The organism is Naumannella cuiyingiana, assembly GCF_013408305.1.
GTDB classification, from domain to species: Bacteria; Actinomycetota; Actinomycetes; order Propionibacteriales; family Propionibacteriaceae; genus Naumannella; species Naumannella cuiyingiana.
The window spans coordinates 2,606,832-2,719,992 of record NZ_JACBZS010000001.1 but is presented as its reverse complement, the minus strand read 5'-3'; the positions used below and the strand labels follow the sequence as shown (position 1 = coordinate 2,719,992).

The following is a 113,161-nucleotide window of genomic DNA, read 5'->3' as shown; positions in this document are numbered from 1 at the left end:
CTCCATCGGCATGCTGAAGCCGCGCCGCGACCAGGTCGTCGCCTGGCGCGGCCCGATCCTGGACCGCGCGCTGCAGCAGATGCTCGCCGACGTCTACTGGGGCGACCTGGACTATCTGCTGCTCGACCTGCCGCCCGGCACCGGCGATGTGCAGATCTCCGTCGGCCAGAAGCTGCCCAATGCCGAGGTGTTGGTCGTCACCACCCCGCAGCAGGCCGCCGCCGAGGTCGCCGAGCGCGCGGGCACCATGGCGTCGATGATGAACCAGCGGGTGATCGGGGTGGTCGAGAACATGGCGTACCTGGAGACCACCTGTCCGCACTGCGGTGAGGCGCACCGGCACGAGCTGTTCGGCTCCGGCGGCGGCGACGAGGTCGCGGGTACGCTCAGCCGCCGCCTCGGCTACCCGATCGAGGTGATCGCCCGGGTGCCGCTCGATCAGGCGCTGCGCGAGGGCGGCGATGCCGGCTCGCCCGTCGTCGGCGAGCCCGGGCATCCGTCCTCGGCCGCGCTGGCGGACCTGGCGACGCGGATCGATTCGCGCGGCCGCAATCTTGCCGGTCGTCAGCTCGGCCTCAGCCCGGTGGGTCGCTGAGGATCAGGTCGCCTCGGTGTCCCACGGCGAGGCGGCCAGGGTTCCGGCCTCGTCCGCGGCGACCGATTCACCGGCACCAGCCTCGACCACGGTGACCGTGCCGGTGTCGGCGAGCACGCTGGTGCCGGCGGCGGTCACCGATGCGGCCGCCGTCGCCGAGCCCGGTGCCGGGGAGAACAGCGCCTCGCCGATGGTCTGTTTCTTCGCCTGCTCGTCTCGCTGTTCCGGTTCGCCCTGCTTCGGTTCGGCCAGTTCCGGTTCGGTCTGCTTCGGTTCGGTCTGCTTCGGTTCGGCCGAGCCGTTCCGCTTCGCGGCGCCGAGGGCGCTGCGTACCCCGTCGGACTCCGTGCGGGTCATCCGCCCGGCCTCGTTCACGTCACGCTTGACGTCGGCAATGATCGGTTCGACGTCTTCGAGCAGATGCTTGCGGACGAACGCCTTGGGATTCAGATCGCGCAGGTCCAGGTCGGCGTACTCCGGGCCGAGCTCGCGGCGCAGTTGACCGGTCGCATCGTTGGCGATGCCTCGCACATAGCGCAGGACCCGCGCGGCCTTGCGGGCGAATTCCGGCAGCTTCTCCGGCCCGAACAACACGACCGCGAGGATCGCCAGCACGGCGATCTCGAACGGCCCGACACTCATGCGCGCAAGCCTATGCCAATCCCCCGGCCGGGCGGCTCACTCCCGGACCGCGCCGAGGGTGACCGAGACGTCGCCGCGGCCCTTGACGCCGAGCACGATCTGCTCCCCGGGCCGTTTGCTGCGTACCCGCACGATCAGTTCGACCATCTCGGTGACGGGGCGGCCGTCGACCGTGGTCACCACATCGCCGCTGCTCAGCCCCGCGTCGGCGGCCGGTCCCCCGGCCGTGACGGTGCTCAGCACGACCCCGGAACCGTCGTCCGCGGTCTGCACCTGCGCGCCGATCACCGGATAGCTCGACCGGCCGGTCCGGATCAGTTCGTCGGCGATCGCGCTGGCCTGGTTGATCGGGATCGCGAAGCCGACGCCGATGCTGCCGCCCTGGCGTTCGCCGCCCCCGCCCAGGCTGAGGATCGCCGAGTTCACCCCGATCACCCGGCCCGCCGTGTCGACCAGCGGCCCGCCGGAGTTGCCCGGGTTGATCGCCGCATCGGTCTGGATCGCATCCAGGTACGCCTGGCCCTCGCCGCTGCCGTTGCCGCCCTCGCCGCCGCCCACGGCGACCGGTCGGTCGACGGCCGAGACGATGCCCGAGGTCACCGAGCCACCGAGACCGAGCGGGGCCCCGACCGCGATCACCCCGTCCCCGACCCGGACGCTGCGCGGGTCGCCCAGGTTGACCGCCTTGAGGCCGCCCTCGGGCCGCTCGTCGACACGGATCACCGCGATGTCGTAGCTCGGGCTGCCGCCGACCACGCTGGCCTGCGCCCTGCTCCCGTCGTCGAAGACGACCTCGATGTTGCCGCCGCGCGCGCCCGCGATCACGTGGTTGTTGGTCATGATCAGGCCCTGCTCGTCGATCACGAAGCCCGAGCCGGTGCCCCCGGATCCGAGCTCGATGACGACGGTGCTGGGCAGGATGCGGCCCGCGATGTCGGTCACGCTGCCCGGCTCCGCGGGCGGCGGGACCGGTTCTTGCGGTGCGGGCTGCAGCGCCGGCTGCACGGTCTGTTGGTCGGCCGCCGTCCGGGCACCCCACCAGGCGCCGCCGGCTCCGGCGGCACTGCCCACCACGAGTGCGGTGACGATCGCGGTGGCCAGCACCGCGCGGCCGGTGCGCGCCGACGCCGCCCGGGGCGCCGCGGTCGGTGGCGCCCAGCGCGTCGCGGCGCCCGGCGTGGTATCCGGGCGGTGGCCCGCCGACAGATCCGGGCGCGGGCCGGGACCGGTGGGCGCCGGCGGGCGCCACGCGGGTTGCTGGTACGGGCCGGGCGGCCCCGGGGGCGGCTGGCTCACCGAATTCCGGCCCGGCTGGCGATCCAGTCCAGCCCGGCCAGGATCCGATCGAACGGTCCTGGCTGGGTGGGAGCCGCGTGCGGAAGGGATCCGCTGACGCTCTCGACAAGCTGGGCGGAGCCGTCGGTGACCACCGTCCAGACGTCGCCGCCGGACTGCCAGGCGAGCACCGTCACGGCGCCGTCGACCGCGCGCCACGCGCCGGTGGCCGCATCGAAGGTCATCCCGTCCCCGGGCACCAGGGTGCCGGGCTGGCGCGAGACGGTCAGCGTGGTCAGCCCGTCGCCGTAGACGCTCTCGATACAGCCGCCGTCGTCGGTGCCCCGCACGCTCAACAGTTGCAGGCCGCCCATCTGCGGCGCCCGGCTCGGTCCGGCCGGCCGCTCCTCGGCACCGCCCGGCGGGTCGGCCGAGAGCAGCCCGTCGACCGCCGCGCCGAAGGTCAGGCTGGTGAAGCCGGCGCTGGAGACGAGCCGGCCCTCGGCGTACCGCTCGGTCCACAGCAGGTAACCGGTCTCGGCGTCGATCCACCAGCGCACCCGCGGGTCCGATTCACCCGGCATCCGCGCGTCGACGGTCGCGGCCGGCCGGCCGGCGACGCTGCCGCCGAGCTCGCGACAGCTCAGCTCGAACCGGCCGAGCGAGGACAGATCAAGGATCGACGGCCGGCCGACCGGGACGAAATCGGTGTCGGCGATGTCGGCGCCGTCGAGCACACTGAGACTGGTCCCGAAGCCCGGCAGGTTCTCGACGCTGACGGTGCTCTGCACCCAGCCGCTGGGGCCGAGATGCTGCACGGTCTGCACCCCGCTCACCGAGACCTCGGCGTCGGCGCGCTGGGCCCGGTGCAGGGAGCGCTGGCAGTCACTGCCGGTGGCCACCGGGCTCTCGAAGGCCTGCTGCGGCACGGGTCCGGCACCGGCCGGACCGGCGGCCAGCGGTACGCCGGGGCTGGCCGCGACCGCGCCGACCGCGGCATTGCTCAGCGGCATCTGGTTGAGCGCGGAGGCGAAGCCCGCCCGCGCCTGGGCGGTGGGCTCGACGACGACCTGCCGGCTGGGCGGGGCGGCGACCCAGCCGACGAGCGCGACCCCGACCAGCAGGGTGAGCAGCGAGCCGGTGGTGATCAGCCGCCGGCGGCGGGCGTCGCGGCGATTGCTCGGCAGCGCGGCGAAGCCGGCTCCCGGGCGATCGTGCGGATCGAACGGCCGGGCCCACAGCGGCTGGTCGGCCGATTCGCCGGCGATCGAGCGCAACCGGTCCGGCAGCGCCTGCGGGCCGCGGACGGGCTGGCCGGCCGGCTCGGCGTCGGCGCCGGAGCGCAGCAGCGAACGCACGTGTCGCAGCGAGGCGACCTCGGCCCGGCAGTCCGGGCAGCCCGCGACGTGGGTGGCAATCTCCTCGTGGACCGCGGTCGGGAGCGCAGCATCGACATATGCCGACAGCTTGTCGGCATAGGTCTGGCACCCGGCGCGAAACGAGATCATCTGCCCGACGGACCCCCGTCGGCACCGACCTCCACGGGCGCGCCGAGATAGCGGCTGCGATCGCCCGACGGTTCACGGTGGGCGAGAGCGGAACGCAACTGGGCCCGACCCCGGTGGATCCGCGACCGGACCGTGCCGAGCTTCACATCGAGCACCGAGGCGACCTCCTCATAGGACAGCCCCTCGATGTCGCACAGCACCACCGCGGCACGGAACTCGGGCGCCAGCGCCGCCAGCGCGGCCTCGACGTCGTGGGCCAGATCGGCGTCGTCGAGCCGGACGTCGGGGCTCGGGTCGCGGCTCTGCAAGCGCTCGGAGGAGCCCTCGCTCAGCCCGTCGAAGCGGATCTTCTGCCGGCGGCGGGCGCCGTCGAGGAACAGATTGGTGGTGATCCGGTGCAACCAGCCCTCGAAGGTGCCCGGCTGGAACTTGTGCAGCGAGCGGAACACCCGGATGAACACGTCCTGGGTCAGGTCCTCGGCATCGTGCGGGTTGCCGGTGAGCCGGTAGGCCAGTCGATAGACGCGGCCGGAGTGTTCGCGTACCACCTCGTCCCAGGTCGGCGGGGACCATTCGGCGGCAGCATCGGGCGTCGGGCGCGTCTCGGCGCGCGTACCGCCCCGCGTCCACGGCAGTGCCATCGACCCTCTCCCTTCGACCGACTGAGCCATTGTCCCTCCCGGAGGTTCTGCACCCAAGTCGGCGACCGCTGTGGGCGGGCCGATCCTGGTGCGGCGACGCAGCCAGTCTTGACGGCAGCGTGCGGCGGCACCAAGCCGCGCTGCGGGCCGCGGCGGGTTCCACACCGGACTCACAGGATGCGCTGGCGACGCTCACAGTCCCCCGGCCGCGGCGGTGGCGCGGGTCACATCCCGGCGTCGTCCAGCAGCGCGTGGAACGCGTCGACCTGCGCGGGCGTGGCGGGCACCAGCGGCAACCGGACGCCCGGCCCGATCAGGCCCTTTCGCTCCAGCCCAGCCTTGACCAGGAGACAGCCCTGGGTGGCGAACACGCCGGTGAACAGCGGCTCGAGGGCGCGGTGCAGGGTCAGCGCCTCGCCGTGCCGCCCCTCGACCTGGGCGTTGATCATCCGCGCCGCGCCGGCGCCGGTGAAGTGGGTCGAGGTGCCGATCAGTCCGACCGCGCCGAGCGCGAGCAGGGCGAGCGTCAGGTTGTCCTCGCCGGAGTAGTAGGCGAGGTCCGTGCGCGCCATCACCCGCCCGGACGAGGCGAGATCACCCTTGGCGTCCTTGACCCCGACGATCCGGGGGTGCTCGGCGAGTTCGAGCAGCGTCGCCTCCGCGATCGGTACGCCGCTTCGGTGCGGGATGTCGTAGAGCAGGATCGGCAGTTGCGTCGCATCGGCGACCGCCCGGAAATGCGCGGCGATCCCGTCCTGCGGGGGCTTGGAGTAATAGGGCGTGACGACCAGCAGGCCGTCCGCCCCCGCCTCCTCGGCCTGCCTTGCGAGCTCGATCGTGTGCGGGGTGTCGAAGGTGCCGACGCCGGCGACCAGCGGGATGTCGGGGCCGACCGCCTCGCGGACGGTTCGGATCAGCTCGACCTTCTCCTGACCACTGGTGGTCGGCGACTCGCCGGTGGTGCCGTTGATCACGAGCGCGTCGTTGCTCTGCTCGTCGATCAGCCAGCGGGCCACCCGACCGGCCGCCTCATGATCAACTTTGCCGGCGGCGTCGAAGGGGGTCACCATCGCCGTCAACAGCCGCCCGAAGATCGGGTCCGCCATGATCGTTCGTCCTCTCGCAGGGGCGTCGCGGCGCGGGCGGGCACCGGGCTCGATCCGGGCGGCGCCTCGCGCATCTTGGCCATCCTAGGCGGTTTCGCGGTCGCGATTCGCTACGCTGCCGCCCATGAGCGCTCCCGACGATCCCGCGGCCGCGGCGGCCCAGCAGGCACCCACGGATGCGGGCCGGGCGCCGAAACCCGCCTCCTGGGTGTACGCCGAGGACTTCGCTCCGGAGAGCGCAGCCGCGCTGGCGGCGCGCGCCGCCGCCGCCGATTTCGGCATCGCCCCGGTCAGCCGGGGCGCCGCCGCGCTGCTCACCGTGCTGGCCCGTGCCATCGGCGCGCGGGCGGTCGTGGAGATCGGCTCCGGAACGGGCGTGTCCGGGCTGGCCCTGTTCGCGGGGATGGCCCCCGACGGCATCCTGACCAGCGTCGACATCGAGGGCGAGCACCAGGCCCGGGCGCGCGAGGCGTTCGGCTCGGTGGGCGTACCGGATCGGCGCTTCCGGCTGATCCAGGGCGAGGCGCTGACCGTGTTGCCCAAGCTCAGCGACGGCGCCTACGACCTCGTGCTGGTCGATGCGGACAAGCTGGAGTACGCCGAGTACGTCGCCCAGGCGGTACGCCTGCTGCGGCCGGGTGGCCTGTTGGTCATCGACAACGCGCTGTGGCACGACCGGGTCGCCGACCCCCGCAACTCCGAGGACGAGACGATCCTGATCAGGGAGGCCCTGGAGGCGATCCGGGACGGCGACGAGCTGCTCGCCTCGCTGGTCCCGGTCGGCGACGGCCTGCTGCTGGGCGTGCGCCGACCCGGCGTACCGGCCGATCGGTGATCAGTCGCGGGTGATGTGCGCGCCCTTGGGCACGACGGTGATCCCGCCGGGCGAGACGGTCAGCCCCCGGGCCCGATCGGCGTCATGATCAACACCGATCTCGACGCCGCGGTCCACGACCGCGTTCTTGTCCAGGATCGCGTTGCGTAGCACCACATTGCGGCCGATCTCGACATTCTCCATCAGCACGGATCGCTCGACCTTCGCCCACTTGTCCACGCGGACATTCGGCGAGAGCACCGAGCGGTCGACATCGCCACCGGAGATGATGCAGCCGGCGCTGACGATCGAGTCCTCGGCCGTGCCGCGGAGCACGAACTTCGCGCCGGGGCGCTGCACCTGGTAGGTCCAGATCGGCCAGGCATCGTTGTAGAGGTTGAAGTTGGGCTCGACGGAGACCAGATCCATGTGGGCGTCGTGGAAGGCGTCGATCGTCCCGACATCGCGCCAGTAGTCCCGGTCCCGGGTGGTGGCGTCGGGGACCTGGTTGTCGCGGAAGTCATAGACCTGCGCCTGTCCGGCCTCGACGAAGCCCGGGATGATGTTGCCGCCCATGTCGTGCCGGGTGTCGGCGGCCGCATCGTCGGTGAGCGCCTTCACCAGCGCGGAGGCGGTGAAGATGTAGTTGCCCATCGAGGCATAGGACTCCTCCGGACTGTCCGGCAGCCCGGGCGGATCGGCCGGCTTCTCCAGGAAGGAGTTGATCTTGCCGTCGCGCGCGGCATCGATGATGCCGAAGGCGCTCGCCTCCGAGCGCGGCACCCGGATCCCGGCGACCGTGCAGTCCAGCCCGGACTCGATGTGGCGCTCGAGCATCTGCGAGACGTCCATCCGGTAGATGTTGTCGGCGCCGAAGACGACCACGTAGTCGGGATCCTCGTCGCGGATCAGGTTCATCGACTGGAAGATCGCATCGGCGCTGCCCTGGTACCAGCGCGGGCCGAGCCGCTGCTGGGCCGGCACCGGGGTGATGTAGTTGCCCAGGATCGTCGACAGCCGCCAGGTCAGCGAGATGTGCCGGTCCAGCGAATGCGACTTGTACTGGGTCAGCACGCACACCTTGCGCATGTCGGAGTTGACGAGATTGGACAGCACGAAGTCGATCAACCGGTACGTACCGCCGAAGGGGACCGCGGGCTTGGCCCGGTCCACGGTCAACGGCATCAACCTCTTGCCCTCGCCACCGGCGAGAACGATCGACAAGACCCTCGGTCGAGCTGTCATGGCAACGAAACTATTGGACGTCGGATCGTCACGACAACCACCCCCTGCTGGCGGGACCAGCCTGTCGCGAGCGGCGCGATGATGCAACGATCGACCCATGACCGATCGACCCACGCCCGATCGACCCACTGCCGGGCCTTCGACTGACCGGATGCGTGTCGCCCTGCTGACCCGGGAGTACCCGCCGCACATCTACGGCGGCGCCGGGGTGCACGTCGGGCAACTGGTGCCACCGCTGCGCGCGCTCGTCGACGTCGACGTGCAGGCGATGGGCGAGCCGCGCGAGGGCGCCACGGCGCACCCTGAGTCCTATCCGCCCGGCGCGAATGCAGCGCTGCGGGTCTTCGGCGCGGATCTGGCGATGGTGGCGGCGACCCCGCCGGTCGACCTGGTGCATTCCCACACCTGGTACGCCAACCTTGCCGGCCATCTGACCGGTCTCTACCAGGACATCCCGCACGTGGTGACGGCGCACTCGCTGGAGCCGCACCGGCCGTGGAAGGCCGAGCAGCTCGGTGGCGGGTACCGGCTGAGCAGCTGGGCCGAGCGTACCGCCTATGGCGCGGCGTCGGCGGTGATCGCCGTCAGCGACGGGATGCGCCGCGATGTGCTCGACTCCTACCCCGAGCTCGACCCGGCGCGGGTGCACGTGGTCCGCAACGGCATCGACACCGAGGAGTTCCGGCCGGACCCGGGGACCGCCGCGCCCGACTCGATCGGGATGGCGCTGGATCGGCCGACCGTGGTCTTCGTCGGCCGGATCACGCGGCAGAAGGGCGTGATCCACCTCGTCCGGGCGGCGGAGCGGTTCGATCCCGACACCCAGCTCGTGCTGTTGGCCGGCGCGCCCGACACCCCCGAGATCGCCGAACAGATCTCCTCGGCGGTCGCCGAGCTGGAGCGCCGCCGCGGCAATGTCGTCTGGGTGCAGGAGATGCTGCCGCGCGAGTCGGTACGCCAGGTGTTGTCCCATGCCACGGTGTTCGCCTGCCCGAGCGTCTATGAGCCGCTCGGCATCGTGAACCTGGAGGCGATGGCATGTGAGACGGCCGTGGTGGCCAGCGCGGTCGGCGGCATTCCGGAGGTGGTCGTCGACGGCGAGACGGGCCTGCTGGTCCCCTACGACCCGGCCCGCGCCGACGACCCCACCTTCGTCGCGGCGTTCGAGGCCGACCTGGCCGACAAGATCAATTCGCTGACCCGGGAACCGGGGCGGGCAGCGGCGATGGGCCGGGCCGGCCGGGAACGGGCGATCACCGAGTTCAGTTGGCCCAAGATCGCGGCGGAGACCGTCGAGGTCTATGCCGCGGCGATCGCCGACCCGCTGCGCCCGGCGGCCGGGCCCCGCTGACCCGATCGCATCCCGGCAGACAGACATCCCGGCAGACAGACATCCCGGCAGACAGACATCCCGGCAGACAGACATCCCGGCAGACAGACATCCCGGCAGACAGACATCCCGGCAGACAGACATCCCGGCAGACAGACATCCCGGCAGACAGACATCCCGGCAGACAGACATCCCGGCAGACAGACATCCCGGCAGACAGACAAGGGCCCGGCCGGATGGCCGGGCCCTTGCCCTGACGTGTTTCTGGGAGCGCGGGATGATCAGCCCACGACGCCTTTCAGCGCGGCCGCCAGCTCCTCTGCCTCCTGGGCGTTCATCTCGACGACCAGACGACCGCCACCCTCGAGCGGTACCCGCATCACGATGCCCCTGCCCTCTTTGGTGACCTCCATCGGGCCGTCCCCCGTGCGCGGCTTCATCGCTGCCATCTGTGCAACCTCATCTCGTCTGCGTCGGATCTGACGGGGATCATTATTCCGTATCGCGCGCCTCGGCGGGCGCCGAGCGTTCGGAAGCGCCGCCGTCTTGGGCGAGCCGGCGAAGTTCGGTCAGCTCGTCGTCGCGCTGGTCGAGCTCGCGCCCGAGCCGCTCGAGCAGCTCGTCGACGCGCGTCATGTCATAGCCACGCAACTGCACCTGGAACCGGACATCGCGCAGATCATCACCCGTGATCCGGGTGGGCGGCAGGGCCGGGCGGAAGTCGTCGCGCTCCGGCTCGTCCGGCATCCCGCCGAAGGCTCCGCCGGCCACCATTGCCCCGGCGCCGAGCACGGCGACGGCGACGATCACGATCAGCCAGACCATCGGCTGCTCCTCCCCGAGACGGTCATTCGGGGCGCTCCGCGGGGCCCTCGTCCCAGTCGGTGTTCATCGTCGCGATGACCCGCTCGATGTCATCGGTGACCACCAGCCGGTCGAGATCGATCGGGGCGATGTAGCCACCGCCGAGCACCTGTTCGCGGAGCCAGGCGAGCAGCCCCGACCAGTACTGCGTACCGAACAACACCACCGGAAAATTGGTCACCTTGCGGGTCTGCGCCAGGGTCAGCGCCTCGAACAGCTCGTCGAAGGTGCCGAATCCGCCTGGCATCACCACGAAGCCCTGGGAGTACTTGACGAACATGGTCTTGCGGGCGAAGAAGTAGCGGAAGTTGATCCCGAGGCTGACCCAGTCGTTCAGCTTGCTCTCGAAGGGCAGCTCGATGCCCAGCCCGACCGACACGCCGTCGGCATCGGCCGCACCGCGGTTGGCCGCCTCCATGATGCCCGGGCCCCCGCCCGTGATCACGGCGAAGCCGGCCTCGACCAGCCGGCGGCCGATCTGGCGCGCTGCGGCATACATCGGGTGATCGGGCGGCGTACGCGCGGATCCGAAGACGCTGACGGCCAGCCCGAGCTCGGCGAGCGCACCGAAGCCCTCGACGAACTCGGCCTGGATGCGCAACACCCGCCACGGATCGGTGTGTACCCAGTCGGCGGGTCCGCGGGATTCGAGCAGCCGCTGGTCGGTGGTCGTCTCCAGCCGGGACCGTCCGCTGCGGGTCACCGGTCCGGCCTGCTGGCCCGGCTCGGGGCTGCGGTCGTCGTCCGTCACGGGGTTCATCCTGCCAGCCAGCGCAGCAGCGCCTCACGGCATGCGCGCACCTGGGCGGCCGGGGTGTGCTCGTCGTCGGTGTGGGCCAGCAGCGGATCGCCCGGACCGTAGTTCACGGCCGGTACGCCGAGCGCGGAGAACCGCGAGACGTCGGTCCAGCCGAACTTCGGCCCGGGCTCGCCGCCCACGGCGGCCAGGAACTCCGCCGCCACCGGGCGGTCCAGGCCGGGCCGCGCGCCCGGCGAGCCGTCGGTGCGGGTGACGTCGAAGCCGTCGAAGACCTCGCGGACATGCGCCTCGGCGGCGGCCAGGTCACGGTCCGGGGCAAAGCGGTAGTTCACCGTGACGACGCACTCGTCGGGGATCACATTGCCCGCGATGCCGCCGCGGATGCCGACGGCGCTCAGGCCTTCCCGGTAGGTGAGCCCGTCCACCTCGGGCTCCCGGGCGCGATAGCGGGCGAGGCGGTCCAGGACCGGCGCGGCGGCGTGGATGGCGTTGCTTCCCACCCAGGGCCGGGCCGAGTGCGCGGCTCGTCCGGCGAGCCGGATGTCGACCCGCAGCGTCCCCTGGCAGCCGCCCTCGACGCGCGCGTTGGACGGTTCGCAGAGCACGGCGAACTCGCCGGCGAGCAGGTCGGGCCGGTTGCGGGCCAACCGGCCGAGGCCGTTGCGGGCGGCCTCGACCTCCTCGTTGTCGTAGAAGATCCAGGTCACCGGCCGGGCCTGCCGTCCCGCGTGGGCGAGCGCCGCGGCGACGGAGAGCTGGACGGCGACGCCGCCCTTCATGTCGGCCGAGCCGCGCCCGAAGATCTGTTCCTCGGCGCCCGTGCCGACCGACCGGCTCGGCAGATTGCCCGCCACCGGCACGGTGTCCAGATGTCCGGCGATGATCACCCGCCGGTCGGTCGGTCCCGGCGAGACCGCGACCACACAGTCGCCGTCGCGGATCACCTCCAGTCCGGGCAGGGCGCGCAGCGCGCCCTCCACGGCATCGGCGATCGGCCCCTCGTCGCCGCTGACCGATTCGATGTCGATCAGCTGGCGCAACAGGGCGACGACATCGCCGTCGAGGTCGAGTCGGGTCTCATCGGCCGCAGGCACCGGGTCAGGTTAGCGGCCGCGGGCGGGTCAGCCCGCCTGCCGCCCCGGCCGTTCGGCGCCGGGCGTCCCCCGCCGACGCTCCCGCTTGCCGCGCGCCACCTCGGTGGCGAGCGCGTCGAGCGGCTGGGACCATTCCCGGTGCAGGCCCGCGAGCCAGGCCCGCACCGCGGCGAGCGCGTCGGGCCGCAACCGGTAGAGACGCCGCGCGCCGTCTCGGCGTACCTCGCAGAACCCGCTGTCGCGCAGTACTCGCAGTTGCATCGAGCCGGCCGGCTGGCCGATCCCGAACTCGGCGCTGGCGATCCGGGTCAGCTCCCCGGCCGGCTGCTCTCCGCCCGCTGCCAGGACCTCGATCAGGCGCCGGCGTACCGGATCGGCCAGCACCGTGAACGCATCGGGCCGCGCGCCGTCACTCGCCCGAGCGTTCGCCATCCCCGCCCTCGCCCGTGTAGAAGGCGATGCAGCGGACTCCCGCCGCACGCGCTCCGGCGGGCTCGTCGCCGGCGGCGATCGCCGCGTCCACCCAGGCATTGGCCGCCTCGATGACGAACGCCCGGCCCTCGGGGGTGGTCGGCCACGCCTCGCCCTCGGCCCGGTCGACCGCCGCTCCGGTACGCAGATGCTCGGCCAGCCCGCGATGCAGCGCCAGGTCCCAGCCGATACCGGTCGCGCCCGGGCCGTAGGTCTCCCAGAACTCCGGTGCCACCGGGGCCTCGTGGACCAGCTCGAGCACGGTCCCGTCGGCATCGGGGCTGAGCGTGACGTCGACCCAGCTCGGGCCGCCGCCCATCTCCCAGGTGATGGCGAGGTGTCGCGGCGGGTCGCAGGAGAGCACCTCACCGCCGGCATTGCCGTCGAGTTGGTAGCGCCCGCCGACCGCGAGATCGCCGGTCACCGGCAGGAACCAGCGCGGCAACCGCTCGGCATCGGTCAGGGCCTGCCAGAGGTCGGCGACATCGGTCCGGTAGTGCCGGGTGACCACCACCCGGGTGGCCGGCGTGCCGTCCCGGTCGATGTGTTCGACCCTGCGCTGTTCGTTGGCATCGGTAGTCATCGGGGCTCCTCGGTCCTGCACCGCTCTGGTAGCAAGCTCTCGTATCAACCTGCGTTGATATCAATTTTGCCTGATACAGGCTGCGTAACGCAAGCCGCGGGACGGAACGATCAGGTGAAGGCCTTCGTCAGCTCGTTGAAGCCGAGGTAGAAGAACAGCACCGCCACGAGCACCAGTCCGACATTGGCCCACCAACGGTTCCGCCACTGCCCCATCGCCTTCGAGTTCAGCAAGAAGATCAGGGTCAGCCCCAGGAACGGCATGAAGAACGCGCCGAGCACGGTGTAGGCGAGGATCAGCCAGTCCGGGCGCCCCAACGCGACGAGAATCATCGGCGGGAAGGTCAGCCAGAGGATGTACGCGCGGTAGTACTTGCCGCCCGTGCGCGCATTGGGGCTGTCCACCGGCTCGGAGCGGGCGCGCCGGACGAAGTCGGCGAACATCAGCGAGACGCCGTTCCAGACACCGATCAGCGAGCTCATCGCGACGGCCCAGAAGCCGACCAGGAAGACCTTCGAGGCGATGAACCCGTAGCGCTCCTGCAACACGTTGGTCAGATCGAGCAGGCCCTTGTCCCCGCTGGAGACCGCCACCTGCGCGGAATACAGAACCTCGGCGCCCATGATCAACGTCGCGACCACGAAGATGCCGGTGATCACGTACGCCATCGTGTTGTCGATCCGCATCACCTTCATGAACCGCGGGGTGCTCCAGCCCTTTTCCCGCAGCCAGTAGCCGTACGCCGCGAGCGTGATCGTGCCACCGACGCCGCCGGCCAGACTCAACACGTTGACCGCGCCGCCGTCGGGGATGGTCGGGACCAGGCCTGCGAGAAGCTGCGGAAGATTGGGCACGGTGATGATCGCCGCGCCGACGACACAGACGAACATGATCCCGACCAGCACCGCGCAGACCTTCTCGAAGGTCGCGTAGCGGCCGAACCAGACCAGCAGCGCGCCGGCGATGCCGGAGATGATGCCCCATACCGGCGTGGGCAGGACGGGGAACAGCGCATTCAGGGGCAGGCCCGTGCCGGCCATCGCGGCCGCGCCGTAGACGAAACCCCAGACGATGATGTAGGGCACGAAATAGATGCTGGTCCACACGCCGAGCTTCGCCCAGCCGTCATAGATGCTGGTGCCGGTGGCGAGCGTCCAGCGCCCGGCCCCCTCGACCAGGATGATCTTGAGCAGGCAGCCGAGCACGACGGCCCAGAGCAGGGCATAGCCGAATTTGGAGCCGGCGATCAAGGTGGCGACCAGGTCAGCCGCCCCGACACCGGTGGCCGCCACCACGATGCCCGGGCCGATCAATTTCCAGCTCGGGCGAACCTCGCCGGCCTCGTCCGCTCGTGTCGCCATTGATCACTCCTCGCCTCGGTTCCCGATCACGGGTTACCGCGGCAGTCTAGGGATCATCCCGCCGGCATGGGAGCTTCAGTTGATCACAAGCAGGTCACCGATCTCGCAATCCAGCGCCTCGCAGATCGCGGTCAGCGTGGAGAAACGGACTGCCCGGGCCCGATCGTTCTTGAGCACCGACAGGTTGACCACGGAGACTCCGACGCGCTCGGCCAGCGCGGTGAGCGTGATCCCCCGCTCGGCCAGCAGCTCATCCAGTCGGCAGTGCACCCGATGCGATTCCTCGGCAGGCATCAGATCAGACCCTCGGCGTCCTCACGCAGGGCAAGCCCGCGCCGGTAGACCTCGACCAGGACCAGCAGGACGAGGCCGACCACCACCGGCACGGCGTACCCGGGCGGGATCGCGTAGTAGAAGGAGGTCTCGACCTGATGGCCCCAGGTCAGGAACAGCGCGACCGCGAGCTCCAGGAGCGGCACCAACAGCCCGTAGGCGAAGACGCACCGGGAGAGCAGCTCGACTCGACGCAGGGCGGGGCCGGTGAAGGGCTCGCCGGCCCCGACATCGCCGAGCAGCCGCCACAGGGCGCGGCCGCCGACGGCGATCAGCGCCGCGCCGGCGACCGGCGGCACCAGGCTGAGCAGCCACCACCCGGGAGACGCGCCCGGGGCCGACCAGATGACCCGGTCGGCGTAGTTGGCCACCGCCGCAGGCGTCGCCCCGGACCCGCCCCACACCGGCCCGAGCTGTTCTTGCGTACTACCGACCCAGCGCAGCGGCTGGCCGCTCGCCCACGCGACCAGCGGCGCGGCGATCATCAGCGCCGGGACCACGATCGCGAACGTCGCCACCAGGCCCCTGACTGCCCGTAGGCGACGGGCCCCGAGCGGTTTCACCTCGCGTGCGGACATCCCACTCCTCCTTCGTCATTATCGATTTTCGATACTATCGTTCTTCGTTGTTATCGTCAATCGTGATGATCGGCTTGGCTAGAGTTGCCGCCATGACGCAGTCCCCCGCAGCGACCGATCCGACCCGCACCGCCTCCGGCTGGGGGCTGGCCACCGAACACGCCGGCGGCCAGGTGCTGGACGCCTGGTACCCGGAGCCGACGCTCGGCGAGACCGTTGTCGGTCCGCCCGATGCGCTGTCCGCCCTCGCCGGCGAGGACCCCGCGCGGGCGACCCGGGCCGTCGTGGTGCGTACCGAGATCGACCTCGATGCCGCGCCCGCGGACGCCGCCGATGCGTACCTGCGGCTGCACCTGCTCTCCCACCGCCTCGTCGCGCCGAACACGATCAACCTGGACGGCCTCTTCGGCCGGCTGGCGAACGTGGTCTGGACCAGCGCCGGTCCGTGCGCCGTCGACGGCTTCGAGGCGACCCGGCTGCGCCTGCGCGCCGCCGGTCCGGTCGCCGTGTACGGCGTGGACAAGTTTCCGCGGATGACCGACTACGTGGTGCCGACCGGGGTGCGGATCGCCGACGCCGACCGGGTACGCCTGGGCGCCCACCTCGCGCCGGGGACGACCGTGATGCACGAGGGCTTCGTCAACTTCAACGCGGGTACGCTCGGCAGCTCCATGATCGAGGGCCGGATCTCCCAGGGCGTCGTGGTGGGCGACGGCTCCGACATCGGCGGCGGCGCGTCCACGATGGGCACGCTGTCCGGCGGCGGCACCGAGCGGGTCTCGATCGGCGAGCGCTGCCTGGTCGGCGCCGAGGCCGGGGTCGGGATCGCGCTCGGCGATGACTGCGTGGTCGAGGCCGGGCTCTATGTCACCGCCGGCACCAAGATCACGATCGGCGACCGGACGGTCAAGGCCCGCGAGCTGTCCGGCCGGAACAACCTGCTGTTCCTGCGCAATTCGCTGACCGGCGCTGTCGAGGCCCGCGACCGCTCCGGCGGGCGGGTCGAGCTGAACGCCGCGCTGCACGCGAACTGATCAACGCCGGATGGCCTCCTCCCAGCGCGGCGTCCGCGCCCTCGGCTGCCTCGTCGTGCTCGCGCTGGCGGTCGGCGCCGGGCTCGGCGCGGCGTACCTGATGGGCCGCGAGAACGGCAACATCGCGCCGAGCGCGCTGGAGGACCGCTGCATCCTGACCGCCGCGGGCGATTCGGTGACGCTCGACCCCGAGCAGGCCCACTACGCCTCGATCATCGTCGGCACCGCCGTCCGCCGCGGCCTGCCCGCCCGGGCCGGTTCGATAGCGATGGCGACCGTCTACCAGGAGTCGGGCATCCGCAACCTCGACTACGGCGACCGGGACTCGCTCGGGCTGTTCCAGCAGCGGCCCTCCCAGGGCTGGGGAAGCCCGAGCGAGGTACGCGACCCCTGGTATGCGACCGACGCCTTCTACGACGCCCTGGTCGAGATCGACGGCTGGCAGACCGGCGACATCAACGATGTCGCGCAGGCGGTGCAGCGCAGCGGCTATCCCGAGGCGTACCGGCAGCACGAGCCGAATGCCCGAATCATCGCCAGCGTGCTGGCGGGCCGCTCGCCGCAGGGCATCACCTGCGCCGTACGCGACGATGCCCCGGGCGACCCGGAGGGGCTGGCCGCGAGCATCGAGAAGACGCTCGGGATCGCGGTCGACCCCGGCTCCGCGATCGCCGCCGACCCGGGCGACGACAACACCCGCTGGGCCCTCGCCCACCATGCGGTGGCCAATGCGGGTCGCTACGGGGTCTCCGCCGTGCAGGTCGGCGACCGGCGCTGGACGCGCTCGGACGGCTCCGCGCCCGCCTGGCAGCCGAGCGAGGAGCCCACCGACGGCGTCGTGATCAGTTTTCGCTGAGGCGCCGCGCCGCGGCCGCGATCCGCTCGTCGGTGGCGGTCAGGGCGACCCGCACGAAGCGGTCCGCGCCCGTGGTCGGGTCGCCGTAGAAGTCGCCGGGTGCGACCAGGATGCCGTGCCCGGCGAGGAAGTCCACGGTCTCTCGGCAGTTCTCCTCGCGGGTGGCCCACAGGTAGAGCGAACCCTCGGAATGCTCGATCCGGAATCCGGCCGCGGCCAGTGCGGGCGCGAGCACCGCACGGCGGCCCAGATAGCGGGCGCGCTGCTCTGCCACGTGCGCGTCGTCACCGTAGGCGGCGACAGACGCGGCCTGGATCGGGCCGGGCGGGATCATCCCGGCGTGTTTGCGCATCTCCAGCAGGCGCCGGATCAGGGCCGGATCGCCGGCAACGAATCCCGCGCGATAACCCGCCATGTTGGAGCGCTTCGACAGCGAGTGCAGCGCGAGCAACCGCTGGTGGTCGCCGCCGCTGATCGGCTCGCCGAGCACGGTCGCCGGCTCGGCCTCCCAGCCGAACTCGGCGTAGCACTCGTCGCCGGCGAGCACACCGCCGGTCGCGCGCGACCACTCGACCCAGGCCCGCAGCTCGTCCTCCGACGCGATCCGACCGGTCGGGTTGCCGGGCGAATTGACCCAGGCGAGCCGCGCGTCCCCTGCCTGGCCCGGGTCGTCGGTCGGCACCACCGTCGCCCCACACAGGGCCGCACCCACCGCATAGGTCGGATAGGCGACCGACGGGACGACGACCCGATCGCCCGGGCCGAGGCCGAGCAGCGTGGGCAGCCAGGCGACGAATTCCTTGGTGCCGATCAGCGGCAGGGTCGCGTCCGCTTCGATCGGTACGCCGAAGCGCCGCGCCAGATAGCCGGCCTGGGCCGCGCGCAGGTCGGGCGTACCGGTGGTGGCGGGGTAGCCCGGCGCGTCGGCGGCGGCGGCCAGGGCCTCGCGCACGGGTGCCGGCGTGGGATCGACCGGCGTGCCGACCGACAGGTCGACGATGCCGTCCGGGTGGGCGGCCGCGCGGGCCTTGGCCCCCGCGATCGTGTCCCAGGGGAAGTCCGGCAGGGCCCGCGCGCGCGGGACTTCGCTCACTCGGCCCCGTTCTGCGGCGGCAGCGCGGCGACGAGCGGGTGATCGGAGTCGATCACGCCGAGCTTGGCGGCCCCGCCCGGCATGCCGAGATCGTCGAAGAACTTGACGTTGACGTCGTAGTACTCCGACTGGTCCTCGGGCAGATCGTCCTCGTAGTAGATCGCCTCGACCGGGCAGACGGGTTCGCAGGCCCCGCAGTCCACGCATTCATCGGGTTGGATGTAGAGCATCCGCTTGCCCTCGTAGATGCAGTCCACCGGACATTCGTCGACGCAGGCCCGGTCCTTGATGTCCACACAGGGCTGCCCGATGATGTAGGTCACGACTCCACTCCTCGCGTTCTGCACGGATCGTCCCACCTGCTGCGGGACGTCCCCACTAGTATCACGCCTCCCCCGCCCCGCCGATGCAAAGGTTCACCTCATGAATCGACCGGGCCGCGACGTCCCCCGGACCGGACAGCGCTTCACGGTACGCCGCCGGCTGCCCGACGGCGGCGTCGGCGACGTCATCGGGGTGTTGATCTTCCACGATGATCAACAGCTCGTGCTGACCGACCGGCGTGGCAGGAATCACACCATCGCCCGGGCGGACGTGATCGCCTCGCGCCGGGTGCCCGACCGGCCGGGCGGCACCCGCTGAGTTGCGGGGATCAGTTGCAGGTGACCTCGCGGGTCGCGTAGTAGCGCCAGGAGTAGTTCTCCCGCGGCTTGGCGAGCTTGCCGTCGCGATAGAGCTCGCGCCAGTAGGTGGCGGTGAAGCCCGGCACCTCGCCCTGCGGCTGGCAGGAGGACGAGCTGTCGGTGGTCGGCGGGTCGGTGTAGAAGTCGGACTTGCGTGGCTCGGCGGTCTTCACCTCGTAGTACTTGGTGGACCACATCTTGAAGGTGATCGAGCCGCGATTGCCGGGCGTCGACTTGTTGATGATGCCCTGGATCACCACGCCGTAGGGGGTGTTGTTCTTGATCTTGAGATCCTTCGAGCCCCAGGCCACCGTCGCCTCGCGACCAACCGGGTAGCGATCGATGTAGAGGGTGTGCGGCCAGTGCTCCACGTCCTCCAGACCGGCGAAGAAGCCGGCGTTGTAGAGCGTCGTCACCGACTGCGAGACGCCGCCGCCGGTCTCCTTGACGAATCGGCCGTTGGAGATGATCGTGCCTTCGACGAATCCGTTGGCGGTCGTCCGCTCGCCGACGGTCTCGTTGAACGAGAAGGTCTCGTCCGGCTTGATCAACACCCCGGTCAGGACCTCGGCCGCCCGGCCGATGTTGGCATTGCGGTAGTCGGCGTGCGGGAACCGGGTGGTGAACTCGCCCACGACCTCCTTCACGCCGAGCTTCTCCGCCGCGGCGGCGTCCAGTTCGGCCTTGGCCTGGTCGATGGGCACCTCGATCGAGCGCCCCTCGGACTTGGTGACGACCGGCTCGACGGCGGCGAGCAGCTTGTCCGGCATGATGTCGTCGCCGTCCTTGGATTTGGTCACCACCGGGCGCCCGCCCTCGAAGCGGAATCCGGCGTCCTGGGGCTTGCTCAGCTTGACGTTCTTGGTGATCTCGGGATTGGTCTGGCTGCGCAGTTCCTTGGCGTCGATCCTGGCCTTCGGTGCGCCGTCGACAGCCTCGAACCTGGTCGACTTGGCGATGGCACGCTCGGTGACCTTGAACTCGCCCTTGTCGGTCTTGGCCGTGATCGGGCCGGAGATCGCGGGCTCGGCCCACTCGGTCGCGAGCTGCTCGACCTCGGCGGTGCTGATGTCGGGATCCTGCACCGCCGCGGTCACCGGGACCGTGGTGGCGGTCAGGTACGCCGACCGCAGCTCCTCGGCGGCCGCCGCGCGATCGACCCGGACCGACTGCTGGCCGGGCTCCTTGACGATCTTCGGGGCACCCTCCCGCGGCACGTCGAACTTGATCGAGGCGTCCTTGGGCTCGGTGTCGAGCTGCTTGGCGGCCGCGTCGACCGCGGCCGTCAGCGCCGCCTCGTCGACGGCGACGACCGGCTCGGTCGCCCCACCGCCGGTCAGCACCCGCAGGATGTGGGCCGGCGATGCGCTTCGGCCCACGCCGGTCGCCGCCAGCGTCGCCTCGTAGTCGATGGCCAGACCGGCGTCGGCGGGTTTCACCGTGGCCGTCTTCTCCCCCGCCCGCAGCTCCAGCTCGGCGGACTCGGCCTCGGCCAGCTCGGCGCGCAGCTTGTCGTTCGCCTCGGCACGCGGCAGGCCGCCCAGCGAGATGCCCGCCACGGAAGCATTGCGCGGGACGACATCGCCGGCGGCGAGATAACCCGCCAGGTACAGCCCGCCGAGCGCCAGCACGAACAGGGCGACCACCAACCCGACGACCCAGCCGCGGCGCCGCGGCTTGTCACGGGACGGGTCGGGGCGCGAGCCGGCCTTCGTGGTGGTTGTCAATTCCCCGTCCTACCCTTGGCTGCGTGGTTCGCCCACGCGGTCGTCAGCGTGATTTCGCGCAGAGTCTACGGGACCGCGGCCCGCGATCACGCATTCTCTGCGCCCAGGTAGCGGCTCCCGTAGAACAGCAGGGGGGCGAGGTCCGCGGCCGCGTCTGCCGGCTCGGCCGTCAGCACCGAGGCGACGAACAAGGTGTGGTCGCCCGCCGCCACCCGTTCCACCGTCCGGCACTCGAGCCAGGCGAGCGCGCCGGTCAGCAGCGGCAGGCCGAGCTGCCCCACCCGGTGCGCGACCCCGTCGAACTGGCTGGCCAGATCGCGCCCGGAGCGGGCGAAGTGCGCGGCGACCGCCGCCTGGTCGGCGGACAGCACCGACACGGCGAAGTCCCCGGACTCGGTCAGTGGGCGGTGGAACCTGGTGCTCGTCGCGACGCTCAACAGCACCAGCGGCGGGTCCAGGGAGACGCTGGTGAACGAGTTGGCCGTCATCGCATGCCACCGACCGCCGTCGCCGCGCGTCGTGACCACCGTGACCCCGGTGGCGAATCTCGCCATCGTCGTCCGCAGCCGCGACGACCGCGCCGCGGCACCGGGGCCGGCGACCAGATCGTCGCGGTCGCCGGCGCTTGCGGGTTCGCTCACGACAGGCCGGCGAACAGGTCGTCCGCGGGCGGCCCCGGGGGCATCGCGATGCCCGCCGCCAGCCGGTAGCTCTCGGTGCCGGCCACCTGGGGTGCCCGCTGGGCCGCCGCGGCGAAGGCCGCGAAGAATCCGTCGTCGAGGTTGACCTGCGATTCGTGTGCGCGCAGGGCCGCCTCCTTCGCGGCGGCATGTTCTGGTGCGTGGACGCCGACCGAGATCAGTTCGTCGGGTACGCCCATCGGCAGCCGGTCGGAGTCCGGGTCGAGGCCGCCGAAGGACTCGGTGTCGCCGGCCTCGCGCAGCGCGCGGATGAGTTCGCGTACCGCGCCTCGGGCCCAGGTCGACCAGAACAGGCGCGACACCTGCCACGGCTCGCCGAGATCGGGCCGGTAGCCGTCGATCGCGGCCAGCAGATAGGCATACATCGTCACCCGATGCGCCTGGATGTGATCGGGATGGCCGTAGCCGCCGAAGTCGTCGTAGGTGATCATCACCTGCGGGCGCCGGTCCCGGATCAGGGCCACCAACAGATCGGCGGCCTCGCGCAGGTCCGCATGCCAGAACGCGCCCTCGGGCACCTCGGTCCCCGGAACCACGGAGCCGTCCTCGGCATAGGCCATGCCCGAATCGTGATAGCGGAAGTCGCCGCCGAGGCGTACCGCATCGGTGATCCCCAATTCGGCCATCGCCTTGTCCAGTTCGCCCAGCCGGTGCCGACCGAGCTGCTCGGGCGTGAGGTGCTTGAGTCGGTCGGAGACGATCTCCCCGAGCTCGCCGAGAGTGGCCGTCACCAGGGTGACCCGGGCACCCTGGGCGGCGTACTTCGCCATCGTCAGCGCGGTCTGGCTGGACTCGTCGTCGGGATGGGCATGCACCAGCATCAGCCGGCGTTCATCGTGCGGAATCACGTCGGCCACTCTAGGAGCTCAACCGCGGTTCAGCGCGAGCGGACGTGCTCAGACGACCCGGACGGGCTCGGCGAAGTGACAGGCCGAGGGATGCTCGCTGACGCCGTCGGGGTGATCGATCAACGGCGGGTCGTCGACCGAGCAGACATCCTTGGCCTTCCAGCAGCGGGTGTGGAAGCGGCAACCCGACGGCGGGTTCGCGGGGCTGGGCACATCGCCGGACAGCACGATCTGGCGGCGGGTGTCGCGCTTGGTCGGGTCCGGCACCGGCACCGCCGACAGCAGCGCCTGGGTGTAGGGGTGCGTCGGCCGCTCATAGATCTGCTGCTCATCGCCCACCTCGACGATCTTGCCCAGATACATCACCGCGACCCGGTCGGAGATGTGCCGGACGACCGACAGGTCGTGGGCGATGAAGACATAGGCCAACCCGAGCTCGTCCTGCAGCTTCTCCATCAGGTTGACCACCTGGGCCTGGACCGAGACGTCGAGCGCGGAGACCGGCTCGTCGCAGACCAGCACCTTCGGGTTCAGCGCGATCCCGCGGGCGATCCCGATGCGCTGGCGCTGGCCGCCGGAGAACTGGTGGGGATAGCGGCCGATGTGCTCGGGATTCATCCCGACCAGCTCCAGCAGCTCCTGGACGCGCTTGCGCTTCGACGTGCCCCGCGTCAGCGCATCGGGGTGGATGTCGAAGGGTTCGCCGACAATGTCGCCGACCGTCATCCGGGGGTTCAGCGAGGTGTAGGGGTCCTGGAAGACCATCTGGATGTCGCGGCGCAGGCGACGCATCTCGGGGCCGGACTGGGAGTAGACGTCGACGCCGTCGAAGGTCAGCGTGCCGGACGTCGGCTCCTCCAGCCGCATCAGCATCCGGCCGAGGGTGGACTTGCCGCAGCCCGACTCGCCGACGATGCCGAGGGTCTCGCCCTTGTAGAGCTTCAACGACACACCGTCCAGGGCCCGCACGTGGCCCTTGGTGGTACGCAGCACGCCGCCCTTGATCGGATAGTGCTTGACCAGATCGGTCGCCTCGATGATCACATCGCCCTCCGGCCGGGCGGCCGGACGCGCGGACTCAACGCTCGTCGACATGGAGCACCTCCTCGGTGAAATGGCAGGCTGAGGTGTGGCCGGGAGCCACCTCGATCAGCGGCGGCGCCCCGCCCTCGCGGCACAGGTCGCGCGCGAACCGGCATCGCGGATTGAACGCGCAGCCCGGCGGGATCCGCATCAGATTGGGTGGCAGGCCGCCGATCGCCGTCAGCTCCTGGCCCTTCTGGTCCAGCCGCGGAATGGATTCCAGCAGGCCCAGCGTGTACGGGTGCGCCGGGCGATCGTAGATCTCGAAGACACCGGCCGACTCCACGATCCGGCCGGCATACATCACCGCGATCCGATCGGCCACGTCGGCCACCACACCGAGATCGTGGGTGATCAGGATGAGGCCCATCTGCCGTTCGGCCTGCAACTCGGCCAGCAGCGCCATGATCTGCGCCTGGACGGTCACGTCGAGCGCCGTCGTCGGCTCGTCGGCGATCAGCACCGCCGGATTCAGCGCGATCGCCATGGCGATCATGATCCGCTGCCTCATGCCGCCGGAGAACTGGTGCGGGAACGCGTTCACCCGCTGCTTGGCTCCGGGGATGTTCACCCGCTCCATCAGCTTGATGGCCTGGGCCTTGGCGTCGGAGCGATTCATCCCGCGGTGCACCCGCAGCATCTCCGCGATCTGCCAGCCGACCGGAAAGACCGGGTTCAGCGACGACAGCGCGTCCTGGAAGATCATCGAGATCTCGGGGCCGCGGATCGCCCGGCGTTCCTTCTCGCGCATGGCCAGCAGATCCTGGCCGCAATAGCGGATCGAGCCGCCGGTGACGAAACCGGGCGGGCTGTCCAGGATGCCCATGATCGCCTGGGCCGTCACGGACTTGCCGGACCCGGACTCCCCCAGGATCGCCAACGTCTCGCCCGACCGCAGATCGAAGGACACACCGTTGATCGCCTTCGCCACCCCGTCGCGGGTGCGGAACTCGACCTGCAGGTCATCGACCTCGAGCAGGGTCTCGCCGTCGACCGGGACGAAGCGGTCGTCGGCGGTGCGCGCCTCGACGAGCTCCTCGTCAAGCTTCGGATTGGACATGATCAGTCTCCTTGGCTGCCGCGCTCAGCGCAGCTTCGGGTCGAGCGCGTCGCGGACGGCGTCGCCCAGCATGATGAAGGCGAGGACCGTCACCGACAGGAAGATCGACGGGAAGATCAGCATGTGCGGCGTCTGGCGTACCAGACCGATCGACGAGGCGTCGGCGATCGACAGCCCCCACGAGACGGCCGGCGGTTGCAGGCCGATGCCGAGGAAGGACAGCGTCGCCTCCAGCGCGATGTAGACGCCGAGGTTGATCGTCGCGATGACCAGGATCGGCGCCAGGGCATTCGGCAGGACGTGCGACATGACGATCCGCCACGGCGAACCGCCGAGGGCCCGCGCGGCCGTCACATAGTCGTTCGGCTTCACCTGGAACACCGCCGAGCGCATCAGGCGGGCCGTCGTCGGCCAGGCGAACAGGATGATCACCAGGCTCACCTTGCCGGTGACCACGAAGAAGTTGGCACCCGGCGGCGAGGGGAAGATGTAGAGGAAGAGGATGCCCGCCAGCAGCAGCGGGATGGCCAGGAAGATCTCGCCCACCCGGGAGAGCAGCGAGTCGACCCAGCCGCCGAGGTAGCCCGAGACCAGGCCGACCAGACCGCCCAGCACGAGGACGCCCAGCGTGGCCACCACGCCGACCAGGATCGAGGCGCGGGCCCCGTAGATGGTCCGGGTGTAGACGTCGTAGCCCTGCTTGTCGGTGCCGAAGATGTGCTCCGGCGACGGTGGCTGCCGGGCGATCGACAGGTTGGCGTACTCGGGATCGCCGCTGGCGAACCACTGCGGGAAGACGGCCATCGTCACGACCACCAGGATCAGCGCGCCCGAGATCCAGAACATCGGGTTGTGCCGCAGCTCGCGCCAGGCGTCGGACCACAGCGAACGGGCTCGCTGCTCGCGTTCCGGAGCGCCCGGCGGGCCGGGCGCGACCTCGGCGCGCTCCACCGCGGACACCATCGTGTCGGCCGCCGGGTCGATGCCCACACCGGGCGCTTGGGCAGTCGGTTCAGTCATGGCTGATCCTCGGATCCAGGTAGCCGTAGAGGACGTCGACGAACAGGTTGGCGAGCAGGTAGACCGCGACCAGCAAGGTGATCGTGCCGACCACCGCGGTGCCCTGCTTGGTGGCGATGGAGCGGAACAGGTAGCCGCCGATGCCGTTCACGTTGAAGATGCGCTCGGTGACCACGGCCCCGCCCATCAGGGAGCCGACGTCGGTGCCGATGTAGGTGACCACGGGAATCATCGAATTGCGCATCGTGTGCACACCGATGGTGCGCGCATTGCTCAGGCCCTTCGCCCGGGCCGTACGCACATAGTCGGCGCGCAGGTTCTCGGCGAGGCTCGCCCGCATCAGGCGGGCGATGTAGGCCACCGACACCGAGCCCAGCACCAGGCCGGGCAGCAACAGCGAGCGCAGCGAACTGTCCCCGGCCGTGGCGGTGAAGATCTCGATCGGTCTACCGAGTCGTTCGGACAGCCATTGGTTGAGCTGGATACCGAGCACGAGCTGCGCCAGGCCACCGAGCACGAAGATCGGGATCGAGATGACCACGAGGCTGGAGACGGTGACCAGGTAGTCGATGAAGCTCTTGCGGAAGACGCCGGCCAACACCCCCGCCAAGATGCCGATCACGGCCTCGAAGACGAGCGCGATGAGGGCCAGCTTGATCGTCGTCGGCCAGCGGACGAGCAACTGCTCGCCGACATCCTGGCCGTTGAACGTCGTCCCGAGATCACCGCGGAACAGGTCACCCAGGTAGTAGCCGTACTGCACGATCAGCGGCTGGTCGAGGTGGTACTCCTCCACCAGCCGGGCGATGTAGGAAGGGGGGCACGGGCGCTCGCCGCAGCGGCCCACCGTGGGGTCGCCGATGCCGTAGACCATGGCATAGATCAGGAACGTGGTGCCCAGGAAGACCGGGATCAGTTGCAACAGTCGCCGGGCAATGTAGGTCAGCAAGGGAAATCCGTTCCGCGCAAGATCGAGAACGCAGGATCAGGGTCAGGGAACAGGCTGTGGTGGTGTGGGCCGGGCCAGCTCGGCCCGGCCCACACCGTCGTCATGCTTGGCGGCTCAGCCGTTGACGGTGACCGCCGTGTAGTCCGGCGTACCGAGCGGCTTGAGGTTCACGTTCGACACGCGGTCCGACCAGCCGATGGTCTCGGCACGGTAGAACATCGGCAGCGACGGCAGGTCCTTGGCCAACTGCTCCTCCGCCTGGCGGTAGAACTGGTTGGCCTCGTCCGGCGTCGCGGCGGCATTGCCGTCGGCGAGCAGCCGCTCGAACTCGGGGTTGTCGTACCGGGTGTAGTTCGAGCTCGACCCCTTCGAGTACAGCGGGGTCAGGTAGTTCTCGATCGACGGGTAGTCCGCCTGCCAGCCCGAGCGCCAGATGCCGGTGTACTCGGCATTGGTGCGCCCGGTCAGGAAGCTCGCGAAGTCCACCGTCATGTTGATCTGGCAGTCCACACCCAGGTTGTTCTTCAACTGGTTGCAGACGGCCTGAGCGGTCTCGCGGTTGCCCGCACCCTCGGGGTTGGTGGTGTAGAGCAGCTTGCCCTTGTAGCCACCGGCCGCGTCGTAGAGGCGCTTGGCCTCGGTCGGGTTGAACTCACAGGTCGGCCCACAGGTGTTGGCCTGGTACTCCGGCAGCGAGGGCGAGCCCCAGCCGTCCAGCGCGGGACGCGAGCCGTTGAACAGCGTCGTGTTGATCTCCTCGCGGTCGATCGCCATCGAGATCGCCTTGCGCAGGTCGACATTCTTCAACTGCTCGTCCGACGGGGAGATCTCGACGGTACCGATGGACAGCGTCGACTTCTGCTGGTTGCGGTCCGGCAGATCGGACTTGTACAGGTCTCCGGCGAGCTGGTCCGGCGGGATCTGGTCGATCACGTCCAGGTTGCCGGCGACCACATCGGCGTACGCGGCACCGATGTCTTCGTAGATGCGGAAGGTGATCTTGTCGGCATTGCCCGGATCGACGCCGGTGTAGTCGGCGAACTTGGTCAGCACGGTCTGCTGGGTGTCCACCGACTCGACCTGGTACGGGCCGGCGCCGATCGGCTTCTTGGCGAACTCCTCCTTGCCCTCGGAGGTGTCGGCGAAGAACGCATCCGGCTGCGGCGCGAAGGCGGTGTAGCCGAGCCGGACCGGGAGGTTCGAGACCTTCTCGGTGGTCTTGATGGTGAACGTCGTGTCATCGACGACGGCCAGGCCCGACAGCTTGTCGGTCTTCGGCTCGGACTTGCACTCGTCGTCGGGGCACTGGGTGTCCTTGAAGCCCTCGATCGGCTGCATGAAGTAGGAGCCCTGCTGGCCGTTCGGGCCGTAGGCGGTGTAGTTCCACGCGTCGACGAAGTTCTTGGCCTTGATCTCGGTCCCGTCGTGGAACTTGTAGCCCGGCTTGATCTTGACGGTGAACGTCTGGTTGTCCTCGGTCTCGATCGACTCGGCGATGTCGTTCTCCGGGGCGGCGGTCTCGCCGTTGTAGTGCACCAGCTTGGCGGTGACCAGGTCGAGGATGTTGCCGCCGCAGACCTCGGCGGTGTTGCCGGCGATCAGCGGATTCTCGGGGGTGCAGCTGTTGACGCTGTATTCACCGCCGCCCGCCGCTGCTCCGTCGGTGGTCCCGCCGGGATTGGTGCCGCCACCGGAGCCGCAGGCAGCGACCAGCATCGCAGCGGCGATGCTGGCGGCTCCGGCGGCCAGCAAGCGAGTACGTCCTCGCATGTGTCCTCCTTGGTTGTCCCGCTGGTAGCGGTCGCTGTGCGGACGGCGGCTGGTCGGCGCGGACGCCTTGGAACCGACCACACGTCCAAGTTGTGAGCCTTTCTAAGGCATCGCCGAGCACAGTGTCCAGCACACGCCCGACGCCGCAATGTGATTGTGACCAACGGGCGACGGCCGCCTCAGGCGTACCGCTCGATCGAGCGGACCACCCGCTCCAACTGGTCGGTGCCGTCGGTCAGGGCACGCCGGACCAACGGATCCAGATCGGTACGCCGCAGCGTGCGTCGGGCCTGTTCGAGCAGGTCGGGCGTACCCACCGCCACAGGGAAGGACAGTCGCAGCACCTGGCCCAGCGCCCAGCTCCGGCGGAAGCGCGTGGTGTCCGGCATGGTCGCGAACCAGCGCTCGGCCAGCTCGATCAGCTCGGCCGCCTGCCCCGGCGGGAAGAGCCCGGAGGCGGTGGCATACAGCTCGTAGGCTGGTAGCCGGCTCTGTTCGCTGATGATCGCGAAGGCGAGCGCCTTGTCCGCCGCGCCGGGACGCCCGGCTCGCGCCCGGGCGGCGTGATTCAGCGCGGCGGCCGAACGGTCCCGGGTGAGCATCGGCTCGATGTAGGAGTCGTCGCCGAGCAACGCGAGACGGGTGACGATCGACCAGCGCAGTTCGTCGTCCAACTGCCGGCCGGGTGGCAGCCCCGTCCCGGCCAACCAGCCCGCCAGCCGGGCCGTGTCGGCGCTGGAGCGGATCAGCAGTTGCCAGCCGATCAACTGGCGATCGCTGCCGGGCTCGCCCGCGGCCAGCACCCGCTCCGCGGTGGCCGCCACCCGGGCCAGCCGCGCGGACCGATCGGCGAGCGGGGCGAACGGGCCCGCCAGTTGGTCGGCGGCGAACCCGAGGATCGCGCGCAGGATCAGATCGGAGGGCTCGTCGGCGACGTCGGCGAGCACGCGGTCCAGCGCGATCGCGGGGTCGAGCTCGGCATTGCGGACGCTGTCGCGGATGCTGTTCCACAACACCACGCGGGTCTGCGGATCCTCGATCGCCGAGATCGACGACAGGCCGGCCAGCCCGTCGGCCACCCGGACGCTCGCCCAGGTCTCGTCGCCCGCATCGGGCACGACCAGCGACCCGCGCACGCCGGTATCGGCGTCGGCCCCGCGCAGCCTGATGCGGCGCCGGTCGAGTTCGGTGCCGTCGGCGGCCAGGGCAGCGACGGCCAGATCGTGTTCCCGGCGGGTGTCGCCGCGGCGCTGCAACGTACCGTCCGGACGCGCGCTCAACGTGTCCAGCCCGGATGTGCGCAGCCAGGCGTCGGCCCAGCCGCCCAGGTCGCCGGCCCCGGCCCGGGCCCAACTGAGCAGCAGGTCGCCGAGCTCGGCATTGCCGTAGGCGTACCGGTCGATGTAGTCGCGCAGGCCGGCCAGGAAGACGTCGTCGCCGATCTTGGCGGCGAGTTGTCTGAGCACCGCGGCGCCCTTGGCATAGGAGATCCCGTCGAAGTCCGCGAGCGCGGCCGCGGCGTCGGCGGCGCCGTTGCCCGCCACGGGGTGGGTCGAGGGCGCCTGGTCGGCGACCGAGCCCCAGTCCTTGCGGTTGATCCCGAAATCGATCCACAGCGGATAGCGGGTCCGGTCGGCGCAGACCCGGTGGGCGAGGTACTCGGCGAAGGACTCGTTCAGCCACAGGTCGTCCCACCAGCGCATGGTGACCAGGTCCCCGAACCACTGGTGGGCCAACTCGTGGGTGATCGTGCCGGCACGGGTGCCGCGCTCGATGTCGGTGGTGGCGCCGCGGAACAAGAAGGCGTCGCGCAGGGTGACGCAGCCCGGGTTCTCCATCGCGCCGGCGTTGAAGTCGGGGACGAAGGCCTGGTGGTAGTCGCCGAACGGGTAGGGCACGGCGAACAGGTCGTGATAGGCGTCGAGGCCGATCCTGGTCACCTCCAGGATGTCGGGAGCCTCGGCGCGCAACTGATCGGCCAGGGATTGCTTGGCATGCAGGCCGAGCGCGATGGGACCGGCGGCGCGTGGCGAGCTGTACTCGTCGAGCACCGAGGCATAGGGCCCGGCCACCAGGGTGACGAAGTAGGTCGCCAGCGGCGGCGTCGGCGCGAGCTGCCACAACCCGGGCTCGACCTGGCTGAAGCGGCCGTTGCCGAGCACGGTCCAGCCCGTCGGCGCGCGCACGGTCATGCTGATCGGCGCCTTGAGATCGGGCTGGTCGAAGCAGGCGAACCAGCGCGGGGCGGCGTCGAGGAAGCTCATCGCATAGAGATAGGTACGCCCGTCGGCCGGGTCGACGTGGCGGTGCAGGCCCTCGCCGTCGCCGCTGTAGGCCATCTCGCCGCGCACGACCAGGACATTGTCGGCCGCCAGGTCCGGGAGCGGGATCCGGCCGTCTCGCCAGCTGTCGGTCGGCAGCGGCGAGCCGTTCAGCTCGGCGCCCAGCAGCCGCTTGCCCGCGAAGTCGACGAAGGTGGTCCCGCCCGGGCGCGCGGTGAAGGAGATCGTGGCCGTCGAGGCGAAGCGATCACCCTTCGCGGTCAGGTCGAGCGCGATGTGGATGGACGAAACGGTGATCAGTTGCCGGCGCGCGATGGCCTCCGTGCGCTGCAGGCTGGGCATGGGCCCCAACCTAGCGGCAGAACCCGCGAAATCGCGGGCCCCGGGTTAGGCGGCCGGCGCTTCCTCCTCCAGCCGGGCGTTGCGGCGCTCGGGCAGCGCGAAGGTGACCAGCGCGGCGAGCGCGAAGGCGGCGGCGAAGACCCCGAAGACGAGCAACGGCCCGCCGATGAGTACCAGCGGTGGGACGATCAGCGGCGCGGCGATGGAGGCGATTCGGCCGAAGGCGGCGGCCGCGCCCGTCGCGGTGCCGCGGACCTGGGTCGGGTAGATCTCGGGACCGATGGCATACAGCGCACCCCAGGCACCGAGATTGAAGAAGGACAGCGCGCACCCCGCGGCGATGATCGTTTCCGGGGAGTTGGCGAGCCCGAAGCCGGCGGCGGCGAGCGCCGAGCCGGCGAGGAAGATCGCCAGCGTGGCCCGGCGGCCGATCTTTTCGATCAGGAACGCGGCTGCGGCGTACCCGGGAAGCTGGGCCAGCGTGATGATCAAGGTGAACTCGAACGAGCGGACCAGGTCGAAGCCGCGCTGCACCAACAGGGTCGGCAGCCAGATGAACGCGCCGTAGTAGGACAGGTTGATGCAGAACCAGACGATCCACAGGGCGCCGGTACGCCCGCGCAACCCGCGGGACCAGATCGAGCGGCTGCCGCTGTCCGCCGGTGCCGGGTCGTCCGCGGGTTCGTCGGAGGCGGCCGGCGGGGCGATCCCGGCTGGTTCCTCGAAGGTACGCACGGCGCGCTCGGCCTCGGCGTACCGGCCGCGTGATTCGAGGAATCGCACCGACTCGGGCAGGCCGAGGCGCACGACGATCGCGTAGACGGTCGGCACGATGCCCACGGCGAGGGCCCAACGCCAGCCGTCGGGGCTGCTCGGCACCAGCAGGTAGCCGAGCAGCGCCGCGAGGATCCAGCCGACCGCCCAGAACGCCTCGAGCGCGACGACCATCCGCCCGCGGATGTGGCGCGGCGCGAACTCGCTGACCAGCGTGGAGGCGACCGGCAGCTCCGCGCCGAGCCCGAGCCCGACGATGAAGCGGAGCACCATCAGCACCGCGACCGAACCGGCGAGGGCGGATGCGCCCGTCGCCACCCCGTAGATCAACAGCGTGAGCGCGAACACCTGGCGGCGGCCGATCCGGTCCGCGAGCAGCCCGCCGAGGCTGGCCCCGACCGCCATCCCGATGAAGCCGACCGACCCGATCAGGGAGAGCTGGGTGTTGTCGAGCTTCCACTGCTGCGCGAGCGCCGCCATCACGAAGCTGATCAACCCGACATCCATCGCGTCCAGCGCCCAGCCGATGCCCGAGCGGCCGAGCAGTTGCCCGTGGGCGCGGTTGAACCGGAGCCGGTCCAGCCGCTCGGTTCTGGACAGGCGCGTCGAGGTCGTCACGGCAGGATTCTCACACGCGGGCCGTGCCGGCGCCCCGACGTTGATCGAGCCGGCGAAGCGAGCCGCGTCGAGATCGGAGGTCAGACCCGCCACCCGGGCGCCGGCCTGGCTTCGGGCACACGAACCGCGCCGAAACCGACCACTCGCTCGAGTTCTGGCCGCCACCCACCCCCAGACACCGCCCAAACCCCGACGAGTGGTCGGTAATGGCGCGACGGGGCCCCTTCCCTGGTCGCGCCTGCCCTGATCGCGCCGGCTGCCGATCAGCCTCACGGGACGAGCAGGACGCGTCCTCGAAGGCCGCCTTCGGCGAACCGCTGGTACGCCGCGGCCGCCTCTGCGAGCGGGAACGTCTCGGCCACGCGCACCGCGAGCTCACCGGAGGCGCTGCGACGCAACAGGTCGGCGAGGCGCGGACCGTCGGGCGAGACGCTGACCGTCCCGACAGTGATCCCCCGCTCGCCGGGCACCGGCGCGGGCGGGAAGACGCCCACGAAAGCGCCCCCGTCGGCGACCGCCGGGAGGGCCCGCTCCTGGAGGCCCGCCGCATCGAGCACGGCGTCGTACCCGTGCTCTCGCAGCTCCGTGACCAGTTCCACCGGCGTACCGTCGCCGCGGGTGATCCCGGCGACGAAGTCCCGGTCGCTCTCGCGGGCGAGCCCGCTGACCTGCCAACCGGCGGCCGCCGCCAGGGCGATCGCGTAGCCGCCGACGCCGCCGGCCGCGCCCGTCACCAGCAGGCTGCGACCCTCGGCCGGGCCCAACAGGTCGAGGGCCTGCGCGGCGGTCAGCGCGTTCAACGGGACGCTCGCCGCGCCGACCGGATCGAGCCCCTCGGGGAGCGCGGTCACTGCATCGGCGGCGAGCACGACCCGATCGGCATGGGCCCGCGCGGGCGCGCTCAGATCGGCGTGCAGGCCGACGACCCGATCGCCCGCCGAGAGACCGTGGACGCCCGGGCCGATCACACTGATCACCCCGCTGACATCCCAGCCGAGGCCGACCTCGTTCGGCAGCCCGAAGGCGTCGCGCAACATGCCGCCCAGGACCTGGGCATCGGCGGGGTTGATGCCGGCGGCGGTGACGTCAATCGCCACCTCGCCGACGCCCGGGGTCGGGTCGGGCGGCTCGGCAAGCTGTGGAACGGCGCTACCGGCCACTGCGGAGAGTGCGTACATGTGAGTGCTCCTTTCGATCGCCAACTTCTTGTGTGGCTCACTATTCGAGAGCTACTCTCCCCTGGGAAGTAGGCACCTGAGAGTGCGTGAGTGACCTGAAGGAGAGCGATGGCGACGACGACCGCGGACCAGCGCCGGGCCGAAGCCAGGGCGGCTTATGACGCCTATCTCGCCCAGTGCCCGTCGCGCCAACTGCTCGCCCGGATCTCGGACAAGTGGGTGACCCTCGTCATCTGCGCACTCGGCGACCATCGTGGCCCCCTGCGCTACTCCGAGCTGGCGCGTCGGATTCCCGGGGTGAGCCAGAAGATGCTGACCCAGACGCTGCGCGCCCTGGAGCGCGACGGCCTGATCGGCCGCACCGTCACCGCGTCGGTACCGCCGCGGGTGGACTACGAGCTGACCCCGCTCGGGCACTCGCTGCTGGAGCCGATCTGGCACGTCAAGCACTGGGCCGAGCAGCACATGCCCGAGATCGACCGCGCGCGGACCGCGTACGACGGCGCGCGCGACGAGCCGACCGGCGCCGTTCGCGCCTCCGGGTAGGGCACTCAGGATTCCGGTACGGGCATCGGCAGCAGTTCGCCGCGTGCCCAGGGCCCGAGCTGATCGGCGTAGTGGGGATCAGTCGGGTCGGCGCTGATCCCGCCGGGGATCACCCAGCCGGACGCCGCCGGGTCGGCGAAGTCGATCACCTGTCGATAGACCGTGGTCAGGGTGACGTCGAACCCGTCGGCGTTCAGCGCATAACCGGCGGCACGGATGGTGTCGCCGTCCCCCGGCAGCGGCACCTCCGGCGGGTCGGCGAACCCGGCGCTCGCGCCGAGGGTGTGCGTCGGCCGCAGCCGGTGCAGGTCGGTCCAGTCGTCCGGATCGGTACGCCAGGCCGCTGCCAGCGCCCCCACCAGCACCTCGCGGTCGACCTCGGCGGGCCGCAATGTCGCCCGATTCACCAACCGGACCATGATCACCGCGACCCCATCGGCAGGCGCGCCCCGCAGGGCTCCGGCCGCCTCCTCGCCGAGCAGCGACGCGGCCAGCGCGCGCCGGAACCGGGCGTACGCCGCCGCGGGCCGACCGTCGCGAAGATCACCGCTCCAGGCGGCGAGCAGGGCCCGCGTGCGCTCGGCATCCCCTTCCAGCGGGCCGATCCGCGCGCACTCCGCGGCCCACCGCCGGGCGGCAGTCGAGACCGTGTCGAGCTGCATCGCCCGCGCCTCCTCCGCCGTCCAGTCCGCGCGTGCGGCGAGCAGCTCGCCGATCCGCTCGATCCGGAACGGCGACGGCGCGTAGCGGGTGATCAACGGCCCCGAGTTCGCATCGACGACGAGGTTGTTGGCATTCGCCAGCCAGCCCGGCTCGGGATTGATCATCCGCGGCAGGTCGGACTCGGGTACGCGACCCGTCCAGCCGCCGGCCCGGGCCGGAACCGGCGCGGACATGCCCGCCGGCTGCGCCCGCTCCGGCAGCTCGCCGCGCAGCCGGTAGCCGATGTCGCGCTGATCCGCGCAGACGAAGTTGTTCACCGGGTCCACCCAGCCGGCCTGGACCTCCAACAGCTCCGCGACGCTGCGGCAGTCGATCATCGTCCGCAACACGTCGAACTGCCGACACACGCGGTCGGTGGCGACCCAGGACAGCGACAGCGCCCGGCCACTCGCCGGGTCGCCGTGCACGACCGGGCCGCGCGCCGTGCGCGCGATGGTGATCAACTCCTCCGCGCCGCCGCGCACGGCGATCCGCTCGGTGCGGCTCTGCACCGGTGCCCAGCCGTCTGCCTCCCGCGACTCGGCGCCCGCATCGCGGAACTCCTCGACGAACAGATCCTGGTTGTCGGCCGAGCCGTGGGTGATCGCCCATGCCAGGTGACCGTTGGCGCCGAAGTGCGGCCAGCCCGGGAGCGTCGGGAAGGTCGCGCCCGCCACGTCGAACTCCGGACAGCTCACGCGCACCTGCCAGTAGGCATTGGGCACGTCCACCGCGCGGTGGGAATCGTTGACCAGCAAGGGCTTTCCAGACGCGGTACGCTCGGCGCCGATCGCCCATACATTGGAGCCCGCGCCGGCCTCGGCCAGGAAGCCGAGCTCGGCGGCCTCGGCCACCTCGCGACCCGATGCCATGATCAACTCCGCCGTTGCGTCGTCCAACGGCCCCTGCACCGCGCCCGGGGGCACGGTCAGCGCGAGGCCGGGCAGGAGCGGCGGGTCGAGCGCGGCCGCGGCCTCCACGCCGATCCCGGCGATCAACATCCCGCGGGTGAGCTTGAACTGCCAGTCCCCCATCAGCACGTGCCTGATCTTGAACGCGGCGACGGCCTGCCATGGCTCCCACGGCTCGAACACCAGGCCGCGCTCGGCGTACTCCGGCGGCAGGTCCTCGGCCGCGGCGGCGTTCACGCCTGCTGCGTGGCGCTCGAACGCGCGCCGGGTGGCCGGCGCCATCGCCTCGACATCGGCTCGTGCCCCGTCGGCGAGGTCGATCCGCCGCGCGAGGCGATCACCCGGCAGGCCGGCGGCGCCGATCACCTCCGACCAGCGGCCGGTGGCGCGGCGCCGGTCGTACTCGAACTGCCACAGCCGATCCTGCGCCGCGGCGTACCCCATGCCGAACCAGGCGTCGTCCTCGGTGGCGGCGATCACCGTGGCGATACCGGCGCGGTCGCGCTCGATCCGCGGCGATCCGCCGGTCCGGGTCGCCGATCGACTCACGCGAGTGCGTCGACCACGGCCCGGGCCACGCCGTGGGCGCTCTGCGGGTTCTGCCCGGTGATCAACGTTTTGTCGGTGACGACGTGCTCGACGAACTGATCGTCGGCCTTGGAATACCGAGCGCCTCGGTCGGCAAGCTCGTCCTCCAACCGGTAGGGCACCACATCGGCTCGCTGGGCGGACTCCTCCTCGGGCCAGGAGAACCCGGTCACGTCGCGACCGGAGATCACGTATTCGCCATCGGCCCTTCTGGCCTGCAGCAGGCCCGCGGGCCCGTGACAGACGGCGGAGACGATCTTGCCGCGAGCATCGAAATCGGAGATCAACTTCGCCAGCGATTCGTCGTCGAAGTCGAACATCACCCCGTGACCCCCGGTGAGATAGATGGCGTCGTAGTCGTCGGCACTGACCTCGCTCACCGCGACGGTGTCTTCCAACCGATCCATGTACTCGCGATCGGCATAGCGTTCGGCGGTCCCGCCGTCGGCGAGCACGTCGTGGGCCAGACTCTCGGGGTCGATCGGCACCCGTCCCCCGGCGATGCTGGCGATGGTGGTCTCGTGCCCGGCCTGCTCGACGACATCGGTGAAGTGGCTGAGCTCGCCGAGCCACAGGCCGGTCCGGTAGCCGGCCTTGGCGTACTCCCCTGCGCTGGTGACGATGATCAGGATCTTGGCCATGACCTGCTCCTTCTGCTCGGGGTCGGAAACACCACGCTACCCCTCGCCGCGCGCCACCCGGGCCCCGACCGGGTCGCGACCGGAACGCCGTCGCTAGGCTGCCGCTGGTTCCGTGGCTCGACGATCGGAGGGCGAGATGACGGCAGGTGGCGGAGTGGACGAACCCGGCGCTCGGACGAGCACGTTGGTGATCCTCGGGGCCTCGGGCGATCTGACCGCGCGCCTGCTGCTGCCCGGGCTCGGCACGCTGCTGGCGGGCCAGCCGGAGCGCGAGGTGACGATCATCGGCGCCGACCGCGAGCCGATGGAGACGAGCGCCTGGCGCGAGCTCGTCCGCTCGGCCCTGACCAGCACCGGCTGCCCGGGAGAGGTTGCCGCCGAGACGGCCGATCGGGCCGCCTGGCAGACGGTCGACCTGCTCGACGAGGAGAGCCTGCGGGGGCTGCTGGGCGCCATCGGCGGCCCGGCAGTGCTCTATTTCGCGGTGCCGCCGCGGATCGCGCAGGGGGCCTGCGAGCTGCTGGCGAGGATCGGGCTGCCGTCCGGGATCAGGCTCGGGCTGGAGAAGCCTTTCGGCACCGATGGGGCAAGCGCGAAGGCGTTCAACGAGCTGCTGCACGGCTTCGTGGCCGAGGAACGGGTCTTCCGCGTTGATCATTTCCTCGGCACGTCGACCGTGTTGAACGTGCTCGGCTTCCGCTTCGCCAACAGGGTCTGGCGGCCGGTATGGAATGCCGACAACATCGAGCGGATCGACGTGATCTTCGACGAGACGCTCGCCCTGGAGGGCCGGGCGGGCTACTACGACACCGCGGGCGCGCTGGTGGACATGATCCAGAGCCACCTACTGCTGGTGATGGCGGTGACGATGATGGAGGAGCCGGCCCGGATCGATGCCACCGAGCTGCGTGATCATCTGGCGCACGTCGTGCGCGCGACGCGGATCTGGGCCGACGAGCCCGCGACTGCCTCGCGGCGGGCGCGCTACACCGCGGGTCGGATCGGCGAGCGGAACGTGCCGGACTACGTGGACGAGCCCGACGTGGATCCGGGCAACGCGACGGAGACGCTGGCGGAGCTGACCGTGGAGGTACGCAATGCGCACTGGGCGGGCGTACCCGTCACCTTGCGCAGCGGGAAGGCTCTCGGCGCCGACCGGCACCAGATCATGATCACGTTCCGACCGGTCGCGCATCTGCCGGAGGGCCTCGGCGCCGACCAGGTCGCGATCCCGAACCAGCTCGTGCTCGATCTCGGGCCCGACCGAGTGGCGCTGGAGATCACCACCAATGGCGCCGACGACTGGCGAGACATCGAGGCGACGACGATGTCGGCGGCGCTCGGCCCCGGCGCGATGGAGCCCTACGGGCAGATCCTCGCCGGGATGCTCGACGGCGACCCGCTGCTGTCCGTGCGCGGCGACATCTCCGAGGAGTGCTGGCGGATCATCGATCCGGTACGCCGGGCCTGGCAGGCGAACGAGACGCCGCTGGAGACCTACCCCGCCGGCTCCGACGGACCGGCGTCGTGGCCGCGAGCCCGCCAATGGGCGAGCGTCGACTGAGCTATCAGGCATCGACAGCCTGATCGCGGCCCCGCTCGAAAGCGCGGTCGAGGCCCGCGGACAGGGCCTCGAAGGTCTCCCCGACGAGTCGGTAGTAAGCCCACCTCCCGCGCTGCTGGCGAGCCATCAACCCGGCCTCGACGAGCACACGCATGTGGTGGGAGACCGTCGGCTGACTCAGGCCGACCGGGCCGGTCAGATCGCAGATGCAGGCCTCGGCGCTTTCGGCCGCGGCGATCAGCGACACGAGCCGCACCCTGGTCGGATCGCCGAGCGCCTTGAACACGCGGGCCAGTCGCCGAGCCGATGGCTCGTCGAGCGCACCTTCGGCCAGCGACGTCGCGCAGCCGTCGATCCTCGCTGGCGTGATCACCGGTTCGGGGGGCTCGCGCATCCCGCGATGGTACGCCACACATTGACGGGCGTCGATGGATAACGCAGGATTGTCGCATCGATGATCGTCAATAGATTGAGCGGAGCGACAGGAGGAGCCATGGCCAGGACCGGCAACGCGACCCGGGAACAGGTCCGCGCGCGCTACGCCGCCGCGGCGACCGCCGTGACCCGCGGTGACAGCGACGCGTCGGCGTCAGTTGATGCGGACTGCTGCGGACCGGCCGGCGCCGCTCCCACCGACGAGGTGTTCGGCGCGTCCTTGTACGGCACGGACGATCGGCTCGGGCTGCCCGTCGAGGCGCTGACCGCCTCCCTGGGCTGTGGCAACCCGATGGTCGTGGCCGACCTGCACGAGGGCGAGAAGGTGCTCGATCTCGGCTCCGGCGGCGGCATTGACGTACTGCTATCGGCGCGCCGGGTCGGTCCCCGGGGGTACGCCTACGGCGTCGACATGACCGACGAGATGCTCGAACTGGCCAATGCAAACAAGGCCAGAGCCGGCGCGACCAATGTCGAGTTCCTCAGGGGCACGATCGAGGATGTCCCGCTCCCCGACGGCGCGGTCGATGTGGTGATCTCCAACTGCGTGATCAATCTCTCCACCGACAAGCCCGCCGTGCTCGGCGAAATGCACCGGGTCCTCGCGCCGGGCGGGCGGATCGGCATCGCCGATGTCGTCGCCGAGGACCACCTCACGCCGGCGGACCGCGCCGAACGCGGATCGTTCATCGGCTGCATCGCCGGCGCCCTGTCGCGTCGCGAGTATCTCGACGGGTTGGCCGCCGCCGGCTTCGTCGACGCCGAGGTCTCGTTCATCCACGAGGCAGCCCCGGGCATGCACTCGGCGCTCATCCGAGCCAGGAAGCCCGCACCCGAAGAGCCGCCAGCGTGACCCGGACGGTCAACGGGGGCCCGGCTGCTCCCCCGGATCGAGCCGTGGGCCCTCTACGGGCTCTTGTTCACCATCGTCATCCTGTTCGCGCTGCAGGGCGAACAGATCACATCCCGTCTGCTCGATGTGGCCAGGATCGCGCTGCCGCTGTTGGCGTACTTCGTCGTGATGTGGGGCGGCGGGTTCGCCCTCGGCCGGATCCTCGCGCTGCGGTACGCCAGATCGACGACCCCCGCCTTCACCGCCGCGGGCAACAACTTCGAACTGACCATCGCGGTCGCCATCGAGTCGTCCATGTGGCGCTCACCCTGCGCAAGCGTTACCACCGGCCGGCCGACCGACGCCGGCCGGACCAGGAGCTCCGATGACTGACCAGCGCCCCGCCGTCCTGTTCGTGTGCGTGCACAATGCCGGGCGCTCACAGATGGCCGCCGGATGGTTGGCCAGGCTTGCCGGTGATCGCATCCACATCTTCTCCGCCGGTACCGAACCGGCCGATCAGGTCAATTCGATCGCTGTGGCGGCGATGAGCGAGGTCGGCATCGACATCGCAGCCAACCAGCCACGCCGGCTGACCCCCGAGTTGGTCGAGGGCGTCGATGTCGTCGTCACCATGGGCTGCGGGGACACCTGCCCGTACTTCCCCGGAAAGCGATACGTGGACTGGCCGCTGGCCGATCCCGCGGGACGACCGCTGGAGGTGGTCCGCCAGGTCCGGGATGAAATACGGGGGCGGGTCGAGTCGCTGGTCGCGAGTCTGCTCGAGGTCTGATCAGCGCTCCGGCGGTCGTACCCCGCGGCCCTGCGCAACCTCAGGCTCTGCCACGGTACGCGTCGCGCAGCGCCCGCCCCGTGGCCGTGTCGCCGATGCCATCGACGAGCCCGGAGTAGAGCACCTGTCCGCCGTGACGACCGGGCCCGGGACCGAGGTCGATCAACCAGTCGGCGACGCGGATCACCTCGAGGTTGTGCTCGATGACGACGACGGTGTGGCCGTGGCCGACCAGGTCGTCGAGCACCGCGACGAGTCGCGCGATATCGCTGAGATGCAGGCCCGTCGTCGGTTCGTCGAGAAGGTAGACACTCTGCTCTGTCGCGTCCCTGAGCTCCTTGGCGATCTTCACTCGCTGCGCCTCACCGCCGGAGAGCGTGTTCAGCGGTTGCCCGAGCGCGAGATAACCCAGCCCGACCCGGTCGAGGTGGGCGAGCCGCGACCGGATCGCGGGAGCGTCGAGCCGGTCGATCGCATCGGTGATGCTCAGTCGCTCGATGTCGGCGATCGAGAGCCCGTCGATGGTGTGGGCACGCGCCTCGGCGGTGAACTTCGTACCCTGGCAGGTAGGGCAGGTCGTCTCCTGCCCGTCCATGAACGCGAGATCGGTGTAGATGATCCCGAGCCCCTTGCATGCCGGACAGCCGCCTTCCGAATTGGCGCTGAACAGGCCCTCGGGCGCGCCGGTGATCCTCGCGAAGTGCCTGCGCAGGATCTGTGCGATGCCGACGTAGGTGATCGGAGTCGATCGGCGATTCGGCGACACCGGCTTCTGGTCGATCGTGATCGCGCCGTGCTGCGCGACGATCTCGGCGGCGAGACTCGACTTCCCCGACCCGGCGACCCCGGTGAGGACGGTCAGCACTCCCAGCGGCAGGTCGACCGTCACGTCGTCAAGGTTGTTCGTTCTCGCGTTGGCGATCGTCACCCGACCGGCCGGCTTCCTGGGCGTCGGCACCGTCGGCGCCTGAGCCCTGAGGGCTCGGCCGGTCGGTCCGTCGGAACGGACGAGGTCGTCGAAGCTTCCCTGGAAGATGAGGCGTCCACCCGCGCTCCCGGGGCCGGGGCCGATCTCGATGATCTCGTCTGCCCGCGCCATCACGGCGGGATCGTGCTCGACGACGAGGACGGTGTTACCACGGTCACGGAGCCTGCCGAGCAACTCGATCATGGCGTCGACGTCGTGCGGATGCAGGCCCACGGTCGGTTCGTCGAAGACGTAGAGCATCTCGACCAGGCTCGAGCCGAGATGCTTGACCGCTTTGATGCGCTGCGACTCGCCGCCGGACAGGGACGACGTGGCGCGGGCGAGGTGGAGATATCCGAGTCCGATCGTCTCCATTGCTTCGAGCCGGTCGAGCAGGGCGGTGACGACGCTGCGTACCTCGGGCCGCTGCATCCGGGCGACGACGTCGCGGAGTTCGGGAATCTCGAGACCGGAGAGTTCGCCGATCGTGTAACCGTCGACCGTGGCGGTGCGCGCGGCTTCGGAGAGGCGTTCGCCGCGGCAATCGGGGCAGGTCTCCGAGTGCGTGAACTCGGCGATGGTCGCGCGCTTGTGTTCTGAGACGGTGTCGGAGGTCTGCAGGTAGATGCGCTCGAATCGCTCAACGACGCCTTCGTAGTCCGCAGGCAGGGCGTCGGAGAGGGCCGACGCGATCCGTCGGCCGTGGAGCAGTACGTCGACGTGCTCTGCCGGCCACTCGCGCAGGGGCGAGTCGACGGCGAAAACGCCGATCTCGGCGTACTTGCGGTACCAGTACTGGCCGTCCCCGAAGCCGGGCAGGACGATCGCTCGTTCGTCGAGCCGGCGATCCCGGTCGAGGAACTTCTCGACCTTGGGGCGGACGACCTCGCCGATGCCCGAGCAGGTGGGGCACATGCCGTCGGGGTCGTTGAAGGAGAACGCGGAGGACTCGCCGACGTGCGGTTCGCTGAGCCGGGAGAACAGGAGGCGCAGATACGTCCAGGCGTCGGTGATCGTGCCGACGGTCGAGCGCGCGTTGCCGCCGATCCGTCGCTGGTCGATGACGATGACCGGCGAGAGCCCGTCGATGCTTCCGACCTCGGGTCGCGTCCACTTCGGCAGGCGATTGCGGGTGAACGGCGGGTAGGTCTCGTTGAGTTCGGCGCCCGCCTCGGCCGCGATGGTGTCGAAGATCAACGACGACTTGCCCGAACCGGAGACGCCGGCGATGACGACGAGACGGTTCCTGCGGATGTCGATGTCGAGGCGGTCGAGGTTGTTGGTCGTGGCTTGACGCACCCTGATGGCTCGCTCGGTCATGCTCGCCGACGCTAGGACCAGATCCGGCCGGATCCTGACCGCAATTCGTGTCATCCTCGAGCATGGCCGATGTCACTCGGCGGATGCTCGATCTGCTCGCCCTGCTGCAGACGAGGCGTCGCTACACGGGCGCCGAACTCGTCGCGCGGCTCGGGGTGAGCGAGCGGACCGTACGCCGGGACGTCGATCGGCTTCGTGAGTACGGATACCCCGTCGACGCCGCTCCCGGGCCCGGCGGCCACTACGGGTTGGCCGCGGGCCGAGCGATTCCGCCGCTGATCTTCGACGACGACGAGGCGATCGCGATCATGCTCGCGCTGGCCGCGAACGCGAACGCCGATCAGGGTCGCCCCGGCAGCATCGGTGACGCGATGTCGCGGGCGTACGGGAAGCTGGACCAGGTGCTGCCCCCGCGCCTGGCGATGAACGCGGCCACGGTCCGGGCGAGTGTGGAGGCGGACGCGCTTCGCGCACCGACGATCGCCATCGCCGACATCACGCGCATCGCCACGGCGATCCACGAACGCCGAGAACTCGGGTTCGACTATCGCCGGGGCGAGCGGGCCACCCGGCGCCGGGTCCACCCGCACCGCCAGGTGCACCACCTGATGCGCTGGTACCTCGTTGCGTGGGAATCCGACAAGGGAAGCTGGCGGGTGTTTCGCACGGATCGGATGAGCAACCTCGACGTGCGTACCGCAGGGTTCGAGCCACGCGAGCTGCCGGAGGAAGCGGCCCTCGACCGGGTGAAGGCGGCGGTCAAACGATCGAGCCGCAAGGCGGTCGTGACGGTCGCGACCTCTGTCGATGAGGTAGCCGCCGCGCTCCCCTTTCAGTCGATGGACGTCGAGGCACTGGGCGCACAGCGGACTCGTGTGACGCTGCGGTGCGACGACTGGCGCTGGCTCCTGTTCCACCTCAGCCACCTGGAGTGCGCCTTCACCATCGACGAGCCCACCGCGTGGGCCGAGGCGATCGAGCGCTTCGCCGCGTCGGTGGCCAGCCGTCGGCGCCGCGGCGAGGATGTGGTCGGAGGCGTACGCCGGTCCGACCTCGGCCGATCGCGCCGTGTCGACTCGGGCCGACCGGCACTCGACCCGTGATCACTTTGTGGTCATTCCCACCCCATGAGGTGACCACAAAGTGATCACGGCATGCTGTACACGACCGGGAGCGGGCTGTCGAGACGCTCGACCGTCGTTTCATTGCCGCCCGAGACTGATCTCGCCGAGCCGGCACTAGGCCGCTGGATGGACCTGCAGCCCCAGATCCTTGGCGGCCGCAGCCAGGCGGGCGTCGTAGGTGACGAGGGCCTCGACATCAAGTCGGATCGACGCCGCCAGATGCAGAGCGTCGAGCGACCGCAACGCGTGGCCCGGCAGCAGCCCTGCCTCCCGATAGATGCTCGGTGGAAGGTCGTGGAGGTCGACGCGGGCGAGGATCGCCGATACGTCGCCCTGAGGGAGTTCGTGTCGAGCCGCGAACCGCCGCAGCTCGGTTTCGAGCAGGTGTGTGGCGAGAAGGTTGCGGTCCTCACCGTCGGCCCACGCCGCCAGGGAGGCGCTCTCGGCCTCCTCGACCAGCAGCTTTGCTGCCGCTGAAGTGTCGAGGTAGAAGCGGCTCAACGCTCACCTCTGAGGTCATCGATGGTTTCCGCGCTGGGTGTGGCGATCGAGTGCCGGGTCAGCCGTGAGAATCCGCCACGAGTCGACGCCGGACGATGCAGCGGCAGATCAGGAGTGGCTTCGGTGATCGGCACCAGCCGCGCGACCGGCTTGCCGCGGCTCGTCACGGTGTAGGTCTCGCCGGCTTCGACTGCATGCAGGACTTCGCCGCTGTGATTGCGCAGGTCGCGATGACTGACGGTGGTCGCCATTCAGTGATCGTAGCACCTGTAGCATCTCCGGGCCCGGCTCAACGGAAGCCAGTCGCCACCCGACCCGCCAGTGGTCGTAGCACGACCGTGCTGTCCTCATCGCCGTGCGGCGACGACCCGTGCGCTCATCGCTTCGCCGTCCCATCCACACGGGAGTCGCCCATGACGAGCACCTTGCGGTTCTGATGATCGCTGTACTGAGCGACGATCTCCTTCCCGGAGTCCGCAATGTCTGCCATCAAGCGCCCCAGCGCGCCAGGCACATCGGCGTCGAGCGGAGCGAGAACTGCCGAACGCACTTCGACGGCCGCGTACCCGGCCGTGGTCAGTGCCGCGCGTGCCGCGACCCCGTCGTCCACGAGGTAGTGGGCGACGCCCTCCCACATCCCGCCGCCTTCGAGGCCGATGCCCGCCTGACCCAGAACCGAAGCGAGGTCGGCGAGATCCCTGGCCGACCGAACACCTCGAACGCAGACGTCCTTCATCCGAAGATCACGATCTTGGGGATCACCCGGACCTCACTTCGCAGGGAGTTCGCGATGTAGCACCGCTCATGCGCCACATGCACCAGGTCCTCAACAGCATCCCCGTCCGCGCCGCGCACTTGAATGACCGGCCGCAGCTCAATGTCGGTGATGGACATCTGACCATCCCGCAGCGGCATCCTGCCGCGCGCCAAGTCCTCGTACCCGACGACATCCACCCCGGCCCGCGCTGCCGAGGCGAGGAACGACAGCATCTGGCACGAGCTCGCCGCCACGACCAGCAGCTGCTCCGGGTTGGTGAGGTCCGCATCGCCCCGGAACGCCGCATCAGCACTCATCGTCAGGTCTGAGGCTCCCGCGAGCGACGCCGTGTGCGTACGGGAGAAAGACCGATAGCCCCCACGCGTGGTGCCGGACCAGTTGATCGCTGCCGTGTACTCGTGTTCAGCCACGCCATGACGGTAGGGGTGAAACACTTCGGCCTCCGTCGAAGGAACTCTGCGTCAGGACGACGAAGCGTCACTGATCACGAAGACGGGTGGGTACGCGCCGGACCACGTTACTCACACGTTGAAGCGGAACTTCACCGCGCGCCCGCGGAAAGAAGCATCTGCCGACGCGGGCCCGCACGCTCACGCCCTCCAGGACATTCCGGCGGGTACTCGAGGCTAAGCTCGGCCAGGCAACCTTTCTGGTCGAACCAGCCGGGCATCGAGATGGCCGGCTTCTAGCCAGCAACCTCGGGCGTGCTTATAGCAGTCATCCATACTCAATTGCCAAGTGCCGGGTCGGTGAGGTTGGTGGGCGAGCGGACGAGGGCATCATAGAATAATGGACGCCGACGACGATCTCTATTGGCAGGACGACCAGAACTCATTTCGGTTCGCGCCGGACATCTCGCACACGGACTTGCTGAAAGTGGCCGACTTCGCCGAGGAGCTCGGTTACGACCTGAGATGGCAGGAACGGGGCTACACGCTGGAGGAGGTGCAGAAGCGACTACGCAATGATGGACCAAGCGCCTTCCTCCGGGTTGCGCGGGTACAGGAGGATGTTTCTCCCAAGGCTCCCCCGGAGCAGACAGCCCAGTACATCGCTGAACGCTTGAGGCGGCTGGACCCGCAGGACGAGCTACTCATCACCGATCCTTACCTGTTCACAAACAGCGCCAAGAAGGACCTCGAGGACTACGCGCAGTCAGTGGCCGACCTCATCACGCCGCTCCTCGCGAGTGGTGCCAAGCTAGTCACGATAGTCGATGGAGACCAGACGCACCCTGACGTCCGCGACGCCGTGCTGGCCGAACTCGCGGCGAAACGCGCTGACACGGACGTCCAGGTGGTGCAGTCCAAGGACTTCCATGACCGTTTCTGGATCGCCGACCGCAGTCGCGGCGCGATCATCGGCACATCGCTGTACAAGATCGGCCGAAAGATCTTTTTCATTGATGCCCTGAGCGAAAGGGATGTCGCTGCTGTGCTTAGAGAAACGGACGCGGCATTGGATTTCATAGAACAAGGCAAGCAAGTCAATGAAGGCGGCGAACTCACACGTTGAACCGGAACCCCACCACGTCGCCACACGAAGAACCATCTGGGGTCGAATCAACCAGCAGTGGAAGCACTGACGGACGTGGAGGGCCTAGGCGATTTGATACGACTCGTCGCCAACCTGGACCTCGACCCGAAGCGTCCCGCCGACGGCCTCCACGTAGCGGCGCAGCGTGTCGACCTGCGTGCGCTCGATGTCGCCATGTTCGATCTTCGAGACACGCTTCTGGCTCACGGCCAGTTGTTGCGCGACGTCAGTCTGGGTGAGGTTGTGCGCCTCGCGTAGTTCCCGCAGCCGGTAGGCGCGCACCTCGGCGCGAATTCGTGCTTCGTGAGCCGCGACCTTCTCCGGGTCAGCAGGTCGCTTGGCGAGCAGGTCATCGAGGGTCTTGGCCATGTCACTCACCTTCCTTTGAGTCGTCGCAGATGTTCGTCGTATCTGCCATCGGCGATCGGAATGTTCTTGCGGTACCACTTCTGCCACTGACCCTGCTTGTCACCACCGAGCAGCAGGATCGCTCGTCGCTTCGGGTCGAAGACGAACAGGATCCGCATCTCGCTGCGGCCGGATGACCCGGGGCGCAGCTCCTTCATGTTCTTGTGCCGCGACGCCTGGATCGTGTCGACGAGCGGTCGCCCGAGTGCCGGACCGTCGCTCGCCAGCACCTGCAGGGCCGCGATCACCTGTGCGTAGGAGTCGTCGTCGAGCCCGAGCAGCCACTCCTCCACGAGGTCGCTGTCGATCTCCCACACGACACGAGGATACAACTCACGCATTCTAGAACTCAAGAGGTATGTTCGAACCTGCGAGTTCCGCCTGCAACGACACCTCGATCACGAAGACCCCGCAAAGATCATGAAGACCCCGCAAACTCCACCGTAGTCTGGGTAGCGTCCGCACTATGCAAACAGCTACCGACGAGGACGGTGATCACCGCCTGGTCATCGACGACCTCGACGGCGTGATCACCCGGAGGGATACGTTCACCGCCCTGGTCATCCGCCGCTTGCGTCGGGCACCATTGCGGCTGCTGCGGGCCACCATGGCGGCGATGCCCATGCTCCGAGGCGACGTAGCCACTCGGCACGAAGCTGCGCAGCGAGTCGCGGAGATAGCTATGACCGGCTTGCGCGAGCGGGAGTACATCGCCGAAGCCCGGGCATTCGGGAAGCGAATCGCAGGCGACCCGTGTTGGATTCGCCCTTGGGCCGTGGACCGACTACGGCGTCAACACGCCAAGGGTGCGCGCATCGTTGTCGCCACGGCCACCGAGCGCTCCCTCGCTGCAGCCTTGCTCGACCATGCCGCGGTGCCGTATGAGTAGCCGACCACCGGGTCGGCACGCGGAAGATGGAAGCACTCCACGAAATGGGCGTATCCATCGAGGACGCCGAGTTCGTCACCGACTCCACAACCGATCTGCCGACGGCGCAGGTGGCGGCGCGAGTTGTTCTCATCGGCGCATCCACGCGTGCGCACGACAAGTTCCTCCGGTCGGGCGTGAGGTTGAGCTAGCTCGTAAAACATCGCGCAACGCAGGCTGCGCTCAGACTCATCGAGAGCGACTCTCGGGCCCACAGCTCATCGAGACTCAAGAGATCCTTGGACATTGCCGACCGAAGCCTCGTGCCTCGCCGCAAGATGTCAGTTTGAGAATCTGAACTCGACCACATGCCCACACGCAGGGCAGTCTGCTCGGTCCGACTACGAAAGGTACCTGCCCTTTCCGCTTCCGAACGTCACGCCTGACCCTCGTGTACTTGCGGCGCGAACAGCGGCTCACCGTCGAAGTCCATGTTGACGATTCCCCCCACCGGTTTGATGTTGATGAGATCCGGTTCAGGCAACTCGGCAAGGACGAAGCGCTCGTCCTCAGGGTGGTGAAAGACGTACTCGCGGGCCGACTGCGCCGTGTGCTGGTTGAACAGCTTCTCCATTACTGTGGTCCCGGACTGGATTTGGTCGATCCGTCCAGCAAGCACCATCTCGCGGACCTGCTGGACGCGCGGATCGTCCGCTTCGAAACCTTCCAACATCGCCATGGGGTCACTCATGAGCAGCCCCAGCTTGCGCGTTAACGGGAACGTGACGCCCCATGCCGTCGCAAAACCGACTCCCTCCCACGGCTGGTCGTTCGGTCGGCGCACCAGGCTGACCGGAGCATCCGACGTGATGAGGGAGCGCCGGTCGAAGCGAACGAGTGTCCAGGGGCGGGTGGCGAGGTAAGGCGTCAGCTCGATCGCGGTCTCGACCGTGTTCTGGATGTGAGCCAGGTTGGAAAAACTGATCGGCGGTCCACCAGGTTGGGTGGCCTCGTCCCAGATCCGATCCTCTTGCTCGGGCGTCGGGTCGATTCCGAAATTGTCACGGATCCAGGCACCGACATTCTTGCGGCCACCGGCACCCACCTCCAGCCCGACCATGGTCGTGCGCAGATGCTCGGTCGTCCTCCGGGTGTCCGGCCCGCGCACGCTCTGCAACGCCGTGTAGTGGGCGAAGGCCCACCTGTTCTCCTCGGAGGGGGGAAACTCACCGTTGGCGAAGCCCCTGATGATGCCAAGAGCTTGGCCCTCGACGTCGCTCAGCGCTTTCTCGAACGCATCCGGCTCATCGAACTCACCGACCGTGTGGAAGTGGTTCTGCGCAGCTACGTTCTTCACGCTCGGCGTGTATGGCTGCCGAGAGCGGTCGAGGGGCACGACCCTGACCCGCTCTATGTCCGTCGCGAAGCCCCGAAGGTATCCCTGCGGCACATAGTGATGCAGCTTCGCCGTGCTCCTCTTGTCAGTCATGCGCGCACCTCCTATGCGGTCGCACTAAATCGCTCTCTCCCATGCAGCCCGTACGTCGCGCGTGCGCGGCGTGCGTGTTATGGAATCGAGTTCGTGAGGAAGTGTTGACCCCTACGTCGCGCGTGCGCGGCGTGCGTCGATCTCGACGACCGCGCCTTCTTCACATCAACAGTCTTCCCGACGGCCCCGACACTCTCAGACGAATGGCCGACCTGAGCCCAGCAGCGAGCAGGGCGATCAATCAGATTCGGGGGCAACCAACCACTCGCGAGCAAGACCCGACGTGTACCTGAGTGTTGGATGATCCCGCACGATCCCTCGCTGTCGCTCCGCCGACAACCCGAGTTCGTGCAAGACGTTGAGGATCACGACTGCGGTCGTCACCTCGACGATGGCGATCAGCTCCTCGATGGAATGGTTCGGCGTCCTGCCCTCATGCGCGAGGTCATTTCGGGCCCGCGTCGTCCTCTTCGTCCAATGGTCGACGTCCGGCACAAGCTGCGCGATCGCTTCCTGATCGGGTCGCGCGGCAAGGGCGTAGAGCCGGTCCCGGAGCGTCGGATCGTTACGGATCGCCCCTTGGAAGCGGTCCCGGTGCTCATCGGGGACCTGTGCAAGCATCGCCTCGCGCATCGACGTGAACTCTGCCTTGGGGAACGGCTTCTCGTCGATGTGGAGGTTACGGTGCAGCACCTCAGCACTCCCGACTGCCGTCAGAAGATTGTTCTCTACGAATCGAGCCGGCGCGTAGCGCAAGCCCAAGATCATGTTCGTCGCTGCTTGCAGGCGGCCATGAGCCTCACACCAGCGGGGTAGGACCTCCTCGAACGGGAGCGAATCGCAAGTGAAGAACACTCGATGGTAATCGACGACCTTCGCGTCATGCTTGCCGAGTGCGGCGGGCGAGTAGAGCACATCGGCACGTCGGCGCGGCAAGGTCCGACCGTCAGGCAGCTGTAACTCGGAACCAGCTACTTCCAATCGGAGCCAGATCACCCCAGCCGCGCGATGCGTCGCTAAGGAGATCAGGTCCTGGACCAGACTCGCCTCGTGCAGAGCAACGCTCAGCGACAACGGTTCGGCCGGCGCGACGCGGATGGAGACCGTGTCCTTCACACGCCCGACAGCGTCTCCCTTGCGCTGCTCGAAGTACGGGAGCGTGTGAGTATGCACAAGGCGATACTCGGTGTCATCGACCACGACCGACTGCGCCTCGACCGGCTTCACCGAGATACGTCCGGTCCCGTCAATCTTGCCATCGGGAACGCCGACGAATACTTCGAACACTGAAGACGCCGCCCAGAGGACCAAGTCCTCGACCGAGACCTCTGCCGTAGCGAACGCCGGATCCGCATCGCCGCTGATATGCGCACCGATGATGGCAACCGTCGCGGTGACGGTCTGCTTGTCGGGGCTCGCCACCCGGGCACCGAATGTCCTCCTACTGCGGCGCGGAACGGTGCCGAGGAGGGTGATCTCGCGTTGCTCGGCACTGCCATGGATCACGTCCCATGTCCTGGTGCCCTCGTGGTACGCGGTCACCCCAGGTTTGGGGGTCGACGTGATGCGGTCCTCGAACGCGCCGATCAACGACAGTGAAAGGCCACCGTCTGCGTCGTATCGGAGGACGCCCGGGACCGTCTCGTCTGGGTCGTCCGGTAGCCACCACAGACCAGCCCACTCGCCGGCCTCATCGAGACTCAAGGGATCGTTGGACATTGCGCTCCGACAGCGCTCCTTCACTCCTCGCCGCGAGATGTCAGTTCGAAAATCTGAACTCCACCACGTCGAGATTTTTTTTTCGAAACCAAGCTTGACTGTCACAACTAGCGCAAGGTACCGAATCATGGGCGATCAACCAGCTCTTGTAGGTAAGAGCGCAGGGTGCGGATATTCCCTCCAACTTGCTCAACTTCGATCGCTCCGGATAGAGTCTCGCGCTTGCGATTGAGTGGAGGATCCGTGATCAGAATTGCGATCGCTTCCAAAGTCTCAACCATCTGTTCCGTTGTCAAATGACGCCCGCCTGCGAGCGCCACCGCTGTCGACGTCTTCTTAGGCTTTGACAATGAGTACCACGAGAACATGTCCCACCGAGCAACCAAGCGATCAGTCAAGTGATCTGCCAGTCGTTTACCAACACCGGAACTATTGGCTAGCGCCTTGCCAACGTAGATAGGCTTGAACTCCTGATAGAGAACATATATTCCTTTGGCGCTCCAAAAGTTATTCTCCCTCGTTACGCCATCGTCGCGCCAACTACCTTGGAGGTTCCTGTCCCTCCAGTCAACGGCGTCAGGGTTCCAGAACTCGCCATAACTCTTGATTATCGACATCAAGCATCCTTTGGTCGACAGCCCGAAGCAAACGAAGAGTTATCTGAAGGCTTCGTCACCCTCAACCCTGAGATCACTTCTTACCGCCAGAGGTTGCTCCGTGCCGGAACTCCACCACATCACCGTCGGCCATCACGTAGTCCTTGCCTTCCAGGCGTACCTTCCCCTTGGCCTTGGCCTCGGCCATCGACCCGGCGGCGACAAGATCATCGAAGGTGACGACCTCGGCCTTGATGAAGCCCTTCTCGAAGTCGGTGTGGATCACGCCCGCCGCCTGTGGGGCGGTCGCGCCCTTGGGGATCGTCCAGCCGCGGGACTCCTTCGGGCCGGCGGTCAGATAGCTCTGCAGGCCCAGGGTGTCGTAGCCGACGCGAGCCAGAACGTCCAGACCTGGCTCAGCGATTCCCATGTCGGAAAGGAACTCCGCGGCCTCATCGGGCTCCATCTCGGCCAGCTCGGATTCGATCTTGGCGTCCAGGAAGATCGCCTCGGCGGGCGCGACCAGCGCCTGCAGGCGCTCCTTCAGTTGATCATCGGCCAACTCGTCGGAATCAAGATTGAAGACATACAGGAACGGCTTGGCGGTGAGCAGGAACAGATCCCGCAGCGGCCCGCGGTCCAGCCCCGCCTCGAAGACGGTACGCCCGGACTCGAGCACCGCCTGCGCCTCCTTCACCGCGGCAACGGCCTCCGCCCGGTCCTTGTTGATCCGGGCCTCCTTCTCCATCCGCGGCAGCGCCCGCTCGATGGTCTGCAGGTCAGCCAGGATCAGCTCGGTCTTGATCGTCTCGATGTCCGACCCCGGATTCACCGCTCCGTCCACGTGCGTCACGTCCGGATCGGCGAAGACCCGCGTCACCTGGCAGATCGCGTCGGCCTCGCGGATGTGGGACAAGAACGCATTGCCCATCCCCTCACCCTGGCTCGCGCCGCGGACGATCCCGGCGATGTCGACGAAGGTCACGGTGGCGGGCACGATCTTCTCCGAGCCGAAGATGCCGGCCAGCACCTTCAGTCGCGGATCCGGCACCCCGACCACGCCGGTATTCGGCTCGATCGTCGCGAAGGGGTAGTTCTCCGCGAGCACGTTGTTGCGGGTCAGGGCGTTGAACAGGGTCGACTTGCCGGCATTCGGCAGGCCGACGATTCCGATGGTGAGTGCCACGCCGGCCAACACTAATGGCCGGCGCGGCGTTCTCCCATCCGCGCCGGGGCTCAGGCGCCCGCCGGCACCGCCCGGTCCCCGCGCCGGCGCAGCACCGGCACGAGCAGCCGCGAGTCGACGCTCAGCCGGCCGGGCCCGACCACGGCGAGGTACGCACTGAGCACCGCGAGCACGAGCGCGAACTCATACCCGCCGGCCTGGGCATAGAACCCGTTGCCGCCGTGCACCAGCACCGCGGCACCGAGCATCGTCAGCGCAAACAACGCGCCGACGATCGGCGTGAGCAGGCCGAGCAGCATCGCCGCCCCGCCCGCCAGCTCGAGCAGGGCGACCAGCGGCCCGAACACGGCGCCACCGGGAATGCCCATCCGCTCGAAGGAGGCCCCGGCGGCACCGAGACCACCGGAGCTCACCTTCTGCACGCCGTGGGCGATCATCACGATCCCCAGCACGCCGCGCAGCACGAGCCGTGCCACATCTTCGATCCTGCCGCGGCCTGCCTGGGGGGAGTCTGTCGCGGACTGGTTCATGGGTTGCTGCCCTTTCGGTCAGTGGTTGACATTTCAACACTTCGAACGACAGCCTGCCGTACTCCGTTCCCGCTGCCCCCGGATTTTGCTGACCAGAAAGGAACCGTTCACCACAGGTACGCGCGGAGCGCCGCGGCGAGACCGGCGAGATCGCGCGTACCCGCGAACTCCCGCACCGAATGCATGCTGAGCAGCGGTACGCCGACATCGACCGTGTCGATGCCGAGCCGCGTCGCCGTCAGCGGACCGATCGTGCTGCCGCACGGGATGTCGTTGTTCGACACGAACGGCTGCAGCTCGACCCCCGCCGCGTGGCATGCCCGCGCCCATCGGACGGCGCCGGGCCCGTCGGTCGCATAGCGCTGGTTGGCGTTGATCTTGAGCAGCGGGCCGCCGTTCAGCAGCGGATGGTTCGCCGGATCGTGCCGCTCGGCATAGTTCGGATGCACGGCGTGCCCCGCATCGGAAGACACGTGGAAGGACCGCGCGAGCATCGCCTCGTGCTGATCACCGTCGGCACCGAGCGCGCCTGAGGTACGCCGCAGCACGCCCTCCAGCAGCGCACCCGAGGCGCCGGTGGCACTCCCGCTGCCCACCTCCTCATGATCGAATGCGGCCAGCACCCGGACGTCCGGACCATGATCACCCGACTCCTGATCATGATTCAGCAACGCGGTCAGCCCGGCGTGCACGCTGGACAGATTGTCGAGCCGCCCGCTGGCGAAGTACTCGCCGGCATCGCCCACCACCGCGGGCGGCTGGGTGTCATAGGCGTACACGTCGAAGCCGACCGGATCACCGGGCAGGCCCGACCCGTCGAGCAGTGTCGACACCAGGTCGCGCTCGCCCAGGCCGATGACCGGCGCGGTGTGCGCCTGCCGGCCGAGCTTCAATCCCTGCTCGTTGACCGAGCGGTCGAGGTGAATCGCGAGCTCCGGGATCCGCATGATCGCACCGGTCCGGACGAGCGCCTCGTTGCCCTCGACGTCGACCACGCGCCCGGCCAACCCGAGATCGCGATCGGTCCAACTGGCCAGCAGCGGCCCGCCGTAGATCTCCACCCCCACCTGGTCCCAGCCGAACCGCCGCAACTGCGGGTTCGGCTTGAGCTTGAACCCGGGTGAGTCGGTGTGCGCGCCGACGATCCGGTACGCCGACGCCGCCCCCGCGCCCTCGGGTACCCACCAGGCGAGCACTGCCCCGCCGCGGACCAGGAAATGCCCGCCGGGAGCGGCATCCCACCGCTCGTCGGCCCGCTGCTCGGCCCAGCCGGCCGCCCGCAGCCGTCGCGCGACCTCGCCCGCGGCGTGGAAGGAGGTCGGCGAGGCGATCACGAAGTCGGCCAGATCACGGGTCGGTGCATCCATGACCGCGACTCTAGAGCCCTCCGAATCCGCACCGAATCGGCGCGACTGCAACTGGATGCGTGGTCGAGGATGAAAAGTCCCACCGAATCCATTGCACATCTGCCTGCGACCGGCCGACAATGAGAGGCAAGCAACCGCCTCGAAGGAGAAGCAGATGCGCGTCGGCGTACCCACCGAAGTGAAGAACAACGAGTACCGGGTCGCGCTGACCCCGGCCGGGGCCAGCGAACTGACTCGTCGGGGCCACGAGGTGTTGGTCCAGGCCGGCGCGGGCCTCGGCTCGGCGATCACCGACGCCGAGTACGCCGAGGCCGGCGCGCAGATCGTGCCGGGCGCCGACGACACCTGGGGCCGGGCCGAACTGGTGCTCAAGGTCAAGGAACCGGTCGCCGAGGAGTTCGGCCGACTGCGGCCGGGCCTGACGCTGTTCACCTATCTGCACCTGGCCTCGGCTCCGGAGCTGACCCGCGAACTGCTCGACAAGCAGGTCACCGGCATCGCCTACGAGACCGTCCAGACGGCGACCGGCGAACTGCCGCTGCTGGCGCCGATGAGCGAGGTGGCCGGACGGCTGGCGCCGCAGGCCGGGGCGTACCAACTGATGCGTCCCTACGGCGGCCGCGGCGTGCTGCCGGGTGGCGTGCCCGGCGTCGCGCCGGCCCGCGTGGTCGTGATCGGGGCCGGCGTGGCGGGCATGAACGCCGCCCAGATCGCCGTCGGGATGGGCGCCGACGTCTCCCTGCTCGACCTCAACGTCGACAAGCTGCGAGCGGCCGACAAGATCTTCGGCAATCGGGTACGCACGCTGGTCTCGACGCCGTGGGAGGTCGAGCAGCAGGCGGTCGAGGCCGACATGATCATCGGCGCCGTCCTGATTCCGGGCGCGAAGGCGCCGACCGTGATCCCGCATTCGCTGGTGCAGAAGATGAAGCCGGGCGCGGTGCTCGTCGACATCTCCATCGACCAGGGTGGCTGCTTCGAGGACTCGCGGCCCACCACGCACTCCGATCCGACCTACCGCGTCGGCGAGACGATCTTCTACTGCGTGGCGAACATGCCGGGCGCGGTGCCGCACACCTCGACCCGCGCGCTGACCAATGTCACGCTGCCCTACGCTGCCGCGCTGGCCGACCGGGGAACGCTGCCGGCGCTGCGCGCCGACCCGGCCCTGGCCCGGGGGCTGAACACCCACGGCGGCCGGCTCACCGAGGAGCCGGTCGGTGCGGCATTCGGTATCCCCGTGACCCCGCAGGCACAGGTGCTCGCCGAGTGAGCCCGGACGAGGTCTCGCGCGCGATCCTGGTCGCGTTGCAGCGCGACGGGCGCCGCTCCTATGCGGCCCTCGGCAAGGATGTCGGCCTGTCGGAGGCAGCCGTCCGGCAGCGCGTGGCCCGCATGATCGAATCCGGGCTGATGCGGATCGTCGCCGTGCCGGATCCCGCGGCGCTGGGCTTCGACCGGCGCGGCACGATCGGGGTACGCACCGACGGCCCGTTGCAACCGATCGCCGAGCGGATGGCCGCGCTGCCCAGCGTCACCTCGGTGGTGTTCACCGCCGGCTCGGTGGACCTGCTCGCCGAGGTGGCCTGCCGCAGCGACGAGGAGTTCCTGACCGTGATCGAGCAGATCCGGTCGCTGGAGAATGTGACCGCCACCGAGAGTTTCGTGCATCTGCGACACGCGGTCGGGCCGCAGTTGCGGCTCGACCGTTGACCGACCGGCAGTTGATCAAGCGGAGCTGATCAAGCGGAGTTGATCAAGCGGGATTGATCAGGCGGGCGCCGGTGGTTCCGCGTCGACCAGCGTGCTGGCCGTGTCGGCATCGGTGATCAACCAGTCGACCCACCCCGCCGACAGCGCAGCGGTGATCGCGCGTACCTTCTGCGGGCCGTAGGCCGCCGCGATCACGCACGGAATCTCACTGAGTCGCTCGGCGGATACCGCCATCAGCCGCTGGTGGATCGGATGGTCCAGGAAGCGGCCGTCCGCGTCGAAGTGCCGGCCCAGGATGTGCCCGACGGCGCCGAGCTCGGCGATCTCGGCCTCCTCCGCGGGAGCGAGCAACCCGTCGAAGATGTTCGTCCGTCCCGATCCGGTGGCGCCGATGCCGACCACCGCGACATCGGCCCGCGACCCGAGCGCGAGCGCCGTCGCGACGGCGCTCTCCCGCCGCAGCCCGCCGGCCACCCGCGCATCGGAGACGATCAGCGGGGCGGGCAGGACCCGGTGGGTGCCGCCGAACGCCCGTGCCAGCCGGCGCGCGATGTCGGAGCCGTCCATGATCGGGTTCGCCTGGTCGAGCAGGCCGATCATCTGGACGACCACCACCCCCGGCCGATGCCAGCTCGGCAGTTCCTCGATCAACTCCGAAACGGTGCCGCCCGTGGAGGCCGCGATCACCGAGTCATCGGCCACACACTCCTGCAGGATCTCGCCGAGCACCTGTCCGAGGGCAGAGTTCAGAGGAGCGCCGGGATCAACGGCGGCCACCCGCGCGCCGCCGCTGAGCGCGTACCGCCGGGCGAGCCGCTCCTCGAGCTCGATGGCACGCTCGCTCGGATGCCCGATCTCGATCCGGACGATGCCTCGCCGCCGCGCCTCCGCGAGCAGCCGGGAGACCGTCGGCCGCGAGACGCCCTCGACCTCGGCGATCCTGGCCTGGTCCCAGCCGAACTCGTAGTAGTGCCGCGCGACGCGCAACAGCAACAGCACCCGCTCCCGGCTCATCTCGCCCATTCCCCCGCCACATCCGCCACACCGGCCCCGAAATTGTGTGCGGAACCACCGGCCCCCGCGGCAATACCCCTTCCAACCGCGGCCACTCGGCCGATCCGTGAACATACGTTCAGTGTCCAACTGGCTGGATCACCGGAACGCAACGTAGCGTGTGCCCCCGAACGGCCCACCCGCCGGGTCAGCGATGACCTGCGGCGAACCAGGCGACGGGCACATCTGTGCGACCGGCATCGCCACGCCGAGAAGACGGTGGCTGCTCCGGGGGGAGTCATCACAGCCAGTCGAGTCGGGCGTTCCTGCGGGCCGCCGCGTCATCCGCGCGGCGGTTCCGCTGCCTCCCGGCCAGCCTCCGCAGCCGCCCGCTCCAGGCCGAGTAACGTCAGCCCACGCGGGACCCGCCGACCGGGCCCGCGCGGCCCCGCCGATCATCGACGGCGGGCGCGACACACGGGGGCAGGCACATGTATGTGATCACCGGGCGGCCATGACCGGCAGCCACGGCATCGCGCGACGAGCCCTGCCCGACGATCCCGCCGGCGCCGACGACACCCGCTTCGACGTCAGCACCTTCGGTGAGGGCCAGCTCCGCCTCACGGTTCCGGCCGGCGATCGCCTGGCCACGACGAACCGGCTCCGCGTGACCGCTGCCTGCTCCGAGGCCAATGTCGCCGGCCTGCTCGCGCAGTTGCAACGGCGTACCGCATGGGCGACGGTCGTGCCCGACGGCGAGCTCGGCGACCGGATTCTGCGCGAGTACCGCGCGGTCGGCGTCGACACCTCCCAGGCGCTGCGCCGCGACGGCCGGGTGGCGCTGTACTTCCTCGAACCCAACGGGGGCGCCGTTCCCGCCCGGGTGCGCTACGACCGCGAGCACACCCCGTTCCGCGATCTCGCGATCGACGACTTCGACTGGGATGTCTTGTTGGACACCAGCGTGCTGTTCGTCTCCGGGATCACCGCCGCACTGACCGAGGCGACGGCCGGCGTGGTCGACCACGCGATCGACCTCGCCCATCGGCACGGCGTTGCGGTCGCGCTGGACGTCAATCACCGCGATCAACTGTGGTCCGCCGACCGCGCCAGGGCCACGATCACCCCCTGGCTGTCTCGGATCGACATCTTGTTCTGCTCGCGGACCGACGCCAATACCGTGCTCCGGATCCCGCACGCCGGCGCGACGGTCGCCGCCGAACTGCAGCAGCGCTTCGACATCGAGACGGTGATCACCACCGACGGCACCGCCGGGGTGCATCGCGCGTCCGCGGAGGGGCTGCGCTCGCACCCGGTGCGCTGGGTGCCGGTACGCGACCGCCCCGGCGCGGGCGATGCCTTCATCGGGGGCGTACTGCACGGCTGGCTGGACGACGATGTGGATGCGGGCATCGGGACCGGGCTGCGGGCCGCCGCCCTCGCGCTCACCCATCACGGGGACCTCACCCACCTCAGCGCCGACGATCTGATCGTCGCCCGACGCGCCGACATCGTCCGCTAGGGCGGCGCGTGGTCCGGCCGCTTGTCGGTGGCGGACGCCAAGATGGGGGCATGGAGATCGTTGGCATCGGGATGTTGCTGATCGGACTGGCGTTCGGCGCGGGCACGGTCTGGCTGGTGCTGCGCGCGCGGGCGGCATCGACGGCCGGCGAGCAGACGGCGCGCGAGCAGGCGGCGAACGCCCGGGGTCAGGCCGAGATCGAGCGGTCCCGCGCCGACGCCGAGCGCGCCCGCGCCGAGGCGGCCGCCGTGCGCGAGCGGCTCTCGTCGGGCCAGGCCGCGATCGCCGACGCCCGCGCCGAGGCGGCGAATGCCCAGGCCGAGGCCGCCGCCGTGTCGGCCGAGCTGGCCAGCGCCCGCGCCGAGCGCGATGCGGCCCGGGAGGCCGCCGAGCGGTTGCGCGCCGACCGCGACGCCCTGGTCGCGCAGTTCAAGGCGTTGTCGGCCGAGCAGCTCGCGGCCCAGGACAAGCAGGCCGATGCGCGCGCCCAGGAGCGGTTGCGCGCCACCGAGCAACTCCTCCGGCCGGTCGCCGAGACCCTCGCCCGCTTCTCCGACCGGCTGACCACCGTGGAGAAGGAGCGCGTCGCACTCGCCACCGACCTGCGCAACCAGGTGCAGGCCGTCCAGGCAACCGGTGAGCACCTGCGCCGGGAGACCCACGCGCTGGCCACCGCGCTGCGCAAGCCGCACCAGCGCGGCGCCTGGGGCGAGCTGCAGCTCAAGCGGGTCGCCGAGGTGGCCGGGATGATCGAGCACTGCGACTTCACCACCCAGCACACGACGTCTGCCGATGACAAGGCGGTACGCCCGGACATGCGCGTCTCCCTCGGCGATGGCAAGTGCCTGTTCGTCGATGCGAAGGTGCCGCTGGCGTCCTTCCTGGACGCCCACGAGGCAGCCGACGACGCCTCCCGCTCCGCCGCCCTGGCGCGGTTCGCCACCAACGTCCGTGGCCACATCACCCAGCTCAGCGACAAGCGCTACTGGCAGGCCGAGGAGGGCAGCCCCGAGTTCACGATCCTGTTCCTGCCGAGCGAGGCGCTCGGTGCCGAGGCGCTGGCCCAGGCGCCGGATCTGCACGAGTTCGCCGCCGCGCGCAACATCGTGCTGGCCACGCCGACCACGCTGATCGCGACCCTGCGCGCCGTGGCCTACGGGTGGAAGCAGGCCGCGCTCGCCGAGTCCGCGGCAGAGGTGTTCCGACTCGGCCGCGAGCTGCACGACCGGCTCGGCACCATGGGCAACCACTTCGACCGACTGGGCCGGGCGATCGAGCGCGCCGTCACGGCCTACAACTCGACCCTGTCGTCCCTGGAGACCCGGGTGCTGGTCAGCGCGCGGCGGTTCTCCGAGCTGCGGGTGAGCGATGCCGAGCTGGCGGCCTCGTCGGCGGTCGAGGAGCCCGTGCGTCGGGTGAGCCAGGCCGAGCTGGTCGACGACGCGGCCGGGGTCGCCCCGATGCTGGGCCGCGCCGATGACCGGCTGCCGGAGGCCGACCAGCTCCGCCGTGGCGAGCCCGACCTGTTCGACCTCGTCGAGGAGGCCGGCCCGCGCCCGGCCGGGCGTACCGACCGGCGCGACGCGGCTGGCTAAGCTGCCGCGCGTGGCTGCGCTGCTCACCTGGTCCGACGGCCGGCTCCTCCGGGCCGGCGTACCGCATCGGATCCTCGCCGGTGCGATCCACTATTTCCGCGTGCATCCGGACCAGTGGGCCGACCGGCTCGCCCGGCTGCGGGCGATGGGCGCGAACACCGTCGACACCTATCTCGCATGGAACTTCCACCAGCCGCGCGAGACCGAACCGCCGGACTTCACCGGCTGGCGCGATGTCTCGCGGTTCGTCGAGCTGGCGGCCGGGCTCGGGCTCGACGTGATCATGCGGCCGGGGCCCTACATCTGCGCGGAGTGGGACAACGGCGGCCTGCCCGCCTGGCTGACCGGGCGCGACCTGATCCCGCGTACCGCCGATCCGCGATGGACGGCCCCGATCGAGGAATGGTTCGACGACGCACTGCCGCGGCTGACCGGGCTGCAGGCCGCGGCGGGCGGTCCGATCGTGGCCTGGCAGGCCGAGAACGAGTACGGCAGCTACGGCGACGACGCCGACTATCTGCGCTGGAACGTGCGGGCGCTCGCCGAACGCGGCGTGACCGAGTTGATCTTCACCGCCGACGGGGGCGAGGACTACTTCCTCGACGGCGGCGCACTGCCGGGCGTGCTGGCCGCCGCGACCTTCGGCTCGCGGGCGGCGGAATCGCTGGAGGTCTGGCGGCGCCGCCGCCCCGGCGAGCCGATGATCAACATCGAGTTCTGGGACGGCTGGTTCGACCACTGGGGCGAGCGGCACACCACCCGTCCCGGCTCCGACGTGGCGGCCGAGATCGGCACGACGCTCGACGCCGGCGGGCTCGACGGCGGCGGATCGGTCTGCCTCTACATGGGGCACGGCGGCACCAACTTCGGGCTCTGGGCCGGCGCGAACACCGGCCCGGGCCCGGCGGGCGAGCTGCCGGAGCGCATCCAGCCGACGGCAACCAGCTACGACTACGACGCCCCGATCGCCGAGGACGGCTCGCTGACCGAGAAGTTCCACGCGGTACGCGCGGTCTTCGGCGCCTACGCCGAGCTGCCCCCGGTGCCCGATCGCCTCGCCGCCACCCCCCGCCGGCTCGCCCCGACCGAGCTACCGACGCGGCCCGGCCCCGGTCTGCTGGACTGGGCGCGCGCGGGCGACCCGCTGCCGGGGATCGCGCCGCGCCCCTTCACCGACCTGGGCATCGACCAGGGCCTGGTGCTCTACTCGGCCCGCCCCGTGCTGTCCGCGGGCGACCAGGTGCTGCGACTGCGCGACCTGCACGACCGGGCGCAGGTGTGGCTGGACGGCGTACCGCTCGGCGTGCTGGACGAGCTGACCGGCGCCGAAGGGCTGCCGTTCACGGGCACCGGCGAGCGCGGCCGGGTCGACGTGCTGGTGGAGAACCGCGGCCGGATCAACTACGGCCCGCGGTCGTTCGAGGACAAGGGCATCCTCGGCGGTGTGCTGATCACCGGGCGGTACGCCTTCGGCTGGCAGCACCGCCCCCTGCCGCTGCCCGAGCTCGGCGAACCGGAGCTCGATTCGATCATGAGCGGAGCGATCGCGGCCGGTGCCGGGTCGCCGGGCTGGGCGCGGGCGGAGCTGATCATCGACGAGCCCGCGGACTGCTGGTTGGCCTTCCCCGGGTTCGGCCGCGGATTCGTCTGGCTGAACGGATTCCTGCTCGGCCGCTACGACGCCGCGGGGCCGCAGCGCAATCTGTACTGCCCGGCCCCCCTGCTCCGCGCGGGCGCGAACACCGTCACGGCGTTGGACCTGGAGCGCAGGGGCGCGAGCATCGCCGTGGAGGACGCACCGCGGCTAGGGTGAGCCGATGAGCATCCCGGAACGCCCGGTGGCCGAGTTCGCCGGGGTCGACGGCAAGACGCTGCGCGAGAGGTTGCCGCGGGGTGAGCTGGCGGCGCTGCGGCTGCCCGACGATCGCGATCCGCTCCGCATCCTGACCGAACAGCACGAGAGCCGGCTCGCCGGCCTGATCGGGGTCCGGATCGGCCGGATGCTCCAGTCGCCGTTCGCCTACTACCGAGGCACGGCCGCGGTGATGGCGGCCGATCTCGCTCCGGCGCCGGTGACCGGCCCGCGGGTGGTGGCCTGCGGCGATGCGCACATCTCCAATTTCGGCTTCTTCGCCTCCCCGGAGCGGACGCTGCTGTTCGACCTGAACGATTTCGACGAGGCCGGGATCGCCCCGTGGGAATGGGACGTCCGGCGGCTCGCGGCGAGCATCCACATCGGCGGCCGGGACAACGGCATGTCGGAGCCGCGCTGCCGCGAGGCCACCCTGGCCGGCGTCGAAGGCTACCGGGAGACGCTGCGCGAGCTGACCGAACTCACGGCCACCGAACGCTTCTATGTCCAGGTCTCGTCGGGAGACCTGGAGGAGAAGCTGTCCGGCCGCGGCCTGAAGATCACCCGCAAGGCGACGAGCAAGGCGCGCGGGCGTACCTCGGACCAGGTCCTGGAGAAGATCACCACCCGTGATGATCATGGGGACCTGAGGATCGTCGACCAGCCGCCGATCACCCGCCATGTCGATCATGCGTCGCTGGAGGACATGAACGGCCTGTTCCGCCAGTACCTCGGCACGGTGCGAGCCGATGCGGCGTACCTGTTGGCGCAGTTCCGGCCGGTCGACTTCGTGCTGCGCGTGGTCGGCGTCGGCAGCGTGGGCACGCGGTGCTACGTACTGGCGCTGGAGGGCCCGGGCGGTGAGGTGATCTTCCTGCAGGCCAAGGAAGCACAGCCGTCGGTGTTGCAGACCTACGGGGGCATGCCGCGGGTGATCCCGGCCCACGAGACCGGCGAGTTCTCCGAGGGGCGGCGCGTCACCGCCGGGCAGCGCATCCTGCAGGCGCAGTCGGATCCGTTCCTCGGCCACATCGTCGGGTACGCGGGCGAGCTGTCGCACCGCAACACGCGGGTCGACTACTACTGGCGCCAGTTCCGCGACATGAAGGGCTCGATCGAGCCGTCGCGGCTCGATGCCGCCGACTTCGGCCGGTACGCCACCCTGTGCGGCCGACTGCTCGCCCGCGCCCACAGCCAGTCGCCCGCCGGGCCGGCGATCGCCGCCTATCTCGGCCGCAGCACCCGGGCCGCCGAGGCGCTGGCCGACTGGTCGGCCGGCTATGCCGATACCTGCGAGGCCGACTTCGCCGCGCTGGAGCGGGCGGTTGCCGACGGGCGGTTCCCCGTGGATCGCGGGGTCTGACGACCCGGGTCAGCCCCCGTCGGCCCCGATCCGGGCGATCGCGTCGATCATGACATCCCAGAACCGGTCGGCGTCGAGATCCAGCGCCACCCGGTGCCGACCGGCCGGGGTCGGCCCGCGCAGGTCCACGACCGTCATCCCGCGGGTCGCCGCGCCGGCCAGCTCCACCGTGATCGGAGCCCGGCGGGTGGCGATCATGGTCGGGTCGATCAGGTACGCGACGGCGCACGGGTCGTGAACCGGCGGCGCGCTGAACCCCTGATGGGTGCGATAGGCGCCGCCGTAGAAGGCGAGCATCTCCTCGACGAAGCGCGCCGGGCCGCTGCCGAGCGCGCGGATCCGCTCGCGTACCTGCGGTGTCGCGAGCGCGCGGTGCGTCACGTCGAGCCCGATCATGGTCACGCGCCACGGTGCGCCGAAGACGATGTGGGCCGCCTCGGGATCGGCCCAGATGTTGAACTCGGCGACGGGCGTCCTGTTGCCCGGGCCGACCGCGCCGCCCATCAGCACGACCTCACCGACCCGCTCGGTGATCCGCGGCTCCAGCCTGGCCGCGAGAGCGATATTGGTCAGCGGCCCGACCGGGACCAGGCTGACCTCGCCGGGCTGGTGGGCCAGCACCGTGTCGATGATCAGCTCGGCGGCATGCCGCGCATCGAGCGGGTCGGTCGGCTCGGCCAGGGCCGGGCCGTCGAGGCCCGTCTCGCCGTGGATGTCGGGCGCGACAATCAGGTCACCGACGAGCGGTCGGTCCGCGCCGGCCGCGATGGGTACGCCGGTCAGGCCGAACGTCGCCGCGATTGCTCGGGCATTACGGGTGACCTTGGCCAGCGTCTGGTTACCGGCGACCGTCGTCACGGCGAGCAGGTCGATCGCCGGGCTGCCGTGTGCGAGCGCCAGCGCGATCGCGTCGTCGTGACCCGGATCGCAATCCAGGATGATCTTGCGCGGGGGCCGGTCGTCCGCCACGGTCGGGTCTCCTCTCGGTTGGTCGGGGTTGCCGGGTGCGGACCAGCGTGCCTGGCCGTCAGTCACCGAGAGCCCGCTCCACCCGCTCGACCTTCGCGGTCAACTGGCCGGTGTGGCCGGGCCGGATGTCGGCCTTGATCACCAACGAGACCCGTGGGCTCCGGGCGGCGAGCGCGTCGACGCAGCGCTTGATCACGCCCATCACCTCATCCCACTCGCCCTCGATGTTGGTGAACATGGCATTGGTCTCGTTGGGCAGTCCGGACTCCCGGACGATCCGCACGGCCTCGGCGACCGCGTCGGCCACTCCGCCGTCGGGGTCGGTGGCCGCGGGGGCGATGCTGAACGCTGCGATCATGCCGCCCATCCTGCCCCCTGCCGTCCGCGGGGCGGCACGGCCCTCAGCCCCAGCGCCGGAAACCGCCCTCGGAACTGATCACCTGCCCGACCACCCAGCGACCCTCGTCGCTGACCAGCCAGGCGATCAGCCGCGCCGGATCGTCGGGCTCGCCGAACCGGCCGGCCGGGAAGTGCGCCCGGATCTCGTCGAGCCGATCCGCGCGATCGGTCGTCTCGGCATCGAGATACCCGGTGTTCACCGGCCCGGGATTGACGGTGTTCAACACGATCCCGGCCTCGATCAGATCATCGGCGACGCTCGGGGTGAGCCCGGCGAGCGCCGCCTTGGACGCGGCATAGGCGATCTCGTCGCGCATCGGGCCGGCGACCTGCCCCGAGGTCATCCAGATCACCCGGCCACCCGGACGAGACGAATCGTGCCGGGCCGCGAACGCCTTGGTGGCCAGGATGGTGGAACGGGTGTTGACCGCGAAGTGGCCGTCCAGGCGGTCGGCGGTCATCTCCGCCAGCGGCCCGTCGCCGCCGCTGCGGGCGTGGTTGCAGATCAGGATGTCGAGTGGGCCGAGCGCGTCGGCGGCCAGCCCGATCAAAGCCTCCCCCGCATCGGGCGCGGCCAGGTCGAGGGAGGCGTCCGCGAGCCGGCCCCCGGGCTGCTGCGCCTCGGCGATTCCTGCCAGCACGTCGGCGATGTCGTCGGCGCCCCACGGTTGATCATCGTCGTGGGCCGACCAGTGCTGTACGAACAGATCGGCCCCCATCGACGCGAGCCGGCGGGCGACGCCGTACCCGATCCCCTGCCGTCGACTGACGCCGGTGATCACCGCGGTACGCCCGGACAGGGTTCGGCTGTCTTCCATTCGCCGATCATGCCCGGCCGGTGAGGCGGGCGACAACCAGGATTTTCAGTCGTTGATCGCGCCGGTACGCAATCGCTTGCGCAGCTCCGGCGGCAGGGCGAAGACCAGATTCTCCTCGGTCAGCCGCTCCTCGGTGGCCGCCGGGAACCCCCTGTCCACCAACAGGTCCAGCACGCCCTGGACAAGATCATCGGGCACCGAGGCGCCGGAGGTGACACCCACGGATTCGACCCCATTTAGCCAGGCCTCGTCGACCTCGCCGGCGTTGTCGACCCGGTGCGCGGCCTTCGCCCCGGCCTCCAGGGCGACCTCGACCAGGCGTACCGAATTGGAGGAGTTGGCCGAGCCGACCACGATCACCAGGTCGCTGTGCGCGGCGATCTGCTTCACGGCGGCCTGCCGGTTGGAGGTGGCGTAGCAGATGTCGTCGCTCGGCGGGTCCTGCAGCAGCGGGAACTTCTCCCGCAGCCGGTGCACCGTCTGCATCGTCTCGTCGACGCTCAGCGTGGTCTGCGACAGCCATGCGACGTTGTCGGGATTCTCCAGCTCGAGGTCGTCCACGTCCTCGGGCGACTGGACCAGGGTGATGTGCTCGGGCGCCTCGCCCGAGGTGCCCTCCACCTCTTCGTGCCCCGCATGCCCGATCAGCAGGATCTGCTTGTCCTCGCGGGCGAACCGCTTCGCCTCGTTGTGCACCTTGGTCACCAGCGGGCAGGTCGCGTCGATGGTCTGCAGGCCGCGCTGCTCGGCCTGGGCGTGCACCGCTGGCGACACCCCGTGCGCGGAGAACACCACCAGCGCGCCCTCCGGCACCTCGTCCAACTCCTCGACGAAGATCGCCCCGCGCTCGGACAGCGTCTCCACGACGTGCTTGTTGTGCACGATCTGCTTGCGGACATAGACGGGCGGGCCGTAGTGGTCGAGGGCCTTCTCGACGGTGATGACCGCCCGGTCCACGCCGGCGCAGTAGCCCCGGGGAGCGGCCACCACCACCCGGCGACCGGAGCTTTCCGGCGTCGGCGGCTGGTCGGACCGGCTCTCGGTTGCAGTCATGCCGCCAGTCTAGGGGCGCCCCGAATTGGGATGCGCCTGTCGGCCGGCTCCCCTAGCGTGGCCCGTCGTGACCCCGATCAGCGCCGCCCCGCCCCGCGCGGGAGGCCCGACGGCGGAGGCCCAGCCGATCGGCTGGCGCCGCCTGGCGGGCGCGCCGGCGGCGGTCGCGGTGCTGTTGTGCCTGGCCGGCGCCATCGGCGAGACGCTCGGCACAGTGGTCGCCGGCCGGCTTGCCGAAGGCGCCACGGTCGGGCTTGTCGCCGCCCTCGCCGCCTGTGTCGTGCTGGGCGCGGTGCTCGAATCCGTCGGCCGGGTGATCTGGGCCGGCGTCAGCGACCGGGCCGAGGGCCGGCTGCGCGACGATCTGGTCGCCGCCGCCTGGGCCCAGCCGGTGCACCGGCTGTCCGAACAGGCCGCCGGGGAGATCCTGGACCGCGTCGACGACGACACCCACGAGGTGGGTACGCTCGTCCGCCGCCAGGTCTGGGAGTCGCTGCGGACGATCTTCGTGACCTTGCCGATGTGGGTCGTCGCCGGACTGACCTGGTGGCCCGCCTGGATTCTCTTCCCGGTCGCGGCGGCCGCCTGCCTGCTGGTGGTCCGGCCGCTGCTCGGCACGATCGCCGAGCGCAAGGTCACCGAGGAGATCGCCTGGACCGACCATGCCGCGATCTTCGAGGAGGGGGTCGCGGCCCGCGACGACCTGCGGACCAGCCTGGGCGCGGCCTTCATCCTGCGCCGCAGCACCGAGCAGGCCGCGCGGGTGCTGCGCCTGTTCCGGCGCGTGGTCGCGGCCCAGGTGGCGCTGATCTTCCGCTCGACCGCACTGCTCAACGGGCTGCTGGGCGCCGTCGTCGTGATCGGCGCCGCGCTGGTGCTCGGCGGCCGGCTCGGGCTGGGCGAGCTGGTCACCCTGGTGCTGCTGACCACGATCTTCGTCGGCCAGATCGGTCGGCTCGCCGAACAACTGCCCGAGCTGCAGGCCGGCATCGGCGCGGTCATCCGGTTGCGCCAGTTGCTCGAGACCGAGCGCGAGCCGACCGGCGGCCTCCCGCTGCCGGACGGGCCGCTGGAGCTGCGGATCGACGGTCTCGACTTCGGCTATGCCGACGGCGGCTTTCGCCTGCGCGTCGACGACCTGACGCTGCCCGCCGGACAGACCCTGGCCCTGGTCGGCCGCTCCGGCTCGGGCAAGTCGACCCTCGCCGCGCTGCTCTCCCGCGCGGTCGAACCGCCGCCCGGAACGATCACCCTGGCCGGCACCGGCATCGACCGGCTCCGGCTGACCGACCTGCGGCGCGCCGTCGGGGTGATCACCCAGCGCACGGAGATCCTGGCCGGCACGCTGGCCGAGAACATCACCCTGTTCACCGACATCTCGCGCGAGCGGGTGGCCGCGGCGATCGACGAGCTCGGCCTCACGGCGTGGGTGGACAGCCTGCCGGGCGGCCTGGACACGCCCCTCGGCCCCGGCGGTGCCACCTTGTCGGCCGGCGAGGAGCAGCTCGTGTCCTTCGCCCGGCTACTGGTCCGCGAGGTACGCGTCGTGGTGCTGGACGAGGCAACCGCCCGGATGGATCCGCGCACCGAACGGCTGGTGATCGCCGCCTCGGCCCGGCTGTTGCACGGGCGTACCGGCATCGTCATCGCCCACCGGCTGGCCACCACCCGTCGCGCCGACCGGGTCGCGGTGCTGGCCGCCGGCACCGTGCTCCAGCAGGGCCCGCGGGCCGAGCTCGAGCGCGCACCCGGGCCGTACCGCGACCTGTTGTCCGATGCCGGCGAGTGGCTCGAGGGCGGGCCGGCCGCCGAGCCCGAGCCGGCCGCGGCAGATCCCGTCGGCGTGGGCACGCTGCGCCGCCGCACCGACGCACCCGACCGGCCCGATCCGGCCGCGATCCCGAGCCTGGTCCGCGTGGTGACGCGCGCGATCACGGCCCACCCGCAGTGGGGCATGCTCGGCGCGGTCCTGTTCGGCATCGCGGCACTGATCGGCGGCTATGGGACGGTCACGGCGTACCTGTGGGGCCAGATCGTCGCCGCCCTCTCTGCCCCGACGGTCGACCCGGCCCGGCTGTGGCCGCTGGTCGCGGGCATGATCGGCAGCCTGTTCGCGTGGGTGGTCCTGTTCCCGCTGGCCATCCGGCAGTACCTGCCCTGGTGGGGCGAGATCCTGCTCCGGGTGCGGTCGAGCGTGCTGATCGCGCAGACCGCGCAGCGTCGGCTGCCCCGCGACCCGCCGGGCGAGGTGGTCTCCCGGGCCCTCGACGCCGACCGCCTGTCGCGCTACGCCGATCGCTGGGTCGACTTCGTCAACGGCCTGGTGGTGGTCGTCGTGACCACGGTGCTCGCCCGCAATCTGGCGGCCGGCGCGGTGCTGGTCGTCGTCATGGTCGCGGCCGCGCTGGCCTCCTCGCTCGGCCGGCCCGTCGCCGGGCGCTCCGCGGCCAGCGCCGCCACCGCCCGGGCCGGATTCGGCCGCGCCCTGGTCTCCGCGCTGGACGCCACCCGGACGGTCAAGCTCGCCGATGCCACCGGCGCCGTGCACGCCCACCTGCGCCGCGTCGACGCCGGCCGGGTCGCCGCGGCCGTCCGCGAGCACCGGGTACAGGCCGCCCTGGACGGCGTACCGATGGTCATCGTGCAGGGCGGCGTGGTCGCGGTCTGGGCCATCCATCTGCTCGGCGGCTGGGACCTTGCGACCGCCCTGATGCTGTCGGTGACGGTCGTCGGGTTCGACTACTTCGGCATGGTCACCGGCTGGGTGATCACCGAGGCGCCCGGCACCCGCGCCTGGCAACGCGAGACCAGCCGCCTGGCCGGTGGCTCCGATCTGATCCGGCTGCCCCCGGGTGTCGATCTGGTACGCGGGACCGCGCCCGCCCCCGGCGAACCGGCGGCCCTGGCGCCGCTTCGCCGGCTCGAACTGTCCGACGTCTCCGTCGTGCACGAGGACGGCACCATCGGCGTCGAGGACGTCTCGCTGTCGATCGCGCCCGGCGAGTTGGTGCTGCTGCTCGGTCCGATCGGCGCGGGCAAGTCCAGCGTGTTGCGTGCCCTGGCCGGGCTGGTCGACCACACCGGCACCATCACCTGGAACGGTGACCCGGTCACCGACGTCGAGCTCTACCTGCGCCCGAGCCAGGTCGCCTATGTCGCGCAACTGCCGCGGGTGCTGTCCGGCAGCTATGCCGACAACATCGTCCTCGACCACGCCGGCCGCAATGCCGCGCAGGCGGCCGACGCCGCCCGGCTCGGTCCGGATCTCGCCGCGGCGGGCGGACTCGACACCGTCGTCGGCCACCGCGGGGTGAGACTGTCCGGCGGGCAGGTCCAGCGGCTGGCGCTCGCCCGGGCGCTCGCGACGAGGGCCGAGCTGGTGCTCGCCGACGACATCTCCAGCGCGCTCGACGCAACCACCGAGATCGAACTGTGGCGCACGTTGCGCGGGCGCGGCACCACCGTCATCGGATCGACCTCCAAGCGCTCGGCACTGGCCGTCGCCGACCGGGTCCTGGTCCTCGACCAGGGCCGCGTGGTCGCCGCGGGGACCTGGCCGGAGCTGGCGGGCCGGTACGGCCACCTGGCCGGCTGAACCGCGGTCGCGGCGCGGGCAGCGGTGTCGGGCCCGGTCGCTAACCTGATCCGGTGCCGTTGCAGACCTCACCGGATTCGCCCGCGCCGCTGCGCGACGTGGTGAACGGTGTTCGCGGCTGGGTGGAGCGGCTCGGGCGGGTGTGGATCGAGGCGCAGGTGGTCGAGCTGAAGGCGTACCGGGCGATGACGTTCCTGACCCTGCGCGATCCGCTGGCCGACGTCTCGGTCACCGCGACGGTCGACAACGTGGTGCTGAACCGCAACGGGCCGGTGCAGCCGGCGAGTCAGGTGGTGGCCGAGCTGCGACCCTATCTGCACACCCGCGCCGCCGATCTGCGCTTCGAGTGTTCCGATCTGCGGCCGAGCGGGGAGGGGCGGCTGTTGGCCCGGTTGGAACAGTTGCGGCAGCGCCTGCAGGCCGAGGGGCTGTTCGGCGTCGACCGCAAGCGGGCCCTGCCATTCCTGCCGCGGGCCATCGGGCTGATCACCGCGGCCGGCAGCGCGGCGGAGCGCGATGTGGTGGAGAATTCGCGCCGCCGCTGGCCGTCGGCGGTCTTCGTCACCCGCAATGTGCCGGTGCAGGGCAGCGGGGCGGCCGCGGAGGTGATCGCGGCCGTGCAGCACCTGGACCGCCGCGCCGAGGTCGAGGTGATCATCATCGCCCGCGGCGGCGGATCGCTGGAGGATCTGCTGCCGTTCTCCGACGAGGGGCTCCTCCGCGCGGTCGCGGCGGCCCGGACCCCGGTGGTTTCCGCGATCGGGCACGAGACCGACACCCCGCTGCTCGACCACGCCGCGGACCTGCGCGCCTCCACCCCGACCGATGCGGCCCGGCAGGTGCTGCCGGACGCCCGCGAGGAGGCGGCCCGGTTGGAGCAGGTCCGCGCCCGGTTACATCGCGCCATCGACACCATGATCAGCACCGAGCGCCGACACCTTGATCAACTGCGGTCCCGGCCCGCCCTGGCCGACCCTCTCTACGGGTTCGAGCTGCGCCATGATCAGGTCGCGGCGCTGCGCCAGCGGGCGCGGCGGGCGATCGATCAGCGCCTGCGCCACGACGCGACCGAGCTCGAGCACCAGTTGGCCCGGGTCCGGGCGATGTCGCCCAAGGCGACCCTGGAGCGCGGGTACGCCATCATCGCCGACGCCCGCGGGGCGACCGTCAGCTCGGTCGGGCAGGCGACGGTCGGCGAGGAGTTGTCGGTGCGGCTGCGCGACGGTGAGCTCGCGGTGCAGGTACGCGGAAGCGAGGAGCGACGATGAGCGCGAACGACGGCGCAACCGGCGAACAGAGCCCCGACGAGACCGAGATCAGCTACGAGGCCGCGCGCGAGGAGCTGGTCGGGATCGTCGGGCGGCTCGAATCGGGCGGCGTACCGCTGGCGGAATCGCTGGAGCTGTGGGAGCGCGGCGAGAAGCTGGCGAGGATCTGCGCGGACTGGCTCGACGGCGCGCGGGCCCGGGTCGAGGCCGCCCGGGCGACGGACCAACCGGACGACTGAGCGGCGGGTCGGGCCGCGGTCAGCCGGCGGCCTGTTCGGCCAGCAGCTCGATGGCCCGCGCCACCACGGGCGTACCGGCGACGGCATCGCGCGCGTGCACCACGACGCGGCGATGCGGCGTCGGGTCGGTCAGGGCCACGGTGCACACCTCCGGGGGCAGCCCGCGCGCGCCGAGGGTCGGAACCACCGTGATCCCGAGACCGGCGGCCACGAAGGCGATCGCGGAGACGTGATCGGTGGTCTCCACCACGAAGCGCGGATGGAAGCCGGCGGCGACGCAGGCATCGATCGTCATCTGCCGGCAGGGCCCCGCGTGGCGGTCGTTGTCGATCCATTCCGCGTCGGCCAACTCGGCCATCCGCACGCTTCTCCGGCCCGCGAGCCGGTGGCCCCGGGGCACGACCGCCAGGTACGGCTCGGTGACCAGCTCCCGCTCGTCATAGCCCGGCGGCGACCCGACACCCGGGGGCGCGACGACGATGGCGAGATCGGGGCGGCGCTGATCCGCATGGGTGAGCTGCTCCTCGATCTGCACCCGGACCCGGACCTCGGGGAACTCACGGGTCAGGGCCACCGTCATCCCCGGCAGCCAGTTCGTGCCGGCGGTGGCGAATGCGGCGACGAAGAGCCCGGCGCTGCGACCGGCGCGCAGATCCGCGACCCGCGTCTCGAGGTCGGTCAGCGCGTCCAGCGCCCTGGCCGCGTCGCGGGCCAGCGCGCGGCCGGCGGGCGTGGGCACCACGCCACGGCCGGAGCGCTCCAGCAGCCGCAGCCCCGTCTCGCGTTGCAGGGCGGCCACATGCTGGCTGATCGCGGAGGGGGTGTAGCCGAGCTGGCGGGCGGCGCGGTTCATCGAGCCGGATTCGATCACCGACCGGAAGACCGTCAGGCGTTGGGCGTCGAGCATGCGGGCAGTCAATCACGATTCATGATCACTAATCAATAGATAATTGATCGTCGCTTGTGCTAATCAATTGCGCGTCCGACGATGGAGCCATGACTCGCCGCCCCGGACTTCTACCGCTGCTCGCGCTGCTCGGCACCGTGCTCGCCTGGTCGTCCGCCTTTCTCGTCCTGCGGATCACCGCACCCGTCTTCGGACCGGGCGAGATCGCCCTCGGCCGGCTGGCGGTCGGCAGCGTCGCGCTCGGCCTGATCGCCTGGCGGCGCGGGATCACTATCCCCCGCGGCCGCGCGCTGGCCCTGCTGATCAGCTATGGCGTGCTCTGGTTCGGCGTCTACTCCGCGGTGCTGGCCTGGGCCGAGAACTACCTCGATGCGGGCACCGCCGCGCTGCTGGTGAACCTCGCGCCGGCGCTGGTCGCCCTCTACGGGGCGATCCGACTCGGCGAGGGTCGCCGCCCGAGCCTCTTCGTCGGCATCGCGATCGCGCTGGCCGGCACGGCGTTGATCGCCTTCGGATCGGCGAGCGGCCCGCGCCTGACCCTGCTCGGCGTCGCCCTCGGCCTCCTCGCGGCGCTGCTCTACGCCGTCGGCGTGATCACCCAGAAGCACACGCTGAATGCGGGCGTCGACGGGGTCACCGCCACCACCCTCGGCTGCGTGATCGGCATGATCGCGACCCTGCCGTTCGCGGGCTCGCTGATCGGACAGGTCGCGACCGCACCGCTGGCGGCCACCCTGGGGATCGTCTGGCTGGGCGCGATTCCGACGGCCGCCGGATTCCTGCTGTGGGCCTATGCCCTGGGCCGGGCGCCGGCCGGGATCACCGCCGCGGCCAGCTACCTCGTCCCCGCCGTGGTGATCATCACTGCCTGGCTGCTGCTGGGCGAGGTGCCGACCCCACTCGCCCTGCTGGGTGGCGCGCTGTGCCTGGGCGGCGTGGTGATCACCCGGCTTCCGCAGCGAACGCCCGTCGGTACGCCTGCGGGGCCACCCCGACCTCTCGCCGAAAATGATCACGCAGCACAACAGCGCTGTTGAAGCCCACCCGGCGGGCGATCTGCTCGACCGCGAGATCGCTGCCCTCCAACAGTTCGCGCACGCGGGCCACCCGCTGCCGGTTCAGCCAGTGCGCCGGAGTCGTGCCGACCTCGGCCCGGAAGCGCCGGGCGAAGGTACGCGGGCTCATCGCCGCCTCGCGCGCCATGCTGCGTACGGAGTGCGGCTCGTCGAGACGGTCCAGCCAGTCGTTGAGCAGGTTGGACAGCGAGTGATCACCGGTGGCCGGCATCGGCCGTTCGACGAACTGTTGCTGACCGCCGTCGCGCTGCGGCGGAACGACCATGCGGCGGGCAATCGCGGACGCGACGGAGGCGCCGAGCTCGCGCCGGACGAGGTGCAGGCAGGCATCGATGCCGGCCGCGGTTCCCGCACTGGTGATCACCCGACCGTTGTCGACGAAGAGCACGTCGGGGCGCACATCCAGGTCGGGATGGCGGCGGGCCAGCTCCTCGCTGTGATGCCAGTGTGCGGTGCACGGCTGGCCGTCCAGCAGCCCGGCGGCGGCCAGCACGAAGACCCCGGAGCACACGCTCAGCACGATCGCCCCGGCCGCGTGGGCCTCCCGCAACGCGTCCAGCACCTCGGCCGGCGGCGGCGGGCTGACCCTGCCCAGGTAGGTGTTGCCGGCGGGCACGATCACCAGGTCGGCCCCGGCCAGCGCGTCCAGCCCGTTGTCGATCAGCAATCGCGAACCGCTGCTGGTGACCAGCGGACGGGCCGGATCCGGGGTCACGTCGGCGTAGTCGAAGCGGGGCAACCCGTCCATGCTGCGATCGATGCCGAACACCTCGACGGCCACGCCGTACTCGAAGGTCGAGATCCGCTCGATGCACAGGGTGCGCACGGTGTGCAACGTCATGGCGCCGAGTATGGCACAAATCTTGCCACCACCGTCTCTTCTGCCACTCGTGGCGGGATGGTTACCAGGAAAGACTTCATGCCATGGGCACCGTCATCCTCATCGCACTCGTCGCCGTGATCATCGCGCTGCTGGAACACACGCACCGCGCCACGCTCCGCCGCGGCCGCAACCCGTGGGCCGTGGTCGGTCCGCAGCCGCCGCGCCGCCGGCCGCCGGTCCGCGCGCGGCCCGTCGGCTGACCCCGCGCCTCAGGGCGACAGCGTGGAGGCGTACGCCTCGAGCTGGGCATAGCCGACATCGCCCGCCACGATCGTGACGGCACCGTCGGCCCGCCGGACCAGCGAGCGCGTCCGCCCGTCCTGGCTGACCAGGCGCTGCCACTCCGCGTTGCCCACGCGCGCGGTGCCGTCGGGCACGCCCTGTCGGCTGGCGCGCGCGATCAGGTCGTCGGGCAGCGCATCGCCCTGACTCAACTCGAGGTAGACCCGCTCGGGATCGAGGAAGCCGAGCTGCCACTCGTTGCGCAGCGACGGTTCGGCATTCAGGCCCGGTGCCCCTTTGGGCAGCCACCGCACCCGCGTCGGCACCCAGGTGTCGGGCAGACCCTCCGGCGCCAGGACGGGCCAGTCCACCGCCGCCCTGGCCTGGGCGAGCTGGGGGCGCCACTCGACCGGCTGCACCGGCGCCTCCGGCGGATTACGGGTGTAGATGAAGGTGATCACCAGCACCGGGATCAAGATGATCAACAGCGACCGGATCATGTCGCCCGCGCCGGCCTTCCGGGTGCCGCCGTGCGAGGGCGGCGGCCCGGACGCGGCGGGGATCTCACTCACCTTGCCATCGTCACAGATCGATCCAAGCTTGCCCAATCCGTCCTGCCCGATCCGGGCACCGGCACGCCCGCTCCGCACGGGTGACAACACCCGCCCGTTTCCTCGCGAATCGCCTGCGCCGCGCCGCCGACGCCGCTAGGTTCTCAGCCAAGGCCCGCCCCCCAGCCGAAGGCAGACGCCCATGTTTCCTCACTTCGCGCCGCGCCGCCGCCCGGTCGCCCTGGCGATCATCATTGCAATCCTCGGCCCGATCGCGGTGGCGCTCACCGCGCCACCGGCCCGGGCCGAGCCGGGCGAGCACTGGACGCCGACCGGCCGGACCGCGCCCGCCCCGGGCACCCAGGACCCGACCCGGCAGCGGCGTTCGACCGGCGGCTACGACGTCTGGACCCTGCAGCTCGACGAGTTGCGGCGGGAGCTGGCGGCGACATCCGCGGACGACGAGGTACGCGTGGCGCTGCCGCGGCCCGACGGCGAACTGGAGACCTTCGCGGTCCGGCGTACCACCGTCCTCGCCGACGGACTCGCCGCCGCACGCCCCGACATCGTGACCATGGGCGGCACGAGTGTCGACAACCCGGGCGTCCGGGTCCGCCTGGACCTGACCAACCTCGGGTTGCGCGCCTACGTCCGCGCGCCCGGCCAGCGGTCCTGGTATGTCGAGCCCCAGAGCCCCGGCGATGCGGAGCAGTACGTGAGCCTGGCCAGCGCCGATCTGGCCGCGGAGCTGCCTCGGCTGGAGTACCGCGAGGACGCAGAACAGCCGGAGGTCGCCGAGGACGAGGCGGGCGCCGAGCCGGCGCCGGGCGCGGTGCCCCTGCGTACCTACCGGATCGCACTGCTGTCCGACGTGACGTATGCCGAATACGTCGGCCAGGCAAATGTCGTCGACGCCAAGGCCAGCCTGATCAACCGGGTCAACGACATCTACGAGACCGACCTCGGCACCCGGTTCGTGCTGGTCGACGGAACCGAGAAGCTGAGCTTTGCCACCGAGGCCGAGCAGACCGGGGCCAATGGCCCCTGCGGCGCGCAGCCGTGCTTCACCCCGGCCCAGGTGACCGCGTGCAGCTCCGGCACGCTGAACCGCAACACGGCGGTGATCAACGCGCTGCTCGGCAACGACGACTACGAGATCGGGCACATCGCGCTCGGCCGTAACGGCGGCGGCATCGCGCGGCTGTGGTCGGTCGGCGACCCGGCCGTGAAGGGCGCCGGTTGTACCGGCCTGACCCGGCCGGTCGGCGACTACTTCGCGGTCGACTACGTCGCCCATGAGATCGGCCACCAGTTCGGCGGCTATCACACGTTCGCCGGCTGCGGCGGCAATTCCGACCCGAACCGGCTCGAGCCCGGCAGCGGATCGTCGATCATGGCCTATGCCGGCATCTGTGGCGCCGACAACCTGCAGCAGCGCAGCGATCCGTACTTCCTGGGCCACAGCATCCGCCAGATCGCGCGCTTCCAGGCCGACGGTCCCCCCTCGTCGGTGCTGCGCACCCGCGGCGATGGATCCCGCGCCGCGGCCCCGGGCGCCGAGGCTGCCGCCGGGTCCGAGCCGCCCCCGGGTGGCTGGGGGTACGGCGGGCAGGTGAGTCACCCGGGCAATGCCTACCCGACGGTGTCCGCGGGTGCGGACCGGGTGATCCCCGCGCGCACCCCGTTCACGCTGACCGCGCAGGGCAGCGACCCCGACGGCGACGAGTTGACCTATCTGTGGGAGCAGAACGACTCGGCGCGGTCGCCGCTGCCGGCGCAGCCGAAGACCGCGGGCCCGCTGTTTCGCCAGTTCGGCGTCGCCAACACCGCGCCCAAGAGCCCATCGGACTACTACGACGCCGGGCTGAACGCCGCGACGGGCGACCCATCGCGGACCTTCCCCGACCTGGCCCAGGTGCTGGCCGGCAATACCAATGCCGAGACCGGCCGGTGCCCGGTGGCCGACGCGTCGGCCCCCACGGCGAGTGAGCGGGACTGCCTGTCGGAATACCTACCGACCGCCGACTACGTCGGCAACGCCGGCGACGCGGTGCTGAACTTCCGGGTCGGCGCGCGCGACAGTGCCGGCCGCGCGGGCGGCGTGGCCTTCGCGGAGACGCGCGTGCGGGTGGACACGTCGACGGGTCCGTTCCGGGTCACCTCGCAGGCCGCCAACCACACCGTGCGCGCCGGCGGTCAGGGCGTGATCACCTGGGAGGTGAACGGCACCGACGCCCCCGAGCTCGCCGAACGGGTACGGATCACCCTGTCGCGCGACGGTGGCAAGACCTTCGATGTGGTCCTCGCCGAATCCGTCCCCAACTCCGGTCGCGCGCGGATCACGTGGCCGACGACCGACCTCGCCGATGCGCGGATCATGGTCAGCGCCGTCGACAACGTGTTCTTCGACGTCAACGACTCCCGATTCGCGATCCAGCGGCGGTGACCGGGCTCCCGCGCACGCTGGCCCGGGCACGGACGCCGCAGGGCGAGCTGGCGCTGCGCGAGCGGGTCGCCGACGACGGCGCCACCGTGCACGAACTGATCGTGAACGGCGCGTTCGCGATGGACTCGGCCGAGGTCGCCTCCGAGCTGGCGCTCGGCGACACGCTTGCGCAGGCCGCCGGCCCGGACGGGCGGGTACTGCTGGGCGGGCTGGGGCTCGGCTTCACCGCGGATCGGTTGCTCCGGCACGGTGTCGGCGAGCTGGTCATCGCCGAGCTCGCCGAGCCGCTGGTGGCGTGGGCCCACGCGGGAATCACCGACCGCCTGGGCCGGGTCGCGGCGGATCCGCGGGTACGCCTGATCGCGGGCGACATCGCCGAAGAGCTGACGGCCGGTGGCCCGGGCTTCGGCGCGATCGGCCTGGACGTGGACAACGGCCCGGACTTCTTGATCCATGAGCCGAATGCCGCGCTCTACGGGGCGCCGCTGCTGCGGGCGGCGTACCAGCGGCTGGTGCCGGGCGGCCTGCTCGCCATCTGGTCCGAGCGCGCCTCGCCCGCGTTGGCCGAGCGGCTGGCCGCGCTCGGCCGCGCCGACACCGTGATCGTGCCCGTGCACCGCGACGGGCACGCGATCGACTACGCGATTCACCGGGTTCGCCGGGCCGCGGGCCACCCGGCAGAATGACCGCATGACTGAGAACGCCGCGACGCCGCAGTACCGCACCGAGCACGACACGATGGGCGAGGTCCAGGTCCCCGCCGACGCCTTGTGGAAGGCGCAGACGCAGCGTGCGGTGGAGAACTTCCCCATCTCGGGTACGCCCATCGAACCGGCGCTGATCCGCGCGCTCGGGCTGATCAAGGGCGCGGCGGCGCGGACCAATGCGGCGCTGGGCGTGCTCGATGCCGATGTCGCCGACGCGATCGTCGCCGCGGCCGCCGAGGTCGCCGAGGGCAAGCACGATGCCGAGTTCCCGATCGACGTCTTCCAGACCGGGTCGGGCACCTCGTCGAACATGAACACGAACGAGGTGATCAGCTCGCTGGCCAGCGAGCAGGGGCACGCCGTGCACCCGAATGATCACGTGAACGCGTCGCAGTCCAGCAACGATGTCTTCCCGAGCGCGATCCACATCGCGACCACCGATTCCTTGATCAACGATCTGGTGCCCGCCCTGCGGCACCTGGCGGAGTCGCTGCGTGCCAAGGCCGAGGAGTTCGCCGAGGTGGTGAAGTCCGGGCGTACCCACCTGATGGATGCCACCCCGGTCACCCTGGGCCAGGAGTTCGCCGGGTACGCCGCACAGATCCAGCTCGGCGTCGACCGGGTCGAGGCAGCGCTGCCGCGGGTGGCGCAACTGCCGCTCGGCGGTACGGCCGTCGGCACCGGCATCAACACCCCGCCCGGATTCGCCGCGCAGGTGATCTCCACGATCGCCGACCAGACCGGCCTGCCCTTGACCGAGGCGCCCGACCACTTCGAGGCCCAGGGGGCCCGCGACGGGCTGGTCGAGGCCTCCGGGGTGCTGAAGACCATCGCGGTGTCGCTGATCAAGATCGCCAATGATCTGCGCTGGATGGGCTCGGGCCCGCGGGCCGGCCTGGGCGAGATCAATCTGCCCGACCTGCAGCCGGGCAGTTCGATCATGCCGGGCAAGGTGAACCCGGTGATGTGCGAGGCGACGCTGATGGTCGGCGCACAGGTGATCGGCAACGACGCGGCGGTGACCTTCGGCGGCGCGTCGGGCAACTTCGAGCTGAACGTGATGTTGCCGATGCTGGCCCGCAATGTGTTGGAGTCGGTGCGGCTGCTCGCGAATGTGTCGCGGCTGCTGGCGGACCGCTGTGTGGACGGGATTACCGCCAACGCCGAGCACTGCCGGGTGCTCGCGGAGTCGTCGCCGTCGATCGTCACGCCGCTGAACAAGTACATCGGCTACGAGAACGCGGCCGCCGTGGCGAAGCAGGCGCTGAAGGAGAACAAGACCATCCGCGAGGTCGTGATCGAGCGCGGTTTCGTCGACGACGGCTCGCTGACCACCGAGCAGCTCGACAGCGCCCTCGACGTCTTGGCGATGACCCGGCGGCCGGCCTGAGCACCGCCCCGGCGCCCTGGCGGATCCGGCGGGCGGTCGCCCGCGACGCCGAGCCGTGGGCCGAGGCGCTGACCACGTCGATGGCCCAGACCTATGCCGATCTGCTGCCCGGCGACTTCGCCCGGCTCCGGCGCGCCGAGCAGCCGGCGGTTGCGGCCGAGTTGGCGGCCCGGATGGGCGGGCCCGGAAATGATCACGAGCACTGGCTGGCCGAGGACGCCGACGGCATCGCCGCGGTGGCCGAGACCGGCCCGGGGCCGCTGGAGTGGGAGATCGAGAACGGCTATCCCGCACCGCCGGTGCCGCTGCAATTGATCAAGTTGTACGCCGTACGCCGCGCGCACGGCACCGGGGTCGGGCAGGCGCTGTTCGATGCGGCGCTCGGGCCGAGAGCGGCGTACCTGTGGATCTTCGACGGCAACTCCCGCGCGCTCGCGTTCTACCGCCGCAACGGATTCCGGCCGGACGGATTCACCGCCGTCTCGGGCCCCGGCTGGGGGGAATCTCTGATGCTGCGACTGGCCCGGGCGTCTACCGTCACTGCATGAGCATCTCCCAGACCCCGGTGATCGCCGAACGGCCCGGCGTGCAGCTCCGGGTGGTGGCGGCGGACGAGACGGCGACCTGGTTGCGCCCGCTGCAACTGGCCTTCTTCAACAACGATCCGATCGACGAGGCTCGGCTGGCCGCGATGGCGGAGGTTGTCGCGACGAGCCGCACCCTGGGCTGGTTCGACACCGCGAACGGCGCGTGCGTCGCGACGTTTCGCCGCTTCGAACACGAGCTCACCCCGGTGCTCGGCGACCCGGTGCCGTCGGCGGCGGTCTCCTCGGTCACCGTGGCGCCCACGCACCGGCGCCGCGGGCTGCTCCGGGTCGCCATGGTCGACGAGCTGCGTCGGGCGAAGGACGAGGGCTACTCGCACAGCGGGCTGATCGCGGCGGAGTACGGGATCTACGGGCGGTTCGATTACGGCCCGGCGACGCGGGTGCGGGACCTGCGGATCGACGTGCCGCGCGCGGGCGCGATCGCCGAGCCGGCCGGCGGGAGCTTCGAACTGGTCGAGCTGGACCGGCTGCCGGAGTTCGGTCCGCAGGTGCACGACGCGATGCGCCGGCGCGTGCCCGGGATGGTCTCGCGTACCGGCCTGAACTGGCGCCGCCTGGCCCGGATCGTCGGCGCGCGCCCGGCGGATGCGACGGCCGGGCGCCGGTTGCTGGTCCACCGCGGCCAGGACGGCGAGGTGCGCGGGTACGCCGTCCACACCGCCGTCAGCGGCGACCTCAACGGGCAGCCGACCGCCACGATCACCGTCGAGGACCTGACGGGCGTGGACACGGCGGCCGAACGCGCGCTGTGGAGCTGTCTGATCAACACCGACTGGGTGGACACGGTGATCGCGCCGGCCCGGGCGCCGGACGAGTCGGTGGCGTCGGTGCTGGCCAATCCGCGGGCGCTGGCCGCGACCGCGTCCCAGGACTATCAGTGGATCCGCCCGCTGGACGTATCGGCGCTGCTCACGCAACGGGGGTACGCGGCACCCGGTGAACTGGTGTTGACGGTGCATGATCGCGACGGCCTGGCCGGCGGCACCTTCCGGCTGGCGACCGACGGTGAGCGCACCGAGTGCCTGGCCACGCACGCGGATCCCGACATCGAGCTGGACGTCGCCGCGCTGGGCACCCTGTGGCTGGGCGGCTACTCGGCGAGTGAGATAGCCGCGCGCGGCGGTCTCGTTCCCGGTCCCGACCGCGCCCTTGATCAGCGGTTGCTGAACCGGGTCTCGGGCCTGTTCTCCTCCGACCGTGCGCCGTGGGTGCGCGACGCCTACTGAGGGATCGTCCTGACGGCGTGGGCCGGCCCCCCGACGGTGATCGACACGTCGGGGGGCCGGTGATCACAGCTCAGCCCAGTTGTTGATCTTCCAACATCTCGGTGACCAGCGCGGCGATCGGCGAGCGCTCCGAGCGGGTCAGGGTGACGTGGGCGAACAACGGGTGGCCCTTCAGCTTCTCCACCACGGCGACCACGCCGTCGTGCCGCCCGACCCGCAGGTTGTCGCGCTGGGCGACGTCGTGGGTGAGCACCACGCGCGAATCCTGGCCGACCCGGCTGAGCACGGTCAGCAAGACGTTGCGCTCCAACGACTGCGCCTCGTCCACGATCACGAACGCATCGTGCAGCGAGCGGCCCCGGATGTGGGTCAGCGGCAACACCTCGAGCAGGCCGCGGTCGAGCACCTCGTCGATCACATTGCGGTTGGTCACCGCGCCGAGCGTGTCGAAGACCGCCTGCGCCCAGGGGGCCATCTTCTCGTTCTCGGTGCCGGGCAGGTAGCCGAGCTCCTGGCCGCCGACGGCGTACAGCGGCCGGAAGACGATCACCTTCGAGTGCTGCCTTCGCTCCAGCACGGCCTCCAGCCCGGCGCACAGGGCGAGAGCGGACTTGCCGGTGCCGGCGCGACCGCCCATCGAGACCACCCCGACCGACGGGTCGAGCAGCAGGTCGAGCGCGACGCGCTGCTCGGCGGAGCGGCCGTGCAGCCCGAAGGCATCGCGATCGGAGTTGATCAGGCGTACCTGCTTGTCCGGCGTGATCCGACCGAGCGCCGACGCCCCACCCCCGAGCAGCACCACACCGCTGTGGCAGGGCAGATCTCGGCCGGCGTCGAGGTCGATCACATGCTCGGCGTACAGCCGGTCGATGTCGCCTGTGGTCACGTCCAGCTCGGCCATGCCGGTGTAACCGGTCTCGATCGCCGCGTCGGCCCGGTACTCCTCGGCGGCGAGGCCGACCGCGGACGCCTTCACCCGCATCGGCAGGTCCTTGCTGACCAGCACCACATCGCGGCCCTCCGCGCGGTAGTTGAGGGCGACGGCGAGGATCCGGGAGTCGTTGTCGCCGAGCCGGAAGCCGCTCGGCAGCACCGTGGGATCGGTGTGGTTGAGCTCGACGTGGATCGTGCCGCCGTCGTCGTTGGCGGGCACCGGCGCGTCGAGGCGGCCGTGGCGCAGCCGAAGATCATCGAGATGCCGCAGGGCCGTCCGCGCGAAGTAGCCGAGCTCGGGATGGTGGCGCTTGGCCTCCAACTCGGTGATCACCACGACCGGCAACACGACGTCGTGTTCGGCGAAGCGGCGCATGGCGTGCGGATCGCTGAGCAGTACGGAGGTGTCGATCACGATGGTCCGGGTGACGCCGCGCTCGGCGGCGGGGCGGTCGGCGGTGGGCAGTGCACTGTGAGACACGGTTGATCCTCGCCGTGGGGCCGCACGTCACCTCGCCGGCCCCACCTGGGTCAGGTGGTGGACCGGAACAGGTGGCGGGCTGGTGAAAGCCCTGTCGAGCTCGGTCGAGCCGGACGCGCCATATGACTTCCTTCCGGGTGAGCGGCTTCCCGACCGCTCACGTCTTCGACGCTACGGCGGGCCCGGCACAGTTGCGGGTACGCCACGCCGGACGGCTCGTGAACGTCTGGTTACGGGCCGCTCATCCGGGGCCCGGCGCGAGGGCGCGGGCCTCAGCGGCCGAAGCGCCGCTCGCGCTGCGCGTAGGCCCGCAGCGCGCGGACGAAGTCGACCTTGCGGAAATCGGGCCACAGCGCCTCGCAGAAATAGAACTCGCTGTGCACCGACTGCCAGATCAGGAAGCCCGACATCCGCTGCTCCCCCGAGGTCCGGATCACCAGATCCGGGTCGGGCTGGCCGGCGGTGTAGAGGTGGTCGGCGATGTGGTCCATCTCGAGGGTCTGGGCGAGCTCGGCGATGCCGACCCCGCGCTCGGCCTGCTCGGCGAGCAGCGACCGGACGGCATCGCGCAGCTCGTGGCGGCCCCCGTAGGAGATCGCGATGTTGACGTGCGTGGCCGCGTCGGCGTTGCTGCGCTCCTCCGCCGCGCGGAGCCGGGCCGCGGTGTCGGCGGGCAGCAGATCGAGCGCCCCGACCAGTTGCACCCGGCATCGGCCGGAGTCGGCCAGGTCGTCGACGAGCCGCGCGATGACCTCCAGCAGCGACCCGAGCTCCTCCTCGTCGGCGCGGCGCAGGTTGTCGGTCGACAGCACCCACAAGGTGACCAGGCCGATGCCCGCCTCGGCACACCAGCCGACGAACTCCTGCAGCTTGCGCGCCCCGGCCCGGTAGCCGGCGGCGAGCGGCTGACCGGGGGCGTTCAGCCGGGCCCAGCGCCGGTTGCCGTCGGCCATCACCGCGACGTGGTGGGGCAGCTTCTTCGGATCCAGCTCCGCCAGCAGCCGATGCTCGTAGGTCGAATAGAGCACCCCCGGTGGGCGCAGGCGGCCGATGCGCTCACGCAGGCGCGCGAGCGTCGCCTTCGGCGTCTCGGTGATCCGCGGCATGGCCGCGAGCCTAGTGACTCGCCCCGCCTCCCCGCGTACCCGACGCAGAATTGATCACGCGCCGAGCATTGGCGTACCCGCGCGGACCGGCTACCCTGAACCTACGCAACCGTAAGTTACGGCGGCGTAGGTTTGTTCCGAGATGCGTGCGAAGGTTGGTCGATGGCAACGAGTTCACCGGGCCTGGCGAGCGAGATCGCCCGCCCGCTGAAGCCCAAGCTGCGCGGCTGGCTGCACGCCGCGATGCTGCCGCTGTCGCTGGCCGCGGGCATTCTGCTGGTGGTGCTGGCGCCCAGCGCGCTCGGCAAGATCGGTGGCGCCGTGTTTCTCGCGGCCTCGGTGCTGCTGTTCGGGACCAGCGCGCTCTACCACCGCTTCTACTGGGGCGCGCGGGGCGAGGCGGTGCTGCGGCGGATGGACCATTCGAACATCTTCGTCTTCATCGCGGCGACCTATACGCCGATGGCGCTGCTGCTGCTCGACGGGACCGGGCGCTGGGTGCTGCTCGGACTGGTCTGGGGCGCCGCGATCATCGGTCTGTTGTCGCGGGTGCTCTGGCTCGGCGCGCCGCGCTGGTTCTACACCCTGCTGTATCTCGCGATCGGCTGGGCGGCGGTCGGCTGGTTGAAGCCGTTCTGGGACAATGGCGGCCCACTGGTGTTCGCGCTGATCGTCGCGGGCGGGTTGCTGTACTCGGTCGGCGCGCTGGTCTATGCCCGCAAGCGGCCCGACCCGTCGCCGCGCTGGTTCGGATTCCACGAGATCTTCCACGCCTGCACGGTCGCCGCCTTCGCCTGCCACTACGCCGCGATCAGCGTCGCCACCTACGCCTGATCGGCGCCGCCTCCGGTGACGGTGAGTTGTGGTGTCTGCACGGGTCCAGCATCGAGGTCGGTACGCGGCCCCGCTGGCGGGAATCGGACGCGGCGTTCAGGCCAGTTGCGCGCGCAACCCCTCGAGGTCGTGGGCGGGCAGCCCGCACGCCTGGTTGGTGCAGACGTAGGCGGCGGGCAGCTCGGCGCCCCGACCGCGCGCCAGCGGGAACTCCTCGCTCGGGCCGGGCAGCGCGAGGATGACCGAGCCCTCCGGCGCCTCGCGCCAGGCGGTCGTGACCAGCGGGCCGTCGTCGCCGAAGATCACGATCTCGCGGGCGGCGGCGCGGTCGGCGATGATCAACTCGCGCAGCCACCAGCCGGCGAACCGCGGCGCGGCGGTGGCCAGGGCGGCGCCGGTGGCGGTCGCGGCGGGGAGGCGATCCAGGCCCTCGCCGGTCAGCCCGGCGACCGCCCGGTGCGCGGCGATCAGGGCACTGCCGCCCGAGGGGGTGGCGTTGTCGGACAGGTCGCGCGGGCGGGCGTAGAGGTCGGTCGCCGCGTCGGCGTCGTACCAACCGCCGTCGCCGGCGGCGAACAGCTCGTCGGCGCGGTCGAGCAGTGTACGGGCGCGGTCGAGCCAGGTCGCGTCGCCGGTCGCGCCGGCGAGCGCGGCGTAGGCCTGCGCGAGCGCGCCGTGATCCTCGGCGATCCCCGGTGCCGTGCCGGGTTGCTGATCACGGCTGACGCGCAGCAGGGTCCGGTCCGACTCGCGCCAGTGGGTCTGCCACAGGTACGCCGCGGCGCCGCGCGCGCGGTCGAGCCAGTCGGGGCGGTCGAAGATCATCGCCGCGGTGACCAGTGCGGTGATCAGCCAGCCGTTCCAGGCGGCAACGATCTTGTCGTCGCGGGCCGGGCGGGGGCGCCGGTCGCGGGCGGTGAAGAGCCGCTCGCGCCAGTCGTCCTCGATCGGTGCGAGGGCGCGCAGGGTGGAGGCGCCGTGTTCGAAGGTGCCCCGATCGGTGACCCCGAACGCGGCCGCCGCGCGCGCCGCGTCCGCGCCGAGCACCGCGCGCAGTTGGGCGGGGGTCCAGACGTAGAAGGCGCCCTCGACCAAGCGGCCGGATTCGTCGGCGGAGTCGGCGTCCAACGAGGCGGCGTACCCTCCGTCGTCGACCAGCAGCTCGCGGTCCAGCCAGCCGACGAGCCGTTCGGCGGTCGCGTGGTAGGCGGCGGCCCGCTCGGGATCCACCCGCGCGCTCGCGCGGGCGAGCGTGCCGAGCAGCAGCGCATTGTCGTAGAGCATCTTCTCGAAGTGCGGCACCACCCAGCCGGCGTCGACGCTGTAGCGGGCGAAGCCGCCGCCGAGTTGATCATGAATGCCGCCGGCGATCATGGCATCCAGGGTGGCCGCGACCTGTTCCAGCGATTCGGGCGTACCGTCGGCGAGCAGGGCGTCAAGGACCGTGGTCGGCGGGAACTTCGGCGCGCCACCGAAGCCGCCGTGCAAGGGGTCGAAGTCCTCGCGCAGACGGGCGAGGGCGCCGGCCAGATCGGCCTCGCCGGGCAGCGCGCGCTGGGTCGCGGCGACATGATCGACGATTGCCGTGGCGCTGGTGATCACCTCCTCGCGGCGGTCCCGCCAGGCGTCGACCAGCGCGGTCAGCACCTGACCGAAACCCGGCATCCCACCGCGTTGGCGCGGCGGGAAGTATGTCCCGGCATAGAACGGACGGCCCTCCGGCGTCAGCCAGACCGACATCGGCCAGCCGCCCTGCCCGGTCAGGGCCTGGGTGGCGGCCATGAAGATCGCGTCGACGTCCGGCCGCTCCTCCCGGTCGACCTTGATCGGCACGAAGTTCGCATTGATCAACTCGGCGATCTCCGGATCCTCGAACGATTCGTGGGCCATCACGTGACACCAGTGGCACGCCGCGTACCCGACCGAGAGGAAGACCGGCACGTCCCGCTCCCGCGCCTGCGCAAACGCCTCGTCCGACCACTCCCGCCAGTCGACGGGATTGTCGGCGTGCTGACGCAGGTACGGCGAGAGGCTGTCGGCGAGTCGATTGGCCATGGTTCGAGTGTTGCGCACCCCGTCTTGCCGCTCGACCCCACGCCGGTCGAACCTCCCGGACGTCTCGGGAATCCCCGTCAATCGCCCAGGTCGTTGCGGCCGATGCGGCGGCGCTTGCCGAGCTTGCGCAGGACTCGCCAAGGGTCGCGGACGGAGCGCCCGTTACGGCGATTCTTGTGGGGCCTACAGAGCTGGCAGCCCTTGTACTGCCGATGCGGTGAGTGAGCCATCGTGTCTCCAATCCGTGAACCAGCCCCGCCACGGTGGGCAGGGCGGCCGCTGGAGACATCGAGGCACGGCCGCAGTCTAGGTGACAGCGCCGACCTCAAGGCGATGGCGAGCCCGTGGACGGCTGCTGTGCCCGCCCGACGATGGGTGCGCGGGACGACATGCGCACCCCGCTGACTCTCGAAGCACGCCGGCGTCTCCCGGAGCCCGCCGTGACGCGGTGCGCTCCGGTCGACGCCACGCCGAGAGTCACATGGGTGCGCGCCGGCGGTCAGCGCACGGGGTGGGAGATCAGGTCACGGCGTCCCCGCCGGGCGAGCCCGGCGCCCGACGGTCAGTTCGCGCCCGTCAGCGGCACCGTCGATCACCCGCGAGCGTGATCCAGCCTTTCGAAGGAAACGAAACGCGGTTATGCTTTCTTCGAAACAGGGAGGAAGCCATGACCGCGCGCCCGCTCGACCAGCAGACCTACGTGCCGACCGACGAGGACAAGGTCGCCGACATACTGAGCTTCATCAAGGCACACGAGGACGCCCCCGGCAACCGACCCACAGATCGCTATTTCCTGGCCGGGCCGCGAGAGGGCGACCACGTCGAGTTGCCGGAGTCCGTCTACCGTGCCGTCCTCCAGGTCGTCGAAGCCATGGCCGCTGGCAAAGCGGTCACTGTCGCACCACAGAACCAACTGCTGACGACGCAGCAGGCGGCCGACCTGCTCGGGGTCAGCCGACCGACGGTGATCAAGCTCATTGACTCCGGGGAGCTCCCTGCTGAAACTCCCGGAACGCGCCGCCGCATGATCAAGCTCGATGACGTCCTGGCGTGCAAGAACCGTCGCCGAGAAGCTCAATACGCAGCGTTGATGGAGATCGCCACCGATGACATCTACGCGCCCGATGAAGAGCCAGAGCTGACGGCCGAGCAGGTCGAGCAGGTGCGCGCTGCGATCGCCGCCCGACGACGCGCAAAGCGCAACGACTGACCAGATCGCCCCATGTTCTCGGCCCTTCTCATCAGCTCGCCGAGCGCTACAACCTCGCTGAAGCCGCCGGCATGATCCGACCGCTCCTCACCCCCGAGTGATACGCACACCCGGACCAGACTTCTGGAAACAACACGCCGCATCAACGCCCGATCCCCGACCCGCTCAGCGCGGGGTGATGGTGAGCATGTGGAAGGCGCACACCCGCTTGCCGGGGTTGCCGAAGTGGTGGGGCGCGTCGGCGCGCGCGGACAGGGTGTCACCCGCGGCCAGTTGGTAGCGGTGCTCGCCGACGACGTATTCGAGCCGGCCCGCGAGCACGTGCAGGACCTCCTCGGTGCGGCTGCGGTGGGCCGGGAACTCCGCGGAGCGGGCGCCGGGGGGCACGGAGTACGCGATCAGTTCCACCCCCGGGGCCGGCCGCGCCAGCGAGGCGCGACGGATCCCGTTGTCGGCGGTGAAGGTGGTGAGCTCCGCGGCCGGCACCAGCACCGGCTCGGACCCCGCCTGCTCCAGCAGATCGGACAGCGCCACCCCGAGCGCCCGGGCGATCGCGGTGGCGTTCGCCAGGCTGGTGTTCAGGGCGTCGTTCTCGATCCGGGACAGCGTGCCCCGCGACACTCCCGATGCCGCGGCAAGCTGGTCGAGGGTGATCGCCAACTCGGCGCGGCGGGCACGCACGGCCGCACCGAAGCGGTTGGCCTGATCGGTCGGCACGCGCTCAGCCTAACGCCGTGTTGCGTATGCGCAACTCCACTGACAGCATTCGCAACATGCTCCTGCTGCCGCTGGCCCCGGTGCTGGTCGCCCTCGCCCTGAGCCTGGCCCGACGCTCGGCGCTGCTCACCTCCGCCGCCGGCGCGCTGGCCGCGGTGGTCATCTGCGCCGTGGCGTACCCGCTGACCCCCGGGCAGATCGCCGAGGCCACCCGGCAGTGGGCGCCGGTGATGATCGAGGTGCTGGCGATCGTGTTCGGCGGCCTGCTGCTCAGCGAGGCGATGCGGCGTACCGGCCGACAAGACGTCATCGCGAGCTGGCTCGGCCGCACTCTCGGCACCGGTACGCCCGCCGCACTCGCCGTGCTGCACGGCGTCACGCCCTTCGCCGAATCGGTCACCGGCTTCGGCATCGGGGTGACGCTCGCCATCCCGCTGCTGCTGCACCTTGGCTTCTCCAGCCGCCGGGCCGCGACCATCGGGCTGCTCGGGCTGTGCACGGTCCCCTGGGGTTCCATGGCGCCGGGCACGCTGATCGCCGCCAGTCTCAGCGGAATCGGCTTCCAGCCCCTCGGCGTCGGCTCGGCGATCGCCAGCGGCCCGGTCTTCATCGGCGTGGGCCTGGTGGTCGCCACCCTCACCAGCCCGCCCGGCGCCCGCGCCCGGAACCTGGCTGCCGCCACGGCCAGCGGCGCGACGCTGTGGGCGTCGATCCTCGTTGCCAACCTGCTCCTCGGTACGCCGGTGGCCGGCGCCGTCGGGGCGCTACTGACGCTGGTCGCGCACCTGCTCGTGCACCGCCTGCGTGGCGCGCGGATCGTGGTGACCCGCGCGCTGGCCGCGGCCGCCAGCCCGTACGCGGTGCTGCTCGGCGGCATCCTGATCGCCACCGCGCTGCTCGACGCCACCCGCGCCGGCGGCCCGTGGCACTACCTGGCCTCGCCCGCGATCTGGCTGCCGCTTTCCGTCGCGGCCACGCTGCGCGGCCGCGACCTCGCCGGCGCGGTCGCCGCGACAGCGCGGCGCTGGCTGCCCGTCGGGCCGGCCAACGGGCTCTTCCTGCTGCTCGGGGTCGTGATGGCGGTCAGCGGGATGGCCGCGGCAATCGCACGCGCGGTCGCCCAGCTCGGCCCCGCCTACGTCCTGCCGCTCGGTTTCCTCGCCGCGCTTGGTGGCTGGCTGACCGGCTCCAACGCCGCCGCGAACGCGATGTTCGCCGCTCCGCAGAGCGAGATCATCCGCCTGCTCGGACTCCCCGCACTGATCGCGATGTCGGTACACAATGTGTGCTCGTCGCTGTTCATGATGGCCTCGCCGGCCAAGATCGAACTCGCCGCCCAGCTCTGCCCCGAGCCGGCCGAGGGGCGCCGCGCCGGCCGCACGGTGACGATCACCGCCCTGGTGATCACCGGCGTCCTGTCGCTCGGCCTCGGCCTGCTCACCCTCTCGCCTACCATGCCCCGATGAGCACGCAACCGACCCTCGGCATCATCGGCGTCGGCGAGCTCGCCGCCGCCATCGTGGACGGGCTGGCGCTCGACCCCGAGCGCGAGGCGCCAACGATCGTGCTCTCGCCGCGCGGCGCCGCGACGGCCCGCGCTCTCGCCGAGCGCCACCCCGCGGTCATCGAGATCGCGGACGACAATGCCGAGGTGGCGTCGCGCGCCGGCACCCTGCTGCTCGCGGTTCGTCCCGACGACCTCGCCGCCGCACTGCGGGACGTGGACGTTCCCGCGGGAACGCTCGTGATCAGCGCCGTGGCCGGCGTCGATCACGGTCGGCTGCGCGAGCAGCTCGGTGCCAACCCGACGATCGTTCGCGCCATTCCCATGCCGGCGGTACGCCAGCGCGCCGGCGTCACACCGATCCATCCGCCCGACCCGGCCGCGGCGGCCCTCTTCGACCGGCTGGGCGGCACGCTGGCGGTGACCGAACAGCCGGCCTTCGACGCCCTGGCCGCGATCACCGGCACGGTCTCCGCCACCCTCGCCGTGCTCGCCGCGATCGCCGACTGGGCCGGCCGCCAGCCCGGCCTGGACCCGTCCGCCGCCGACGCCTTCCTCCGCGGCATCGTCACCGGTGTCGCGGGCGAGTTGCACACCGACGAGCCGCTGGCCGCGGTCGCCGGCGGCCACGAGACCCGCGGCGGCCTCAACGAGCAACTGCGTACCGACTGGTTCGACGACGCGAATCGCGCCGCCCTCGACGCCGCGCTGGACCGGCTGCTCCGCCGGATCCGCGGCTGACTCGCGGCGGGTCAGCCGACCGCTGGTCAGCCGACCCGGATCTGGCGCTGCGCGGTGGCGCCGTTCACCGTGACGGTCAGCGTCGCGGTGCCCGCCCGGACGGCGGTGATCCGGCCGGTCAGCGGGTCGATCGTGATCACCGCGTTCCGGGGCTTCGAGCCGACGGCCACCCCGGTGCCGCCCCAGGTCGCCGACACCGGCCAGGCCACCGGCACCTTCCGGGAACCGTCCTGGGTGATCACCGCCTTCACCTCCGCCGTCTCGCCGCGGGCCAGCGTGGCTGGCGCATCCAGCGCCAGCTCGTCCACCCGGGCCCGGGTCTCGGCCCGCAGCCAGTCGGTGCGCCCGGTAGCGCCCGGGTCGATCCCGATCATGGTCCAGCCGGTGAACCCGCCGGCATCCGGCGTACCGGACGGGCCCTTGCCGGAGTTGCCGTTGATCATCCGGGTCACCCCGTCCAGGGCCGAGGCATCGAAGATCCCGACGTGGCCGTTGAGCTGGGCGACCTGCTTGCCGGAACGACGGGTGAAGTCGGCCAGGGTGCGCGCCAGCGCGTCGGCCTCCACCCGGTCGCCGAGCTGGCTGGCCGCGTCGGGCTGCGGGTCGTCGACCGGATGGTGGTTGGCCACCAGCACCCCGGTGATCCCGGGATCGCGTTCCGCATCGGCCAGCCCCGCCTCCAGCATCCGGAGCTGATCGGTGCTGCCGCCCGGGTGCAGGTTGCCGGTCGAGGAGTCCAGGGTGATGATCTTCGTCCGCTGCAGCACCCGCTCGGTCGCGGTGTCGCCGAATTCGGCCCGGAAGTTGTCGATCGAGCCGCCCATGATCTCGTGATTGCCCGGCACGTAGACATGATCGAGATCGCCCAGCTCCTCCTCCAGCACCCGCCTGGCGAGCGCGATGTCCTCCGGCGCGGCCTCGTCGACCAGATCGCCGGCGATGATCACGAAATCCGGTTTGGCGGCGACGATCTCGCGCAGCGTGCGGCGCGCCGCCTGCACCAGATCGGAGTCGGGATTGCGGGCCACGAACTGGGCGTCACTGATCACCGCGACCCGCAGTGGCCGGTCGTCCACCGTGCCCTGGCTGATGATCGCCGGGTCACGCACCGGCGCGGGCTCCGGCAGGTCGATGCTCTGCGGCACCTGGGCCCGCAGGTCGGCGATCTCCAGCCGGTCGCGATAGCTGGCGTTCGAACGGGTCTCCATGAAGCGGATGGCCGTGAGCTGCAGCGGGTACGCCGTCCCGGCCGGCACGGGGAACGTCACCTTGCGCCACCCCGTCCAGTCGATCAGGGCGCCGTCGAGATTGGTGCTGGTCTGGTCACCGCGGGTCACCTGCAGCCGGGGCCACTCCCCCTTCCCCGTGCCCTTGATCCACAGCGACACCGACCGGGGCTGCCCGGGCAGCTCGATCGGCGTCACCGGCACGGCGTACATCCCGCGGGTCGCGGTGCTCGTGGTGAAGTCGAAGTCGAGCGCCAGCGCCGGACCGCCCTCGGGCCCGGTCGCCGAGCCCAGGCCGCCGGTGGCGCGGGCCGTGCCGACCTTCCAGTCCGCCGGATCGGCGAAGTCGGCGACCTCGCGGTCGTCGTGGCCGACGGTCACGCCGAGCGTGGTCTCCTTGCCGCGCACCGCGATGGTCACGGTCCCCGACTGCGCGCCCTCGCGCGCGCCGATCACCAGCTCGGCCAGGCCGTCGCGCTCGACCGTGAGCCCGTCGCTCGCGGCCACCTCGATGTCACGGTTCTCGACCGGTACGCGGTTGCCGTCGGCGTCGATGCCCGTCACCCGGACCGCGGAGGTGTCGGCGGCCGAGCCGAGCGGGACCAGCGTCTCGGAGGCCTCGATCCGTTGCAGGTCACCGAAGACCCGCAGGTCGGTGCTGGTGGCGTCCCGGCCGGCCCCGTAGATCACGGTCGTCGTTCCCGGCCGGTTGCCGCGCACCACGGTCCGGTCGTAGGGCCCGCTGCGCTCGGTGTCCTCGACCCGCACCAGGCCGGCCCTGGCCCGGATCACCGACCGCCCGGCCGGGGTGGCGGCGAGGTTGGCGTCGAGGCCGGTGCCGATCAGCGTGCGGCTCAGCCCGGGCAGTACGCCGTGCGCCGCGGGCTCCGGCAGGCCCGCGGCCGGCTCGAGCTCGGGCCGCAGCACGCGCCCGGTCGGCGAGGACCCGCGCGCCGCGGACCGGAAGACCAGTGCATTGCTGTCCGCGCGCTGCTTGCCGTCCGACGGGCGGTTGATCACCTGCAGGTCGTCGGTGCCGGCCGGCCGCGCGACCAGGGTGGTGGAGCCGCCGCCGTCGAGGTTGACCGCGTTCCACATGCCGAGGTCGGACATGAACCGGGCGAGCTCCTGGATGGTCATCCCGTGCGCATCGGCGGACCTGCCGTCGACGGTGATCACCTTGATCGCGGTGCCATCGCGGTTGACGCCGATCGCGGTCCGGGCGGCGGTCACCTCGTTGTCCTCGGTGACCCGTCCGTCGGTGAGCAGGCGCTGCGACCCGCCGACGGCAAGATCAACATCTTCGGACGCCCGGATGGTCAGCTTCGCCTCCGTGCCGACCGCCAGTCCGGCGAGCCGGTCGGCGGCGCGGCCGCGCCCGACCAGCACCGCGCCGTCGTCGGGCACGGCGTCACCCGAGGCGATCGCGCCCCGGTCGGTCGTGTTGGCGCTCACCCGGCCACCGGAGATCATCACGATGCGCACCGGCTCGGACTCGCCGACGAGCCGTCCGATCGGATACGTGCCCCAGATCGGGGTGAAGGCCGCCAGGCTGTCGCCGGCGAAGCTCGGCGAGTTGACCGAGCCGATCTCCGACGTCTCGCCGCCCGCCTCCACGGTGGCACCGCTCATCAGGGACTGCACGGCGGCCTTGCCGTCGCGGATCGTGAACGCCTGCCGCGGGCCACCGCCGGCGGTCCGCAGGCCCTCGTTCGGCGAGACATTGGTGCCGATCGGCGCATCGGAGGCGTTCATGTCGAAGTAGTCGCCGTTGATCGCCGCGACCGCGTCGGCATTGCGCGCGAATTCCTCGACGGTGGCATTCGAGCCCGACACCTCGCCGCCGTCGGTGACGTCGAGCGACAGGCTCGGCGTGGTCAGGTCGGCGTCCATCACGTGTCCGGTCACCCAGCCGCCCGGTTGCAGCCGCCGGAAGCTGGTCAGCGTCAGCCCGGGCGCGATGTCGGTACGCCGGTCCTCGACCAGCGTCGCGGGCGCGACGCGGAGCGCCGCCGCGGTCGCCCCGGCCGGATCGGTCTCGGCCCGGACCTGCGTCGCCCCGCCGAGCAGCCCCGCGGTCGCGAGCAGCAGCCCGAGGGCGAGCGCGAGACCGCGCCGCGTACCGGCGGTGGTGGCAGTGGACATCGTGGCTCCCTCGACAGACGACACCGGTGCAGACCCGAGCCAGCCTGCCCTACCCGTGCGCCCGCCGGGGAAGCCTCAGGTGTCGCGCGGGCGAACGGCAGTTGTCCGATGCCCGCCCACTACCGCTGCCCGCACACCGTGACGCGGGCCTCGCCGGCGACCAGCCGGCCGATCACCGGATACCCGGGCAGTTCGCCGGCCACCAACAGGCCGCCGGAGGTCTGGGCGTCGGCGAGCAGGATCAGCTCGTCCTCGTCGACGTCCGAGCCGTCGAGGTGCGGGCGTACCCAGTCCAGATTGCGCTTCGATCCGCCCGGCACGAAGCCCTCGGCCAGGGACTCGCGCGCGCCGGGCAGATAGGGCACCGCCGCGGCGTCGATCTCGGCGGCGACCCCGCTGGCCCGGCACAGCTTGTACAGGTGGCCGAGCAGCCCGAAGCCCGTCACATCGGTGGCGCAGGTCAGGCCGGCGGCCAACGCGGCGCGCGCAGCATCGCGGTTGAGGGTGGTCATGCTCGCAACGGCATCGGGAAACACCTCGCCGGTGGCCTTGTGCCGGTTGTTCAGCACGCCGACGCCGAGCGGCTTGGTCAGCGTGAGCGGTACGCCGGGCGTACCCGCGTCGTTGCGGAGCAGCCGCGCCGGGTCGGCGATGCCGGTCACGGACAGGCCGTACTTGGGCTCGGGGTCGTCGATGCTGTGCCCGCCGGCCAGGTGGCAGCCGGCCTCGGCGCAGACGTCCGCGCCGCCGCGCAGCACCTCGGCGGCGTACTCGAACGGCAGCGTCGAACGCGGCCAGCCGAGCAGGTTGACCGCGGCGATCGGCTCGCCGCCCATCGCGTAGACGTCCGACAGGGCATTCGCCGCGGCGATCCGGCCCCAGTCGTAGAAGTCGTCGACGACCGGGGTGAAGAAGTCGGCGGTGCAGACGACGGCGCGACCGCGGCCGTCGACGTCGTCGGCGATCCGGACCACCGCCGCGTCGTCGCCGTTCTCCAGGCCGACGATCAGCTCCTCCGCCGCGCTCGTCGGCATCACGCCGGCGAGCACGCGTTCCAACTCACCCGGCGGGACCTTGCAGGCGCAGCCGCCGCCCGCGGCGTAGCGCGTCAGCCGGTCGGTCATCCCCTCGCGTACCGCTGCCGTCATGCCGGCCAGCCTAATCAGGCCGAATTCGGTTGGCCCCCGGCGCCCGATCGCACTAGCCTCGCTGGCATGTCGAGCCCCGAGACATCCAGAGCCGGGCTGGCGGTCAAGCCGTCGGCCCCGCGCTGCTGAATCTCCCCGCCCCGCAACCTCCCCGCTCCGAGACACCCGTCCGGCGGGTACGCCGACGCGCTGACCAGACGAAGCCATCCGTTCCCCTTCGCTCTGGAGTGTCCTCGATGCCTGTTCCTCTCTACCTGCTTGCCGTTGCCATCTTTGCGATGGGCACGTCCGAGTTCATGCTCGGCGGCCTCACCCCCGATCTGGCTCGCTCCCTCGGCGTCTCCGTCGGCACCGCCGGGCTGCTCACGACCGCATTCGCGCTGGGCATGATCATCGGCGCTCCGACCATGGCCGCCCTGGTCCGGCGCTGGAATCCTCGCACCAGCCTGCTCGTCTTCCTGACCATCTTCGCCGCGGCGCACGTGATCGCCGCCTGGGGTGATCACTTCGGATTGTTGCTGGCCATGCGCCTGGCCTCGGCTCTCGCCAATGCGGGATTCCTGGCGGTCGCCCTCGGCGTCGCCGGCACCCTCGCCGGCCCAGATCGGGCGGGCCGCGCGATCGGGGTGTTGCTCGCCGGAACCACGCTGGCCACGGTGATCGGCGTACCGGCCGGTGCCGCGCTCGGCGCGCTGCTGGACTGGCGGGCCACGTTCTGGGCCGTGGCCCTGCTCTGCGTACCCGCGGCGATCGGGATCCTCGCCGGCATCCCCGGCGACACGCTCGCCGGGGCGAGCAGCGAGGTCGATCTCCGCGGGGAGCTGGCCGAGCTCCGCCGGCCGCGCCTGAGGCTGGCGATGCTGCTCGGCGCCCTGGTGAACGGATCGACCTTCGCCACGTTCACCTACCTGGCGCCGATCGTGACCGGGCGTAGCGGTCTGGGCGAGGCCTGGGTGCCGGGGGCGTTGATGATCTTCGGGATCGGGTCCTTCGCCGGTGTCAGCATCGCCTCGCGGGTGTCCGATCACCGCCCATTGATCATCATCCTCGGCGGCGGTCCGCTGTTGGTGCTGGCGTGGTGCGCGGTTGCCGTCGCCGCGGGCAATCCGCCGGTCCTGTTCGTGGTGCTGTTCGTCTCGGGCGCTCTCTCGTTCGCGGTGGGCAGCACCCTGATCGCGCGCGTGCTGCGCGCGGCGCCGGGGGCGCCGACGATGGGCGGGGCATACGCGACGGTCGCCTTCAATCTGGGCGCCGCCGCCGGGCCCGCCGCGGCGGGCCTCGCGTTCGACGCGGCGGGCGCGCTCGGGCCGGTGTGGGTCAGCGCATGCCTGACGTTCGCGGCGGTAGCGCTCGCGGCGCTTGCGCGGCGCCGCCTGGTTCCCTACGATTCGGAACGTGCCGTTTCGTAATGATGGTCCTGCTCGGGGCCGCCCGCGCGACGATGCCCGAGAACGCGCCATCCTCGCGGCCGCGCTGGACCTGCTCGGCGAGCGCGGCTACGACGGCGTCTCCTTCGAGGAGGTGGCGCGGCGCGCGGGCGCCTCCAAGGCCACGCTTTACCGACGCTGGCGGACCAGGCGAGAGATGATCATCGCCGCCCTCCGGGTCGGCCCCGCGCAGCGCGTCGAGCCGGCCGAGATCGACACCGGCAGCCTGCGCGGGGACCTGCTGGCCCTGTGCCGCCGACTGATCACGACGATGCGCTCGACCGATGGCCGGACGGCGTTGCTGCTGTTGGAGGCCGGCCTGGACGACCCCGAGTTGTGTGCGGAGATCGAGCGCTCCGTCGGCCCGACCGGCGCCCGCCTACCGCCCGTGGTCGTCGACCGGGCGGTACGCCGTGGCGAGTTGCCCGCCGGGGCCGATCCGTTCGCCTTCGAGGAGGTCGCGGGCGCCACGCTGCTGCTGCGCCGGTTGAACGGGCTGGCCACCGACGAGGCGTACCTCGCCTCGCTCGTCGATTCGATCATCCTGCCCGCGCTCACCGCCTCGGCGAACCACGACGAACTCCCGGCCGGGATCTTCTCCGGCCGGCCCGAGCCCGATGCCACGTCCCGCTCAGAAGAGGAGAACGATGCCCCAGCCGACGATTGACGGATTCGCCTACCGCACCATCGCCGGAGCCGGCGGCGTCGACCTCAACGTCGCCGTCGGCGGTTCGGGACCGGCGATCGTCCTGCTGCACGGGTTCCCGCAGACCCATCTGATGTGGCGCGGCGTCGCTCCCGCGCTCGCCGGCGAGCACACGGTGATCGTGCCGGACCTGCGCGGCTACGGGGCCAGCGACAAGCCCGTCGCCGACGATCCCGAGACCTACTCCAAGCGCACCATGGCCAATGACATCGTGGCGATCGCGGAGACGCTCGGCCATGATCGGTTCGGCCTGGTCGGCCACGATCGCGGCGCGTTGGTCGGCGTGCGGGCCGGTCTTGATCATCCCGACCGGGTGCTGTTCCTCGGCATTCTCGACGTGCTGCCGACGATGGACACCTGGGACGTGCTGCACGGCGTCGACGCGAAGGTTGCCTGGCATCTCTATCTGATGGCGCAGCCGCCCGGGCTGCCGGAGAAGATGATCAAGGCGACCGCGGAGGAGTTCTTCGGGTCGTTCCTCGACGCCTGGGACCCGACCGGCGCGACCTTTCCGGATGAGGTACGCCGGCACTACCTCGACGCGTCGATCGGCGCCGTCGACTCGATCGTCGCCGACTACCGGGCCACCGCCGACATCGACCTGGTCATGGACCGCGAGGACCGCGCGAACGGCCGCCGCCTGGCGATGCCCGTCGGCGTGATCTCCCAGGACTGGGGCGCCGCACTCGGCTTCGACGCCGCTGCGCTGTGGGGCGCGTGGGCGCCCGACCTGCGCTACGAGGCCATCGACGCCGGCCATTTCATGGCCGAGGAGAAGCCCGGCGAGATCGCGCGGTTCGTCCGCGAGCTGGCCGCGGGCTGATCAGTCGGCGGCGTCCTTCGCCGCCTCGCCGGCCGAGGGCGCGGGCGTACCCGCGGCGGCCGCCGCTTCCTGCTTGCGCCGCAGCCGCTCCTTCTGCGGGATGACGGTGTACTTGGGGTCGCGGGCGGACACCATGCCGGCTTCGAACACGCCGAAGCGCAGCACCTGGGAACCGGCCACCATCGCGGCGCCGGCGATCGCCGACAGCACCCGGTTGCGGCGACCCAGCACGCTGAGCGCGGCGCCGCCCAGGGCAAGCCCGCGGGCGACCTTCAGCAGCCGCCCTGCCTTCCCGGTCCGGTAAGGCTCGGCCAGCAGATGCCCGAGCCGGCGCTCCATCAGCTCGCTCGCGCCCACCTCGAGCGCCACCCCCAACACGCCCATCCGGCGCGCCGGCGCGGCCTGCTCGGTGGGCACCAACAACAGGCCCAGCCCGCCGGCGGCCATGGCACCCGATCCGCCGAAGACGAACGGCAGTTCCTGGTGCGCCTCGTGCCACGACGGCACCGCGGTGTTCGCCAGCAGCGCGGCGGTGTAGGTCGCCAGCGGCGGCCCGAACAGCGCCGCCCCGGCCCCGGCCAGCCGCCCGATCAGCCGGAACTTCCCGAGCACCTGGGTGCCGGCCGCGATCCCGGAGAACGTCGCGAACGGCGCCAGGATGTAGGACCCCATCGACAGCGGCGAGGTCGGCTTGAAGACCCGCAGCATGTTCAGAAAGCGCTCCGGCCGACCAAGATCGTGGACCAGCGCCACGGTGCCGGCCACCGCTCCCCCGGCCGCCGCCAGCCGGGCCACCTTCTCCAGGGCCGGCAACCCGCGCAGCGCCGCGCCTTCGGCCAGCAGCGACGATCCGCCCGCCATGCCGCCGACGAAGAGATAGAAGGGCACGTCCGGCACCTTCCACACGGGCGGCTTGATGATCGGCCGCCCGTAGTAGGAGTCGAACTCCGCGTCGGGGACCATCCGCTCCTCGCGCGCGCCGCCGCTCATCGGCGTACCCCGATGAACGCCGCGATGCCGATCCCGACCAGCGTGGCGGCGGCCGCGCCCACATGTCCCCAGATCGAGCCCATCGCCCGGGTCGTGACCACCGGATCGGGCGGGAAGCCGTAGGTCTCCGGCTCGTCGAGCAGCAGGAAGAACGCACCGTCGCCGCCGACCCCGTCGTCGGGATCGCGCCCGTACAGCCGCGCCTCGTCGACGCCGAGCTCGTGCAACTGCGCGAGCCGCGCATCCGCCCGCTCGCGCAACTCGTCAAGATCACCGAACTGGATCGACTGGGTGGGGCACGCCTTCGCGCAGGCCGGGGTCAGATCGTCCTTGAGCCGGTCGTAGCACAGCGTGCACTTGAACGCCCGCCCGTCGCCCTTCCGCACGTCGATCACGCCGTAGGGGCACGACGGCACGCAGTAGCCACAGCCGTTGCAGATGTCCTCCTGCACGACGACCGTGCCGAACTCGGTGCGGAACAGCGCCCCGGTCGGACAGACGTCGAGGCAGCCCGCATGCGTGCAGTGCTTGCAGACGTCGGATTCCATCAGCCAGCGCACGCCGGCCTGATCGCCAGCACCTTGATCACCGGCGGCAAGATCACGAAGGTCGACATCGTCGACCGCGTACGCTCCGGCGCCGGCCTGCTCCCGCGTACCCGTCGCGGTCCCCGCCGACACCCGCTCCGCGCCGGGCGGCCCGCTGCCGGGCATGCCCAGATCGATGGTCGGCCGCGGCGGCGCGGGCTGCTCGATGAACGCCACGTGCCGCCAGGTGTTGGCCGACAACTGGACCGTGTTGTCGTACGACATCCCGGTCAGCTCGTAGCCATCGGCCGGTACGCCGTTCCACTCCTTGCACGCGACCTCGCAGGCCTTGCAGCCGATGCACACCGAGGTGTCGGTGAAGAATCCCTTGCGCGGCAGGTGTTGATCATGTCCGGCGTCGGCGGCCGGGTCGTCCAGCCGGCCCCACAGCGATCCCATCAGGCTCCCTCCTCCGGCGTGATGACACCCTGCTCCACCGCGCGGGTGCGGAAGTCCTCCACGAGCGCCTCCAACTCCGGCCCGCGCGGGCGCCGCCCGGGCAGCACGGCACAGGTGCCGACCTTGCCCTGGATGAACACATTCGGGTCCAGCGTCAGGTTGACCAGATCGTTGGCCGAGTCACCGGTGATCACGCCGTTCGGGCCCCAGTGGTACGGCAGACCGACCTGCTCGACCCACCGGTTGCCGACCCGCAGCCGCCGCATCCGGGCCGTCACCAGTACCCGCGCCTCGATCGCGGCGCGGCTGGTCACGATCGTCGCCCAGCCGCCGTTCTCCAGCCCGCACTCGGCGGCCAGTTCGAACGACACCTCGCAGAACATGGCCGGCTGCAGCTCCGACAGGTACGGCAGCGTGCGGCTCATCCCGCCCGCGGTGTGATGCTCGGTCAGCCGGTAGGTGGTGAACACGAACGGGAACACCTCGTCCGGCGACGGGTTCAACGGGTTCTCCACCGAGTCGACGTTCTGGCGTACCGGATTGTTGCGCACACCGTAGAGCCGGTTGTCCACCGGCGACTCCGGCGGCTCGTAGTGCGTCGGCAGCGGCCCGTCGGCCAGCCCGGACGGCGCGAACAGCCACCCCTTGCCGTCGGTCTGCATCACGAACGGGTCGTCGCCGCCGATCGCCGCCGGCCCGGTCGCGTCCTCGGGCGGCCGGAAGTGCGGCGGCAGATCGTCGATGAAGTCGGCATTGTCGCGACCGACCCAGCGCCCCTGCCCGTCGGCGGCGTCCGGGTCCCACCACAGGTACTTCTTGCGCTCCGACCACGGCTTGCCGTCGGGATCGGCCGAGGCCCGGTTGTAGAGCATCCGCCGGTTCGCGGGCCAGACCCAGCCCCACTCGGGTGCGACCTCGGTCTGCTCCCAGTGCGGCTTGCGGCGGGCGGCCTGGTTGACCCCGTCGGCGTACACCCCGCAATAGATCCAGCAGCCGCAACTGGTGGAGCCGTCATCGGCGAGCTGGGTGTAGGCGGAGAGCGGCGTACCGTCCGCGGCGCGGCCGTTGATCTCGGCGAGCACCGCCTCCGCATCGGGCTCGTCGTACTTGCCGTGCGTCGGATAGTCCCAGGCCAGGTCGAGCACGGGCCGGTCCATCTCGTCGATCCGGCCGGCCTCGTCCGCGGCCGCGCGCAGCTTCTCCCGGACCCGCTGGCCGAGCCGGTAGTAGAAGTCGAGATCGCTACGCGCATCGCCCGGCGGCTCGACGGCCTGCTGGCGCCACTGCAGCATCCGGTTGGTGTTGGTGAACGTGCCCGACTTCTCCACGTGCGAGGCGGCCGGCAGGAAGAACACCTCGGTGCCGATCTTGTCGGTCTCCAGCTCACCGGTCTCGATCTCCGGGGAATCGGACCAGAAGGTCGCCGTCTCGATCAGCCGCATGTCGCGCACGACCAGCCAGTCCAGATTGGCCAGGCCCATCCGCTGCATCTTGCCGTTGGACGAGCCGACCGCCGGGTTCTCCCCGACCACGAAGTAGCCCTTCACCTTGCCCTCGATCTGGCCGAGCACGGTCGCATAGGTTCCGTGATTGCCAGTCAGCCGCGGCAGGTAGTCGAAGCAGAAGTCGTTCTCGGGCGTCGCGGCATCACCGAAGTACGCCTTGAGCAGGCTCACCGTATAGGCGCGCATGTTGCCCCAGAAGCCCTTCTTGCCCGAGTCCTCGGCGACGAAGTCGTCCAGGGTCGAGTGCAGCTGGGCGTGCGGCATCGGGATGTAGCCCGGCAGCAGGTTGAACAGCGTCGGAATGTCGGTCGAGCCCTGGATGCTGGCGTGCCCGCGCAGCGCCATGATCCCGCCGCCGGGCCGGCCGATGTTGCCGAGCAGCAACTGCAGGATCGAGGCGGTGCGGATGTTCTGCACGCCGATGGTGTGCTGGGTCCAGCCCACGGCGTAGCAGAACGCGGTGGTCCGTTCCCGGCCGCTGTTCGCGACCAGCGCGTCGGCCACCTCGGCGAACTGCTCCCGGCTGATCCCGCAGACCTCCTCCACCATCTCCGGGGTGTAGCGCGAGAAGTGCCGCTTCAGGATCTGGTAGACGCAGAACGGATCGGTCAGGGTCTCGTCGCGCCGCGCCGGCGGGCCGACCGAGATGCCGCCCGCGCCGGCCCGCTCGCCCCGGGCCGCCTCCTGCTCGGCCTCCTCGGTCTCCACATCGTGCGCCGAGGTGGCCTGGGCCGGGTCGCGCGTACCCGCGGACGACCCGTCCGCGGCGCCGCCGGCGTACTGCCAGGTCGCCGAGGAATAGTTGCGCTTCTCCGGATCGAAGCCGGAGAACAGCCCGTCCAGATCCTCGGTGTCGCGGTAGCGCTCGTCGATGATCACCGCGGCATTGGTGTAGTTCAGGACGTACTCGCGGAAATCCAGCCCGTTGCTCAGCACGTGGTTGATCAGCGCGCCGAGGAAGGCGACGTCGCTACCGGCGCGGATCGGGACATGGGTGTTCGCCACCGCGGAGGTACGCGTGAAGCGCGGATCGACGTGGATGATCTTGGCGCCGCGCAGCTTCGCCTCCATCACCCACTGGAAGCCCACGGGATGGGCCTCGGCCATGTTCGATCCCTCGATCAGGATGCAATCGGCATTGGCCAGGTCCTGCAGGAAGTTTGTGGCACCTCCACGCCCGAACGAGGTCCCCAGACCGGGAACCGTGGAGGAGTGTCAAATACGCGCCTGGTTCTCGATCTGGATCGCGCCGAGCGCGGTGTACAGCTTCTTCATGAGGTAGTTCTCCTCATTGTCCAAAGCTGCCCCGCCGAGGCTCGCAATGCCCGTCGTGCGGCGGACCTTGTTGCCCTTCTCGTCGGTCCACTGCCAGAACTCGCGCCGGGTCTTGATCACCCGGTCCGCGATCATGTCGATGGCGGTGTCAAGATCGAGATCTTCCCACTCGGTGCCGTAGGGACGCCGATAGCGCACCTTGGTCGCCCGGTTGGGATAGGTCACGAGTTGCTTGCTGGCGCTGCCCTTCGGGCACAGCCGACCGCGAGAGACCGGGCTGGCCGGGTCGCCCTCGATCTGGATGACCTTCTCATCCTTCACATAGACCTTCTGGCCGCAGCCGACGGCGCAGTAGGGACAGACGGAGTCGGCGACCCGGTCGGCATCGGCGATCCGCGGCCGCAGGTCGCGGCTGCGCTCGGACTCGGCGGCGGCGCCGCGGCCCAGCCGGTCGGCGCCGAGCTGGCGCAGCATCGGCCACTTCGCGAACAGGTCCACCATCGCGTGCCTCCTGACGTCGCCATCGCCGGTTACCCCGGCAGCCTAACGCCCCCGGACCGAGTGCGGGGACAGGTGGGGTGCACCCGGCGAGTGCCGGCCGGGGGTAGGCTCGCGGTTCGCGGAGGCGTACCTCGTCTGGTGACGGGCGCGGTCTTCAAAACCGTTGTGGCCGGGTATCTCGGCCAGGCGGGTTCGATTCCCGTCCGCCTCCGCCACCCTTCGCCCGACGGATGCGAGGAGACCCCGGGAGTGAGCGAGTTCGACCCGCGCCGCCGGGTCCCCCGCACCGACGCCGTGCTAGCCGACCCCCGGCTGGTCGCGGCCGCCGGGCGCCTCGGCCGCGGACCGATCAAGGACGCCGTCGGCGCGGCCCTGGCCGCCTGCCGGGCCGGCGAGATCGCGCCAGCCGAGGTGACGGACCGGGCGGTCGCCGGGCTGCCGCGCGACGCGGGTTCGCTGCGGCCCGTGATCAATGCCAGCGGCGTGATCGTGCACACCAACCTCGGCCGGGCTCCCCTGTCGGACGCTGCGCGCGCCGCGGTCGACCGGGCCGCCGGCGCGACCGACGTCGAGTTGGACCTGGCCACCGGGCGGCGCGGCCGCCGCGGCGCCGGGGCCGTCGGCGCCCTGGTCAATGCGGTGCCGGGCGCCGAGGCCGCGCACGTGGTGAACAACGGCGCGGCGGCGCTGGCACTGGCGGCCAATGCGCTGGCGCGCGACCGCGAGGTGATCATCGCCCGCGGCGAGATGGTGGAGATCGGCGACGGCTTCCGGATCCCCGAGCTGCTGGAGGCGGCCGGCGCGCGGCTGCGCGAGGTGGGCACCACCAATCGGGTACGCCTCGCCGACTATGCGGCCGCCGTCGGGCCGCAGACGGGGTTCGTGATCAAGATCCATCCCTCCAACTTCGTCGTGGACGGGTTCACCTCCACCGTGGGGCTCGGCGAGCTGCGCACGCTGGGCGTACCGGTGGTGGCCGACATCGGCTCCGGTCTGCTCACCCCGTACCCCCGACTGCCGGACGAACCGGACGCAGCGACCAGCCTGGCCGCGGGCGCCGACCTGGTCACCGCGTCGGGCGACAAGCTGCTCGGCGGCCCGCAGGCGGGGTTGATCATCGGCCAGGCGACGCTGGTCGAGCGGTTGCGCCGGCACCCGCTGGCCCGCGCGCTGCGGGTGGACAAGCTCACCCTGGCCGCGCTCGAGGCCACACTGGTCGGACCGGTCGCGCCGGTCCCGGCGGCGCTCGCGCGGACGCGGGACGAGCTGACCGCGCGGGCGGAGCGGATCGCGGCGGCGATCGGCGAGCCGGCGCGGGCCATCCCGAGCGAGGCGGCGGTCGGCGGCGGGGGCGCGCCCGGTGTCACACTGCCCAGCGCCGCGGTCGCGCTGCCCGAGCACCTCGCCGAGATCCTCCGGCTGGGCAATCCCGCGGTGGTCGGGCGCGTCGAGCGCAGCCGACTACTGCTGGACCTGATCGCCGTCGACCCGGCCGACGACGAGTCGTTGATCACCGCCGCCCGCGCCGCGATCGGAACCTGAGCGATGCACGTGCTCGCCACCGCGGGCCATGTCGATCATGGAAAGTCGACGCTGGTCCGCGCGCTGACCGGATCCGACCCGGACCGGCTCGCCGACGAGAAGCGACGCGGGCTGACCATCCGGCTCGGCTATTGCTGGACCGAGCTGGATCCCGTCGGCGAGGTCGCCTTCGTCGACGTGCCCGGCCATGATCGTTTCCTGCCGACGACGCTGTCCGGGCTGGGCCCGGCGCCGGCGGTGCTGTTCGTGGTGGCCGCCGATGACCCCTGGATGCCGCAGGCCGCCGAGCACCTCGCGGCGCTGGACGCGCTGGGGGTACGCCACGGCGTGCTCGCCGTGACCCGCGCCGATCTGACCGATCCGGGCCCAGCGCTGGCCACGGCCCGCGCACAACTGGCCGGGACCGGGCTGGCGGGCGCGCCCGCGGTGGCCGTCAGTGGGCGTACCGGACAAGGGCTGGCGGAGCTGCGTGCGGCGCTCGGTGCGATGCTCGCGGCGATCCCCGCTCCCGATCCGGCGACGCCCGCGCGGCTGTGGGCCGACCGCAGTTTCCACCTGCGCGGCTCCGGAACGATCGTCACCGGCACCCTGCCCGCGGGGACCATCGCGGTCGGCGACCGGCTGGTCACCGACGCGGTCGAGGTCCGGGTGCGCGGCATCCAGGCGCTCGGCAGCGACACCGACCGGGTGGTCGGGCCGGCGCGGGTGGCGCTCGACCTCGGCGGCGGCGTCGGGCGGTCGGTGGCCGAGGGCAGCGTGCTGGTGGCGCCGGAGGCGTACCGCTGGACGAGCGAGATCGACGTCCGTCTGCGCGGCGACGGCGACCCGCCGCGCGGGCCGCTGCTGCACATCGGGGCGCTGGCGTGTGCGGTGCACGTCCGCCCGCTGGGCAACGGGTACGCCCGGCTCGGCCTGGAACGACCGCTGCCGCTGCACGCGGGCGACCGGGCGATCCTGCGCGATCCGGGCGACCGGCGGATGTGGGGTGTCGCCGTGCTGGATCCCGACCCGGTGCCGCTGCGCCGCCGCGGCGCGGCCGGTCGGCACGCCACGGCGCTGGCGGGCTTCGACGGCGGGATGGCGGCGCCGCTGCGGGTGCGGGGAGCGGCGCGCCGGTCCGAGTTGGCCCGCTCGGGGTTCACCGACGATCTTGACGCCGCGGCGGGCGATGAGTGGCTGCTCGATCCCGCGCGGGCGTCAGAACTGGCCGCGCGGCTGACCGAGTTGGTGACCGCCGCGGGTGTGGACGGGATCAGCCCGGCCGACGCGGCACGGCGGCTCGGGCTGCCGGATCCCGTGTTGTTGCGGGCGCTCCCCGGGCCGGCGCCGATCGAGCGCGGCGGCCGGCTGGTCGCGGACATCGGGCTGGGCGAGGCCGAGTCGAGGGCGCTGGCGGCCCTGACTGCCGAGTTGGCCGACGCGCCGTTCGCGGCCCCCGATGCCGACCGCCTGCGCGAACTCGGCATCGACGACGCGATGCTCGCCCGGCTGGCCCGCGCCGGGCGCCTGGTCCGGCCGGCGCCGGGCATCGCGCTCGGTCCGGGGGCGGTGGACGAGGCGGTCAGCAGGCTGGCGGAGCTGCCGCAACCGTTCACGGCGAGCGAGGCCCGGCGGGCGCTCGGCACCAGCCGCCGGGTGGCTCTTCCCCTCCTCGACCACCTCGACCGATCCGGGCGTACCGTCCGGCTGCCGGATGATCGCCGGCGGCTGCGGACCTGAGTTCGGCACGCGGCTTGGGTGGGGGCCCGGTGCGGCTGGTCGGACCGGCGCCAATGCCGCACCGGTGTGACGCTCGGCGGCTGCCTGTCGCCCGTGGGCCCCGCCACGACGGCATCCGGCCGACCTCCGGCAATCGCGAGAGTCAGAACGGTGCGGAAGCCCCCATCCGCGAACCGAAACGGCACCCGCGAGCGATACTCGGCCCGCACCTGCCGGTTCAGCCCGCGACTGCCAGTTCGGCCCGTGCCTGCCGAGTGAGCCCGTGCCTGCCGGTTCAGCCCGCGGACAGCAGCCACATCCCCCATCCGCGAACCGAAACGGCACCCGCGAGCGATACTCGGCCCGCACCTGCCGGTTCAGCTCGCGGCTGCGAGTTCACCCCGCGAAGCCTCGGCGGAATACAATCGCCAGACTTGAACGTTCAACCGTCATGAAGAAGATCGGATTCCTGTCGTTCGGGCACTGGACGCCGTCGCCGCAGTCGGAGACGCGGACCGCGGCCGACGCGCTGCTGCAGTCGGTCGACCTGGCCGTGGCCGCCGAGGAGCTCGGCGCCGACGGCGCGTACTTCCGGGTGCACCATTTCGCGCGCCAGCTCGCCTCGCCGTTCCCCCTGCTCGCCGCCATCGGCGCCCGCACCTCGCGGATCGAGATCGGCACGGGCGTGATCGACATGCGGTACGAGAACCCGCTCTACATGGTCGAGGACGCCGGCGCGGCCGATCTGCTCGCCGGGGAGCGACTGCAGCTCGGCATCAGCCGGGGATCGCCGGAGCAGGTGATCGACGGCTGGCGCTACTTCGGCTACGAGCCCGGCGAGGGAAAGACGGACGCCGACATGGCGCGGTCCCACACCGAGGTCTTCCTCAAGCTGCTCGACGGCGAGGGCTTCGCCCAGCCGAACCCGCGCCCGATGTTCCCGAATCCGCCCGGCGCGCTACGCCTGGAGCCGCACTCCCCCACGCTGCGCGACCGCATCTGGTGGGGCGCGGTCTCGGACGCGACGGCGCGTTGGACGGCCGAGCAGGGCATGAACCTGATGTCGTCCACCCTGAAGGCCGACGAGACCGGCGAGCCGTTCCATGTCCAGCAGGCCAAGCAGATCCGGGCCTTCCGCGAGGCGTGGGCAGAGGCCGGACATGATCGTGAGCCGCGGGTGTCGGTGAGCCGGTCGATCATCCCGTTGATCAACGACACCGATCGGGCCTACTTCGGCGTGGAGCGCAATTCGCGTGACCAGGTCGGCCAGATCGAGCCGAACCTGCGCGCAGTCTTCGGGCGCAGCTACGCCGCCGAGCCGGACAAGTTGATCACCGAACTGGCCGAGGACGAGGCCATCGCCGAGGCGGACACGTTGTTGATCACCGTGCCGAACCAGCTCGGAGTGGACTACAACGCGCACGTGATCGAGGGCGTACTGACCGAGGTCGCCCCGGCCCTCGGCTGGCGCTGAGCAGGTGCGGTCGACCGGACGGCGCGCTCACCGCCGTCCGGTACGCGCCGGCTCGGATCCTGCGGCGGGCGGCGACGGTCGAGGCCGCGCGCGGCGATCGCTGAGCGGCGACCGGCCCCGGTCGTCGTGGCCTGCCCCATCGCATCATCAGACTGTGCCAAGGTAGCCACGTGCCCGTACCACCCCGCGCCGAGCGCCGCCGGCTGGAGGACGAACTGCGCTCTCGCGGCCTGCCGCTGGTGCTCTCCCCGGCGATTCGCGGGCGGGCGCTGATCGAGCGCACCGCGCCGGTCATGCTCGGTCTGGCCACGCTGCTGACCGGGCTCGATCTCGGCGAGCGGATCGGCGACGAACTGCCCGACCCGGAGACCTGGGAACCGGGGACGACTCCTGAGGATCTGGCCCTGGTCGGCCTGATGCTCGCCGCGCTCGGGCTGCTGCTGGCCTCGCCCTTCGTCGCCTGGCTCACCACATTCGTCGAGCGGCGGCTGCCCCGGCGGGCGCGCGTGGTGCTCGGCCTCGTCGCAATCGGAGTGCTGCTCGCCGGCCCGCTGATCATCGGGCTTCCGGTCCTTCCCTATCTCCCGCTGCGCGTGCTGGCCGCGGCCGGCGTACTGCTGCTGGCCTACTGGGGAGTCGGCACGATGCTGACCTGGGCGGGTCATCGCGCGGTACACGAGCTCTGGACGCTCGGGCCGATGATCTCCCGCGTGCTCCCGGTGCTGATGGTGGCGGTGCTGTTCTTCTTCTACAACGCCGAGATCTGGCAGATCGTCGCCACCCTCAGCTTCGGTCGCACCTGGGCCGCGGTCGCGGTCTTCCTCGGCCTGGCCGTCGTCCTGACCGCGGTCAACGCGAGCGACGAGGTCGGCGAACTGCTGCGTGATCAACGGCAGCGGCACCGCACCAGCCGGCTGCGCCCGCGCGAGCGGCTCAACCTGCTGCTGGTCGCCGTGCTGGTCACGCTGATCCAGCTCACCTGGTTCGGGGTGTTGGTATTCGTGTTCTTCGTCGCGTTCGGGGTGCTGACGATCACCGATGCGACGGCGGCGCAATGGATGGGCCGCCCGCCCGACCGGCTGGACGGACTCTCCGGGCTGCTGCCGATCAACCGGCAACTCGTCCAGGTCTCGATGATGATCGCCGCGTTCTCCGGGCTGAACTTCGCAGCGATCGCCGGCAGCGACAAGCAGTACCGTGCCACCTTCGTCGACCCCGCGCTCGATGAGGTACGCCGCGGCCTGGAGGTACGCGAGAGCTACCTACGGCCCGATGATCACCGCCGAGACGCCTGAGCCGCTCAGGCCGGGTCGCCGCCCAGCACCCAGGTGTCCTTCCCGCCGCCCCCGCGGGAGGAGTTGACGATCAGGCTGCCGGCGGGCGCGACCCGGGTCAGCGCGGCCGGCACCAGATGGCTGTCGATGGCCTCCCCGTCGGCGCGCAGGTGCACGAATGCCCGCAGATCCATGTGGTGCGGGAACAGCCCGCTGCCGTCGAAGGTCGGGTGCGTCGACAGCCGCAGCACCTCCTGGGCGATGAACCGCTCCGGATTGGATTCCAGCTCGCGGCGCCGCTCCTCCAGCTCCGCCTCAGTCGCCGCCGGACCGATGGTGATCCCGGCGCCCCCGTAGCCGTCGATCGGCTTGACCACGAGTTGATCAAGGTTCGCCACCACGAAGTCACGCTGATCGCGCTCGGCGCACAGCCAGGTCGGCACCTGCGGGATGATCGGCTCCTCACCCAGGTAGTAGCGGATCATCTCGGGCACGAAGGCATAGACTGCCTTGTCGTCGGCCACCCCGTTGCCGAGCGCATTGACCAGGGCCAGGTTCCCGCGGCCGAGCGCCCGCGTGATGCCCGAGCGCAGTCGGTTGCCCTCGGCATCGTGGGAGGACAGCAACATGTCCTCCTCCATCCGCACGTAGAGCACGTCGATCCGCTCCTCGCGGCCGCGCCGCAGCGCATACAGCACACCGTCGCGCGCCACCAGGTCATCGGTGTCCAGCAACGAGATCCCGGCCCGTTCGGCGATCATGGTGTGCTCGAACCAGGCGGAGTCGGCCGACCCGGAGCTGAGCATCGCGATCCGCGGCTCGTCACCCGCGGCCGGCGGTGCGGCGGCGACCAGCGTTTCCAAGATCATCGCCGGTACGCCGTCCACAGGCCTGACGCCGGCCGGCATCGGGATGTCGGCCCCGAGCCCGCCCATCATCTCGCGGCTGGCCAGGGCGTACCCGATGCCGGATGGGACGCGCAGATTGTCCTCCAGCACCATGAATTCCCCCGGCCCGGTGCTGACCAGGTCGAACCCGCTGATGTGGTTGCGCACCGGCTGCCACGACGGCATCCGGCCGACCGACCGGAATCCGGGCGCCCGGTCCAACAGCTCCGGCGGGATCAGTTGATCACCGATGATCTCCTGGCCCGCGTAGATGTCGCGCAGGAAGGCGTTCAGCGCGCGGGCTCGCTGGCCGAGACCGTCGCCGAGCCGCGCCCAGGTGTCGGCCTCGATCAGCCGTGGCACCAGGTCCAGCGGGAAGACATGCGGCCGGTCCTGGCCCGACACCCGGAAGGTGACGCCACCGCGGCCGAGCTCGCGTTCGACCGCGTACTGCGTGCGCCGCAGCGTCACCGGGCCGATCCGGTCCACGGCGGCCAGGATCTCCCGGTACGCCGGCCGCGGCCGCCCCCCTGCGTCGACGGCCTCGTCGTGCACCGGCGGACCCGCCTCGGGCAGCTCCTCGCGATCCAGCCGCTGGTAGCCGTGCAGCAGGCTCGACCCGGCGCTCGGCAGCGGAGCAGCGGACGGCTGGCCGGCGGTCTCGGCCACCACCAGGTCGACGACATCGGTGAGCAGCCCGCGCCGGCGCAGCACGCGGCGCTGCCGCGAGCTGGACGAGCCGATGTGCAGCGCGCGGGTCACCAGATCGGTCACCGTGTCCCAGTCCCCGGCGGCCTCGAGCTGCGGGCGCAGGCCCGCGGTCAACTCCTCGATCGCGTCGGTCGCGCGTCGCGGCCGGTGCGACTCCGGGTCGATCAGCTCGCCCTCCATGCCCGAGCGTGCCGCCTGCCAGAGCGCGGCCCGCGCCATCGGCGCGCTCATCTGCGTCGGCGGCTCGCCCCGCTCCATCCGACCCACCTCGCGATCCACGAGCGCCCGGAACAGTCCGGCAATCGCCGCGATGGTGTCGACCGAGGGGCAGGAGTCGCAGATCCGCAGCTCCAGGGTGTCCAGGTGCGAGGACGGGCGGACGTCGAAATAGACCATCCCGGGATCGGTGATCACGCCGCTCGCCACCAGCTCGGTGATCAACTCGTCGTACTCGGCGGCGGAGCCGACGGGCGCCGCCGGCCCGGTTGTCGGCCAGCGCTGCCAGATCAGGGTGCGCGCGCTGGCGTACCCGGTGTCGGTGCCGTCGGACCAGAAGGGAGAGGAGCAACTCAGCGCGAGCAGCAGCGGCAGCCACGGCACCAGCCGGACCGCCACCCGGACGGCCTCGTCGCGATCGGCGACGTCGACGTGCACCTGGGTGCCGCAGATCAACTGCTCCCGCGCCAGCAGTTGATAGTCGGCGAGCATCCGCCGGTAGCGCGGCGACTCGGTGACCTGCAGATCGGTGGGCATCGACAGCGGCATCGTGCCGGCGGCGGCGATCCCGACGCCGAAGCGTTCGGCGGTACTCGTCAGCAGCCGTCGGTTGTGCAGCAGGTTCTCCCGCAACTCGGCCAGGTCGGTGAAGACCGCCGAATTCGATTCGATCACGAAGCGCTGCATCTCGGCGACATAGATGTCCTCCGGCAGCGCCTCCAACAGATCGCCGGCGCGCGACGTCAACCGCCTCGTCTCGAGATCGATCAGGTGGAACTCCTCCTCCACCCCCAACTTCCGCGCGCCCGCACCCGTTTGCCCACCCCCCGTGTGCCCGCCGCCCATTTCCCCAACCATTGCGCCAGCCTAGGGGCAGGCGCGTTACGCCCGGGTTACCGGCAGCCGGGTCGGGCCATCAGGCGGGCGGCTCGAAGCGCCCGTCGATGGCGGTCCACCCGCCGTCGACGAAGAGCTGGCTGCCGGTGACGAAGGACGCGGCGTCGCCGGCGAGAAAGACGACCGCACCGACCA

General features: G+C 70.8%; 103 protein-coding genes, 1 tRNA gene and 2 pseudogenes (2 of these 106 only partly in view). 42 read left to right on the top strand and 64 right to left on the bottom strand.

The window, feature by feature from the left end; genetic code table 11:
• A protein-coding gene (locus GGQ54_RS12695; protein WP_179445720.1) for an Mrp/NBP35 family ATP-binding protein crosses the window boundary here: on the top strand, positions 1 to 595 show its 3' portion. It extends 578 nt beyond the left edge of the window; only the last 595 of its 1,173 coding nucleotides appear in the window; the start codon falls outside the window, past its left edge; it ends in the stop codon at positions 593 to 595.
• A 3-nt stretch (positions 596 to 598) separates the two neighbouring features.
• Here GGQ54_RS12695 and GGQ54_RS12690 read toward each other — a convergent pair whose 3' ends face one another.
• The 5 genes from GGQ54_RS12690 to dapA form a co-directional block, all read right to left on the bottom strand.
• Positions 599 to 1,237, bottom strand: a complete 639-nt coding sequence (locus GGQ54_RS12690) for a sec-independent translocase (protein WP_179445719.1) — start codon at positions 1,235 to 1,237, stop codon at positions 599 to 601.
• A 36-nt stretch (positions 1,238 to 1,273) separates the two neighbouring features.
• Positions 1,274 to 2,533: a trypsin-like peptidase domain-containing protein gene (locus GGQ54_RS12685; protein WP_179445718.1), complete on the bottom strand. Its 1,260-nt coding sequence runs from the start codon at positions 2,531 to 2,533 to the stop codon at positions 1,274 to 1,276.
• Positions 2,530 to 4,020 (bottom strand): zf-HC2 domain-containing protein, encoded by a 1,491-nt coding sequence (locus tag GGQ54_RS12680; RefSeq protein WP_179445717.1) that lies wholly within the window; start codon positions 4,018 to 4,020, stop codon positions 2,530 to 2,532. Before GGQ54_RS12680 ends, GGQ54_RS12685 begins: the two co-directional genes overlap by 4 nt.
• Positions 4,017 to 4,661 carry an RNA polymerase sigma factor SigE gene (gene sigE / locus GGQ54_RS12675; RefSeq protein WP_179445716.1) on the bottom strand — a complete coding sequence of 215 codons (645 nt, stop codon included), beginning with the start codon at positions 4,659 to 4,661 and terminating at the stop codon, positions 4,017 to 4,019. The genes GGQ54_RS12680 and sigE overlap by 4 nt, the downstream gene beginning before the upstream one ends.
• Before the next feature lie 224 nt (positions 4,662 to 4,885).
• Entirely contained in the window at positions 4,886 to 5,767 is an 882-nt protein-coding gene (gene dapA / locus GGQ54_RS12670) for a 4-hydroxy-tetrahydrodipicolinate synthase (protein WP_179445715.1), read from the bottom strand.
• 124 nt (positions 5,768 to 5,891) lie between these two features.
• Between dapA and GGQ54_RS12665 the strand changes: the two genes are divergently transcribed.
• On the top strand, positions 5,892 to 6,602 hold the full coding sequence (locus GGQ54_RS12665; RefSeq protein ID WP_179445714.1) for an O-methyltransferase: 711 nt from the start codon (positions 5,892 to 5,894) through the stop codon (positions 6,600 to 6,602).
• Here GGQ54_RS12665 and glgC read toward each other — a convergent pair whose 3' ends face one another.
• Positions 6,603 to 7,826 carry a glucose-1-phosphate adenylyltransferase gene (glgC, locus tag GGQ54_RS12660; RefSeq protein ID WP_179445713.1) on the bottom strand — a complete coding sequence of 408 codons (1,224 nt, stop codon included), beginning with the start codon at positions 7,824 to 7,826 and terminating at the stop codon, positions 6,603 to 6,605.
• Positions 7,827 to 7,977: 151 nt separating this feature from the next.
• Between glgC and glgA the strand changes: the two genes are divergently transcribed.
• Positions 7,978 to 9,177: a glycogen synthase gene (glgA, locus tag GGQ54_RS12655; RefSeq protein WP_179445712.1), complete on the top strand. Its 1,200-nt coding sequence runs from the start codon at positions 7,978 to 7,980 to the stop codon at positions 9,175 to 9,177.
• Between the two features lie 260 nt (positions 9,178 to 9,437).
• On the opposite strand, the gene GGQ54_RS12650 is transcribed toward glgA, so the two are convergent.
• From GGQ54_RS12650 to GGQ54_RS12610, 9 genes are all read right to left on the bottom strand, one after another.
• Positions 9,438 to 9,605, bottom strand: coding sequence for a DUF3117 domain-containing protein (locus GGQ54_RS12650; RefSeq protein ID WP_094359238.1), 168 nt, complete (start codon positions 9,603 to 9,605; stop codon positions 9,438 to 9,440).
• Between the two features lie 43 nt (positions 9,606 to 9,648).
• Positions 9,649 to 9,981, bottom strand: a complete 333-nt coding sequence (locus tag GGQ54_RS12645; RefSeq protein WP_179445711.1) for a DivIVA domain-containing protein — start codon at positions 9,979 to 9,981, stop codon at positions 9,649 to 9,651.
• Positions 9,982 to 10,003: 22 nt separating this feature from the next.
• Positions 10,004 to 10,780: an LOG family protein gene (locus GGQ54_RS12640; RefSeq protein WP_179445710.1), complete on the bottom strand. Its 777-nt coding sequence runs from the start codon at positions 10,778 to 10,780 to the stop codon at positions 10,004 to 10,006.
• Entirely contained in the window at positions 10,777 to 11,874 is a 1,098-nt protein-coding gene (dapE, locus tag GGQ54_RS12635; protein WP_179445709.1) for a succinyl-diaminopimelate desuccinylase, read from the bottom strand. Before dapE ends, GGQ54_RS12640 begins: the two co-directional genes overlap by 4 nt.
• 27 nt (positions 11,875 to 11,901) lie before the next feature.
• Positions 11,902 to 12,306 (bottom strand): ArsR/SmtB family transcription factor, encoded by a 405-nt coding sequence (locus GGQ54_RS12630; protein ID WP_179445708.1) that lies wholly within the window; start codon positions 12,304 to 12,306, stop codon positions 11,902 to 11,904.
• Entirely contained in the window at positions 12,284 to 12,928 is a 645-nt protein-coding gene (locus tag GGQ54_RS12625) for an SRPBCC family protein (RefSeq protein WP_179445707.1), read from the bottom strand. The genes GGQ54_RS12630 and GGQ54_RS12625 overlap by 23 nt, the downstream gene beginning before the upstream one ends.
• Before the next feature lie 110 nt (positions 12,929 to 13,038).
• Positions 13,039 to 14,289: an Nramp family divalent metal transporter gene (locus GGQ54_RS12620; protein WP_179445706.1), complete on the bottom strand. Its 1,251-nt coding sequence runs from the start codon at positions 14,287 to 14,289 to the stop codon at positions 13,039 to 13,041.
• 75 nt (positions 14,290 to 14,364) lie between these two features.
• Positions 14,365 to 14,583 (bottom strand): helix-turn-helix domain-containing protein, encoded by a 219-nt coding sequence (locus tag GGQ54_RS12615; RefSeq protein WP_179445705.1) that lies wholly within the window; start codon positions 14,581 to 14,583, stop codon positions 14,365 to 14,367.
• The gene (locus tag GGQ54_RS12610) at positions 14,583 to 15,200 is read right to left on the bottom strand and encodes a DUF2975 domain-containing protein (protein ID WP_179445704.1); all 618 of its coding nucleotides are present in this window, start codon (positions 15,198 to 15,200) and stop codon (positions 14,583 to 14,585) included. The genes GGQ54_RS12615 and GGQ54_RS12610 overlap by 1 nt, the downstream gene beginning before the upstream one ends.
• 92 nt (positions 15,201 to 15,292) lie before the next feature.
• On the opposite strand from GGQ54_RS12610, the gene dapD reads away from it, so the two are divergent.
• Positions 15,293 to 16,234: a 2,3,4,5-tetrahydropyridine-2,6-dicarboxylate N-succinyltransferase gene (gene dapD / locus GGQ54_RS12605; protein WP_179445703.1), complete on the top strand. Its 942-nt coding sequence runs from the start codon at positions 15,293 to 15,295 to the stop codon at positions 16,232 to 16,234.
• A gap of 10 nt (positions 16,235 to 16,244) precedes the next feature.
• Entirely contained in the window at positions 16,245 to 17,090 is an 846-nt protein-coding gene (locus GGQ54_RS12600) for a hypothetical protein (protein WP_179445702.1), read from the top strand.
• Here the strand turns inward: GGQ54_RS12600 and dapC are convergent.
• Together dapC and fdxA are read right to left on the bottom strand one after the other, a co-directional pair.
• Positions 17,077 to 18,183, bottom strand: a complete 1,107-nt coding sequence (gene dapC, locus GGQ54_RS12595; protein WP_179445701.1) for a succinyldiaminopimelate transaminase — start codon at positions 18,181 to 18,183, stop codon at positions 17,077 to 17,079. The genes GGQ54_RS12600 and dapC overlap by 14 nt on opposite strands.
• The gene (fdxA, locus tag GGQ54_RS17095) at positions 18,180 to 18,506 is read right to left on the bottom strand and encodes a ferredoxin (protein WP_179445700.1); all 327 of its coding nucleotides are present in this window, start codon (positions 18,504 to 18,506) and stop codon (positions 18,180 to 18,182) included. The genes dapC and fdxA overlap by 4 nt, the downstream gene beginning before the upstream one ends.
• A gap of 100 nt (positions 18,507 to 18,606) precedes the next feature.
• On the opposite strand from fdxA, the gene GGQ54_RS12585 reads away from it, so the two are divergent.
• The gene (locus tag GGQ54_RS12585) at positions 18,607 to 18,825 is read left to right on the top strand and encodes a hypothetical protein (RefSeq protein ID WP_179445699.1); all 219 of its coding nucleotides are present in this window, start codon (positions 18,607 to 18,609) and stop codon (positions 18,823 to 18,825) included.
• Positions 18,826 to 18,835: 10 nt separating this feature from the next.
• Here GGQ54_RS12585 and GGQ54_RS12580 read toward each other — a convergent pair whose 3' ends face one another.
• The 11 genes from GGQ54_RS12580 to GGQ54_RS12530 all read right to left on the bottom strand — a co-directional run bounded on the left by GGQ54_RS12580 (position 18,836) and on the right by GGQ54_RS12530 (position 33,218).
• Complete coding sequence (locus tag GGQ54_RS12580; RefSeq protein WP_179445698.1) at positions 18,836 to 20,593, bottom strand: VanW family protein; 1,758 nt, start codon at positions 20,591 to 20,593, stop codon at positions 18,836 to 18,838.
• 86 nt (positions 20,594 to 20,679) lie between these two features.
• A complete protein-coding gene (locus tag GGQ54_RS12575) occupies positions 20,680 to 21,234 on the bottom strand; it encodes a flavin reductase family protein (protein WP_343045954.1) in 555 nt (184 codons plus the stop codon).
• A complete protein-coding gene (mshB, locus tag GGQ54_RS12570) occupies positions 21,231 to 22,142 on the bottom strand; it encodes an N-acetyl-1-D-myo-inositol-2-amino-2-deoxy-alpha-D-glucopyranoside deacetylase (RefSeq protein WP_343045953.1) in 912 nt (303 codons plus the stop codon). Before mshB ends, GGQ54_RS12575 begins: the two co-directional genes overlap by 4 nt.
• 48 nt (positions 22,143 to 22,190) lie before the next feature.
• Positions 22,191 to 23,237, bottom strand: a complete 1,047-nt coding sequence (locus GGQ54_RS12565; RefSeq protein WP_179445697.1) for an ABC transporter ATP-binding protein — start codon at positions 23,235 to 23,237, stop codon at positions 22,191 to 22,193.
• A complete protein-coding gene (locus GGQ54_RS12560) occupies positions 23,221 to 24,285 on the bottom strand; it encodes an ABC transporter ATP-binding protein (RefSeq protein ID WP_179445696.1) in 1,065 nt (354 codons plus the stop codon). Before GGQ54_RS12560 ends, GGQ54_RS12565 begins: the two co-directional genes overlap by 17 nt.
• Before the next feature lie 24 nt (positions 24,286 to 24,309).
• Positions 24,310 to 25,305: an ABC transporter permease gene (locus GGQ54_RS12555; protein WP_179445695.1), complete on the bottom strand. Its 996-nt coding sequence runs from the start codon at positions 25,303 to 25,305 to the stop codon at positions 24,310 to 24,312.
• Positions 25,298 to 26,254: an ABC transporter permease gene (locus GGQ54_RS12550; protein ID WP_179445694.1), complete on the bottom strand. Its 957-nt coding sequence runs from the start codon at positions 26,252 to 26,254 to the stop codon at positions 25,298 to 25,300. The genes GGQ54_RS12555 and GGQ54_RS12550 overlap by 8 nt, the downstream gene beginning before the upstream one ends.
• Positions 26,255 to 26,368: 114 nt before the next feature.
• On the bottom strand, positions 26,369 to 28,024 hold the full coding sequence (locus GGQ54_RS12545; protein ID WP_179445693.1) for a peptide ABC transporter substrate-binding protein: 1,656 nt from the start codon (positions 28,022 to 28,024) through the stop codon (positions 26,369 to 26,371).
• 179 nt (positions 28,025 to 28,203) lie between these two features.
• Complete coding sequence (gene pepN / locus GGQ54_RS12540) at positions 28,204 to 30,648, bottom strand: aminopeptidase N (protein ID WP_179445692.1); 2,445 nt, start codon at positions 30,646 to 30,648, stop codon at positions 28,204 to 28,206.
• 45 nt (positions 30,649 to 30,693) lie between these two features.
• Positions 30,694 to 32,040, bottom strand: coding sequence for an MFS transporter (locus GGQ54_RS12535; protein WP_343045952.1), 1,347 nt, complete (start codon positions 32,038 to 32,040; stop codon positions 30,694 to 30,696).
• A gap of 269 nt (positions 32,041 to 32,309) precedes the next feature.
• Positions 32,310 to 33,218, bottom strand: coding sequence for an NADP-dependent oxidoreductase (locus GGQ54_RS12530; RefSeq protein WP_179445691.1), 909 nt, complete (start codon positions 33,216 to 33,218; stop codon positions 32,310 to 32,312).
• A 108-nt stretch (positions 33,219 to 33,326) separates the two neighbouring features.
• On the opposite strand from GGQ54_RS12530, the gene GGQ54_RS12525 reads away from it, so the two are divergent.
• Positions 33,327 to 33,764 carry a winged helix-turn-helix transcriptional regulator gene (locus GGQ54_RS12525; RefSeq protein WP_179445690.1) on the top strand — a complete coding sequence of 146 codons (438 nt, stop codon included), beginning with the start codon at positions 33,327 to 33,329 and terminating at the stop codon, positions 33,762 to 33,764.
• 5 nt (positions 33,765 to 33,769) lie between these two features.
• Here GGQ54_RS12525 and GGQ54_RS12520 read toward each other — a convergent pair whose 3' ends face one another.
• Together GGQ54_RS12520 and GGQ54_RS12515 are read right to left on the bottom strand one after the other, a co-directional pair.
• Positions 33,770 to 35,926, bottom strand: a complete 2,157-nt coding sequence (locus GGQ54_RS12520; RefSeq protein WP_179445689.1) for a penicillin acylase family protein — start codon at positions 35,924 to 35,926, stop codon at positions 33,770 to 33,772.
• Positions 35,923 to 36,606, bottom strand: a complete 684-nt coding sequence (locus tag GGQ54_RS12515) for a type 1 glutamine amidotransferase domain-containing protein (protein ID WP_179445688.1) — start codon at positions 36,604 to 36,606, stop codon at positions 35,923 to 35,925. Before GGQ54_RS12515 ends, GGQ54_RS12520 begins: the two co-directional genes overlap by 4 nt.
• A gap of 136 nt (positions 36,607 to 36,742) precedes the next feature.
• Here GGQ54_RS12515 and GGQ54_RS12510 point away from each other — a divergent pair, with 136 nt between their 5' ends.
• Positions 36,743 to 38,170, top strand: coding sequence for a glucose-6-phosphate dehydrogenase (locus GGQ54_RS12510; RefSeq protein WP_179445687.1), 1,428 nt, complete (start codon positions 36,743 to 36,745; stop codon positions 38,168 to 38,170).
• A gap of 4 nt (positions 38,171 to 38,174) precedes the next feature.
• On the opposite strand, the gene GGQ54_RS12505 is transcribed toward GGQ54_RS12510, so the two are convergent.
• Positions 38,175 to 38,564, bottom strand: coding sequence for an ArsR/SmtB family transcription factor (locus tag GGQ54_RS12505; protein ID WP_179445686.1), 390 nt, complete (start codon positions 38,562 to 38,564; stop codon positions 38,175 to 38,177).
• A 165-nt stretch (positions 38,565 to 38,729) separates the two neighbouring features.
• Between GGQ54_RS12505 and GGQ54_RS12500 the strand changes: the two genes are divergently transcribed.
• The 3 genes and pseudogenes from GGQ54_RS12500 (at position 38,730) to GGQ54_RS12490 (ending at position 40,230) form a co-directional block, all read left to right on the top strand.
• The gene (locus tag GGQ54_RS12500; RefSeq protein ID WP_425487421.1) at positions 38,730 to 39,458 is read left to right on the top strand and encodes a methyltransferase domain-containing protein; all 729 of its coding nucleotides are present in this window, start codon (positions 38,730 to 38,732) and stop codon (positions 39,456 to 39,458) included.
• Between the two features lie 27 nt (positions 39,459 to 39,485).
• Positions 39,486 to 39,743, top strand: a pseudogene (locus GGQ54_RS12495) (arsenic resistance protein); the annotation flags it as partial.
• Between the two features lie 79 nt (positions 39,744 to 39,822).
• Positions 39,823 to 40,230 carry an arsenate reductase ArsC gene (locus tag GGQ54_RS12490; protein WP_179445684.1) on the top strand — a complete coding sequence of 136 codons (408 nt, stop codon included), beginning with the start codon at positions 39,823 to 39,825 and terminating at the stop codon, positions 40,228 to 40,230.
• 40 nt (positions 40,231 to 40,270) lie between these two features.
• On the opposite strand, the gene GGQ54_RS12485 is transcribed toward GGQ54_RS12490, so the two are convergent.
• Entirely contained in the window at positions 40,271 to 42,517 is a 2,247-nt protein-coding gene (locus GGQ54_RS12485; RefSeq protein ID WP_179445683.1) for an ATP-binding cassette domain-containing protein, read from the bottom strand.
• 62 nt (positions 42,518 to 42,579) lie between these two features.
• Here GGQ54_RS12485 and GGQ54_RS12480 point away from each other — a divergent pair, with 62 nt between their 5' ends.
• Positions 42,580 to 43,620, top strand: a complete 1,041-nt coding sequence (locus GGQ54_RS12480; protein WP_179445682.1) for a helix-turn-helix transcriptional regulator — start codon at positions 42,580 to 42,582, stop codon at positions 43,618 to 43,620.
• A gap of 135 nt (positions 43,621 to 43,755) precedes the next feature.
• On the opposite strand, the gene GGQ54_RS12475 is transcribed toward GGQ54_RS12480, so the two are convergent.
• From GGQ54_RS12475 to GGQ54_RS17090, 4 genes are all read right to left on the bottom strand, one after another.
• Positions 43,756 to 44,142, bottom strand: coding sequence for a type II toxin-antitoxin system VapC family toxin (locus GGQ54_RS12475; RefSeq protein ID WP_179445681.1), 387 nt, complete (start codon positions 44,140 to 44,142; stop codon positions 43,756 to 43,758).
• Entirely contained in the window at positions 44,139 to 44,393 is a 255-nt protein-coding gene (locus GGQ54_RS12470) for a type II toxin-antitoxin system Phd/YefM family antitoxin (RefSeq protein WP_179445680.1), read from the bottom strand. Before GGQ54_RS12470 ends, GGQ54_RS12475 begins: the two co-directional genes overlap by 4 nt.
• Positions 44,394 to 44,518: 125 nt before the next feature.
• A complete protein-coding gene (locus GGQ54_RS12465; protein WP_179445679.1) occupies positions 44,519 to 44,878 on the bottom strand; it encodes an amino acid-binding protein in 360 nt (119 codons plus the stop codon).
• Positions 44,875 to 45,330, bottom strand: a complete 456-nt coding sequence (locus GGQ54_RS17090; RefSeq protein WP_179445678.1) for an OsmC family protein — start codon at positions 45,328 to 45,330, stop codon at positions 44,875 to 44,877. The genes GGQ54_RS12465 and GGQ54_RS17090 overlap by 4 nt, the downstream gene beginning before the upstream one ends.
• A gap of 379 nt (positions 45,331 to 45,709) precedes the next feature.
• Here GGQ54_RS17090 and GGQ54_RS12455 point away from each other — a divergent pair, with 379 nt between their 5' ends.
• Positions 45,710 to 46,435 (top strand): hypothetical protein, encoded by a 726-nt coding sequence (locus GGQ54_RS12455; protein WP_179445677.1) that lies wholly within the window; start codon positions 45,710 to 45,712, stop codon positions 46,433 to 46,435.
• 84 nt (positions 46,436 to 46,519) lie between these two features.
• Here the strand turns inward: GGQ54_RS12455 and GGQ54_RS12450 are convergent, their stop codons facing one another.
• Positions 46,520 to 46,825, bottom strand: a complete 306-nt coding sequence (locus tag GGQ54_RS12450; RefSeq protein ID WP_179445676.1) for an XRE family transcriptional regulator — start codon at positions 46,823 to 46,825, stop codon at positions 46,520 to 46,522.
• Between the two features lie 5 nt (positions 46,826 to 46,830).
• The gene (locus tag GGQ54_RS12445; RefSeq protein WP_343045951.1) at positions 46,831 to 47,181 is read right to left on the bottom strand and encodes a type II toxin-antitoxin system RelE/ParE family toxin; all 351 of its coding nucleotides are present in this window, start codon (positions 47,179 to 47,181) and stop codon (positions 46,831 to 46,833) included.
• 149 nt (positions 47,182 to 47,330) lie between these two features.
• Between GGQ54_RS12445 and GGQ54_RS12440 the strand changes: the two genes are divergently transcribed.
• Positions 47,331 to 47,753 carry a haloacid dehalogenase-like hydrolase gene (locus GGQ54_RS12440; protein WP_218843860.1) on the top strand — a complete coding sequence of 141 codons (423 nt, stop codon included), beginning with the start codon at positions 47,331 to 47,333 and terminating at the stop codon, positions 47,751 to 47,753.
• Between the two features lie 415 nt (positions 47,754 to 48,168).
• Here GGQ54_RS12440 and GGQ54_RS12435 read toward each other — a convergent pair whose 3' ends face one another.
• The 6 genes from GGQ54_RS12435 to GGQ54_RS12410 all read right to left on the bottom strand — a co-directional run bounded on the left by GGQ54_RS12435 (position 48,169) and on the right by GGQ54_RS12410 (position 54,619).
• The gene (locus GGQ54_RS12435; protein ID WP_179445674.1) at positions 48,169 to 49,221 is read right to left on the bottom strand and encodes a DUF4238 domain-containing protein; all 1,053 of its coding nucleotides are present in this window, start codon (positions 49,219 to 49,221) and stop codon (positions 48,169 to 48,171) included.
• A gap of 237 nt (positions 49,222 to 49,458) precedes the next feature.
• Positions 49,459 to 50,940: an ApeA N-terminal domain 1-containing protein gene (locus tag GGQ54_RS12430; RefSeq protein WP_179445673.1), complete on the bottom strand. Its 1,482-nt coding sequence runs from the start codon at positions 50,938 to 50,940 to the stop codon at positions 49,459 to 49,461.
• Between the two features lie 125 nt (positions 50,941 to 51,065).
• A complete protein-coding gene (locus GGQ54_RS12425) occupies positions 51,066 to 51,557 on the bottom strand; it encodes a GIY-YIG nuclease family protein (protein ID WP_179445672.1) in 492 nt (163 codons plus the stop codon).
• 73 nt (positions 51,558 to 51,630) lie between these two features.
• Positions 51,631 to 52,722 carry a redox-regulated ATPase YchF gene (gene ychF / locus GGQ54_RS12420; protein ID WP_179445671.1) on the bottom strand — a complete coding sequence of 364 codons (1,092 nt, stop codon included), beginning with the start codon at positions 52,720 to 52,722 and terminating at the stop codon, positions 51,631 to 51,633.
• Positions 52,723 to 52,772: 50 nt separating this feature from the next.
• A complete protein-coding gene (locus GGQ54_RS12415; RefSeq protein ID WP_218843858.1) occupies positions 52,773 to 53,198 on the bottom strand; it encodes a DoxX family membrane protein in 426 nt (141 codons plus the stop codon).
• Between the two features lie 161 nt (positions 53,199 to 53,359).
• Positions 53,360 to 54,619, bottom strand: coding sequence for a M18 family aminopeptidase (locus tag GGQ54_RS12410; RefSeq protein ID WP_179445669.1), 1,260 nt, complete (start codon positions 54,617 to 54,619; stop codon positions 53,360 to 53,362).
• 154 nt (positions 54,620 to 54,773) lie between these two features.
• Here GGQ54_RS12410 and ald point away from each other — a divergent pair, with 154 nt between their 5' ends.
• Both ald and GGQ54_RS12400 read left to right on the top strand, forming a co-directional pair.
• Positions 54,774 to 55,892, top strand: a complete 1,119-nt coding sequence (gene ald, locus GGQ54_RS12405; protein WP_179445668.1) for an alanine dehydrogenase — start codon at positions 54,774 to 54,776, stop codon at positions 55,890 to 55,892.
• Positions 55,889 to 56,332: an Lrp/AsnC family transcriptional regulator gene (locus GGQ54_RS12400; protein ID WP_343045950.1), complete on the top strand. Its 444-nt coding sequence runs from the start codon at positions 55,889 to 55,891 to the stop codon at positions 56,330 to 56,332. The genes ald and GGQ54_RS12400 overlap by 4 nt, the downstream gene beginning before the upstream one ends.
• Positions 56,333 to 56,389: 57 nt before the next feature.
• Here the strand turns inward: GGQ54_RS12400 and GGQ54_RS12395 are convergent, their stop codons facing one another.
• A complete protein-coding gene (locus GGQ54_RS12395) occupies positions 56,390 to 57,346 on the bottom strand; it encodes a sugar-binding transcriptional regulator (RefSeq protein WP_179445667.1) in 957 nt (318 codons plus the stop codon).
• A gap of 493 nt (positions 57,347 to 57,839) precedes the next feature.
• Here GGQ54_RS12395 and GGQ54_RS12390 point away from each other — a divergent pair, with 493 nt between their 5' ends.
• Genes GGQ54_RS12390 through GGQ54_RS12375 form a run of 4 tightly spaced genes read left to right on the top strand, consistent with a single transcriptional unit; the run spans position 57,840 to position 63,657 of the window.
• The gene (locus tag GGQ54_RS12390) at positions 57,840 to 58,847 is read left to right on the top strand and encodes a sugar kinase (RefSeq protein ID WP_179445666.1); all 1,008 of its coding nucleotides are present in this window, start codon (positions 57,840 to 57,842) and stop codon (positions 58,845 to 58,847) included.
• A 50-nt stretch (positions 58,848 to 58,897) separates the two neighbouring features.
• The gene (locus GGQ54_RS12385) at positions 58,898 to 60,442 is read left to right on the top strand and encodes a DNA recombination protein RmuC (protein WP_179445665.1); all 1,545 of its coding nucleotides are present in this window, start codon (positions 58,898 to 58,900) and stop codon (positions 60,440 to 60,442) included.
• A 10-nt stretch (positions 60,443 to 60,452) separates the two neighbouring features.
• The gene (locus tag GGQ54_RS12380) at positions 60,453 to 62,255 is read left to right on the top strand and encodes a beta-galactosidase (RefSeq protein ID WP_343045949.1); all 1,803 of its coding nucleotides are present in this window, start codon (positions 60,453 to 60,455) and stop codon (positions 62,253 to 62,255) included.
• Between the two features lie 4 nt (positions 62,256 to 62,259).
• The gene (locus GGQ54_RS12375; protein WP_179445663.1) at positions 62,260 to 63,657 is read left to right on the top strand and encodes a DUF2252 domain-containing protein; all 1,398 of its coding nucleotides are present in this window, start codon (positions 62,260 to 62,262) and stop codon (positions 63,655 to 63,657) included.
• Between the two features lie 9 nt (positions 63,658 to 63,666).
• On the opposite strand, the gene GGQ54_RS12370 is transcribed toward GGQ54_RS12375, so the two are convergent.
• From GGQ54_RS12370 to GGQ54_RS12355, 4 genes are read right to left on the bottom strand one after another with little or no spacing between them, the layout of a single operon-like run.
• Entirely contained in the window at positions 63,667 to 64,626 is a 960-nt protein-coding gene (locus tag GGQ54_RS12370; protein WP_179445662.1) for a nucleoside hydrolase, read from the bottom strand.
• 58 nt (positions 64,627 to 64,684) lie between these two features.
• Positions 64,685 to 64,984, bottom strand: a complete 300-nt coding sequence (locus GGQ54_RS12365) for a thiamine-binding protein (protein WP_179445661.1) — start codon at positions 64,982 to 64,984, stop codon at positions 64,685 to 64,687.
• Between the two features lie 43 nt (positions 64,985 to 65,027).
• Complete coding sequence (locus GGQ54_RS12360; protein ID WP_179445660.1) at positions 65,028 to 65,843, bottom strand: SDR family oxidoreductase; 816 nt, start codon at positions 65,841 to 65,843, stop codon at positions 65,028 to 65,030.
• A gap of 45 nt (positions 65,844 to 65,888) precedes the next feature.
• Positions 65,889 to 66,896, bottom strand: coding sequence for a 4-hydroxy-3-methylbut-2-enyl diphosphate reductase (locus GGQ54_RS12355; protein WP_179445659.1), 1,008 nt, complete (start codon positions 66,894 to 66,896; stop codon positions 65,889 to 65,891).
• A gap of 67 nt (positions 66,897 to 66,963) precedes the next feature.
• Here GGQ54_RS12355 and GGQ54_RS12350 point away from each other — a divergent pair, with 67 nt between their 5' ends.
• From GGQ54_RS12350 to GGQ54_RS12340, 3 genes are read left to right on the top strand one after another with little or no spacing between them, the layout of a single operon-like run.
• Positions 66,964 to 70,491, top strand: a complete 3,528-nt coding sequence (locus GGQ54_RS12350; RefSeq protein ID WP_179445658.1) for an ATP-binding cassette domain-containing protein — start codon at positions 66,964 to 66,966, stop codon at positions 70,489 to 70,491.
• Between the two features lie 53 nt (positions 70,492 to 70,544).
• Positions 70,545 to 71,759 carry an exodeoxyribonuclease VII large subunit gene (xseA, locus tag GGQ54_RS12345; protein WP_179445657.1) on the top strand — a complete coding sequence of 405 codons (1,215 nt, stop codon included), beginning with the start codon at positions 70,545 to 70,547 and terminating at the stop codon, positions 71,757 to 71,759.
• A complete protein-coding gene (locus GGQ54_RS12340; protein ID WP_179445656.1) occupies positions 71,756 to 71,998 on the top strand; it encodes an exodeoxyribonuclease VII small subunit in 243 nt (80 codons plus the stop codon). Before xseA ends, GGQ54_RS12340 begins: the two co-directional genes overlap by 4 nt.
• Before the next feature lie 19 nt (positions 71,999 to 72,017).
• Here GGQ54_RS12340 and GGQ54_RS12335 read toward each other — a convergent pair whose 3' ends face one another.
• Positions 72,018 to 72,905, bottom strand: coding sequence for a LysR family transcriptional regulator (locus tag GGQ54_RS12335; RefSeq protein ID WP_179445655.1), 888 nt, complete (start codon positions 72,903 to 72,905; stop codon positions 72,018 to 72,020).
• Between the two features lie 89 nt (positions 72,906 to 72,994).
• Between GGQ54_RS12335 and GGQ54_RS12330 the strand changes: the two genes are divergently transcribed.
• Positions 72,995 to 73,942 (top strand): DMT family transporter, encoded by a 948-nt coding sequence (locus tag GGQ54_RS12330; RefSeq protein ID WP_179445654.1) that lies wholly within the window; start codon positions 72,995 to 72,997, stop codon positions 73,940 to 73,942.
• Here GGQ54_RS12330 and GGQ54_RS12325 read toward each other — a convergent pair.
• Complete coding sequence (locus GGQ54_RS12325; protein WP_179445653.1) at positions 73,848 to 74,822, bottom strand: helix-turn-helix domain-containing protein; 975 nt, start codon at positions 74,820 to 74,822, stop codon at positions 73,848 to 73,850. The genes GGQ54_RS12330 and GGQ54_RS12325 overlap by 95 nt on opposite strands.
• Before the next feature lie 83 nt (positions 74,823 to 74,905).
• Between GGQ54_RS12325 and GGQ54_RS12320 the strand changes: the two genes are divergently transcribed.
• Complete coding sequence (locus GGQ54_RS12320; RefSeq protein WP_179445652.1) at positions 74,906 to 75,064, top strand: hypothetical protein; 159 nt, start codon at positions 74,906 to 74,908, stop codon at positions 75,062 to 75,064.
• 9 nt (positions 75,065 to 75,073) lie between these two features.
• On the opposite strand, the gene GGQ54_RS12315 is transcribed toward GGQ54_RS12320, so the two are convergent.
• On the bottom strand, positions 75,074 to 75,658 hold the full coding sequence (locus GGQ54_RS12315) for a DUF4245 family protein (protein WP_179445651.1): 585 nt from the start codon (positions 75,656 to 75,658) through the stop codon (positions 75,074 to 75,076).
• 181 nt (positions 75,659 to 75,839) lie between these two features.
• Here GGQ54_RS12315 and GGQ54_RS12310 point away from each other — a divergent pair, with 181 nt between their 5' ends.
• From GGQ54_RS12310 to GGQ54_RS12290, 5 genes are all read left to right on the top strand, one after another.
• Positions 75,840 to 78,083: a zinc-dependent metalloprotease gene (locus GGQ54_RS12310; protein WP_179445650.1), complete on the top strand. Its 2,244-nt coding sequence runs from the start codon at positions 75,840 to 75,842 to the stop codon at positions 78,081 to 78,083.
• Positions 78,080 to 78,769: a hypothetical protein gene (locus tag GGQ54_RS12305; RefSeq protein WP_179445649.1), complete on the top strand. Its 690-nt coding sequence runs from the start codon at positions 78,080 to 78,082 to the stop codon at positions 78,767 to 78,769. Before GGQ54_RS12310 ends, GGQ54_RS12305 begins: the two co-directional genes overlap by 4 nt.
• 4 nt (positions 78,770 to 78,773) lie before the next feature.
• The gene (locus tag GGQ54_RS12300) at positions 78,774 to 80,180 is read left to right on the top strand and encodes a class II fumarate hydratase (protein WP_179445648.1); all 1,407 of its coding nucleotides are present in this window, start codon (positions 78,774 to 78,776) and stop codon (positions 80,178 to 80,180) included.
• Positions 80,181 to 80,260: 80 nt separating this feature from the next.
• Positions 80,261 to 80,728 carry a GNAT family N-acetyltransferase gene (locus GGQ54_RS17085; RefSeq protein ID WP_179445647.1) on the top strand — a complete coding sequence of 156 codons (468 nt, stop codon included), beginning with the start codon at positions 80,261 to 80,263 and terminating at the stop codon, positions 80,726 to 80,728.
• On the top strand, positions 80,725 to 82,014 hold the full coding sequence (locus GGQ54_RS12290; RefSeq protein WP_179445646.1) for a GNAT family N-acetyltransferase: 1,290 nt from the start codon (positions 80,725 to 80,727) through the stop codon (positions 82,012 to 82,014). Before GGQ54_RS17085 ends, GGQ54_RS12290 begins: the two co-directional genes overlap by 4 nt.
• A gap of 70 nt (positions 82,015 to 82,084) precedes the next feature.
• Here the strand turns inward: GGQ54_RS12290 and phoH2 are convergent, their stop codons facing one another.
• On the bottom strand, positions 82,085 to 83,323 hold the full coding sequence (phoH2, locus tag GGQ54_RS12285) for an RNA 5'-3' helicase PhoH2 (protein ID WP_246293404.1): 1,239 nt from the start codon (positions 83,321 to 83,323) through the stop codon (positions 82,085 to 82,087).
• A 377-nt stretch (positions 83,324 to 83,700) separates the two neighbouring features.
• Positions 83,701 to 84,534, bottom strand: a complete 834-nt coding sequence (locus GGQ54_RS12280) for an isoprenyl transferase (RefSeq protein WP_179445644.1) — start codon at positions 84,532 to 84,534, stop codon at positions 83,701 to 83,703.
• Between the two features lie 162 nt (positions 84,535 to 84,696).
• Here GGQ54_RS12280 and trhA point away from each other — a divergent pair, with 162 nt between their 5' ends.
• Entirely contained in the window at positions 84,697 to 85,368 is a 672-nt protein-coding gene (gene trhA / locus GGQ54_RS12275) for a PAQR family membrane homeostasis protein TrhA (protein WP_179445643.1), read from the top strand.
• 96 nt (positions 85,369 to 85,464) lie between these two features.
• Here trhA and GGQ54_RS12270 read toward each other — a convergent pair whose 3' ends face one another.
• Positions 85,465 to 87,423 carry a thioredoxin domain-containing protein gene (locus GGQ54_RS12270; protein WP_179445642.1) on the bottom strand — a complete coding sequence of 653 codons (1,959 nt, stop codon included), beginning with the start codon at positions 87,421 to 87,423 and terminating at the stop codon, positions 85,465 to 85,467.
• A gap of 667 nt (positions 87,424 to 88,090) precedes the next feature.
• Here GGQ54_RS12270 and GGQ54_RS12265 point away from each other — a divergent pair.
• Positions 88,091 to 88,633: a helix-turn-helix domain-containing protein gene (locus tag GGQ54_RS12265; RefSeq protein ID WP_179445641.1), complete on the top strand. Its 543-nt coding sequence runs from the start codon at positions 88,091 to 88,093 to the stop codon at positions 88,631 to 88,633.
• A 165-nt stretch (positions 88,634 to 88,798) separates the two neighbouring features.
• On the opposite strand, the gene GGQ54_RS17660 is transcribed toward GGQ54_RS12265, so the two are convergent.
• On the bottom strand, positions 88,799 to 89,350 hold the full coding sequence (locus GGQ54_RS17660; RefSeq protein WP_179445640.1) for a cupin domain-containing protein: 552 nt from the start codon (positions 89,348 to 89,350) through the stop codon (positions 88,799 to 88,801).
• 56 nt (positions 89,351 to 89,406) lie between these two features.
• Here GGQ54_RS17660 and GGQ54_RS12255 point away from each other — a divergent pair, with 56 nt between their 5' ends.
• Both GGQ54_RS12255 and GGQ54_RS12250 read left to right on the top strand, forming a co-directional pair.
• On the top strand, positions 89,407 to 90,816 hold the full coding sequence (locus GGQ54_RS12255) for an L-lactate permease (RefSeq protein WP_179445639.1): 1,410 nt from the start codon (positions 89,407 to 89,409) through the stop codon (positions 90,814 to 90,816).
• On the top strand, positions 90,813 to 91,595 hold the full coding sequence (locus GGQ54_RS12250; RefSeq protein WP_179445638.1) for an NAD(P)-binding domain-containing protein: 783 nt from the start codon (positions 90,813 to 90,815) through the stop codon (positions 91,593 to 91,595). Before GGQ54_RS12255 ends, GGQ54_RS12250 begins: the two co-directional genes overlap by 4 nt.
• A gap of 26 nt (positions 91,596 to 91,621) precedes the next feature.
• On the opposite strand, the gene GGQ54_RS12245 is transcribed toward GGQ54_RS12250, so the two are convergent.
• The gene (locus tag GGQ54_RS12245) at positions 91,622 to 94,966 is read right to left on the bottom strand and encodes a phosphodiester glycosidase family protein (protein ID WP_179445637.1); all 3,345 of its coding nucleotides are present in this window, start codon (positions 94,964 to 94,966) and stop codon (positions 91,622 to 91,624) included.
• 119 nt (positions 94,967 to 95,085) lie between these two features.
• Positions 95,086 to 96,090, bottom strand: coding sequence for a selenide, water dikinase SelD (gene selD, locus GGQ54_RS12240; protein ID WP_179446592.1), 1,005 nt, complete (start codon positions 96,088 to 96,090; stop codon positions 95,086 to 95,088).
• Between the two features lie 260 nt (positions 96,091 to 96,350).
• Here selD and GGQ54_RS12235 point away from each other — a divergent pair, with 260 nt between their 5' ends.
• The 3 genes from GGQ54_RS12235 to GGQ54_RS12225 are packed head-to-tail and all read left to right on the top strand — an operon-like array spanning position 96,351 to position 99,070.
• On the top strand, positions 96,351 to 97,523 hold the full coding sequence (locus tag GGQ54_RS12235) for a Cmx/CmrA family chloramphenicol efflux MFS transporter (protein WP_179445636.1): 1,173 nt from the start codon (positions 96,351 to 96,353) through the stop codon (positions 97,521 to 97,523).
• Entirely contained in the window at positions 97,510 to 98,208 is a 699-nt protein-coding gene (locus GGQ54_RS12230; protein WP_179445635.1) for a TetR/AcrR family transcriptional regulator C-terminal ligand-binding domain-containing protein, read from the top strand. Before GGQ54_RS12235 ends, GGQ54_RS12230 begins: the two co-directional genes overlap by 14 nt.
• Positions 98,189 to 99,070, top strand: coding sequence for an alpha/beta fold hydrolase (locus GGQ54_RS12225; protein ID WP_179445634.1), 882 nt, complete (start codon positions 98,189 to 98,191; stop codon positions 99,068 to 99,070). Before GGQ54_RS12230 ends, GGQ54_RS12225 begins: the two co-directional genes overlap by 20 nt.
• Here the strand turns inward: GGQ54_RS12225 and nrfD are convergent, their stop codons facing one another.
• The 4 genes and pseudogenes from nrfD to GGQ54_RS17795 form a co-directional block, all read right to left on the bottom strand.
• Positions 99,071 to 100,060: an NrfD/PsrC family molybdoenzyme membrane anchor subunit gene (gene nrfD, locus GGQ54_RS12220; RefSeq protein ID WP_218843856.1), complete on the bottom strand. Its 990-nt coding sequence runs from the start codon at positions 100,058 to 100,060 to the stop codon at positions 99,071 to 99,073.
• Positions 100,057 to 101,046: a 4Fe-4S dicluster domain-containing protein gene (locus tag GGQ54_RS12215; protein WP_179445633.1), complete on the bottom strand. Its 990-nt coding sequence runs from the start codon at positions 101,044 to 101,046 to the stop codon at positions 100,057 to 100,059. The genes nrfD and GGQ54_RS12215 overlap by 4 nt, the downstream gene beginning before the upstream one ends.
• Positions 101,046 to 103,754 (bottom strand): annotated as a pseudogene (gene fdh, locus GGQ54_RS12210) (formate dehydrogenase); the annotation flags it as partial. The pseudogene fdh and the gene GGQ54_RS12215, both read right to left, overlap by 1 nt.
• A gap of 12 nt (positions 103,755 to 103,766) precedes the next feature.
• Positions 103,767 to 104,327, bottom strand: coding sequence for a dehydrogenase (locus tag GGQ54_RS17795; RefSeq protein ID WP_179445632.1), 561 nt, complete (start codon positions 104,325 to 104,327; stop codon positions 103,767 to 103,769).
• Between the two features lie 120 nt (positions 104,328 to 104,447).
• Here GGQ54_RS17795 and GGQ54_RS12200 point away from each other — a divergent pair.
• The 5 genes from GGQ54_RS12200 to GGQ54_RS12180 all read left to right on the top strand — a co-directional run bounded on the left by GGQ54_RS12200 (position 104,448) and on the right by GGQ54_RS12180 (position 110,336).
• Positions 104,448 to 104,542, top strand: a tRNA-Sec gene (locus tag GGQ54_RS12200).
• A 34-nt stretch (positions 104,543 to 104,576) separates the two neighbouring features.
• The gene (gene selA, locus GGQ54_RS12195) at positions 104,577 to 105,869 is read left to right on the top strand and encodes an L-seryl-tRNA(Sec) selenium transferase (RefSeq protein WP_179445631.1); all 1,293 of its coding nucleotides are present in this window, start codon (positions 104,577 to 104,579) and stop codon (positions 105,867 to 105,869) included.
• Between the two features lie 3 nt (positions 105,870 to 105,872).
• Entirely contained in the window at positions 105,873 to 107,588 is a 1,716-nt protein-coding gene (locus GGQ54_RS12190) for a SelB domain-containing protein (protein WP_179445630.1), read from the top strand.
• A 430-nt stretch (positions 107,589 to 108,018) separates the two neighbouring features.
• A complete protein-coding gene (locus GGQ54_RS12185) occupies positions 108,019 to 109,041 on the top strand; it encodes an LLM class flavin-dependent oxidoreductase (protein ID WP_179445629.1) in 1,023 nt (340 codons plus the stop codon).
• A 170-nt stretch (positions 109,042 to 109,211) separates the two neighbouring features.
• A complete protein-coding gene (locus GGQ54_RS12180; RefSeq protein WP_179445628.1) occupies positions 109,212 to 110,336 on the top strand; it encodes a hypothetical protein in 1,125 nt (374 codons plus the stop codon).
• Positions 110,337 to 110,341: 5 nt separating this feature from the next.
• Here GGQ54_RS12180 and GGQ54_RS12175 read toward each other — a convergent pair whose 3' ends face one another.
• Together GGQ54_RS12175 and GGQ54_RS12170 are read right to left on the bottom strand one after the other, a co-directional pair.
• Positions 110,342 to 112,975, bottom strand: coding sequence for a glutamate--cysteine ligase (locus tag GGQ54_RS12175; RefSeq protein WP_179446589.1), 2,634 nt, complete (start codon positions 112,973 to 112,975; stop codon positions 110,342 to 110,344).
• Between the two features lie 70 nt (positions 112,976 to 113,045).
• On the bottom strand, positions 113,046 to 113,161 hold the 3' portion of the coding sequence (locus tag GGQ54_RS12170; RefSeq protein ID WP_179445627.1) for an SDR family NAD(P)-dependent oxidoreductase. 652 nt of this gene lie beyond the right edge of the window; only the last 116 of its 768 coding nucleotides appear in the window; its start codon lies beyond the right edge, outside the window; the stop codon is at positions 113,046 to 113,048.

Coding starts and splice junctions, on each gene's coding strand:
- GGQ54_RS12690 (WP_179445719.1), bottom strand. CDS start 1,237: ATGAGTGTCGGGCCGTTCGAGATCGCCGTGCTGGCGATCCTCGCGGTC.
- GGQ54_RS12680 (WP_179445717.1), bottom strand. CDS start 4,020: ATGATCTCGTTTCGCGCCGGGTGCCAGACCTATGCCGACAAGCTGTCG.
- sigE (WP_179445716.1), bottom strand. CDS start 4,661: ATGGCACTGCCGTGGACGCGGGGCGGTACGCGCGCCGAGACGCGCCCG.
- dapA (WP_179445715.1), bottom strand. CDS start 5,767: ATGGCGGACCCGATCTTCGGGCGGCTGTTGACGGCGATGGTGACCCCC.
- GGQ54_RS12665 (WP_179445714.1), top strand. CDS start 5,892: ATGAGCGCTCCCGACGATCCCGCGGCCGCGGCGGCCCAGCAGGCACCC.
- glgC (WP_179445713.1), bottom strand. CDS start 7,826: ATGACAGCTCGACCGAGGGTCTTGTCGATCGTTCTCGCCGGTGGCGAG.
- glgA (WP_179445712.1), top strand. CDS start 7,978: ATGCGTGTCGCCCTGCTGACCCGGGAGTACCCGCCGCACATCTACGGC.
- GGQ54_RS12650 (WP_094359238.1), bottom strand. CDS start 9,605: ATGGCAGCGATGAAGCCGCGCACGGGGGACGGCCCGATGGAGGTCACC.
- GGQ54_RS12645 (WP_179445711.1), bottom strand. CDS start 9,981: ATGGTCTGGCTGATCGTGATCGTCGCCGTCGCCGTGCTCGGCGCCGGG.
- GGQ54_RS12640 (WP_179445710.1), bottom strand. CDS start 10,780: ATGAACCCCGTGACGGACGACGACCGCAGCCCCGAGCCGGGCCAGCAG.
- GGQ54_RS12630 (WP_179445708.1), bottom strand. CDS start 12,306: ATGGCGAACGCTCGGGCGAGTGACGGCGCGCGGCCCGATGCGTTCACG.
- GGQ54_RS12625 (WP_179445707.1), bottom strand. CDS start 12,928: ATGACTACCGATGCCAACGAACAGCGCAGGGTCGAACACATCGACCGG.
- GGQ54_RS12620 (WP_179445706.1), bottom strand. CDS start 14,289: ATGGCGACACGAGCGGACGAGGCCGGCGAGGTTCGCCCGAGCTGGAAA.
- GGQ54_RS12615 (WP_179445705.1), bottom strand. CDS start 14,583: ATGCCTGCCGAGGAATCGCATCGGGTGCACTGCCGACTGGATGAGCTG.
- GGQ54_RS12610 (WP_179445704.1), bottom strand. CDS start 15,200: ATGTCCGCACGCGAGGTGAAACCGCTCGGGGCCCGTCGCCTACGGGCA.
- dapD (WP_179445703.1), top strand. CDS start 15,293: ATGACGCAGTCCCCCGCAGCGACCGATCCGACCCGCACCGCCTCCGGC.
- GGQ54_RS12600 (WP_179445702.1), top strand. CDS start 16,245: ATGGCCTCCTCCCAGCGCGGCGTCCGCGCCCTCGGCTGCCTCGTCGTG.
- GGQ54_RS12585 (WP_179445699.1), top strand. CDS start 18,607: ATGAATCGACCGGGCCGCGACGTCCCCCGGACCGGACAGCGCTTCACG.
- GGQ54_RS12565 (WP_179445697.1), bottom strand. CDS start 23,237: ATGTCGACGAGCGTTGAGTCCGCGCGTCCGGCCGCCCGGCCGGAGGGC.
- GGQ54_RS12560 (WP_179445696.1), bottom strand. CDS start 24,285: ATGTCCAATCCGAAGCTTGACGAGGAGCTCGTCGAGGCGCGCACCGCC.
- GGQ54_RS12555 (WP_179445695.1), bottom strand. CDS start 25,305: ATGACTGAACCGACTGCCCAAGCGCCCGGTGTGGGCATCGACCCGGCG.
- GGQ54_RS12545 (WP_179445693.1), bottom strand. CDS start 28,024: ATGCGAGGACGTACTCGCTTGCTGGCCGCCGGAGCCGCCAGCATCGCC.
- pepN (WP_179445692.1), bottom strand. CDS start 30,648: ATGCCCAGCCTGCAGCGCACGGAGGCCATCGCGCGCCGGCAACTGATC.
- GGQ54_RS12530 (WP_179445691.1), bottom strand. CDS start 33,218: ATGTACGCACTCTCCGCAGTGGCCGGTAGCGCCGTTCCACAGCTTGCC.
- GGQ54_RS12525 (WP_179445690.1), top strand. CDS start 33,327: ATGGCGACGACGACCGCGGACCAGCGCCGGGCCGAAGCCAGGGCGGCT.
- GGQ54_RS12515 (WP_179445688.1), bottom strand. CDS start 36,606: ATGGCCAAGATCCTGATCATCGTCACCAGCGCAGGGGAGTACGCCAAG.
- GGQ54_RS12510 (WP_179445687.1), top strand. CDS start 36,743: ATGACGGCAGGTGGCGGAGTGGACGAACCCGGCGCTCGGACGAGCACG.
- GGQ54_RS12505 (WP_179445686.1), bottom strand. CDS start 38,564: ATGCGCGAGCCCCCCGAACCGGTGATCACGCCAGCGAGGATCGACGGC.
- GGQ54_RS12490 (WP_179445684.1), top strand. CDS start 39,823: ATGACTGACCAGCGCCCCGCCGTCCTGTTCGTGTGCGTGCACAATGCC.
- GGQ54_RS12485 (WP_179445683.1), bottom strand. CDS start 42,517: ATGACCGAGCGAGCCATCAGGGTGCGTCAAGCCACGACCAACAACCTC.
- GGQ54_RS12480 (WP_179445682.1), top strand. CDS start 42,580: ATGGCCGATGTCACTCGGCGGATGCTCGATCTGCTCGCCCTGCTGCAG.
- GGQ54_RS12470 (WP_179445680.1), bottom strand. CDS start 44,393: ATGGCGACCACCGTCAGTCATCGCGACCTGCGCAATCACAGCGGCGAA.
- GGQ54_RS12465 (WP_179445679.1), bottom strand. CDS start 44,878: ATGAAGGACGTCTGCGTTCGAGGTGTTCGGTCGGCCAGGGATCTCGCC.
- GGQ54_RS12455 (WP_179445677.1), top strand. CDS start 45,710: ATGGACGCCGACGACGATCTCTATTGGCAGGACGACCAGAACTCATTT.
- GGQ54_RS12450 (WP_179445676.1), bottom strand. CDS start 46,825: ATGGCCAAGACCCTCGATGACCTGCTCGCCAAGCGACCTGCTGACCCG.
- GGQ54_RS12440 (WP_218843860.1), top strand. CDS start 47,331: ATGCAAACAGCTACCGACGAGGACGGTGATCACCGCCTGGTCATCGAC.
- GGQ54_RS12435 (WP_179445674.1), bottom strand. CDS start 49,221: ATGACTGACAAGAGGAGCACGGCGAAGCTGCATCACTATGTGCCGCAG.
- GGQ54_RS12430 (WP_179445673.1), bottom strand. CDS start 50,940: ATGTCCAACGATCCCTTGAGTCTCGATGAGGCCGGCGAGTGGGCTGGT.
- GGQ54_RS12425 (WP_179445672.1), bottom strand. CDS start 51,557: ATGTCGATAATCAAGAGTTATGGCGAGTTCTGGAACCCTGACGCCGTT.
- GGQ54_RS12410 (WP_179445669.1), bottom strand. CDS start 54,619: ATGGATGCACCGACCCGTGATCTGGCCGACTTCGTGATCGCCTCGCCG.
- ald (WP_179445668.1), top strand. CDS start 54,774: ATGCGCGTCGGCGTACCCACCGAAGTGAAGAACAACGAGTACCGGGTC.
- GGQ54_RS12395 (WP_179445667.1), bottom strand. CDS start 57,346: ATGAGCCGGGAGCGGGTGCTGTTGCTGTTGCGCGTCGCGCGGCACTAC.
- GGQ54_RS12390 (WP_179445666.1), top strand. CDS start 57,840: ATGACCGGCAGCCACGGCATCGCGCGACGAGCCCTGCCCGACGATCCC.
- GGQ54_RS12385 (WP_179445665.1), top strand. CDS start 58,898: ATGGAGATCGTTGGCATCGGGATGTTGCTGATCGGACTGGCGTTCGGC.
- GGQ54_RS12375 (WP_179445663.1), top strand. CDS start 62,260: ATGAGCATCCCGGAACGCCCGGTGGCCGAGTTCGCCGGGGTCGACGGC.
- GGQ54_RS12365 (WP_179445661.1), bottom strand. CDS start 64,984: ATGATCGCAGCGTTCAGCATCGCCCCCGCGGCCACCGACCCCGACGGC.
- GGQ54_RS12360 (WP_179445660.1), bottom strand. CDS start 65,843: ATGGAAGACAGCCGAACCCTGTCCGGGCGTACCGCGGTGATCACCGGC.
- GGQ54_RS12355 (WP_179445659.1), bottom strand. CDS start 66,896: ATGACTGCAACCGAGAGCCGGTCCGACCAGCCGCCGACGCCGGAAAGC.
- GGQ54_RS12340 (WP_179445656.1), top strand. CDS start 71,756: ATGAGCGCGAACGACGGCGCAACCGGCGAACAGAGCCCCGACGAGACC.
- GGQ54_RS12335 (WP_179445655.1), bottom strand. CDS start 72,905: ATGCTCGACGCCCAACGCCTGACGGTCTTCCGGTCGGTGATCGAATCC.
- GGQ54_RS12330 (WP_179445654.1), top strand. CDS start 72,995: ATGACTCGCCGCCCCGGACTTCTACCGCTGCTCGCGCTGCTCGGCACC.
- GGQ54_RS12325 (WP_179445653.1), bottom strand. CDS start 74,822: ATGACGTTGCACACCGTGCGCACCCTGTGCATCGAGCGGATCTCGACC.
- GGQ54_RS12320 (WP_179445652.1), top strand. CDS start 74,906: ATGGGCACCGTCATCCTCATCGCACTCGTCGCCGTGATCATCGCGCTG.
- GGQ54_RS12310 (WP_179445650.1), top strand. CDS start 75,840: ATGTTTCCTCACTTCGCGCCGCGCCGCCGCCCGGTCGCCCTGGCGATC.
- GGQ54_RS12300 (WP_179445648.1), top strand. CDS start 78,774: ATGACTGAGAACGCCGCGACGCCGCAGTACCGCACCGAGCACGACACG.
- GGQ54_RS17085 (WP_179445647.1), top strand. CDS start 80,261: ATGGCCCAGACCTATGCCGATCTGCTGCCCGGCGACTTCGCCCGGCTC.
- GGQ54_RS12290 (WP_179445646.1), top strand. CDS start 80,725: ATGAGCATCTCCCAGACCCCGGTGATCGCCGAACGGCCCGGCGTGCAG.
- phoH2 (WP_246293404.1), bottom strand. CDS start 83,323: ATGCGCCGCTTCGCCGAACACGACGTCGTGTTGCCGGTCGTGGTGATC.
- GGQ54_RS12280 (WP_179445644.1), bottom strand. CDS start 84,534: ATGCCGCGGATCACCGAGACGCCGAAGGCGACGCTCGCGCGCCTGCGT.
- trhA (WP_179445643.1), top strand. CDS start 84,697: ATGGCAACGAGTTCACCGGGCCTGGCGAGCGAGATCGCCCGCCCGCTG.
- GGQ54_RS12270 (WP_179445642.1), bottom strand. CDS start 87,423: ATGGCCAATCGACTCGCCGACAGCCTCTCGCCGTACCTGCGTCAGCAC.
- GGQ54_RS12265 (WP_179445641.1), top strand. CDS start 88,091: ATGACCGCGCGCCCGCTCGACCAGCAGACCTACGTGCCGACCGACGAG.
- GGQ54_RS12255 (WP_179445639.1), top strand. CDS start 89,407: ATGCTCCTGCTGCCGCTGGCCCCGGTGCTGGTCGCCCTCGCCCTGAGC.
- GGQ54_RS12250 (WP_179445638.1), top strand. CDS start 90,813: ATGAGCACGCAACCGACCCTCGGCATCATCGGCGTCGGCGAGCTCGCC.
- GGQ54_RS12245 (WP_179445637.1), bottom strand. CDS start 94,966: ATGTCCACTGCCACCACCGCCGGTACGCGGCGCGGTCTCGCGCTCGCC.
- selD (WP_179446592.1), bottom strand. CDS start 96,090: ATGACCGACCGGCTGACGCGCTACGCCGCGGGCGGCGGCTGCGCCTGC.
- GGQ54_RS12235 (WP_179445636.1), top strand. CDS start 96,351: ATGCCTGTTCCTCTCTACCTGCTTGCCGTTGCCATCTTTGCGATGGGC.
- GGQ54_RS12225 (WP_179445634.1), top strand. CDS start 98,189: ATGCCCCAGCCGACGATTGACGGATTCGCCTACCGCACCATCGCCGGA.
- nrfD (WP_218843856.1), bottom strand. CDS start 100,060: ATGAGCGGCGGCGCGCGCGAGGAGCGGATGGTCCCCGACGCGGAGTTC.
- GGQ54_RS12215 (WP_179445633.1), bottom strand. CDS start 101,046: ATGGGATCGCTGTGGGGCCGGCTGGACGACCCGGCCGCCGACGCCGGA.
- GGQ54_RS17795 (WP_179445632.1), bottom strand. CDS start 104,327: ATGGTGGACCTGTTCGCGAAGTGGCCGATGCTGCGCCAGCTCGGCGCC.
- GGQ54_RS12190 (WP_179445630.1), top strand. CDS start 105,873: ATGCACGTGCTCGCCACCGCGGGCCATGTCGATCATGGAAAGTCGACG.
- GGQ54_RS12185 (WP_179445629.1), top strand. CDS start 108,019: ATGAAGAAGATCGGATTCCTGTCGTTCGGGCACTGGACGCCGTCGCCG.
- GGQ54_RS12175 (WP_179446589.1), bottom strand. CDS start 112,975: ATGGGCGGCGGGCACACGGGGGGTGGGCAAACGGGTGCGGGCGCGCGG.